This is a genomic window from Aurantimonas sp. DM33-3 (assembly GCF_014334315.1).
Classification (GTDB): Bacteria; Pseudomonadota; Alphaproteobacteria; order Rhizobiales; family Rhizobiaceae; genus Aurantimonas; species Aurantimonas coralicida.
Genome location: NZ_JACSGS010000003.1, coordinates 339480 through 421663, shown reverse-complemented (window position 1 = coordinate 421663; position 82184 = coordinate 339480). Strand labels below are relative to the sequence as shown.

At 67.8% G+C, this 82184-nt stretch carries 72 protein-coding genes and 1 tRNA gene; 28 read left to right on the top strand and 45 right to left on the bottom strand.

Annotated features, from left to right (window positions below):
- Nucleotides 1-100: 100 nt before the first annotated feature.
- Both H9Q09_RS06930 and H9Q09_RS06925 read right to left on the bottom strand, forming a co-directional pair.
- Complete coding sequence (locus tag H9Q09_RS06930) at nucleotides 101-853, bottom strand: galactosyltransferase-related protein (protein WP_348646281.1); 753 nt, start codon at nucleotides 851-853, stop codon at nucleotides 101-103.
- Nucleotides 850-2931 carry an HAD-IIB family hydrolase gene (locus H9Q09_RS06925; protein ID WP_187390453.1) on the bottom strand — a complete coding sequence of 694 codons (2082 nt, stop codon included), beginning with the start codon at nucleotides 2929-2931 and terminating at the stop codon, nucleotides 850-852. The genes H9Q09_RS06930 and H9Q09_RS06925 overlap by 4 nt, the downstream gene beginning before the upstream one ends.
- Nucleotides 2932-2991: 60 nt before the next feature.
- Here H9Q09_RS06925 and H9Q09_RS06920 point away from each other — a divergent pair, with 60 nt between their 5' ends.
- Both H9Q09_RS06920 and H9Q09_RS06915 read left to right on the top strand, forming a co-directional pair.
- Complete coding sequence (locus tag H9Q09_RS06920) at nucleotides 2992-4038, top strand: glycosyltransferase family 4 protein (RefSeq protein WP_187390452.1); 1047 nt, start codon at nucleotides 2992-2994, stop codon at nucleotides 4036-4038.
- The gene (locus H9Q09_RS06915; protein ID WP_187390451.1) at nucleotides 4035-5228 is read left to right on the top strand and encodes a glycosyltransferase family 4 protein; all 1194 of its coding nucleotides are present in this window, start codon (nucleotides 4035-4037) and stop codon (nucleotides 5226-5228) included. The genes H9Q09_RS06920 and H9Q09_RS06915 overlap by 4 nt, the downstream gene beginning before the upstream one ends.
- On the opposite strand, the gene H9Q09_RS06910 is transcribed toward H9Q09_RS06915, so the two are convergent.
- Together H9Q09_RS06910 and H9Q09_RS06905 are read right to left on the bottom strand one after the other, a co-directional pair.
- Nucleotides 5216-6181 carry a glycosyltransferase gene (locus H9Q09_RS06910; protein ID WP_246716035.1) on the bottom strand — a complete coding sequence of 322 codons (966 nt, stop codon included), beginning with the start codon at nucleotides 6179-6181 and terminating at the stop codon, nucleotides 5216-5218. The genes H9Q09_RS06915 and H9Q09_RS06910 overlap by 13 nt on opposite strands.
- Nucleotides 6182-6248: 67 nt before the next feature.
- Complete coding sequence (locus tag H9Q09_RS06905; RefSeq protein ID WP_187390449.1) at nucleotides 6249-7097, bottom strand: SDR family oxidoreductase; 849 nt, start codon at nucleotides 7095-7097, stop codon at nucleotides 6249-6251.
- A gap of 237 nt (nucleotides 7098-7334) precedes the next feature.
- Here H9Q09_RS06905 and H9Q09_RS06900 point away from each other — a divergent pair, with 237 nt between their 5' ends.
- Nucleotides 7335-8462: a siderophore-interacting protein gene (locus H9Q09_RS06900; protein WP_187390448.1), complete on the top strand. Its 1128-nt coding sequence runs from the start codon at nucleotides 7335-7337 to the stop codon at nucleotides 8460-8462.
- 59 nt (nucleotides 8463-8521) lie between these two features.
- Here H9Q09_RS06900 and H9Q09_RS06895 read toward each other — a convergent pair whose 3' ends face one another.
- The 7 genes from H9Q09_RS06895 to H9Q09_RS06865 form a co-directional block, all read right to left on the bottom strand.
- Nucleotides 8522-10267: an ABC transporter ATP-binding protein gene (locus H9Q09_RS06895; protein WP_187390447.1), complete on the bottom strand. Its 1746-nt coding sequence runs from the start codon at nucleotides 10265-10267 to the stop codon at nucleotides 8522-8524.
- A gap of 121 nt (nucleotides 10268-10388) precedes the next feature.
- Nucleotides 10389-11336 (bottom strand): energy transducer TonB, encoded by a 948-nt coding sequence (locus H9Q09_RS06890; RefSeq protein WP_187390446.1) that lies wholly within the window; start codon nucleotides 11334-11336, stop codon nucleotides 10389-10391.
- 4 nt (nucleotides 11337-11340) lie between these two features.
- Entirely contained in the window at nucleotides 11341-11808 is a 468-nt protein-coding gene (gene exbD, locus H9Q09_RS06885) for a TonB system transport protein ExbD (RefSeq protein WP_187390445.1), read from the bottom strand.
- Nucleotides 11809-11812: 4 nt separating this feature from the next.
- The gene (gene exbB / locus H9Q09_RS06880) at nucleotides 11813-13021 is read right to left on the bottom strand and encodes a tonB-system energizer ExbB (RefSeq protein ID WP_210315243.1); all 1209 of its coding nucleotides are present in this window, start codon (nucleotides 13019-13021) and stop codon (nucleotides 11813-11815) included.
- A 163-nt stretch (nucleotides 13022-13184) separates the two neighbouring features.
- Nucleotides 13185-13961, bottom strand: a complete 777-nt coding sequence (locus H9Q09_RS06875) for an ATP-binding cassette domain-containing protein (protein WP_187390444.1) — start codon at nucleotides 13959-13961, stop codon at nucleotides 13185-13187.
- Nucleotides 13958-15943: a Fe(3+)-hydroxamate ABC transporter permease FhuB gene (gene fhuB, locus H9Q09_RS06870; RefSeq protein ID WP_187390443.1), complete on the bottom strand. Its 1986-nt coding sequence runs from the start codon at nucleotides 15941-15943 to the stop codon at nucleotides 13958-13960. The genes H9Q09_RS06875 and fhuB overlap by 4 nt, the downstream gene beginning before the upstream one ends.
- A complete protein-coding gene (locus H9Q09_RS06865) occupies nucleotides 15940-16848 on the bottom strand; it encodes an ABC transporter substrate-binding protein (RefSeq protein ID WP_187390442.1) in 909 nt (302 codons plus the stop codon). Before H9Q09_RS06865 ends, fhuB begins: the two co-directional genes overlap by 4 nt.
- Before the next feature lie 319 nt (nucleotides 16849-17167).
- Between H9Q09_RS06865 and H9Q09_RS06860 the strand changes: the two genes are divergently transcribed.
- Nucleotides 17168-19327 carry a TonB-dependent siderophore receptor gene (locus tag H9Q09_RS06860; RefSeq protein ID WP_246716034.1) on the top strand — a complete coding sequence of 720 codons (2160 nt, stop codon included), beginning with the start codon at nucleotides 17168-17170 and terminating at the stop codon, nucleotides 19325-19327.
- Between the two features lie 100 nt (nucleotides 19328-19427).
- Here H9Q09_RS06860 and H9Q09_RS06855 read toward each other — a convergent pair whose 3' ends face one another.
- The 3 genes from H9Q09_RS06855 to H9Q09_RS06845 all read right to left on the bottom strand — a co-directional run bounded on the left by H9Q09_RS06855 (nucleotide 19428) and on the right by H9Q09_RS06845 (nucleotide 22271).
- Nucleotides 19428-20321 (bottom strand): NAD(P)-dependent oxidoreductase, encoded by an 894-nt coding sequence (locus H9Q09_RS06855; protein ID WP_187390440.1) that lies wholly within the window; start codon nucleotides 20319-20321, stop codon nucleotides 19428-19430.
- A 143-nt stretch (nucleotides 20322-20464) separates the two neighbouring features.
- Nucleotides 20465-21463, bottom strand: a complete 999-nt coding sequence (locus H9Q09_RS06850) for an ABC transporter permease (RefSeq protein ID WP_187390439.1) — start codon at nucleotides 21461-21463, stop codon at nucleotides 20465-20467.
- A gap of 67 nt (nucleotides 21464-21530) precedes the next feature.
- Nucleotides 21531-22271 (bottom strand): ATP-binding cassette domain-containing protein, encoded by a 741-nt coding sequence (locus H9Q09_RS06845; RefSeq protein ID WP_024349147.1) that lies wholly within the window; start codon nucleotides 22269-22271, stop codon nucleotides 21531-21533.
- A 689-nt stretch (nucleotides 22272-22960) separates the two neighbouring features.
- On the opposite strand from H9Q09_RS06845, the gene H9Q09_RS06840 reads away from it, so the two are divergent.
- Nucleotides 22961-23956 carry a substrate-binding domain-containing protein gene (locus H9Q09_RS06840; protein WP_024349146.1) on the top strand — a complete coding sequence of 332 codons (996 nt, stop codon included), beginning with the start codon at nucleotides 22961-22963 and terminating at the stop codon, nucleotides 23954-23956.
- Nucleotides 23957-24096: 140 nt separating this feature from the next.
- Here the strand turns inward: H9Q09_RS06840 and H9Q09_RS06835 are convergent, their stop codons facing one another.
- The 8 genes from H9Q09_RS06835 to H9Q09_RS06800 all read right to left on the bottom strand — a co-directional run bounded on the left by H9Q09_RS06835 (nucleotide 24097) and on the right by H9Q09_RS06800 (nucleotide 33254).
- Complete coding sequence (locus tag H9Q09_RS06835; protein ID WP_187390438.1) at nucleotides 24097-25731, bottom strand: class I adenylate-forming enzyme family protein; 1635 nt, start codon at nucleotides 25729-25731, stop codon at nucleotides 24097-24099.
- Entirely contained in the window at nucleotides 25728-26381 is a 654-nt protein-coding gene (locus H9Q09_RS06830; protein ID WP_187390437.1) for an ATP-binding cassette domain-containing protein, read from the bottom strand. Before H9Q09_RS06830 ends, H9Q09_RS06835 begins: the two co-directional genes overlap by 4 nt.
- A 3-nt stretch (nucleotides 26382-26384) precedes the next feature.
- Entirely contained in the window at nucleotides 26385-27140 is a 756-nt protein-coding gene (locus H9Q09_RS06825) for an ABC transporter ATP-binding protein (protein WP_024349143.1), read from the bottom strand.
- Nucleotides 27137-28138, bottom strand: a complete 1002-nt coding sequence (locus tag H9Q09_RS06820) for a branched-chain amino acid ABC transporter permease (RefSeq protein WP_187390436.1) — start codon at nucleotides 28136-28138, stop codon at nucleotides 27137-27139. The genes H9Q09_RS06825 and H9Q09_RS06820 overlap by 4 nt, the downstream gene beginning before the upstream one ends.
- Nucleotides 28135-29031 carry a branched-chain amino acid ABC transporter permease gene (locus H9Q09_RS06815; protein ID WP_009208447.1) on the bottom strand — a complete coding sequence of 299 codons (897 nt, stop codon included), beginning with the start codon at nucleotides 29029-29031 and terminating at the stop codon, nucleotides 28135-28137. The genes H9Q09_RS06820 and H9Q09_RS06815 overlap by 4 nt, the downstream gene beginning before the upstream one ends.
- Nucleotides 29032-29111: 80 nt before the next feature.
- Nucleotides 29112-30425: an ABC transporter substrate-binding protein gene (locus H9Q09_RS06810; RefSeq protein ID WP_187390435.1), complete on the bottom strand. Its 1314-nt coding sequence runs from the start codon at nucleotides 30423-30425 to the stop codon at nucleotides 29112-29114.
- A 59-nt stretch (nucleotides 30426-30484) separates the two neighbouring features.
- Entirely contained in the window at nucleotides 30485-31318 is an 834-nt protein-coding gene (locus H9Q09_RS06805) for an FCD domain-containing protein (RefSeq protein WP_210315242.1), read from the bottom strand.
- A 307-nt stretch (nucleotides 31319-31625) separates the two neighbouring features.
- Nucleotides 31626-33254, bottom strand: a complete 1629-nt coding sequence (locus H9Q09_RS06800) for a CHASE domain-containing protein (protein ID WP_187390433.1) — start codon at nucleotides 33252-33254, stop codon at nucleotides 31626-31628.
- Between the two features lie 298 nt (nucleotides 33255-33552).
- On the opposite strand from H9Q09_RS06800, the gene H9Q09_RS06795 reads away from it, so the two are divergent.
- On the top strand, nucleotides 33553-33876 hold the full coding sequence (locus tag H9Q09_RS06795; RefSeq protein ID WP_187390432.1) for an NIPSNAP family protein: 324 nt from the start codon (nucleotides 33553-33555) through the stop codon (nucleotides 33874-33876).
- A 20-nt stretch (nucleotides 33877-33896) separates the two neighbouring features.
- Here the strand turns inward: H9Q09_RS06795 and H9Q09_RS06790 are convergent, their stop codons facing one another.
- The 5 genes from H9Q09_RS06790 to H9Q09_RS06770 all read right to left on the bottom strand — a co-directional run bounded on the left by H9Q09_RS06790 (nucleotide 33897) and on the right by H9Q09_RS06770 (nucleotide 39003).
- Nucleotides 33897-34829, bottom strand: a complete 933-nt coding sequence (locus H9Q09_RS06790; RefSeq protein WP_187390431.1) for an AEC family transporter — start codon at nucleotides 34827-34829, stop codon at nucleotides 33897-33899.
- Nucleotides 34830-34937: 108 nt separating this feature from the next.
- Nucleotides 34938-36458 carry a tripartite tricarboxylate transporter permease gene (locus H9Q09_RS06785; protein WP_187390430.1) on the bottom strand — a complete coding sequence of 507 codons (1521 nt, stop codon included), beginning with the start codon at nucleotides 36456-36458 and terminating at the stop codon, nucleotides 34938-34940.
- Nucleotides 36458-36931: a tripartite tricarboxylate transporter TctB family protein gene (locus H9Q09_RS06780; RefSeq protein ID WP_187390429.1), complete on the bottom strand. Its 474-nt coding sequence runs from the start codon at nucleotides 36929-36931 to the stop codon at nucleotides 36458-36460. Before H9Q09_RS06780 ends, H9Q09_RS06785 begins: the two co-directional genes overlap by 1 nt.
- A gap of 61 nt (nucleotides 36932-36992) precedes the next feature.
- Nucleotides 36993-37976, bottom strand: a complete 984-nt coding sequence (locus H9Q09_RS06775; RefSeq protein WP_187390428.1) for a tripartite tricarboxylate transporter substrate binding protein — start codon at nucleotides 37974-37976, stop codon at nucleotides 36993-36995.
- 121 nt (nucleotides 37977-38097) lie between these two features.
- Nucleotides 38098-39003, bottom strand: a complete 906-nt coding sequence (locus tag H9Q09_RS06770) for a dihydrodipicolinate synthase family protein (protein WP_246716033.1) — start codon at nucleotides 39001-39003, stop codon at nucleotides 38098-38100.
- Between the two features lie 193 nt (nucleotides 39004-39196).
- On the opposite strand from H9Q09_RS06770, the gene H9Q09_RS06765 reads away from it, so the two are divergent.
- The 3 genes from H9Q09_RS06765 (at nucleotide 39197) to kdgD (ending at nucleotide 42047) form a co-directional block, all read left to right on the top strand.
- On the top strand, nucleotides 39197-40186 hold the full coding sequence (locus H9Q09_RS06765) for a 2-hydroxyacid dehydrogenase (RefSeq protein WP_187390426.1): 990 nt from the start codon (nucleotides 39197-39199) through the stop codon (nucleotides 40184-40186).
- A gap of 169 nt (nucleotides 40187-40355) precedes the next feature.
- The gene (locus H9Q09_RS06760; RefSeq protein WP_051141490.1) at nucleotides 40356-41099 is read left to right on the top strand and encodes a FadR/GntR family transcriptional regulator; all 744 of its coding nucleotides are present in this window, start codon (nucleotides 40356-40358) and stop codon (nucleotides 41097-41099) included.
- Between the two features lie 57 nt (nucleotides 41100-41156).
- Nucleotides 41157-42047 (top strand): 5-dehydro-4-deoxyglucarate dehydratase, encoded by an 891-nt coding sequence (gene kdgD / locus H9Q09_RS06755; protein ID WP_187390425.1) that lies wholly within the window; start codon nucleotides 41157-41159, stop codon nucleotides 42045-42047.
- Between the two features lie 75 nt (nucleotides 42048-42122).
- Here the strand turns inward: kdgD and H9Q09_RS06750 are convergent, their stop codons facing one another.
- Genes H9Q09_RS06750 through nthA form a run of 3 tightly spaced genes read right to left on the bottom strand, consistent with a single transcriptional unit; the run spans nucleotide 42123 to nucleotide 43832 of the window.
- Complete coding sequence (locus tag H9Q09_RS06750; RefSeq protein WP_246716032.1) at nucleotides 42123-42515, bottom strand: nitrile hydratase accessory protein; 393 nt, start codon at nucleotides 42513-42515, stop codon at nucleotides 42123-42125.
- Complete coding sequence (gene nthB, locus H9Q09_RS06745; RefSeq protein ID WP_187390423.1) at nucleotides 42502-43164, bottom strand: nitrile hydratase subunit beta; 663 nt, start codon at nucleotides 43162-43164, stop codon at nucleotides 42502-42504. The genes H9Q09_RS06750 and nthB overlap by 14 nt, the downstream gene beginning before the upstream one ends.
- Complete coding sequence (gene nthA, locus H9Q09_RS06740; protein ID WP_187390422.1) at nucleotides 43161-43832, bottom strand: nitrile hydratase subunit alpha; 672 nt, start codon at nucleotides 43830-43832, stop codon at nucleotides 43161-43163. Before nthA ends, nthB begins: the two co-directional genes overlap by 4 nt.
- Before the next feature lie 277 nt (nucleotides 43833-44109).
- Between nthA and H9Q09_RS06735 the strand changes: the two genes are divergently transcribed.
- Complete coding sequence (locus H9Q09_RS06735; protein ID WP_187390421.1) at nucleotides 44110-45474, top strand: aspartate aminotransferase family protein; 1365 nt, start codon at nucleotides 44110-44112, stop codon at nucleotides 45472-45474.
- 74 nt (nucleotides 45475-45548) lie between these two features.
- On the opposite strand, the gene H9Q09_RS06730 is transcribed toward H9Q09_RS06735, so the two are convergent.
- Nucleotides 45549-46451 (bottom strand): hydrogen peroxide-inducible genes activator, encoded by a 903-nt coding sequence (locus tag H9Q09_RS06730; protein ID WP_024349127.1) that lies wholly within the window; start codon nucleotides 46449-46451, stop codon nucleotides 45549-45551.
- Nucleotides 46452-46562: 111 nt separating this feature from the next.
- Between H9Q09_RS06730 and H9Q09_RS06725 the strand changes: the two genes are divergently transcribed.
- The 4 genes from H9Q09_RS06725 (at nucleotide 46563) to H9Q09_RS06710 (ending at nucleotide 50776) form a co-directional block, all read left to right on the top strand.
- A complete protein-coding gene (locus H9Q09_RS06725) occupies nucleotides 46563-48065 on the top strand; it encodes a catalase (RefSeq protein WP_187390420.1) in 1503 nt (500 codons plus the stop codon).
- A 239-nt stretch (nucleotides 48066-48304) separates the two neighbouring features.
- Nucleotides 48305-49606: an RsmB/NOP family class I SAM-dependent RNA methyltransferase gene (locus H9Q09_RS06720; protein ID WP_187390419.1), complete on the top strand. Its 1302-nt coding sequence runs from the start codon at nucleotides 48305-48307 to the stop codon at nucleotides 49604-49606.
- Nucleotides 49606-50055, top strand: a complete 450-nt coding sequence (locus tag H9Q09_RS06715) for a TspO/MBR family protein (protein ID WP_024349124.1) — start codon at nucleotides 49606-49608, stop codon at nucleotides 50053-50055. Before H9Q09_RS06720 ends, H9Q09_RS06715 begins: the two co-directional genes overlap by 1 nt.
- A gap of 49 nt (nucleotides 50056-50104) precedes the next feature.
- Nucleotides 50105-50776 carry a 5'-methylthioadenosine/S-adenosylhomocysteine nucleosidase gene (locus H9Q09_RS06710; protein ID WP_187390418.1) on the top strand — a complete coding sequence of 224 codons (672 nt, stop codon included), beginning with the start codon at nucleotides 50105-50107 and terminating at the stop codon, nucleotides 50774-50776.
- Between the two features lie 54 nt (nucleotides 50777-50830).
- Here the strand turns inward: H9Q09_RS06710 and H9Q09_RS06705 are convergent, their stop codons facing one another.
- Nucleotides 50831-51319 (bottom strand): ferritin-like domain-containing protein, encoded by a 489-nt coding sequence (locus H9Q09_RS06705; RefSeq protein ID WP_246716031.1) that lies wholly within the window; start codon nucleotides 51317-51319, stop codon nucleotides 50831-50833.
- 174 nt (nucleotides 51320-51493) lie between these two features.
- Here H9Q09_RS06705 and guaA point away from each other — a divergent pair, with 174 nt between their 5' ends.
- Nucleotides 51494-53050: a glutamine-hydrolyzing GMP synthase gene (gene guaA / locus H9Q09_RS06700; protein ID WP_187390416.1), complete on the top strand. Its 1557-nt coding sequence runs from the start codon at nucleotides 51494-51496 to the stop codon at nucleotides 53048-53050.
- 66 nt (nucleotides 53051-53116) lie between these two features.
- Nucleotides 53117-54037 carry a DMT family transporter gene (locus H9Q09_RS06695; RefSeq protein WP_187390415.1) on the top strand — a complete coding sequence of 307 codons (921 nt, stop codon included), beginning with the start codon at nucleotides 53117-53119 and terminating at the stop codon, nucleotides 54035-54037.
- A gap of 50 nt (nucleotides 54038-54087) precedes the next feature.
- On the opposite strand, the gene H9Q09_RS06690 is transcribed toward H9Q09_RS06695, so the two are convergent.
- Nucleotides 54088-54489 (bottom strand): I78 family peptidase inhibitor, encoded by a 402-nt coding sequence (locus H9Q09_RS06690; RefSeq protein ID WP_187390414.1) that lies wholly within the window; start codon nucleotides 54487-54489, stop codon nucleotides 54088-54090.
- 220 nt (nucleotides 54490-54709) lie between these two features.
- On the opposite strand from H9Q09_RS06690, the gene H9Q09_RS06685 reads away from it, so the two are divergent.
- From H9Q09_RS06685 to H9Q09_RS06660, 6 genes are all read left to right on the top strand, one after another.
- The gene (locus tag H9Q09_RS06685) at nucleotides 54710-55285 is read left to right on the top strand and encodes an NnrU family protein (RefSeq protein WP_187390413.1); all 576 of its coding nucleotides are present in this window, start codon (nucleotides 54710-54712) and stop codon (nucleotides 55283-55285) included.
- Nucleotides 55286-55403: 118 nt separating this feature from the next.
- A complete protein-coding gene (locus tag H9Q09_RS22770) occupies nucleotides 55404-56504 on the top strand; it encodes a tetratricopeptide repeat protein (protein ID WP_187390412.1) in 1101 nt (366 codons plus the stop codon).
- Between the two features lie 170 nt (nucleotides 56505-56674).
- Nucleotides 56675-58084, top strand: coding sequence for a ribosome biogenesis GTPase Der (gene der, locus H9Q09_RS06675; protein ID WP_187390411.1), 1410 nt, complete (start codon nucleotides 56675-56677; stop codon nucleotides 58082-58084).
- A gap of 85 nt (nucleotides 58085-58169) precedes the next feature.
- Entirely contained in the window at nucleotides 58170-59378 is a 1209-nt protein-coding gene (locus H9Q09_RS06670; protein ID WP_187390410.1) for a cell wall hydrolase, read from the top strand.
- 163 nt (nucleotides 59379-59541) lie between these two features.
- Nucleotides 59542-60180: a 2-dehydro-3-deoxy-phosphogluconate aldolase gene (locus H9Q09_RS06665; protein ID WP_009208474.1), complete on the top strand. Its 639-nt coding sequence runs from the start codon at nucleotides 59542-59544 to the stop codon at nucleotides 60178-60180.
- Nucleotides 60181-60327: 147 nt separating this feature from the next.
- A tRNA-Gly gene (locus tag H9Q09_RS06660) sits at nucleotides 60328-60402 on the top strand.
- A 151-nt stretch (nucleotides 60403-60553) separates the two neighbouring features.
- On the opposite strand, the gene H9Q09_RS06655 is transcribed toward H9Q09_RS06660, so the two are convergent.
- Both H9Q09_RS06655 and H9Q09_RS06650 read right to left on the bottom strand, forming a co-directional pair.
- On the bottom strand, nucleotides 60554-62299 hold the full coding sequence (locus H9Q09_RS06655) for a flagellin (RefSeq protein ID WP_187390409.1): 1746 nt from the start codon (nucleotides 62297-62299) through the stop codon (nucleotides 60554-60556).
- Nucleotides 62300-62831: 532 nt separating this feature from the next.
- On the bottom strand, nucleotides 62832-63068 hold the full coding sequence (locus H9Q09_RS06650) for a hypothetical protein (protein ID WP_187390408.1): 237 nt from the start codon (nucleotides 63066-63068) through the stop codon (nucleotides 62832-62834).
- 236 nt (nucleotides 63069-63304) lie between these two features.
- Between H9Q09_RS06650 and H9Q09_RS06645 the strand changes: the two genes are divergently transcribed.
- A complete protein-coding gene (locus H9Q09_RS06645) occupies nucleotides 63305-63865 on the top strand; it encodes a hypothetical protein (protein ID WP_228238186.1) in 561 nt (186 codons plus the stop codon).
- Between the two features lie 129 nt (nucleotides 63866-63994).
- On the opposite strand, the gene H9Q09_RS06640 is transcribed toward H9Q09_RS06645, so the two are convergent.
- Both H9Q09_RS06640 and H9Q09_RS22765 read right to left on the bottom strand, forming a co-directional pair.
- On the bottom strand, nucleotides 63995-64447 hold the full coding sequence (locus H9Q09_RS06640; RefSeq protein WP_187390406.1) for a hypothetical protein: 453 nt from the start codon (nucleotides 64445-64447) through the stop codon (nucleotides 63995-63997).
- Nucleotides 64448-64510: 63 nt separating this feature from the next.
- A complete protein-coding gene (locus tag H9Q09_RS22765) occupies nucleotides 64511-65833 on the bottom strand; it encodes a glycosyltransferase (RefSeq protein ID WP_187390405.1) in 1323 nt (440 codons plus the stop codon).
- Nucleotides 65834-66160: 327 nt separating this feature from the next.
- Here H9Q09_RS22765 and H9Q09_RS06630 point away from each other — a divergent pair, with 327 nt between their 5' ends.
- The gene (locus H9Q09_RS06630; protein ID WP_348646280.1) at nucleotides 66161-66958 is read left to right on the top strand and encodes a transporter substrate-binding domain-containing protein; all 798 of its coding nucleotides are present in this window, start codon (nucleotides 66161-66163) and stop codon (nucleotides 66956-66958) included.
- A gap of 10 nt (nucleotides 66959-66968) precedes the next feature.
- Here H9Q09_RS06630 and H9Q09_RS06625 read toward each other — a convergent pair whose 3' ends face one another.
- On the bottom strand, nucleotides 66969-67379 hold the full coding sequence (locus tag H9Q09_RS06625; protein WP_024349109.1) for a tellurite resistance TerB family protein: 411 nt from the start codon (nucleotides 67377-67379) through the stop codon (nucleotides 66969-66971).
- 209 nt (nucleotides 67380-67588) lie between these two features.
- Here H9Q09_RS06625 and H9Q09_RS06620 point away from each other — a divergent pair, with 209 nt between their 5' ends.
- A complete protein-coding gene (locus H9Q09_RS06620; RefSeq protein ID WP_187390403.1) occupies nucleotides 67589-69253 on the top strand; it encodes a lysine--tRNA ligase in 1665 nt (554 codons plus the stop codon).
- 52 nt (nucleotides 69254-69305) lie between these two features.
- Here the strand turns inward: H9Q09_RS06620 and H9Q09_RS06615 are convergent, their stop codons facing one another.
- Both H9Q09_RS06615 and H9Q09_RS06610 read right to left on the bottom strand, forming a co-directional pair.
- Nucleotides 69306-70010: a thermonuclease family protein gene (locus tag H9Q09_RS06615; protein WP_187390402.1), complete on the bottom strand. Its 705-nt coding sequence runs from the start codon at nucleotides 70008-70010 to the stop codon at nucleotides 69306-69308.
- Nucleotides 70011-70074: 64 nt separating this feature from the next.
- The gene (locus tag H9Q09_RS06610; RefSeq protein ID WP_187390401.1) at nucleotides 70075-70722 is read right to left on the bottom strand and encodes a helix-turn-helix transcriptional regulator; all 648 of its coding nucleotides are present in this window, start codon (nucleotides 70720-70722) and stop codon (nucleotides 70075-70077) included.
- A 245-nt stretch (nucleotides 70723-70967) separates the two neighbouring features.
- On the opposite strand from H9Q09_RS06610, the gene H9Q09_RS06605 reads away from it, so the two are divergent.
- Together H9Q09_RS06605 and H9Q09_RS06600 are read left to right on the top strand one after the other, a co-directional pair.
- Nucleotides 70968-72032, top strand: a complete 1065-nt coding sequence (locus H9Q09_RS06605; RefSeq protein WP_187390400.1) for a YihY/virulence factor BrkB family protein — start codon at nucleotides 70968-70970, stop codon at nucleotides 72030-72032.
- 56 nt (nucleotides 72033-72088) lie between these two features.
- Complete coding sequence (locus H9Q09_RS06600; protein ID WP_187390399.1) at nucleotides 72089-73468, top strand: L-serine ammonia-lyase; 1380 nt, start codon at nucleotides 72089-72091, stop codon at nucleotides 73466-73468.
- 57 nt (nucleotides 73469-73525) lie between these two features.
- Here the strand turns inward: H9Q09_RS06600 and H9Q09_RS06595 are convergent, their stop codons facing one another.
- Entirely contained in the window at nucleotides 73526-74521 is a 996-nt protein-coding gene (locus H9Q09_RS06595) for an SH3 domain-containing protein (protein ID WP_187390398.1), read from the bottom strand.
- A 262-nt stretch (nucleotides 74522-74783) separates the two neighbouring features.
- Nucleotides 74784-76991 carry an FAD-dependent oxidoreductase gene (locus tag H9Q09_RS06590; RefSeq protein ID WP_187390397.1) on the bottom strand — a complete coding sequence of 736 codons (2208 nt, stop codon included), beginning with the start codon at nucleotides 76989-76991 and terminating at the stop codon, nucleotides 74784-74786.
- 150 nt (nucleotides 76992-77141) lie between these two features.
- Between H9Q09_RS06590 and H9Q09_RS06585 the strand changes: the two genes are divergently transcribed.
- Nucleotides 77142-77921 (top strand): EAL domain-containing protein, encoded by a 780-nt coding sequence (locus tag H9Q09_RS06585; RefSeq protein WP_187390396.1) that lies wholly within the window; start codon nucleotides 77142-77144, stop codon nucleotides 77919-77921.
- 24 nt (nucleotides 77922-77945) lie between these two features.
- Here the strand turns inward: H9Q09_RS06585 and H9Q09_RS06580 are convergent, their stop codons facing one another.
- The 3 genes from H9Q09_RS06580 to H9Q09_RS06570 form a co-directional block, all read right to left on the bottom strand.
- Complete coding sequence (locus H9Q09_RS06580) at nucleotides 77946-79154, bottom strand: acetyl-CoA C-acetyltransferase (protein WP_187390395.1); 1209 nt, start codon at nucleotides 79152-79154, stop codon at nucleotides 77946-77948.
- A gap of 210 nt (nucleotides 79155-79364) precedes the next feature.
- Complete coding sequence (locus H9Q09_RS06575; protein WP_187390394.1) at nucleotides 79365-81161, bottom strand: acyl-CoA dehydrogenase C-terminal domain-containing protein; 1797 nt, start codon at nucleotides 81159-81161, stop codon at nucleotides 79365-79367.
- Nucleotides 81162-81424: 263 nt separating this feature from the next.
- Nucleotides 81425-81895, bottom strand: coding sequence for a MerR family DNA-binding transcriptional regulator (locus H9Q09_RS06570; protein WP_246716030.1), 471 nt, complete (start codon nucleotides 81893-81895; stop codon nucleotides 81425-81427).
- Nucleotides 81896-82184 lie beyond the last annotated feature (289 nt).

Below are 82184 nucleotides of genomic sequence, written 5' to 3'. Positions count from 1 at the left end.
AGGCAAGCCATCATCGACGCTTGCTGCGATGCCTGGAACCGCGCCACCAGAGATCCAAGCCGCATCCGGTCCCTTTGCAACTACCCGTACATTAAAGCGGTCAGTTCATGAGCGGGCCGGTATAATCCATGCACCAGCGCCGATGCTTGGCGTGGAAGCGGCGGGCATTGGCCAGAATGGCGTCAAAATGCGGCAGCGGCGGCACGTGGACGGTGTGGTGCTGATGATAGGCGCGGGCCCCGGCTGTCCAGTAGAGCGGCACGCCGGCGGGATCGAGACGGGCGGCAAGATCGGTCTCCTCGCCGCCATAGCCGACGAAGCGTTCGTCCATGCCGCCGAGCCGCTCCCAGGTGGCCTTGCGCACCGCAAAGGACAGGCCCCAGAACTCGCCCGTATTCGCCTCGCGCCGCAGGCCGGTGCGAGGCATGTGGGGCTTGGACGGGTGTACGATGCCGACGGCGTCGAGCGCGTCGAAATCCAGCGCGCCGTCGATGGCGCCGCCCGGCAGATACAGGACCTCGCCGAGGAAGAAGCCGTCGGTCTCTGCACAGGCCTCGGTGAAGCGTGCGACGAGGTCGGGTGCGGCGACGCAGTCCACATCGAGAAAGATCAGCGTCTCGCCCGTCGCCGCCTCGGCGGCGCGATTGCGCGCGGCGGCCAAAGGCAGGTCGTCGCCCGGCACCGTGAACTGGCGCACCGGGATGCCGATCTCCGGCAGGTCCGGCTCGATCGCCGGTTGCATGCAGGCGATGACGAGTTCATCCGGCTTGCGGCTCTGCCGGCGCAGGCTCTCCATCAGGTTCAGAAGATGCGGCCGCCGGTTGCGCGTCAGGGTGAGAAGGCTGACCGTCACTGGATCGGCGCCCGTCCGGCGCGGGTCCGGAAATGGGTCACGCCCTCGATGATGCCGCGGGCGTGACTCTGCCGCGCGACATAGGAATGGGAGAGGTCGGATCGGCTGGCGAGACTGTCGGAATAGTTCGCCACGATGATCGACTGCGGCACCGAGCGCAGCATCTCGATATCGTTGCCGCTGTCGCCGGCCGCAAACACCGCCTCGTCGGGCAGGGACAGGCGTTGGCGCAGATAGGTGATCGCGGCGCCCTTCGACGCGGTGACCGGCAGGATGTCGAGATAGCGGCCGTGACTGTGGATGACGGCGGCGGCCAGTCCGCGGCGCTGGAGATGCGCGCGGATGCTGGCGACGATGCTGCGGTCGCCCTCGGCCAGATAGCTCAGCTTGAAGGCGCGCTGTTCCAGCGGCGCCTGCGGGGCGATGCCCGGATAGTCCGCCAGAGCGGCAGCGATCCGCCGGCGCTGCCAGCCGGTGGCGATGCGCCGGCTCCAGTCGCGGTCGCGGCGGTAGGTGACGCCGTTCGGCTCGAGGAAATAGATCTCGGTGCCGACCGAGGAGATGATGATCTTGGGGTTCGGCGCGGCCTGCTGTTCGAGGATCGAGAGCGCGCTGTGCAGCGAGCGGCCGGTCGCGACCGCGAAGTCGAGCGCGGTCTCGCGGGCATGCCAGCGGGTGAAGGCCTGGATGCAGGCGTCCGAGCCGGTCAGCGTGTTGTCGATGTCGCAGACGAGCAGCTGCGGCTGGTGGATGATCTGCGCCGGCTTCGCACCGGCGACCAGCCGTTCGACCAGTTGCCGGCAGCGCTCGGCATGCCGCGTCCAGTCATAGGCGTCCACGGCTTTGGCGCCATTGGCGGCGTAGGTCGCGTGAAGCGCCGGATCCTCGAGAATGGCGCGGCAGGCGCCGGCGATGGCGTCGGGCTCGTGCGGGTTGACGAGGCGGCCGTTGTTGCAACGCTCGATGATGTCGTTCGGACCGCCGCTGTCGGTCGCCACGAGCGGCAGCCCGCTCGCCGCCGCTTCCAGCAGCGTCAGGCCGAAGGGCTCGTTCAGCGCCGGATTGACGAAGATGCCGCCGCGGGCGCGGGCATGGGCGTAGAGGGCCGGGATGTCCGCCGGCCGATGGGTCTTGGGCACCGCGACGCGGCCATAGAGGTCGTGGCGATCGATGGCCTCCAGGATCGCCCGCATCTGGCCGGCGGCTTCCTCGCCAAGCTCGCAGAGATCGCCGCGGGTGCCGGCGACGATCACCAGATTGGCGTTCTCGCGCAGCCAGGAATCGCGGCCGAAGGCTTCGACGAGCATCGGCAGGTTCTTCTTGGCGACCGGGCGGGCGATCGCCAGGACGACCGGCTTGTCCGGTTCGCGCAGGAAGGGCGCGATCATCGCATCGACCGCATCGGTGGTGGTCGCGCTGCGATAGGCGTCGAGATCGCTGCCGGGCTCGATGATCCGGATCTTGCCCGGCTCGTAGCTGTCATAGGCGGCGTACTGGACCTCGGCCTCGTCCCGCGACGAGGCGATGACGAGGTCGGCGGCCGCGAAGGTCCGTTCCTCGATGGCAATGCGCCGGTCGAGGACGGCGGCGGTCTCCGCCGGGATCTCGCCGGTGCTCATGGCCGCGCGCTTGACGCGGCCGAGCGAATGGCCGGTGAACAGGAACGGAATGCCGGTCTTCGCGCGCACCAGTTCGGCGACGGTCCCGGCATCGGCGTAATGGGCGTGCAGGCAGGTTGGCGCCTCGGGCTGATCGCCGAGCCATTCCAGCAAATGCCCGGCGAAGCTGGCGGTCTCGGTGAAGAGTTCCTCCTTCGCCAGATATTCGGGACGGTCGGTCGGCAGCCGGAGGATCTCGACCTTGTCGTCGATCCGCTCCCAGCCCGGCCGGTACTCGTCGCCATACTCGCTGTCGAAGCCGCGCGTGGCGATGACGATACGGTCGATGCCGGGCGTCCTGGCCTGGGCCGCCACCAGCTCGAGCAGATATTTGATGTGGCCGCCCGTGTCCGGGGTCAGGCCATAGCTGACATCGGTTGCCCGGAGGCAGCCCTGAAGAGCGACGTGTACGACGAACAAGGCGCCTACCTCTTCCGTTTGGATACTGACGAATTGGTCTGACCGCCCATATGGCCGGCGATGAAACCGCTTCGAGTCGCTCAGGTCGCCCCTAACATTTTTCCGACGCCCCCGGATCTGTCCGGCGGGACGGAACGGATCGTTCACGATCTGTCCAAGGCGTTGGATTCACTGGGGGTCTCCGTCACCCTCTTCGCCCCCTCCGACAGCAGGTGCGACATTCCGCGCATCGGCACGTTGCCGAGCCTGAAAGGGCTGGAAGAGCGTCATGGGGCGGTGCCGCCCTCGATCCCGCAGGTTCTGGAGGCGGTCCAGATGGAGGAATTGCGCAGACGGCTAAGCGATTTCGACATCGTCCACTGCCATGGCGAGTTCTTCCATGCGGCGCTGCTGGGCGAGCGGCGGCGGCATTCGCTGACCACCATCCACTGGCGCGTCGACGAACTCGACCGGGAGTTGTTCTTCGCGGCCTTCCCCGACCTGCCTGTGGCGGGCATCTCGCAGAGCCAGCTCGACCGGATTCCGGCCGCCAACCGCGCCGGCGTGGTGCATCACGGGCTGGACGAAAGCCGCTACCGCGCAGGGCCGGGCGACGGGGGCTATGCCGCCTTCGTCGGCCGAATGACCGACCAGAAGCAGCCGGATGCCGCCATCCGCATCGCAAAGGCTGCGGGCATGCCGATCCGGCTGGCCGGGGCCGTCGATGTCGGCAATCCCACCTATTTCGACGAGAGGGTCGCGCCGCTGCTCGGCGGGGACGCCCGGTTCGTCGGTCCGGTGGACGATGCGGGCAAGCAGGCATTGCTCGGCGCGGCGACGGCGCTGCTGTTTCCCATCGACTGGCCCGAACCCTTCGGCCTCGTGATGATCGAGGCAATGGCCTGCGGCACGCCGGTGATCGCTTTCGACCGGGGCTCGGTGCCCGAGATCGTCGAGGACGGCGTCACCGGTTTCGTGGTGCGCGACGAGGCCGAGGCGGCGGCGGCGCTGCGGAAAATCGGCACTCTCGACCGCGATGCGATCCGCGCGCGTTTCGAGGCGCGGTTCACCGCCAGGCGGATGGCCGAGGATTACCTGCGGCTCTATCGCGAGCTTCTGGCCCGATGAGCCGGCTTCGCACCGCGCTGATCGCCTGGGACTATCCGCCGAGCGCCAGCGGCCTTGCCGTCGCGGCCCGCGAGATCGCCGAAAGCCTCGCGGCGGCCGGCGCCGAGGCCCATGTCTACACGCTGGACCGGCAGGGGAGCGAAGTGATCGGGGGCGTGCGGGTGATCGGTTGCCAGCCGCCCGAAGGCGGGGCCGGCCCCTGGTTGCGGCGACGGGCAGCGATCGGCCATCTGGTCGCGCCGCGCTGGTTTTCGGCGCGCATCGCGGCGGATCATCGGCAGAGGGCCTTCGACTGCCTGGAGGCGACGAACTGGTACGCGCCGGGGGCGTTTGCCAGCCGGATCCCAGACCTGCCCTTCGTCACCCGCCATTCCACCCCGGCGATCTCGACCGGGGCCATCTCCGGCGGCCTGCGCGACCGCTTGGATGGACGCTATGCCTGCCGGCTGGAGGCGAGGACCGCCCGGCGCTCGGACGGCCATATCTTCAACACGCAGAGCCATGGCGAGAAGGTGCGGGCCCTCTACGGGCTCGACGAGGCGGCTCCGCAGGCGGTCATCGGCCTGTCGCTGCCGCCGGAGCGTCTGGCGCGCGCGGCCGGTGCGTCCTATCCGCCGGCGGGAGGGGAGCTGCGCCTGCTCTTTGTCGGCCGCGCCGAGGCGCGCAAGGGCTTCGACTGCCTGATGGGGGCGCTGTCGATCCTTGCCGACGAGATGGCCAGGGGAGCGTTGCCGCGCTTCCGGCTCGATCTCGTCGGGATCGGTGCGGAAGACCTGCCGCCGCTCGACGATCGTGCCCGGTCCTGCCTCATGCTGCACGGCCGGCTCGACGACGCGGCGCTCGATGCCGCCTATCGGGAGGCCGATCTGGTCGTCGCACCATCGCGCTACGAATCCTTCGGCCTCGTCTACCAGGAGGCGCTGGCCTTCGGGCGACCGGTGATCGGGCTGTCCGTGGACCCGTCCGCCCGCCAAGTCGTCGGCGACAGCGGGGCCGGTCTCCTGGCCGCCGACGCCTCCGGCGCGGCCCTTGCCGACGTCTTGCGCCCGGCCCTGGGCGACGCCGATCTGCGCCTGCAACTCCATCGCCGGGCGGTGGCGGCAGCGGGGCGCTTTACCCGCCAGACGCTCGGCAGCGAAACGCTGGCGCTCTACGAAGCGGCTAGGGCGTTCCGGCGTCAGTCGGCATAGGGCGTCAGCAGCGCGTCGCGCTCGAACAGGCGGCCCTTGCCGGGCTGCAACGCCTCGTAGCGCTCGGAGCGTCGTTCGACATGGGCCCGGGACAGATGGTGCTCGATGACGAGGTTCGGGGCGATGAAGCTGTCGCGCCAGCCGCGGGCGAGGGCCGGCCGTTCATGCACTTGGCCCGCATAGCGTACGGAGCGACGGTTCAGGCGGTACTGGATGTCGGGGAAGAGGTCGGAGAGGACCCCGTCAACGCGGTTGCGGCGCGCCAGCCCGACGGAGAGGCAGCCGCCCGCGTCTGCAAGGGTTGCGACATGGCCGAGGGCCGCGAGCGTGTCCCCATCGACGGTTTCATCGGCGTCGAGCTGCAGCACCCAGTCGTGCCGGGCCATCTCCTGTCCGGCATTGCGCTGGGCAGCGAAATCGCCGGCGAGCGGCCGTTGCAGGATGCGGACCGTGTCGGGCCAGTCGGTCGGCGGCATGAGGTCGGCCGTGTGCGGTTCGTCGACGACGAGGCAGAGATCGTCAAGGATGCTGGCGACCGGGCCGAGCTGATCGCGAAGATTGCTCAGGTCGCCGGGGCGGCAGATGACCACGAGCGACACCGGGACCGCGGGAGAGGCGGCGAGCGGACGGAGGTCGGCGACGGCAGGGCAGTCCGTATAGGGATTGCGCAGGCCCGCCCGCTGTTCGTCGCCCACCGGGCTGGCGACGAGCCCGCGTGACAGCGCCAGGGTCCGCAGGCTGTAGCTTTCGACGAAGAACGGATCGTCCGGCGCCAGAACGAAGCGCTCCCCCGCCAGGCGGGCATCGATCAGGGTCGGCAGCCGACCCGATGCCAGGGCAGCTGCGTCTGCGAGAAGACCGCAATGGCCGCATTCGCGCCAGGCCGCCTGGTGGCGGGCGGCGCGCTCGGTCACCCGCATGTTGCGGGCGTGGCAGACGGGGCAACGCGGCAACCGGGTTTCCGGCGCAGCGGCGGGCAAAGCCGCGCCGCGTTCCCTCCCGTCTGGGAGCGTCACGCCGTCAGGCCCCGACGATGTAGCCGCCATTCGGATGGAGGACCTGGCCGGTCATGTAGGAGGAGTCCTGGCAGGCGAGGAACAGCACCGACGGGGCGATCTCGTTGGGCTGTCCGGCCCGCTTCATCGGGGCCTGCTCGCCGAACCCCTCGACCTTCTCGGCCGGCATCGACATGGGAATGAACGGCGTCCAGACCGGCCCCGGCGCGACACCGTTCACGCGGATCTTGCGGTCGAGAAGGTTGCTGGCCATCGAACGGGTGAGGGCGGTGATCGCACCCTTGGTGGAGGAATAGGCGATCAGGGAATCGTTGCCCTTGTAGCTGTTCACCGAGGTCACGTTCACGATGGCCGCGCCGTCCGGCAGGTGATCCAGCGCCGCCTGCATCATGTAGACATAGCCGTAGACATTGGTCTCGAAATGCTTGGCGAGTTCGGCCTGCGAGAGGTTTTGCAGGTCGTTCTCCTCCATCTGGTGGGCGGCGTTGTTGACCAGCACGTCCAGCCCGCCGAAGGCCTCGACCGTCCGCTTCACGGCGTCGGTGCAGAACGCCTTGTCACGCACGTCGCCGCGGATCAGCAGGCACTCGGCGCCCTCCGCCTCGATGGCGGTCTTCGTCTCCTCGGCGTCCTTGTCCTCCTCGAGATAGAGGATCGCGACCTTGGCCTTCTCGCGGGCGAACAGCACCGCGGAGGCGCGCCCGATGCCGCTGTCGCCGCCGGTGATCAGGGCCACCTTGCCGTCGAGCCGCCCGGAGCTCGGGTAGCGGGGCATGTAGTCCGGCGCCGGCGTCATCTCGCTCTCGCGGCCCGGCGTCGCGTCCTGGTGCTGGGCGGGAATGGAACTCGTCATCTGGCTATCCTTCTGTTCGACGTCCGCTTTTGGGGAAAGACGCAGAAGGCCGGCGGTCCGTTCCCTCCTCGGCCGCTCGAACTTGACTATGAAAGTCATGTTATTATACCCGCCCTGACGGGGGCAAACACGGGGAACGGACATGACCGACATTCATCGGAGCGGCATCGGCTGGCCGAAACGGCCTTGCAGCATCCGCGTCCGGTCCTGTGCGGCGGTCCGGTCTCGAGGCCTCCCATGGTGACGTCCTGCGCGCCCGACGGTGACGACGACCCCGCACGCGACGCGGAAACGAAGTTCTGCGCCGCGGTGGAGATCGCCACCCAGACTCCCGCCGGCTTCCTCGATCATCTCGCCGGCATCCTCGCCGATCACATGCCGCCGTCCCGCAAGCCCGGCGACGGTCTGGCGCTCGACCTCTATGGCGCGCGGGCGCGGATCGAGGGCCGGGGCGAGGCGCTGGCCGCCTGCGCCGATGCGAGCGACCGCGGCGCGCTCGCCAACATGAAATATCTCATCGCCTGGAACATGCGGGAATTCTTCGGCCCCGATGTCGAGATCGCTTGGTCGGGCGACGGCGAGGGCACGTCCGAGCTGCCGCAGTTCCGCGAAATGCGGGTCGTCGATGCGTGGCAGGTGACGCCGAAGCTGCGCCGGGTGCGCCTGACCGGCCATGATCTGGCGCGGTTCCAAAGCGGCGGGCTGCACATCCAGATCCTGATCCCGCCGAAGGGGCGCAAGCCGGTGTGGCCGAGTGCCGTGCCGTCGGGCATTCCGGCCTGGCCGGAAGGCGAAGACAAGCTGGTGCTGCGGACCTACACGATCCGTCACATCGACCCCGGTGCCGGCTTCGTCGACATCGATATCGTGCTGCATGACGGCGAAAGCCCCGGCTCGGATTGGGCCCGCACGGTCCGGCCGGGCGATCCGGTGGGAATGATCGGTCCGGGCGGCGGCGGCGCGGTCCCGGCCGGGCGCATGCTGCTCGCCGGCGACGAGACCGCCCTGCCGGCGATCGCCCGGATGCTGGAAGAAATGCCGGCCGATGCCGTCGGCACAGCGATCATCGAGGTCGAGGATGCCGGCGAGATCCAGTCGCTTGCCCATCCGGCGGGCTTCGAACTGGTCTGGCTGAACCGCGAAGGCCGGGCTGCCGGGACGACGACGCTCCTGGAAGAGGCCGTCGTAGCGCTCGACTGGCCGTCGGAGGCCGGCACGTCGGTGTGGATCGGCTGCGAGTTCAAGGCGTTCAAGCGGCTGCGCCACCATTGCCGCCGCCATTGGGGCCTGAAGGCGCGCGACCATCTGGTCGTCGCCTACTGGCGCGGCGAGGCCGAACCGGCGACCGGCGGCGTGCATCGCTAGCCGCAAAGGCATCTTCCGAACGGCCTGAGAGGGGCGGGCCGCAGCCCGCCCGGACCCGGTCATTCCGCCGCGAGGATAGCCGGACGCAGGACGTCCTGCTCCTGCGCCAGCACCAGCCGGCGATAGGCCCCGTCCTGCTGCAGCAAGGCGTCATGCGCCCCCTCCTCGACGATCCGGCCGGCCTCGACGACGACGATGCGGTCGGCGTGGCGGATGGTCGACAGGCGGTGGGCGACGACCAGCGTGGTGCGGCCCCTGGCGAGCTCGGCGAGCGCGGTCTGGATGGCGCGCTCGGTCGCGGTGTCGAGCGCCGAGGTCGCCTCGTCGAGGATCAGGATCGCCGGATCCTTGAGGAACATGCGGGCGATCGACAGCCGCTGCTTCTGGCCACCCGACAGCTTCAGGCCGCGCTCGCCGACGATGGTGTCGAGGCCGTCCGGCAGGCGCTTCACGGTCTCGGCGAGATGGGCGCGTTCCAGCGCTTCCCAGATCTGGGCGTCGCCGGCATCGAGCCGCCCATAGGCGACGTTGTCGCGGATGGTGCCGCCGAACAGGAAGACGTCCTGCTGCACGACGCCGATATGGCTGCGCAGCGCCGCAAGCCGCATGTCCCGGATGTCGATGCCGTCGATGGTGATGGCGCCCTCGACCAGATCGTAGAAGCGCGGCACCAGCGCGCAGATCGTCGTCTTGCCGGCGCCGGAGGGGCCGACGAAGGCGATCGTCTCGCCGGCCTTCACCGACAGGTCGATGCCGTCCAGCACCGGGTGGCCGGTCGAATAGGTGAAGTGGACGTTCGAGAAACGGATGTCGCCGGCGAGCTTGTCGACAGCGCGGGCGCCGGGCCGGTCGACGATGTCGGGCTCGGTGTCGAGAAAGTCGCAATAGCGGCGGAATCCGGCGATGCCCTTCGGATAGCTCTCCAGCACGGCGGCGATCTTCTCGACCGGGCGGAAGAACACGCCGACCAGGAGGAGGAAGCCGACGAAGCCGCCATTCGTCAGGTCGCCCTCGATGACGTAATAGGTGCCGGCGACCATGACGATCACCTGGGTCAGCCGCATCGACAGATAGTTCAGCGACTGGCTGACCGACATGATGCGATAGGCGTCGAGCTTGCGGCCGCGATATTGCGCGTTGTCGCGGGCAAAGAGCGCGCGCTCGTGATCCTCGTTGGCGAAGGCCTGCACGACGCGGATGCCGCCGACATTCTCCTCGATGCGGGCGTTGAAGGCGCCGACGCTGCTGTAGATCGCGCGCCAGGTGTCGGTCATGCGGGCACCGTAGCGCACGGTCAGGATCGTGCCGACCGGCACGACGATGGCGGTGATCAGCGCCAGCTCGACATGGACGAACAGCATCAGGACGAAGGCGCCCAGGAAGGTCATCACCGCGATGAACAGGTCCTCGGGCCCGTGATGGGCGATCTCGCCGATCTCCTCCAGATCCTTGGTCAGGCGGCCGACGAGATGTCCGGTCTTCTGGTTGTCGAAATAGCCGAAGGAGAGCTTCTGGAGATGGTCGAAGGCGCGGCGGCGCATCTCCGTCTCGATATTGATGCCGAGCATGTGGCCCCAATAGGTGACGACGGCCATCAGGCCCGTATTGAGCAGGTAGATCGCCAGGAGCCCGACCGCCGCGGCGATGATCAGGTTCCATTCGCCGCTCGGCAGCAGCGTGTCGATGAAGACCTTCACCGCGATGGGGAAGGCGAGTTCCAGGAGGCCGGCCAGCACCGCGCAGCCGAAATCGAGAACGAACAGGCCGCGCCACGGGGCATAATAGGAAAAGAACCGCGCAAGCATCGGGGCCTCGTCTTCATCTCTGGAGCGCCGTGACGGACGACACGGCTTATGCCGCGGCGCCCGTCCGGTCGCGCGTTTCTTCGATTGGGGCGGGCACGCCGGTCCGCGTGGCCAAGCGAGCTTACCGGAAGCGGATCGGCACCGTCAGCGAAACCCCCTTGCCGCCGGGCGGCGCGGGGAACGGGCTGGCCCGTCGCAGCAGCGAGACCGCCGCATCGTCGAGGATACGGCCCGCCGAACGGGCGACCCGCACCGAGGTGACGCGACCATTGCCATCCATGCGGAAGGAAACCGTCACGGTACCGGACCCGCCGCCGCGCGGGCTGCGCTTGTAGCGGTTGAGCCGCGCCTGCACGGCGTTGCGCCAGCTTGTCAGCGCCGAGCGCGAGACCGTCGCCCCTTGCGAGACCTGCCGCTGCTTGCGCCCCTTGGTGGCGGTCGAGGGCGGCGGCGCGGCCTTCTTCACCTGCCGGCGCTGCTTCTTGCGCTCGACCTTCTGGCGTGGCTTGCGCGGCTTGATCTCCTGCTTCTTCTCGCGCACGGCCTGCCGGACCTTCGGCGGTGGGGTCGGGCGGAAGGTGGGCACCGGCACGACATCGGGCGCCGCCTCGACGACGGGCTCCGGTTCGGGCGCGGGCTCAGGCGTCGGCTCAGGCTCGGGCTCCGGTTCCACGACTTCGGGAGGAACCGGGTCAGGGGTCGGCTCGGGCTCGACCTGCTCTTCCGGCTCCGGTTCGGGGACCGGTTCCGGCTCAGGCTCAGGCTCAATTTCGGGCTCTGGCTCCGGCTCGGGCGTCTCGATCTCGGGCGGCGGCTCGGTGGCTTCCGGCTCGGCGATTGCTTCGGTGGAGGCGATGTCGGGCGTTGCCGCGGGCGCGGCGAGTTCGATCAGGATCGGCGCCTGCTCGTTGCCGGCCGGCGGCTCGTCGGGAACCCGTGCAAGCACCGCATAGGCGACGGCGCCATGGGCCGCGACCACGAGCAGCGCCGCCAGCGGCCAGCGCACGAGGCCGGCGCGCAGTGGCCGGGTGCCGTCGCCGAAGGGGATGCGATCGCCGTGGCGGGCCATGGGCTCAGGTCCGTCCCGCGGCTGCCGCCCCGGCGGCGCCGGCGCCTGCATCTTCGAGGCCGACGAGACCGATCTTCAGATAGCCGGCGGTCCGCAGCTGGTTCATCACCTCCATCAGGTCGCCATAGGCAATGGCGCCGTCGGCGCGCAGGAGAATGCGCTCGTCGCGATTGCCGCCCGTGGCGGCATCCAGCCCTTCGGCCAGCGCTGCGGGATCGACCTCGTCGTCGCCGATCAGCAGCGTGTTGTCGGCCTGGACCGTCAGATAGATCGGCTCGTCCGGCCGATCCTGCGGCTCGGCGTTGGACAGCGGCAGGTCGACGGGCGCATCGACCGTGGAGAGCGGCGCGGCGACCATGAAGATGATCAGCAGCACCAGCACCACGTCGATGAAGGGCGTGACGTTGATCTCGGAGACTTCGCCGGCGCCGCCCAGATCGTCGCCGCCACCCTGGTTGAGGTTGATCCCCATCGGCCTACTCCGCGGCGGCCATCAACGGCGCCGCCTCCCGGGTCGTGTGGCGACGGTCGAGGTCGCGCGACAGGTGCTGCAGGACCAGCGCCGAGCCGTCGGACAGGACGGCGCGATAGCCGGCGATGGAGCGGGCGAAGACATTGTAGACGATGACCGCCGGGATCGCGGCGACGAGGCCGATGGCGGTGGCCAGGAGGGCCTCGGCGATGCCCGGCGCGACGACGGCGAGATTGGTGGTGTTGGCCTGACTGATGCCGATGAAGGAGTTCATGATGCCCCAGACGGTCCCGAACAGGCCGACGAAGGGGGCGGTCGAGCCGATGGTGGCGAGAATGCCGGTGCCACGGGAGATCGAGCGGCCGGCACCGGCCTCGATGCGCGACAGCGCGACCGAGACGCGCTCCTTGATGCCCTCGTCGGAGAGGTCGGCGGACCGCGCCCGCTCGGCCTCCGCACTCTGGGCAAGGGCTGCCACCGGGCCGCGCCAGCGGCGGCGGTTCGCGGTCAGGGCCTCCGTCAGCGTCTCGGCGCGGGCGAGACGGCGCACGCCGACCCGTGCGCGGCGCTTGGCCAGCGCCAGTTCCATCGCCTTGGACAGGCCGATGGTCCAGGTGACCAGCGAGGCGAAGGCGAGGCCGATCATCACCGCCTTCACCACCCAGTCGGCGGCCATGAACATGCCCATGGGCGACAGATCGTGGGGCAGCGCCGCGTTGCGTTCGTCGGGAGCGACCGGCGAAGCGGGGGCAAGGGCCGGCTCCGCCGCCGTGGCGTCTGCGGCCGGTTCTGTCGGCTCGACCGGCGCCGTGTCGGCGGCCGGAACTGACGGCGTGGCGGCGGTGGACGGGGCAGGCGTCGTGGCCTCGTCGGTCACCGCGGTGTCCGGTTCGGCAGCGGCGGGGGCGGCCGGCTGCGCTCCGGCAGGTTCTGCCGGCGTTTCCGGTGCCGCGGGGGCTGCCGGTGCGGTTTGGGTGGCCTCTGTCTCCGCCGCCGGGACGCCGGTCGGGGCTTCGGACGCGGCCCCGGGTGCCGCTTCAGGCGTTGCGGTCGGCGCCGGCTGTGTCGGCTCGGCCGCCGCGGGCGACTTGTCGAGGGCGTCCTGCGCCATGGCCCGATCCGCCACTTGCGGCGTCGCCACGACGGCGAGGGCCAGAGCGATTGCGATTGAAAGCCGGGGCAGGGCAGACCTGCGGGCAGAAAGATGGGTCATGATCGGCCGTTCGTCTTTCGGGCATTGCCCGGTCACTGTCCCGCCAGGACCGGCCGGACGCGGTCGGCTGCCGGGCACGGAAATGGGCGCGTTGCGCAGCGCTTAATATAATCTGATAGTAATAGTCAACTTTGCGCCCGGTGGTTGTCCACGGGTCTCCCACTCACCGTGCGAAGGCCAGTTTGCGCGTGCCCGAAGGCTCCGGCAGGACGTCCATCGGGATGCCGTAGATCGCCTCGAGGCAGGCCGGCGTCATGATCTGGGCAGGGTCGCCGCGGGCGACGAGATGCCCCTGTTTCAGCGCGATGATCTCGTCGCAGAAGCGCGCCGCCATGTTGATCTCGTGCAGGACGACGATGACGCCGACGCCACGGCGATCGCAGAGGTCGCGCACCAGCGACAGGACCTCGATCTGGTGGGCGACGTCGAGGGCCGAGATGGGCTCGTCGAGCAGCAGATAGCCGGCATCCTGGGCGACCAGCATGGCCAGCCAGACGCGCTGGCGTTCGCCGCCGGACAGGCTTTCCACGAAACGATCGGCGAAGGCCGTGGTGTCGGTCAGCGCCATCGCCTCTTCGACCTTGTCCCGGTCGGCGGGGCCGAATCGGCCGAGGGCGCCGTGCCAGGGGTAACGGCCGAGCGCGACGAGTTCGCGCGCCAGCATGCCCGGCGCGAGCGGCGTGTGCTGCGGCAGATAGGCGATCCGGCGGGCAAGTTCGCGGTCACCCCATGCATCGAGCGGGCGACCGTCGAAGCCGATGCCGCCGGTGGTGGGCCGAAGCTGGCGGGCGAGAAGTTTCAGGAGCGTCGACTTACCCGAGCCGTTGTGACCGACGAGCCCCGTCACGGTGCCCTGGCCGAGTTCGAGCGACAGTGGCGCCAGCAGCGTGCGTGCCGGCACGCTGAGGCTGGCAGCGTCCAGGGTGAAGGCGGCAGTCATGATGTCGAACCTTTTCGGCCGAGAAGGATCAGCAGGACGGGCGCGCCGACGAGGGCGGCGACCAGCCCGGTCGGCAATTGGTAGGGAAAGGCGATGGTGCGGGCGAGGAAATCGGCGACCGCCATGATCGCGGCGCCGGCCAGCGCCGCGACGAGCAGCGTCGGCAGCGGGCGGCGAATCCCCAGCATGCGGACGACATGCGGGGCCATCAGGCCGACGAATGTCAGCGGTCCGATGATCGGCGTGGCAGCGGCGGTCAGCAGTGCGGCCAGCACCAGAAGGCAGGGCCTGGCATAGGCCAGCGGCACGCCGAGCGCGGCCGCCTGCCGGTCGCCGAGCGGCAGGATCGCCAGCCAGCGCAGCACCGGCAGGCCTGCTGCGACGAGAACGAGCGCAGCAATGGCGACGGGAATCGCGTCGGCCATGGTGAGGCCCTGCGTCGAGCCGCCCATCCAGTCCACGAGGATGAAGGCGCGCGGGTCGCCGCCCGCCGCTAGCACCCCGACAAAGGCGTCGAGAAGGGCATTGAGCGCGATGCCGGCGAGAAGGATCGTCTCCGGCGAAAAACCGGTGCGCCGGGCATAGAATATGATCGCGACAAGGACGGCGAGGCCGCCGAGGCTGGTCACCAGGCTTTCGCCGAGAAGGCCGAGATCATCGAAGACGAACAGCGACAGCGCGAAGGCGAAGGCGGCGCCGGCGCTGACGCCCAGAACCTCGGGGCTCGCCATCTCGTTGCCGGTCAGCCGCTGCAGGATGAAGCCCGCGACCGCGACCATGGCACCGGCGGCGGCGGCGGCGATGAGGCGCGGCGCGCGCCAGGGCAGGATCTCCGCCCAGGCGTCCGCGGGCAGGATCTGCCAGGCACCGGTCGCATCGCGTCCGAGAAAGAGGACTGCGACGAGAGAAAGGGCGAGGGTCACGCAGAGGGCGAGCCTGAGGGCCGGGGAGAAGCGGGCGGTCGCCTGCGGGACGGAGGCTTCGAAGGGCGGGCGGACGCTGGCGCGCAGGCGCGGCAGGAGGAAGAGCAGCAGCGGCGAGCCGAAGATCGCGGTCACCGCGCCGGTCGGCAGGAATTCCGCCGAGACGCCCGACAGCAGCGTGACCGCGCAGTCGGTCGCCAGCAGAAGCAGTGCGCCGATGATGCTCGACCAGACGAGTCGCTCGCCGAACTGCCGGGCGCCGGCCAGCCGCGCCAGGATCGGCGCGACGAGGCCGATGAAGCCGATGACGCCGACGGCGCTGGTCACGAAGCCGGCGAGGAGTACGGCGAGGCCGATCGCGCCGATCCTGATCCGGGTGACGTTCAGGCCGAGCGAGGCGACGCTGGCATCACCGAGTTCCAGAAGCGACAGCGGCCGCACCAGCAGCCACACCGGGACGACGAGAACGGCGAGCCGCATCGCCAGGTCGATGGTCGGCTGCCAGCTCTGCTGCGCCAGCGAGCCGGCGCCCCAGATGAACAGGCTGACCAGATAGCGGTCCTTGATCATGATCAGGATCGCCGACAGCGCGCCGCAATACAGGCTGACGACCAGGCCGGCGAGAATCAGCGAGACCGCCGAGAAATTGCGCCGCACCAACATGAAGACGATCAGCGTCGAGGCGGCACTCCCGGTGATCGCCACGAGGTCGCGTCCAAAGCCGAAGAGGGCCGGCGCGAACAGTGTCGCGAGGGCCAGCGCCAGCCGGGCACCGGCATCGATGCCGAGCGTCGTCGGGGCGGCGAGGGGATTGCGCAGCACCTGCTGCAGGATCGCGCCGGATGCCGACAGGGCGCCGCCGCACAGCACCGCCATCGCAAGCCGCGGCAATTCGGCATGAAGGAACAGGATGCGGGCGGGGTCGTAGCCGCCGGTCGGTGCGCCCGCCCACAAATCCGCGATCGGGGCGGCGACGACGGCGACCGTCAGCACGGCGGCAACGAGGGCCAGCGCTGCGCCGAAGCGGGCCGGGCCGGTCAGGCTCTGCGACAGGATCATGCGGGGGCGCCATCCCCGGCCTGGCCCGCCGGACCGGCGAGCGCCTCGGTAAGAAGTTCGGCGAAGCGCAGCGCCGAGGGCAGTGCGCCGAACATCAGCGTGGGCGGCAGCACGGTGACCTGTCCGGCCTTCACGAAAGGAAGCTGCCGCCAGAGCGGGCTGGCGCCGAGCGTCTGCATCAAGGTCGGCGGCAGCGGCTCGAAGGCGAAGAGCCGCACGTCGCGGGCGGTGGCCAGTGTCTCGACACCGACTGTTGCAAATCCCCAGTAATTGGTCTCGCCTTCATAGGCGTTGGTCACGCCCAGGCGGTCGAGGACGGACTGGTAGAGGCCATGCCGGCCGAAGATCCGCGCGTGACGCGTGTCCATGAAGGCGACGAGATAGACCGGCGGCAGGGACAGCCCGGCCAGGCGGCGCGCGCAGGTCGCAAACGTCGCGTCGATCTCTTCCAGGAACGCGTCGGCCGCGTCCTGGCGGCCGGTGCGATCGGCGAGGGTGCGGGTCACGTCGCGGGCGCGCTGCAGGGGATCGGTGCCCTCCTGATAGATGGTCAGGCGCTCGACCGGCGCGATGCGGGAAAGCGCCGTCTCCTGGCGCGCGACATAGTCGGTGGTGAGGATCAGGTCCGGCTCGAGCAGCGCAAGGCGCTCGAAATTCACCTGCAGGCTGGAGCCGAGATCGGCGACCCCCGCCGGCAGCGCCGGTTCGACGACCCACTCGTCCCAGTCGCTTGCGGCGGTCTGGGCGATCGGCGGGTGGCCGAGCGCCAGCAGGGTCTCCGTCAGCGCGTAATCGAGGGAGGCGATGCGGGGACCGGCAGCCGGCAGCATCGTCGCCCGGGCGGTGCGAATGGTGGCGGCCGTTGCGGCGATTCCACCCAGAAGCGCACGTCTGTCGATCACCATCGCGCCGCAGCCTTCGGTGTATCGTATTGATTGGCCTCAGAGATTTTAATCATTCCAAATTCAGTGTCTTTTTCGCCACAGCCGCGACACAGTTCGCCGACCCGGCCCTTCGGCATGTCTGTTTCCGGCTTCGTCCAACCGCCTGATGCGCAGTCCATTCGTGCCTGCGACGGCGGTTTCGGCCCGTTCGAGCCTGCATTCGCTAATGTTGACTCTTCAATTCATGTTTATCTATCGCTCGGTCCGTTCCGAGGGCAAGGGGTCCTCGACAGAATGGATGTGCGACATGCGTAACTCACCGGCCGACCGAGGCTTTTCATTGAACGCAACCCGCCGGCTGGCGCGGTTCCTGTCCCTGTCGGCGGCCGGTCTCGCCCTCGTCCCGGGGCTGGCGCAGGCGCAAGACGCGCCGGTGGTGCTGGACACGGTGACGATCGAGGCGGCCGGCGGTGAGGCGGACGGCATGTTGGGCGGCGCCGTTGCCGGGGCGGCAGGCGCCGACTACGCCGTGGACGGCTACGTCGCCGGCACCACCGCATCGGCCACCAAGACCGACCTGCCGATCGTCAGGGTGCCGCAGATGGTCGCGGTGATCACCGAAGAGCAGCTCGACGATCGCAACGTCCAGTCGCTGACCGAGGCGCTGACCTATTCGGCGTCGGCGCGGGCGGGCGCCTTCGGCCTCGATCCCCGCTTCGATTCCTTCTACATTCGCGGCTTCGACGCGACCTATACGGGCGTCTTCCGCGACGGGCTGCGGGACTTCTCCAACAGCTTCCTCCTGAGCCAGGTCGAGCCTTACGGCCTGCAGTCGCTGTCGGTTCTCAAGGGTCCCTCATCGGGCCTCTACGGCTCGGCCAATGCCGGCGGCATCATCGACTTGACGTCGAAGCGGCCGACCACGGAGAGCTTCCGCGAGATCGGCGCCGAATACGGCACCAACAACCGCTACCAGGCGACCTTCGACGCCTCGGGGCCGCTCGGCGGGTCCGGCTCGACCTTCTACCGGATGACCGGTGTCGCCCGCGATTCGGATACCGACAACCCGTTCGTGTCGGACGACGAGCTGCTGATCGCACCGGCGATCACCTACGCGCCGGATGCCGACACCAGCTTCACGGTTCTCAGCGAGTTGCAGCGGGTCCACACCGGCGGCACCGCCGCCTATGTCCAGGGCAACCGGGACGTGACCGACGTGCCCTATGCCGATCCGAACTTCAACGATCTCGACCAGACCCAGGGCCGCATCGGCTATGAGTTCGAGCAGCGCCTGTCCGACATCTTCACCTTCCGCCAGAAGGCCCGCTACCAGGGCATGGATATCTACGGCGAGTATCTCTACCCGCATGGGGCGGCGGTGAACGGGGTGCTTGCCCGCGGCTCGGGCGTCGTGGCGCAGACGCTGCATGGCGGCGTCGCCGACACCCAGCTCGAGGCCAAGTTCGATACCGGCATCCTGCGGCACATCATGACCGGCGGTATCGACGGCTACTACACCGAGTTCACCAACAAGGAAGGCTACGGCACCGCGCCGTCCCTGAATCTTGCCAGCCTCGACTACAGCCGCGGCATCGACCGCCCGGACTACACGGTTGCCGAGGAGCAGACCCAGCGCCAGCTCGGCCTGTATCTGCAGGACATCATCGAGATCGACCGCCTGACCGTCGCGCTCGGCGCTCGCCACGACTGGGTGAAGACCGAGACGGCGACCGGCGCCCCCGGCAATCTCGGCGATGCGGAGGACCAGAGCGACGATGCCTTCACCGGCCGCGTCGGCGTCAGCTACCTCTTCGACAACGGCATTGCGCCCTATGCCAGCTACTCGACGTCCTTCTCGCCCAATATCGGCCTGAACCCGGACGGCTCTGCCTTCGTGCCGACGACCGCCGAGCAGTACGAGCTGGGCGTCAAGTATCAGGTGCCGGACGTCAATCTGCTGGTGTCGGCCGCGATCTACCAGATCGAGCAGGAGAAGGGCGTCTTCCTGCAGCCGAGCGCCGATTTCTCGACCAGCGTGCAGGTGCAGCTCGACAAGCTGCGCAGCCGCGGCTTCGAAATCGAAGCGGCGGCGGGCCTCGCCGACGGGCTGAACCTGACCCTGTCCTATGCCTATCTCGACATGGAGATCATCGAGGGCGTGCCCGGCACCGAGGGCAACACGCTGTCCTCGCGCCCGCAGCACACCGCCGCGGCCTGGCTCGACTACACGGTGCAGAACGGCTTCGCGAAAGGCTTCGGCATCGGCGGCGGCGTGCGCTTCGTAGGCGAGAGCTTCGGCAACGACCGCAACAGCTTCAAGAACGATGCCCGGGCCTATGTCGACGCGGCGCTGCACTACGACGTGCAGGCGGTCGAGGGGCTGCGCGTGCAGGTCAATGCCACCAACATCTTCGACGAGGATGCGGCGCTCTGCACCGAAGGCTTCTGCTATGCCGAGCAGGAGCGCCAGGTCATCGGCAGCGTGCGCTACCGGTTCTGAGAACTCCGGCAAACGCAGCACGATATGGAAAAGGGGCGGCCCGGCGGGCCGCCCCTTTTCGTTGCAGGATGGGGGCGAGGGGTCCCGTCGCGTCCGGCGATCAGACCGAGACGTATTTGCGCCAGTCGTGCTCCTCCCTGAAGCCGAGGACCTCGCGGATCTTGCGGTTGGACAACGGCGCCTCGTATTCGCCGAGCTCCCGGGTGATCGGGATCTGCGGGCAATAGGTCTTCAGGAATTCGGCCGTCGGCATGGTGGCGGTGATGGTGTCGTTGGTGGCGTTGAACGCCTGGAAACCCAGCCCGTCCTTGGCGATCGCCAGATCCACCATCTGGCCGAGATCGCGGGCGTCGATATAGCTCCAGGCATTGCGCTTGCGCGACATCGGGTCGGCGAGGAAGCCGGGGAACATGTCGTATTCGTGCGGCTCGATGACGTTGCCGATGCGCAGGGCATAGATGTCGGCGCCCGAGCGCATGGCGAAGGCGCGGGCGGTCTTCTCGTTCAGCACCTTGGACAGGCCATAGCTGTCCATCGGGTCGATGTCGTAATCCTCTTCCAGCGGGAAGTGGTGGAAATCCTTGTCGCCCTCGGCGAAGCACACGCCGTAGGTCGTCTCGCTGGAAGCGATGACGATCTTGCGGATGCCGAGCTTCACCGCCGCCTCGATGACGTTGTAGGTGCCCATCGTGTTGACGCGGAAGGTCTCGTTGTCCGGCCGGATCAGCACGCGCGGGATCGCCGCGAAATGCACCACGGCGTCGATGGGCGCGGGCCCGGTGCCGGTGGCGAACTCGTCGAGCCCGAAATGGCTGGAAAGGGCGTTGTACATCTGCCCGCTGTCGGTGATGTCGGCATTCAGATTCTCGACGCCCTCGTGCTCGAAGGGCACGAGATCGACATTCAGCACCTTGTGACCCTTGTCGACGAGATAGGGGACGACGTGGCTGCCGGCCTTACCGGTGCCGCCGGTGAAGACGATGCGCTTGCTCATTTCTGGAACTCCCTGTCGAAATCTCTTGGCGCCGGACGAACGGCCGTCTCTGCGGCCATGGCATCCGCAAGGCCGCCGGCGCGCCTTCCGCCGAGTTGGGGCGGACCGGCTCCGCGGCCAGTGCGCGGTCCCGTTCCGGCCGGCTATTCCCGCAGTCTGAGATTGCGGATGCGGTCGAAGAGGACCGCCAGGATGATCGCCCCGCCGATGAAGGCGCCCTGCCAGAAGGCGTTGATGCCGAGAAGGCCGAGGCTGTTGCGGATCACCTCGATCAGCGCCGCGCCGACCAGGGCGCCGAAGGCGGTGCCGACGCCGCCGGCAAGGTTGGCGCCGCCGATCACCGCCGCGGCGATGACCTGCAGTTCCATGCCGGCGCCGATATTGGTCGTCACCGCGCCCAGCCAGCCGGTCTGGATGATGCCGGCAATGCCCGCGGTCAGCGCCGAGATCATGTAGACCGCGACCTTGATGGGGCGCACCGGGACGCCGGTGAGCGTGGCGGCATGCTCGTTGCCGCCGATCGCGAAGACATGCCGGCCGAACCGCGTCCAGCGCAGGATGAAGCCGGTGATCAGCGCCAGGACGACCATGTAGATGACCGGATTGGCGATGCCGAAGAAGAAGGCCCCGCCGCCCAGCGCCAGAAGCTGGTCGTGGTCGGGGCCGAACTCGAAGACCACCGTGTTGTTCGACACGACCATGGCGAGGCTGCGGGCCAGCGACAGCATGCCGAGCGTGACCACGAAGGGCGGAAAATCGAGATAGGCGATCAGGACGCCGTTGAAGGCGCCGACGAGCAGCGCCGTGCCGATGGCCGCGGCGATGCCGATCTCGATGGAGTAGCCCGCATGCATGACCACGGCGAGCACCATGGAGCACAGGCACAGGACCGAACCCACCGACAGGTCGATGCCGCCGCTGATGATGACCAGCGTCATGCCCAGCGCGATGATGGCGGTGAAGGTGACGTTCCGGCTGATATTGTAGAGGTTCCTGCTGGTGGCGAAGGAATCCGTCGCAAGGGACAGATAGAGACAGGCGGCCAGGAGCGCGACGACGACCCAGAAGGTCTGGCTCGCAACCATCGAACTCAGCCAGCTCGGCTGCTTGTGTTCGACGGGCTGTTCCAGCGTGAAAGCCATGGGGCGGTGTCCTGCAGGTCGGCGTTGGGTGGGGCGAGCGGCGGTCGGTGGGGCGTGTCAGCCCGCCTCAGGCATGTTCGATGGCGCCGGTGATGAGCCCGGTCACTTCCTCCGGGGAACTGTCGGCGACAGGCTTGTCGGCGACCTTGCGGCCGCGGCGCATGACGATGACCCGGTCGGCCACGGTGAAGACGTCCGGCATGCGGTGGCTGATCAGGACGACGGTAATGCCCTGGTCGCGCAGCCGGCGGATGAGGCTGAGAACCTCGGCGACCTGGCGCACGGAGATCGCGGCGGTGGGTTCGTCCATCAGGACGATCTTGGCATCCGACAGTCGCGTGCGGGCGATGGCGACGGCCTGGCGCTGGCCGCCGGACATCTTCCGCACCAGGTCGCGCGGCCGGGTTTCCGATTTCAGCTCGGCGAAGATCTCGGCGGCGCGCCGGTACATGCCGGCATAGTCGAGAATGGTGAACGGCCAGACGCCGCGCCGCAATTCCCGGCCGAGATAGACATTGGCGGCGGCGGTGAGATTGTCGCAGAGGGCGAGATCCTGGTGGACGATCTCGATGCCGTGTTCGCGGGCCTCGACCGGCCGGTGCATGACCAGCGGCTTGTCGTTCATGCGCAGGGTGCCGTGGGTGGGGCGGAAATTGCCGGCGATCATCTTGACCAGCGTCGACTTGCCGGCGCCGTTGTCGCCCATCAGCCCGACGACCTCGCCCGGCATCAGGGAAAAGGACACGTCGTTGACGGCGTGGATGGCGCCGAAATGCTTCGATATGTTGCTGAGTTCGAGAACCGACACGTCAGACCATTCCCCCCGTTCCCGGCCGCCGTGTCCGCCCGGTCGCCGCGCGACGGCACGGCGATGCACCTGTTTGCGATAGCCCTATTCCGCTAGGGAATATGAGCGCATACGGCGCATCTGTGCCGCGTTTCGAGGGCGATAAGGCACGCTCGGGGCCCCTCCGTCAACGACGGGCAGTAGCAATTTTGGGCGGAATCCCAGTTTTTACTTCGTCAGGAAAAATGCGGTTGACCGGTTTTGCGCCGCGCGCTTAGATGACGCTCATCCGCTGCCAGCAAGTGCGGCGCAATAACTTTCATGGTGCGGTGCAGTTGCTTGTTCTGCTGCCGCCCGGCGGTCGTCGTCGGGTCGACGCGACGCGATCTGCCATGGTCCGTGTGTCAGGATGGGAGCCTGGCCTCGTGGACAGGCAGGCTTGCTTCGAGGCGGTGCAGGCCGTGGCGAATTCGTTTGCGACGTGACCTTCGCTGTCCGGACGGGCGGCGCGGACATCTTCAAGGGCGCACGCGGGAGGCGCGCGCCGGATCGGCGGCCAGGGGCCGACTGCAGGGGCCGTCCGTTCGGTCCGCCTTCGTCCCGGGGCTTTCATCACGCAGCAGGAACCGGATTGCGGACGCAGCGCCGCAGCCGAAAGGGAGCCGTCGTCCTTCTTGCGAAAGGCGCGGTCCATCACTGGGGAGGACGACATGAGGAAACTGACGTTACTGGCCGCGGCAGCGGTGACGGCGCTGGCTGTCGGCGCGGCACCGGCACTGGCCAAGAAGCAGCTGGTCATCGTGGTGAAGGGCCTCGACAACCCGTTCTTCGAGGCGATCAACCAGGGCTGCCAGAAGTGGAACGGCGAGAACCCCGATTCCGAATATGAGTGCTTCTACACCGGTCCCGCCTCGACGTCCGACGAGGCCGGCGAGGCGCAGATCGTGCAGGACATGCTCGGCAAGGCCGACACGGCCGCCATGGCGATCTCGCCGTCCAACGCCAAGCTGATTGCCCAGACCATCAAGATCTCCAACCCGACCGTGCCGATCATGACCATCGACGCGGATCTGGCCGAGGAGGATGCCGGCCTGCGCATGACCTATCTGGGCACCGACAATTACCTGATGGGCAAGCGGATCGGCGAATACATCGCCGAGGCCAAGCCGGATGGCGGCACGATCTGCTCCATCCAGGGCAATCCGGGGGCCGACAACATCCTGCGCCGCGCACAGGGCATGCGCGACGCGCTGTCGGGCGAGGAAGGCCTGCCGGCGCTGGCCGGCGAAGGCGGCTGGACCGAGGTGGCGGGTTGCCCGGTCTTCACCAATGACGACGGTGCCAAGGGCGTTCAGGCGATGACCGACATTCTCGCCGCCAATCCCGATCTCGACGCCTTCGGCATCATGGGCGGCTGGCCGCTCTTCGGGGCGCCGCAGCCCTATCGCGATCTCATCGGCCCCTATGCCGAGCGGATTGCCAGCAACGACTTCGTCGTCGGCGCCGCCGACACGATCGGCGAAGAGGTGGCGATCGCCGGCGAAGGGCTCGTGACCGCGCTCGTCGGCCAGCGGCCCTTCGAGATGGGCTATCTGGCGCCCTCGGTGATGATCGACCTGATCGAGGGCAAGGATGTCGACGACCCGGTCTTCACCGGCCTCGACGAGTGCACCAAGGACACCGTCGACACCTGCATCCAGAAATAACGCCGCACGGGAGGGCCGCTCGGGCCCTCCTTGTCGGCCCACTGACCGGAGAATCCGAACGGGCGCCTGCGATTCATCGCGGGTGCCCCGTTGCCTGTTGGGGCGAGCTTTTGCACCACGTGGAAAGCCTCGAACTCGCCTCAGATGTCCCGGCCGGCGTCGGTTCTGGCCTGTTCGCGCAAGGGGGCCTTCATCAGCTTGCCATTGGCGTTGCGGGGGAGGGGATCGGCGGTGAAGACGAAGCGGTCGGGGACCTTGTAGTCGGCGAGGCGCTCGCGGCAGAAGGCCGCGAGAACGGTCTCGTCGATGTCGGCGTCGCGGCGGTGGACGAAGGCCTGAACCTTCTCGCCGAGGACGGGATCGGGGTAGGGCACGACGGCGACTTCGGCGACGCCCGGATGGAAGGCGAGGACGTTCTCGACCTCGGCGCTGAACACCTTGTAGCCGCCGCGGTTGATCATGTCCTTCAGGCGGTCGTGGATGAACAGATAGCCGGCCTCGTCGAGCCGGCCGACATCGCCGGAGCGCCAGGCGCCGTCGACGAAGGATTCGGCTGTCTTCTCCGGCAGGTTCCAGTAGCCCGGCACGACCATCGGCCCGCCGATCCAGACCTCGCCGGATTGCCCGCGCGGGACCTCGTGTCCCTCGCTGTCCATGATGCGGATGTCGGCGCCGGGCACAGGTGCGCCGACGCTGGCCGGGCGGGCGATCTGGCGGCCGGCCGGCATGATCGTCGCCGGCGAAGTGGTCTCGGTGGCGCCATAGGCCTGGACGAGATCGAGATTGGGTAGAAGCTGCGCGACCCGCTCGATGGTCGCGACCGGCATGGGCGCGCCGCCGAAGGAGCCGACCCGCCAGTGGCTCAGGTCGTGGCGGGTGAAATCGGCGCGCAGCAGGCATAGATTATACATGGCCGGCACCATCATGGTGAAGGTCATGCGCTCGGCGGTCGCCAAAGCCAGAAAGGCATCGGCCTCGAACCGGTGCATCATGACCACGGCCCCGCCGACGCCGAGCAGGGCGAAGACATTGGCGATCAGCCCGGTGACGTGGCTGGCCGGCACGGCGACGATGGTGCGGTCGGTCGCGCTCAGTCGCATGCAGTGGCGATAGACCAGGCAGGAATGGACGATATTCAGGTGCGTGAGCATCGCCCCCTTGGGGTTTCCGGTGGTGCCCGAGGTGTAGAGGATGACGGCGAGATCCTCCTCGGCGAGGGGCACCGACGGCGCGTCGGCCGCGGGCAGCTGCGGGTCCGCGGCGAGGATCTCGGCGAAGGGGTCGCGGGCGTCGGCGGTGGCATTCGGTCCGGCGCCCATGGCCAGACGGCGCGCGCCCTCCGGCAGGCGGTCGGCGAGTTCGGCCTCGCAGATGGTCAGCGCGGCGCCGCAATCGTCAAGAATATAAGCGAGTTCCGGCGGGCTCGCCCTTGTGCTGAGAGGCACGACGACGATCCCGGCCCGCACCGCGCCGACGAGCGCGGCGACGAACTCCCAACGATTGCCGACGAGGAGGCCGACGCGATCACCGCGCGACATGCCCTCGGCCGCCAGGAGCGCCGCGACCTGATCCGCGATGACGCGCAGGTGCGCATGGGAGATGCGGACGCTGCCGCAGATGACGGCGTCGCCGTGCGGATTGGCGGCGGCGGCCGCTGCCAGCATGGCATCGAGGTCGCCGGGACGGTCGGCGAAGGCACTCAGGGTGCGGTCGCCGAAATGCAGCTCCTGCCGCAGGGCCGGGGCTTCGGGCCAGAAGAAATCATCCTGGCTCACGCAGCCACGTCCATGGCGTTGGCACCCCGCTCGATCCCGAAGACATGGTCGAGCACGGTGTGCGAATGGGTCATTTCCGACATGCTCATGACGATGGAGAGCTTCTCGCTCTTCAGCGCCGAGATGACGTCGGACAGGCGCTGGGCCAATGCCGGCGCGACACCCTCGAAGGGCTCGTCGAGCAGCAGCAGCCGGTGTCCGGCGGTCAGCGCCCGGCCAAGCGCCACCATCTTCTGCTGGCCGCCGGAGAGCTGCAGCGCCTTGCGTTTGGCCATGCCCTTCAGTTCGGGCATCACCTCATAGACGAAGTCGAGCCGCGCCTTGCCGTCGAGGCCGGAAATGACCCAGCTCGGCAACAGCATGTTCTCTTCCACCGACAGTTCGGGGATCAGGCCGCGGGTCTCCGGCATGTAGCCGATGCCCTCGGCGGCGCGGGCGTGGACCGGCTGCTTGGCCATGTCCTGCCCGTCGAAGCGGATGCGGCCCCTGGAAACGGCGGCGATGCCCATGATGGCGCGCATGACGGTGGTCTTGCCGGCGCCGTTGCGGCCGGCCAGCCCGACCATGGCGCCGGGCTCGACACTCATCGAAAAGCCGCGCACGGCCTCGACCGGGCCGATCTTCACCTGGATGTTCTCTAAGGTCAGCATGGTCTACCTCGCCGTTCCGGTGACGAATTCCTGGACCTTCGGGTCGGCAAGAACGCGTTCGGGCGTGTCGTCGGCGATGATGTCGCCGGAATAGAAGGCGAGCACCCGGTCGGCGTAGCGGGTGACCACCTCCATGTCGTGCTCGACGAAGATCACCGCCGCCTTCTCGCCGGCCAGCGCCGCCATCACCCGGTCCATCAGCGGGAACTTCTCCTCCGAGGAGACGCCGGAGGTCGGCTCGTCGAGAAGCAGCACCCGCGGCTGGCTGACCAGCGCCATGGCGATGTCGATCAGCTTGCGCACGCCGCCCGGCAGTTGCTCGACTGGCTGGTCGGCATAGTCGGTGAGGCCGAAGCGGGCGAGCATCTCCAGCGCGCGATCGACGTTCTGCCGGTCATGGACCGGGCGGAAGAAGGACGCCTTCTGTTTGGACGCGATGGTGCCGGCGACGATCAGATTGTCGACCGCGGTCATGGATTCGCACAATTGCGGGATCTGGAAGGAGCGGCAGACGCCCATCCGGCTGATGCGCCGCGGCGAGAAGCCGACGACATTGTCGCCGTAGAGCAGGATCTCGCCGGAATCCGGCTTCATGTAGCCGGTGACCATGTTGACGAAGGTGGTCTTGCCGGCGCCGTTCGAGCCGATCAGCGACAGGCGGGCGGCGGCAGGAACCTGCACATCGAGGTCGTCGGCGGCGATGACGGCGCCGAAGGCCTTTTTCAGCCCCTTCACGTGGAGGACGATCTCTTCGCTCATCGGGCGGCCTCGCCTTCGAGGGACGATACGGGCTTTGCGTTGCCGGGGGTCTGCGTCTCGGCGCGCTTGACCGGGCGGGCCCAGAGCGAGCCGAACCCCTTCGGCAGGAACAGGATCACCAGCAGCAGGAAGATGCCCAGCGCCATCTGCCAGCTGTCGGGGAAATACTGGTTGGCGAAGGAGCGCACGAGTTCGGTCAGGAGCGCTGCGCCGAAGACGGCGATGACGCTCATATAGCCGCCGAGGATGGCGATGAAGACGACTTCGCCGGAGGTGGTCCAGTAGCTGAAGAACGGGTCGATATGGCCGAGCGCCAGGCCGTTCAGCGTGCCACCGAGGCCGGCCAGCGTGCCGGCGATGATGAAGTTGCGCTGGGTGACGGAAAACACCGAGGCGCCGAGATATTCGACCCGCAATTCGTTCTCGCGGGCGGCCAGCGCGACGAGGCCGGGCCCGCTGTCGAAATACATCCGGCAGAGCGCGGCGGCCAGCGCCGCCACGCCGACGGCCACGCCGTAGAGGGCGAAGTCGGACGCCGCCTGCGCCGGGGCAAAGCCGAGAAAGGTCGGCTCGGGCACGTTAAAGCCGTCAGACCCGCCGATGGCGGTGGACTTGGCGAGGACACCGTAGAGCACCATCGACAGGGCCATGGTCAGCATGGCGAAGAAGATGCCGCGATAGCGCGCCACGAGCGGCGAGATGATCGCCGCGACGAGGCCACCCGCCAGCCCGCCGACGGCGAGAAGCACGAAGACGTCCTCGATCCCGACATGCAGGGCGACGAGACCGGCGACATAGGCGCCGACGCAGTAGAACATGCCCTGGCCGAAGGAGACGAGCCCGCCGCGCATGAGCGTGACGATGCCCAGCGCCACCAGCCCGAAGGCGGCGACCTTGGTGAGAGTGAAGAGGAGCCAGAGCGGCAGGACGGCGCCCAGTGCGATGAGGGCGATTGCGGCGACGAACGCGACGGCCAGGATACGGGTCGTGGTGGTCATATCTTGCGTGCCTGAACCGGAGTGAAGAGGCCTTCGGGCCGGAAGATCAGGACGATGACCATCACCAGGTAGATGATGAAGATCTCCGCTTCCGGCGCCTCGTAGACGGCGAAGGATCGGGCCAGCCCGACGATCAGGGCGCCGATCGCCGCGCCGGGAATGGAGCCGAGACCGCCGATGATGACGACGGCGAAGCTGACGACGATGACGCTGACGCTGATGCCCGGCTGAACCGAGATGAGCGGGCTGGTGAAGGCGCCGCCGAGGGCCGCCAGGAACACGCCGAGGCCGAAGGCCAGAAGGTAGATGCGGGCGATGTTCACGCCCATCGCGGCGCTGACCTCGGGCTCGTTGATCACCGCGACGGTGACCTTGCCGATGCGGGTGCGGTGCAGGCCGAGCCAGACGCCGAGGCCGCAGACAATGGCCAGGCCAATCAGGGCGAGGTCGTAGCCGACATAGAAGAGGCTGCCGACCTCGACATTGCCGAGGAGGTTGCGCGGCTCGAAGACGTAATAGGGGTCGACGCCGAAGACCATCTTGGTGGCGTCCTCGAGGATGAGGAAGACGGCGTAGGTGACGAGGAGGATCAGGACTTCGTCGCGTCCGTAGAACAGTCGCAGCAGGCCGCGCTCGATCAGCGGCGCGATGACGATGGCGACCGCCAGGGCGGCGATGAACATGGCGATCAGGCTGAAGGCGGGCGGCAGGCCCCAGCTGGCGAAGAAGGGCACCGCGACGGCGGCACTGTAGGCGCCGAGCGCGTAGAGCCCGCCATGGGCGAAGTTCAGGATGCGCAGGACGCCGAAGACCAAAGTCAGGCCGAGCGCGACGATGAACAGCCACGAGGCGTAGATCAGGCCGTCGAGAATGATGGTGAGGACTATGTCCATCCGGATGTACCCGCTGCTTTACGACGCTGGTATGCGGACCGGGGCGCGTGGCCCCGGTCCGGCGATGATGGGCGCGAGGATCAGTCGCACTGGGCTCCCTCGAAGCCGCCATTGATCCAGTCGAGACCCTTGACGTCCTCCGGGGCGTTCACGCAGCGGGCGGGAAAGCGGATGACGTCGCCGAGGATGATGTCACCCTCGTCGTTCTTGACGGTGCGGCCGAAGCCGATCTGCTGGATCGCCTGATGGCCGTTGCCGTTAGTCATCTCGATCAGGCCGCCGGGGCTCTCCCAGCTCAGGCCCTTCATGGCGGCGGCCAGCTCGTCGCTGTTCGGCTTCTTGCCGCCATTCTCGGCCATCGCCTTTTCGACGGCGGCCTTCAGGCCGAGGATCGCCTGCGCCATGCGGTAGGGCGCCTGGACCGGGAAGACATCGTATTTGGTCTCGTAGATGTCCTTCCACCACGTATCGAGCTCGCTCTCGGGGGCCATGTAGCCATAGGCGCCGCGGGCGCCGATGATCACGCCCTCGGGCATGGTGTTGCCGAGCGGCGGCAGCACGTGGTCTGAGGCCGACAGAACGGCCTGGCTGCGCTGGAACAGGCCGCGCGGCAGCGCCTGCAGGATCAGCGCCTGGAGGTCGCCGCCCCACAGCGAGGAGTGCACCACGTCGGCGCGCTTCTGCATCAGGGCCGAGATCTCGGTGCCGTACTGGCCGGCGCCGAAGGCCGGGAACAGCTCGGCGGTGACGGTCGCGTCCGGATAGACCTGGCTCATCGCCGCCTTGAAGTCGGCCCAGCTGTCCTGTCCGAAGGCATAGTCCTGGTTGATGCCGGAATAGGTCGAGACCTCTTCGCCGAGCGCCTTCAGGTAGAGGGCGAGGCCGACATTATCCATCGTCGCGTTGGCGGCGGTGCGGAAGACGTATTCGTAGTCGTTCTCCTCGAAGATGCGGGGCGTGCCGCAATCGTAGAGGATGGTGAACTGCTTGAGCTCGTCGGCGACCGGCGCGACGGCGAGACAGTCGCCCGAACCGACATAGCCGACCACGGCGTCGACCTTCTCGCGCTGGACGAGATTGCGGTACTCCTGGACCTGGGTGGTGGCGCCGCCGGCCTCGTCGAGCACCACGGCCTCGATGGTCATGCCGCCGAAGCCCTTGGTTGCGTATGGCGCCGGGGCCTCGCCGGCATTCAGCTTCTCGATCAGCACCTGGCCGCCGTTCCAGGCGGGCACGCCGAAGCTCTGCGCGGCCTGGCCGGACAGGAAGGTCACGACGCCGATCTTGAACGTCTCCTCCTGCGCCGTGGACGGTGCCGCCCATCCGACGACGATGGCGGCGGACATGACGCCGGCGAGAAGCCGGGCCGTCCTGGATTTCGGGGTCTTCGACATGAACACTTTCCTCCCTTTGCTGCTTGTTTGCGCTCAAGGCCGGGCCGCAACGGTCCGGCCTATCGTCCCTGTGTGCCGTCCGCCGCGCTCTCCTCACCGACCGTTGCGCCGGGATCGAGCCCGGCCACCAGCCATCCGCGCCGGAAGTCCTCGATATGCCGGCGCATCCACAGGACGGCGTCGGCCACGCTGCCGGCCTTCAGGGCGTCGAGGATCGCCGCATGGGCAGTCACCAGTCGGTGACCGGCACCCGGCAGCTTCGGCAGCATTCGCTCATTGGCGGGGAACAGCAGCATCGCCGCCGGCTCGCGGGCGAGCTGCCAGGCGATGTTGCCGGTCGCCTCGGTAACGAGGGCATGGAACTCAATGTCCCAGGCGGTAAGGATCTCGCCCGCCTCGACCGCCGCGCGGGTCGCCTGCACATTGGCTTCCAGCGCGGCGATCTGATCGGGGCCGATCGCCCGGGCCGCTTCCCCCGCGGCGGCCGGCTCGATGGCGTGCAGCAGCGCCCACAATTCGTCGAATGTGACCCGCTGCAGAAGAAGCGCGCGGCTGGCGCGGGTGCTGAGGTCGCCGGCCCGTGGCGCGGCGGCATAGAGTCGGCGCCCGTCACCGCGCTCGGCCAGGCCGCTCTGCTCCAGAAGCCGCAGGCCTTCCCGCGTTGTCGAGCGATGCACGCCGAACTGGGCGGACAATTCGCTTTCGGTCGGCAGGCGGTCGCCAAGACGCAGACGGCCTTCCAGAATGGCCCGCTCGATGCTCTCGAAGACCAGCCGATAGGTCGGCGTGCTCTCGACGGCCGAGAACCGGGTGTCCGTCTGCTGCGATCCGTCCGGCTCTCCCAGGCTGGACGGTCCGGCTGCAACGGATCGATGCGACGCGGGCGTCGTCAATCCAGTCTTCCTCCCTGTGGGCCTTTGGCCCGGCGACGGTTTCCTCATCCGTCTTGTTTGTCGGACAATCCGTCTTTGCCACAGGTCGGTCAAGTAACCGTCAGGCATAAATCCGCATTGCACCGCACTTGCTGCATTGCGAATTTGCGTTCGCAAGGAGTGGTATTCTCCTGACCGAGGAGGAGGTGCAGTTTCTGCTGCGACGCACTTGCGGCAGTGCACGCATGGCGTGATTTATGTTGTGGCGGACGGGGGCCGGCGCGGCGGCAGGAGCGGACGAGGGGACAGACAGGCCCGGCGGCCCGTGTCAGCCGTGGATCCGCATCGCCGGAAAGCGCAGCCGGACGGTGAGGCCGCGCGCGCCGAACTCGCGACCGATCCGGCCGCCGAGCTCGCGCTCGATATTCATGTTGATCAGGCGGGTGCCGAAGCCCTTGCGGGCCGGTTCGAAGGCGGTGAAATCCTTCGTGCCCTGCTCGATCCAGTCGAGCGCGACCTCGTCGCCCTCGCGCCACCATTCGACCCGCAGCGCGCCGTCGCCATCGGCGACCGAGCCGTATTTGAGGGCGTTGGTCGCCAGTTCGTGGAAGGTCAGGCCCAGCGACTGGGCCGCCGTCGCATCGACCTCGATGGTCGGGCCGGCAAGGGTGCAGTTGCGCATGTCCTCGCCGAAGACCTGGCCGAGTTCGGCGGCCAGAAGATCGCCGATCCGGGCGAGCTTCCGGTCGGATTCGGTGAGGAGCTCCTGCGAGGTCGTCATCGCCGCGAGCCGGGCGCTGAACGAGGCCATGAAGGCGTCGAGATCGGCCGAGTAGCGCGCGGTCTGGCGGGCGATGGCCAGGATTCGCGTGATCGAGTTCTTGATGCGATGGTTCATCTCGCGCAGCAGCAGATCCTTCTGATCGAGGCTGCGGGCGTTGGAATCCGCCAGCGCGGCGACGGCTTCGGCGCGCCGCGTCTGCGACAAGACGAGCAGTGCCATCAGCACCGACAGCGCCACACCGACAAGCGCCAGCAGCAGGGCCGGCAGGTCCGAGGCGGTGCGGGGAAACGCCGTGCCGGGGGCAAGGTCGATGACCCAGCGGCGGCCGGCGAAATCGACCTCGCGGACCGTGGCGAAATCGGTCGCGAGGGTCGAGCTGCGCGCCTGGCCATAGGCGACGAGCAGGCGATCCGGCGCGATCTCGGTGTCGTAGACCTTGGCATGGACCGGCAGGTCGCGGCCGGCGGCAAGTGCAGCCGAGACCAGATCGCCCGCCCGGAACGGCACATAGACGAAGCCGCCGGTGCGGCGAATGGCGCCGCCCTCGTCGGTGCCGTCCTCAGCCTCGCGCAGCGGCAGGTAGACGAGGAAGCCCGTCTGCCGGTTCTCGTCGATTTCCTGGACCAGCTGCACCGGCGCGGTGGCGGACGGCCGGGAGGTGCGGGCGGCGCGGCGCATCGCGTCCCGGCGCGTTGCGTCAGAGAACATGTCGAAGCCGATCGCCGCGAAGTTGCGGCGGTCCTGCGGCTCCAGCAGCAGGATCGGGGTGCGGACCGCCTGGTCGGTCTCCACCGGCCAGACACCGCGGTCGAGGCCATAGGTCGCCGCGATGGTGCTGGCGGTCTCGCCGGTCTGGGCGACCGCAATGGCGTCGGCAAAGCCGATGCCCTGGATGCCGTCGTAGCGGCCGTCGAGATCGAGCTCACCGACGAAGGCGGCGAAGCTGTCGCGGTCCCGCCCGGCATTGGCGACGCCCATATAGGCGCGGGTGGATTCCAGCAGCGAGACATGCAGGTCGAGGCGGCTCTCGATGCGGCCGACCGCATCGTCGGCGAAGCTCTCGAAGCGCAGCCGATCGCTCTCCGTGCTCGACCGCCAGACGAGGGCCGCAAGCGCGAGCGCGAAAGCGCAGGAGACGACCAGAATGGCCGCCGGAACGAGATGCTTGCGCAAGAGGCGAGACCCGGATCGGAGCAGATCGGCTTCCCTATAGTGCAGCTCTCGCGGCGGGAAGTGTGATCCGGCCCCTTTTCGGCCAAAAAACGTCCTTCGTAAGGCTGAAAGCGGCGGTTGCCGGTCCGGCGCGGCTTTTCCCATGCTGGCGGGGCACACGGGGCGGCAATGTCGCTGGTTGCGGAGGCGCGACCGACGCCTTGGCATGGGGCTGCCAACCGGTCAGAAGGAAGCCGGGCGGGGGACGGGAACCGAACGGATCCCGCGTCCGGATCTATCGCAAGAGGGAGGAGCCGCAATGCTCTACGACGTTCGCACCTACAGCTGCCGGCCGGGCACCATCAAGAAGCATCTGGCGCTCTACGAGGCGCATGGCTACGGGCCGCAGAGCCGGCATCTGGGCGAGCCGCTGGCCTACATGGTCACCGAGACAGGCCCGGTGAATTCCTACACCCATATCTGGTGCTACGACGACGCGGCCGACCGCGAGGCCCGGCGCGCGGCCCTGCAGGCCGATCCGGACTGGCAGGCCTATCTCGGCAAGAGCGCCGATGCCGGCTATCTGGTGAGCCAGGAGAACAAGTTGATGACGCCGGTGGCCTTCGCGCCCGCCAAGCGCTGAACCTGTCCCGTTGCTGGCCCTCACGCCGTGAGGAAGAGGGCCAGCAGCGGGATCGTCACCAGCGAGAGGATGGTCGAGGCCAGCATCATGGTCGAGGTCCGGTCGATCGCCGTCCGGTAGGCGGCTGCCATCATCACGGCGTTGATGCCCGGCGGCAGGCCGGCGGCGACGACCAGCGGCGCCAGCACCTCCCGCGTCATGCCGACGGCCGAGCCGACGCCGAAGACGACCAGCGGCAGGAGAACCATCTTGCCCGCCACTCCGACGGCGCTCGTTGCGACATTGCCGCGGATCTCCTGGCCGTGAAGACCGGCACCGATGATGATCAGCGCGATGGCCGGCATCGCCGCCTTGAGCATTCCGGTGAAGGCCTGCAGCCAGCCGGGAACCGGCAGGCCGGTGCCGCTGACCACGAGCCCGACGACGATCGACAGGAGGATCGGATTGGCGAGCTGGTTGCCGAGGGCGCCGAGAAGCGAGCGCCGCGGCCCGTCGGCGCGTCTTGTACCCTCCATCAGCATCACCGTCGGGGTGATCAGGGCGGCCGCATGGATGGTGATCAGCGCGGTCAGGACGACCAGCCCGCGGTCGCCGAACAGGATGCCGATCACCGGAATGCCGACGATCGCCAGGTTCGAATAGACCGCGCCGAAGGCCAGAACGATGCGTTCCGCACGCCCGGTTTCGGGCCGCAGCATCAGCGCCGCGTAGATGACCAGGGCGGTGACGGCGATGCTGCCGAAATAGACGCCCCAGACTTGCAGGTTCAGCACCTCGCCGACATGGATGGAGGACACCGTCAGGAACATCGTCCCCGGGATCAGCACCCAGAAGGCAAGCTTGGTCAGCCCGTCGAGGCCGCCCGGCGTCAGGATGCCCCGGCGCACCAGCAGGTAGCCGACGGCGATCAGAAGGAAAATCGGGGCGAGCCGGTCGACGAGCGACAGGAGCATCGGGTCACCGTGTCTGGCCGGGTATCCGGACCGCGGGGCGAACGACCGACGCCGCAGACCCGTGGTCCGCGGCGTTGGTGGTTGCGATGATCGAAATGGCGAGGTGGGTCAGGAGGCCGTTGCCGGCGTTCGGGGGGGCTTGATCACCATGAAATAGAAGAACAGCGCCGTCAGCACCAGAAAGAACAGGCTGTCCGGACTGGTGAGGAAGGTCGTCGGATCGCCCTTGGCCAGTTGCAGCGAGCGCCGCAGATATTGCTCGAGATCCGGTCCCAGGATGAAGCCGAGCAGCAGGGTGACGGTCGGATAGCCTGCCGTGCGCAGGAAGAAGGCGATGATGCCGAAGACCAGCGCCAGCAGCATCTGGAAGCTGGAGAAGGTGGCGACATAGCTGCCGACCAGCGCGACGACGGCGATCGAGGAATAGAGCAGGGCTTTGCGGATCGAGACGATGCGGACGAAATACGGCCCGAGCAGGTAGAGCGTGACCGGGATCAGGATCAGCGCGCTGACCAGGAGGGAGGCGAACATCGGCGCGATCATGTCGATCTGGTTCTCGAGCAGGCGGGGCCCAGGCTGCAGCCCGTTGATGATCAGGACGCCGAGCACGATGGCAGTGGTCGGGTCGCCGGGAATACCGAACATCAGCATCGGCACGAAGGCGCCGCCGCACATGGAATTGTTGGCGGTCTCGGCCGCGGCGATGCCCTCGCGGCTGCCCTTGCCGTAGAGCTCGGGCCGCTTCGACCGGCGCATGGCGTCGGCATAGGAGACGAAGGACGCCATCGAGCCGCCGGCGCCGGGCAGGACACCGATGAAGAAGCCGATGATGGCGCTCTTCAGATAGGTCCAGACGCCGATCTCGCGGATCTCGGCGAGGAAAGGCACGAAGTCGCGGCGCTTGATGGCGAGCCTGGCGACATGGTCCTTGTCCACGGTGCGGGCATGCATGACGTCGCGCGCCTGGATCAGCAGCTCGCTGATGGCGAAGGTGCCGATGACGACGGACATCAGTCCGATGCCCTCGACCAGCGTCGAGGTGCCGAAGGTGAAGCGTGCCACCGGCTGCATGACGTCGATGCCGATGGTGGCGATCATTACGCCGAGGGCGGTGGTGACGACGCTCTTGGCGATGGCGCCGCGCTGGGAGATGCCGATGACGACCAGCGCGAAGAGAATCAGCGAGAACTTGCCGGGCGTCTGAATGAGGAGGGCGAGGCTTGCGGCGACCGGCGTGAACAGGATCAGGAAGATCGCGCCGATGGTGCCGCCGATCATCGAGCCGAGGGCGGCGTGGCCGAGCGCATTGGCGCCGTGCCCCTGCTGCATCAGCGGATAGCCCTCGACGCCGGTCATCATCGAGGAGGGCGCGCCGGGGATGTTGATGGTCGTGGCGGTGATGCTGCCGGCATACATGCCAGACATGAAGATGCTGGCGCACATGACCAGCGCCGCGGTCACGTCGAGGCTGTAGGTGATCGGCAGGAGGAGGGCGATCGCCAGGACGGCGGTGAGCCCGGGAACGGCGCCGAAGAAGGTGCCGATCAGGAAGCCGACGATCATGTAGAACAGGACGGTCGGGTCGGTCAGCGCGGCGAAGCCGCCGAGAATGTGGAGCGCGAATTCCATTACAGCCACTCCGTCAGGGTCGGCAGCCGGACGTGGAAGAAGACCTGGAACAGCAGGTAGAAGACGGCGGTGATGACGACCGCGTAGACCAGCCGCCAGAGGAGATTGGCGTCCATGCGGAAGACGTGCAGCAGCGCGAAGACGTAGAGCAGCGTCGAGAGCGCGTAGCCGAGCGGCTCGAAGACCGCGATGTAGATCGCCGTCGCCGCGACCACCAGAATGGCCGGCCGCAGGTTCAGCGGCTCGCGCGGCGCCTCCTCGACGGCGGGCGCGGCACGAACGATGTTCAGCGCGACGGCGGCGAGGCCGAGATACATCACGACGTTGATGACGATCGGCAGGAAGGAGGGGCCGACCAGGCCCTCGTCATATTGCGGCCGGATGCCCAGCGCCGCGACGAGATAGATCGTCGTGACGACGAAGAGCACGGCCGGCAGGATCAGCTGGCGGATGACGGTGGGCTTTTGCAGCATCGGATGTCCATGCGACAGGGTAGTGCGGCGGCGAGGCCGAGGCTTCGCCGCCGCACGGGGATTACTGGGCGATGACGCCGTCAGCCTTCAGCTTGTCGAACTGGGCGAAGACGGCTTCCTGCTGCTCTGCGACCCAGTCGGTGACCTCCTGGGGGCCGAGCCAGCCGGGCGTCACGCCGACCTTGGAGACCCATTCCTGGAACTCCTCGCCTTCCAGCGCCTGCTGGTAGGCTTCGGCCAGCCGGGCGACGACGTCATCCGGGGTCTTGGCCGGTGCGGCGACGATGATGAAGCTGCCGGACCGCAGGTCGAGACCGGCGGACCTGGCATCGGGCACGTCGCTGTAGGTCGGGTTCGGCGCGTCGGAGAACTCGACCAGCCCGCGTGCGTCGCCCTCGTCGAGGAGGTTGGCGAAATCGCCGAGGCTGGTGACGGCGATCACGACCTCGCCCGACAGCATGGCCTCCTTCTGGGGACCGGCGCCGCCCGGATAGGGGATGAGGTCGAGATCGATGCCTGCGAGCTTCTCCAGTTCGAGCATCGCCAGATGGGTGCGCGAGCCGGTGTTCTGGATCGCCACCTTGACGTCGCCCGGCGCGTCCTTGGCGGCGGCGATCAGGTCGTCGATGGTCTGGTAGGGCGCGTCGTCGGCGACGATGATCGCGTCCGACTCGTTGGTCAGGCGGCCGATCATCTGCAGCTTGTCGAGCTCGTAGCCCGGCAGCAGCTGCTGGTAGGGCACGGTGATGACGCTGTCATAGGTCAGGACGCCGATCGTGTAGCCGTCCGGGCGTGCCGACATGACGTTCATGATGCCGTTGGCGCTCATGCCGCCTTCGACATTCTCCACATAGATGGTCTGGCCAAGCTCCTTCTCGGCGATCGCGCTGACCTTGCGCGAGATGCCGTCGGTCCCGCCGCCAGCGCCCCAGGGCACGACGAGGCGGATGTCCTTGGTGGGGTAGTCCTGCGCGGCGGCCGGCGCGGCGATGGCCACGATGGCTGCGGTCGCCGCAGTGGCGGCAAGGGTCCTGAGATGATGCATGCGTCTGTCCTCCCATGTTGAAACTGAAGGGGTTGCCCCCGCTTCGCCGATCCGGCGCCGCGTGCCGCCGGACCGTCTTCCCCGATTCCTGCGACCGTCCCCGCGGGGTGGCGCCCGGCCGTCAGGCGGCCTCGGCCAGCCTTGCCTCGACCCGTGCCACCAGCGCGTCGATCTCGCGATGGTCCTCGGCGGTCAGAGCGGGTCCGGGCTGGCGCATCGTCGCGTGACGGATGGCGCCGCGTCGCCGCATGACCTCCTTGCGGGCCGCCACGCCCCAGAAGCCCATCGCCTCGTAGCGCAGCAGCGGCAGGTAGCGTTCGAAGAGATCGTTCGCCGCGTCTGTGTCGCCCTGCGTGTGCAGGCGGTACACGCCCGACAGCATCTCCGGATAGGAAAAGCCGGCCATCGGCCCGTCGACGCCGCGCGCCAGTTCCAGCGGCAGATACATGGCGTTGTTGCCGGTCAGGATGGCGACGCGGCGTCCGCCGCCTTGGCGCAGGCGCGTGATCTTGTTGAGGCTCGGCAGGTCTTCCTGCTTGATCGCCTGGATCTGCGGATGACGCTCGACCAGCGACAGGATCGCCGGCACCGACATGCCGACATTGGTCGCGCCGGGGAAATCCTGCAGCACCACCGGCACGTCGCCGATGGCGGTGAAGACGTGATCGAAATAGCGGGCAAGCTCGTCATCGGTGCGGATGCCGCTGGCCGGCGCGATCATCACGCCAGCGGCGCCCGCGTCCATGACCTTCGCGGTGAGCTGGGAAAGCTGGGCAAGGTTGGGGCTGCTGACCCCGACGATGACCGGCCGGCCGCCGGCGCGAGCAATGTAGCGCTTGGCGACGGCCAGCGATTCCGCTTCCGTCAGCTTGCCGGCCTCGCCGCTGACGCCCAGTACGGTGAAGCCGTCCGCGCCATGGCGGCAGTAGAAGTCGACCAGCGTGTCGACGCTCGCAAGGTCGATCCCGGCATCCGCGTCGAACGGCGTCTGGGCGACGATGTAGACGCCCTTCATGGCTGCGAGCATTGTGCCTCCCGGCGTGCCTTGGATTCGCATGACAGATGCGGCGGCCCGTCCCCTGCCGCTCATCATATGATCTCTTGCCGATGCCATATGATCACTGCATAAAGACACTGATGGTTCGGCCTGTCAATCGGCCGGGAGGGTCACCGGTGAGCGGGTCTCTGGCGCTGCCGCCGGTGCAGCACAGCGGGGACGCATGGCCGACGCGATCGAAATCGTCTTTCACGGGCGCAACGCCGCCTCCTTCGTCGAAGGCTTCGACGCCCTGCTCGAGGTCGAGGCGACGATCCGGCGCGTGCCGGACGAGCCGGCGACCGAGGCCGATGCGGAGGCGCTGCGACAGGCCGACGTGATCATCGGCAATCGCTTCCAGGCTTCGCAGCCGCGGCCGGAACGGCTGCGGCTCTATCATGTCTCGGCCACGGGAACCGACGGCATTGCCCTCGACGCGCTGCCGCCCGGCGCGACCGTCTGCAATTGCTACGGCCACGAGCCCGCCATGGCCGAATATGTCATGGCGGCGCTCCTGTCCCATCAGGTGAAGCTGTTCGATGCGGACCGGCGCCTGCGCAAGGGCGAATGGCCGTACCGCGCTGGCGCGGCTGCCAACATTCACGGCGAGATCGGCGGCAAGACGCTCGGGCTGCTCGGCTTCGGCCATATCGGTCAGGCGGTGGCGGCAAGGGCCAAGGCTTTCGGCATGGCCGTCCACGTCGCCAATCGCAGCCCGGTGCCGGTGGCCGGCGACGTCGATGCCAGCCATGGCCTTGACGATCTGTCGGCGTTCTACGCTGCGGCGGACTTCGTCGTCGTGTCGCTGCCGCTGCTGGTTGAGACGCGCGGGCTCGTCGATGCAGCCGCCTTTGACCAGATGCGGCCGGATGCGGTGCTGGTGAATGTCGGCCGCGGCCCGGTGGTGGACGAGGCGGCGTTGTACGAGGCCCTGTCCCATCGCCGCATCAGCGGAGCCATCATCGACACCTGGTACCGTTATCCGGAGGCCGAAGGCGATGTGACGGCGCCGTCCCGCTTCGATTTCGCGGCGCTCGAGAATGTGGTGATGACCCCGCACATGTCGGCCTGGACGGACGGCACCATAAGACGGCGCCAGGCGACCATGGCGGACAACATCAATCGCCATTTCACCGGCCGGGCGTGCAGCAACGTTGTGCGTCCCGCCGGCTGAGCTCTCGCACAATTCACCGGAACGGCGGGCGTGCGACGAAAGCCGTGATCGTGGTCATCGACGCGGTATGTCATCATATGTTGAGGTGGCGACGCGCGCGAACTGCATGGCACGATGCAGAGCCGCAGATGGCGACCCCAAGGCGGATCGCAGGGAGGAAGCAGGCAGGGTGGTGACAGGACAAGCCAAGGACAGCCGGCCGCTGACGGTGCGCGTCACGGAGGAATTGCGCGAGCGGATCGAAGCCGGCGACTACGCCCCGGGCGACAAGCTGCCGACCGAGCCGGTGCTGGTCGAGCGTTTCGGCTACAGCCGGACGGTGATCCGCGAGGCGATCGCGGCGCTGCGCGCCGACGGCCTGGTGGAATCGCGGCAGGGCGTCGGTGTCTTCGTGCTGGGTCCGCGCCAGCGCGAGCAGTTGCCGACGCTGTTTGCCGATGCGACCGACAAGATTTCCGACATCATCGAGGAGCTGGAGCTGCGGCTGGGCATCGAGGTCGAGGCCGCAGGGCTTGCGGCGCTGCGCAGTTCGCCGGCCCAGGAGGCGGAGATCCAGGCACAGCTCGAGAGCTTCGAGCGGCTGGTGGCCGAGGGGCGCCCCACCGACAATGCCGATTTCGCCTTCCACATGACCATCGCCACGGCGACCAACAACCAGCGTTTCAAGGCGTTTCTGGAGCATGTCGGCCGGCGGATCATCCCGCGAGTCAAGTTTCGCAAGGCGATGGGCGGCATCGATCCGCTGCCGAACCGGGACGAACAGCTCCTGGCCGAGCACACGCAGGTGGCCGAGGCGATCTGGGCGCGCGATCCCGAGGCCGCCCGCGACGCCATGCGGCGCCATCTGCAGGGCGGCATCAAGCGCTACCGCGCCATCACCCGCGCGACCCGGCCGACGCCCGCCAGCGATTGACAGCAGGGCTCAAGTCATCATACGTCATCTGCGAGACATCGTATGATTGGAGAGCCCATGTCGCCCAGTGAACTCAAGCGCCGGCTGGCTTCCGGCCTGCTGTCCTTCCCGGTCACGCATTTCCACGAGGACCTGTCGCTCGATCTGGACAGCTACCGCAGCCATGTCGAATGGCTGGCCGGCTTCGATGCCGCGGCGCTGTTCGCGGCCGGCGGTACCGGCGAGTTCTTCTCCCTGTCGCCGGAAGAGGTCGGCACGGTAACGGCGGCAGCCAAGGACGTCGCCGGCGACGTGCCGATCATCGCCGGCTGCGGCTATGGCGGCGAACTGGCCCGCGACATCGCCCGGCGCGCCGAAGCCGCCGGGGCCGACGGCCTGCTGCTGCTGCCGCATTATCTGATCGGTGCGCCCCAGGAGGGCCTCTACCGGCACATCAAGTCGGTCTGCGACGCGACCGGGCTCGGCGTCATCGTCTACAACCGCGCCAATTCCGTCGTCACCGCCGACACGCTGGCGCGGCTGGCCGATGCCTGCCCGAACCTCGTCGGCTTCAAGGACGGTACCGGCCAGATCGGTGTCGTGCGCCAGATCACCGCCAAGCTCGGCGATCGCTTCTGCTATATTGGCGGCATGCCGACCCACGAATTGTTCGCCGAGGCCTACAACGCCATCGGCGTGACCACCTATTCCTCGGCGGTGTTCAACTTCGTGCCGGAGCTGGCGCAGCGCTTCTACCGGGCGATGCGGGCCGACGACACGGCGACCATGGCAACGATCCTCGACGAATTCTTCTTCCCCTTCGCCAAGATCCGCGACCGCGAGGTTGGCTATCCGGTGTCGATCATCAAGGCGGGTGTCGATCTGATCGGCCGTGGTTCCGGCCCGGTCCGGCCGCCGCTCACCGATCTGACGGCCGAGGAGAAGACGATGCTGAAGGCGCTGATCTAGCGCGTCTTCAGGGTGCGACCTGTCCAGACCTGCCGGACGGCTCCGCGATCGCGGGGCCGTTTTGCGTCTGGGCGGTCAGTCGCGTGCGGGCGGCAGGCCGGCCTCGTAGCGGATCGGCGTGCCGTGGGGTGTGGCCTCGGCGGCGCGGTGCCAGACGGCCTGCGCGGCATCGACGGCATCGGCGCTCACCAGCGCCCGCGCCGCGAGGATCTCTTCGAGCGCCGCGAGCCAGGCGGTGAAATAGGCGTCGGCGGCGGCTTCGGGCGAGGGGCCTGCGGCGGGCAGCTCGGCGCAGGCCCGGCCGAGCGCGGCGGCCCAGTCGGCCCAGGCGAGGATGCCGCGCTCGTTCAGCGCGACGGTCATGGCGAAGGCCTTGGCCTGCCAGGGCGCGAAGAAGACGGGCTCGCCCGCCGCGTCGCGCGGCAGTCCCGGCGAGGCCGCGGCGATGCCGGTCTCAGGCGTGCTCAAGATAGGGCTCCCAGGCATCGATGGAGACGGTGTCGCTCCGCGAGGCGCCGCCGCCCCACAGCGTGAATGCGTCGAAGACCACGGTGTAGAGCCAGTGCGCGACATGGTCGTCGCCCTTGGCACTGGCGTCGGCGAAGACATGGAAGCCCTGTACCCGCTCGATGGTGCCGGTCTTTTCGCGGGCATAGGCGGGCAGGCGGATGTGGTGGCGCGGCTGCAGGTTCAGCGTGCGGATCCTGTCGCCCGGCGCGAAGGCCGGCGTGCTGCCCTCAGGATCGCGGTTGGCCGGACTGCCCTTGGCAAGGGCCGGCGCGACGGCGTCGGCCTTCAGGACGCGGTTCGGCGGCACGGTCAGGTCGAGGGGCCGCCCGGCGCGCAATTCGCGATAGCTGATGAGACCGTGGCGCAGGAGCAGCGTCTCGAGGCCCTTGGTCCAGATCTCGTAATAGGACGAGCCGTAATAGTCGGCGGGGTCGCGATCCTCACGGGCGGCGCGGCTTTCGTCGATCGACCAATGGCCCATCGCGCCGGCGGCGAGGGTCAGGGCGAGGGCGCGGCGTTCCCAGGGCGCATGGAACAGCGGCTCGTCCGCCTCCGGCGCGATGGGCCCGAAGCCGTGCCGGCCGCCGAGATCGTGCGGGCCGTTCATGCCGGCGTCTCCGGCGCGGCATGCGGGCCGAGGTCACGCTCGGTGCCGATCATGGAATTGCGGGTGACGAGGGCGGCGAGCGCCGCCTCCGACAGGCCGTCGGTACCCGCCGGGCGCTCGGGCACGACGAGGTAGCGCAACTCGGCGGTGGAGTCCCAGACCCGCACCGAGACGCCGTCCGGCAGCGCGACGCCGAATTCGCGCAGGACGCCGCGCGGATCGGAGACGGCGCGCGAGCGATAGGGCGGCGACTTGTACCAGACCGGCGGCAGGCCGAGCACGGACCACGGGTAGCAGGAGCACAGGGTGCAGACGACGAGGTTGTGGCGCTCCGGCGTGTTGAACACCGCCTGCATGTGCTCGCCCTGGCGGCCGGTGAAGCCGAGCGAGGCGATGGCGGCGGTGGCGTCGCGCGCCAGCCAGTCGGCGTAGGCCGGGTCGCTCCAGGCCTTGGCGACGACGCTGGCGCCGTTGCGCGGCCCGACCTTGGTCTCGTAGGTGTCGATGATGGCGTCGAGGGCGTCCGGCTCGACCATGCCCTTCTCTGTGAGGATCGTCTCCAGCGCCATGACCCGGGCGGTCATCGGGTCGAGATGATTGTCGTGATCATGGTCGTGGTGATGGCCGCGGGCGTGATGATCACCGTCCCTGCCGTGCGATCCCGTCATGGTTCCTCCCGGATCTGTCTTCGCGGGCCTTGCCGCGCACCGACCGGTGTCGCGGCCTTGCGCGGGCGTCCGCGCGCTCTGCTGCGATGATAGGCCCGGCAGGGGGAATTACCAGCCGTTCCAGGACTCGTGCGGGAGCGTGCAGCGCATAGCGGAGGGCGGCTCGCATTCCCCCGTTGACCCGGACGGGTATTGAGGCGCACCACAGGCCAATGGAGCGACGTGGCGGCGCAGGCACGGCCCGCCGCTCAAGCCCGATACCCGGAGTTCTGCACCCATGACCGTCCAGCCGAATTCGATCGAGGGACGCGATATCGCGTTCCATCTCCACAGCTACACCAATGCCCGCAAGCACGAGGCCAACGGGGCGATCGTCATGGAATCGGGCGAGGGGGTGCATGTCACCGACACCGACGGCAATCGCTATATCGAGGCGATGTCGGGGCTCTGGTCGGTGGCCGTCGGCTTCGGTGAACAGCGCCTGGTGGATGCCGCCGCGCGGCAGATGCAGAAGCTGAACTACTACCACACCTTCACCCACAAATCGCACGGCCCGGCCATCGAGCTGGCCGAGAAGCTGGTGGGCATGGCGCCCGTGCCGATGTCGAAGGCGTATTTCACCAATTCCGGCTCCGAAGCCAACGACACGATGATGAAGCTGGTGCGCTACCGCTCCAACGCGCTCGGCCAGCCGCAGAAGAAGAAGATCATCAGCCGGACCCGTGGGTATCACGGCGTGACGCTGGCCTCGGCGAGCCTGACCGGCCTGCCGAACAATCATCGCGCCTTCGACCTGCCGATGCCGGGCGTCCTGCACACGACCTGCCCGCATTACTGGCGCGAAGGCCGCGACGGCGAGAGCGAGGAGGCTTTCGCGACGCGTTGCGCCGAGGATCTGGACGCGATGATCCAGGCCGAGGGGCCGGACACGGTCGCCGCCTTCATCGCCGAGCCGGTGATGGGCGCGGGCGGCGTCGTGGTGCCGCCGGCGACCTACTGGGAAAAGATCCAGGCGGTGCTGAAGCGCTACGACATCCTGCTCGTCGCCGACGAGGTGATCTGCGGCTTCGGGCGCACCGGCCAGATGTTCGGCAGCCAGACCTATGGCATCGAGCCCGACATCATGACGCTCTCCAAGGCGCTATCGTCGTCCTATCTGCCGATCTCGGCACTGCTGATCAACGAGCGGGTCTATGCGCCGGTGGCGGACCAGTCGTCCGAGATCGGCACCTTCGGCCACGGCTATACGGCGTCCGGGCATCCGGTGGCCGCGGCCGTCGCGCTGGAAAACCTGAAGATCATCGAGGAGCGCGATCTCGTCGCCAATGCGCGCGAGATGGGCGAGCTCATGCAGGCCGGTTTGCGCACGCTCGCCGATCATCCGCTGGTCGGCGAAGTGCGCGGCGTCGGGCTGATCGCCGCGATCGAACTCGTCACCGACAAGGCCGCCAAGCTCTCCGCCCAGCCGCCGGGAGACCTTGCCGCGCGCGGCTTCGCCATCATGCAGAAGAACGGCGTCATTTCCCGCGCCATGGGCGACGCGCTGGCCTTCTGCCCGCCGTTGATCGTCGAGAAGCAGCATATCGACACCATCGTCGAGACCACCGCGCGCAGCCTCGACGAACTGCAGGCGAGCCTCTGAAGGCAGGGCCTCGCACGTCACGACGGTCAACCCCGCATCCGATCGGTGCGGGGCCGCCTGCGTCTGCGCTTGTGTCAGGCGGCGCCGGCCGGGGGCTGCGAACGGCGCAACAGGTCGGCCAGCGCCTCGAAGTCGCGGCGGCGGGCGGTCGATGGGCGGAAGGCAAGGGCGATGGTGCGGTAGGGCGTCGGCGCCTCGAAGGGCAGGATGGCGATGCCGCCGCTGCGGGTCTCGTCGGGAATCGCCATCTCGGGAATCAGCGTCGCTCCCAGGCCGCCCGACACCATGCGCAGGATCGTCGTCAGGCTGGTGGCGCCGAGGCCGGCCATCTCACCGGCATCGGCGATGCGGCAGATGTCCAGCGCCTGGGCGCGCAGACAATGGCCTTCCTCGAGGAGAATCAGTCGCTCGTTGCGCAGCGCCGACAGGGGCACGGGCTGCGGCAGGCGCGAAGCCTCGGCGGCCGGCAGGGCCAGGTAGAAGCGATCCTCGAACAGCGCGATCGATTCGAGCAGCGGGTCGTCCAGCGGCAGCGCGACGACGGCGCAGTCGATCTCGCCGACCGCCAGATCCGCGACCAGCCGGTCGGTGACGCTCTCGCGAATCTCGCATACGAGGCTCGGATATTCGCTCGCCAGCGCCTGCAGGAAGGTCGGCAGCACGTAAGGGGCGACCGAGGCGATCATGCCGAGGCGCAGTCGGCGCGACAGCAGCGTCTCGCCGCTGGTCGCAAGGCTTTCCAGCTCCTGCATCTCGGCGAGGATGCGCCGTACCCGGGCGCCGATGAGCGCGCCGTCGCTGGTCAGGGTGACGCCGGAGGATGCGCGCTGGAACAGCGGTCCGCCGAAGAACTCCTCCATCTGGGCGATCTGCGCCGAGAGGGCGGGCTGGCTGATATTGAGGCGCTTGGCGGCCTGCCCGAAATGCAAGGTTTCGCTGAGCGTACTGAAATAGCGGAGCTGTCGGATGGTGAGCATGCGCGATAGGATAAACTGATTGGCGTCGCATGGAAATACGATTGGAGATTATGGGGCGCATCCCTATTATCGGTCTGGAAGAATTCCAAACACGGCGAAGGGAGGCCACACATGGCTGATCGCGAGAGACTGACGACAACGGCTGGCGCGCCGGTGTCCAGCAACCAGAACTCCAAGACGGTCGGACCGCGCGGTCCGGTGCTGCTCGAGGACTTCCAGCTGATCGAGAAGCTGGCGCATCAGAACCGCGAGCGCGTTCCCGAGCGCGTGGTCCACGCCAAGGGCTGGGGCGCCTTCGGTTCGCTGACGGTGACTGAGGACATCACCAAATACAGCCGCGCCAAGGTGTTCCGTCCGGGCTCCAAGACCGACATGCTGGCCCGCTTCTCGACCGTTGCCGGCGAGCAGGGCGCGGCCGATGCCGAGCGCGACGTGCGCGGCTTCGCGCTGAAGTTCTACACCGAGGAAGGCAACTGGGACCTCGTCGGCAACAACACCCCGGTGTTCTTCGTCGCCGACCCGTACAAGTTCCCGGACTTCATCCATACGCAGAAGCGCCATCCGCGCACCAATCTGCGTTCGGCGACCGCCATGTGGGACTTCTGGTCGCTCTGCCCGGAATCGCTGCACCAGGTGACGATCCTGATGTCCGACCGCGGCATCCCGACCGACCCGAGCCGCATGAACGGCTACGGCAGCCACACCTTCTCGCTGTGGAACGACCAGGGCGAGCGCTTCTGGGTGAAGTTCCACTTCAAGACCCAGCAGGGCCATGAGCACTTCGTCAATGAAGAGGCCGAGAAGGTCATCGCCAAGTCGCGCGAGAGCTACCAGGAAGCCCTCTACGGCATGATCGAGGACGGCCGCTTCCCGAAGTGGACCATGTACATCCAGGTCATGCCCGAGGGTGAAGAGGTCCAGTTCGAGGAGAAGACCGGCTGGAGCGCCTTCGACCTGACCAAGGTCTGGCCGCATGGCATGTACCCGCTGATCAAGGTCGGCGAGATGGAGCTGAACCGCAATCCGGAGAACTATTTCTCCGATATCGAGCAGTCGGCCTTCAACCCATCCAACGTCGTCCCGGGCATCGGCTTCTCGCCGGACAAGATGCTGCAGGGTCGCCTGTTCTCCTATCCGGACGCGCATCGCTACCGGATCGGCACGCATTACGATGCGCTGCCGGTGAACAAGCCGAAGAGCCCGGTGCATCACTATCACCGCGACGGCGAGATGCCGTTCGGCATGCGCACCAACCCGGACGCCTATTACGAGCCGAACAGCTTCGGCGGTCCGGTCGAGGATCCGAGCGTCGAGGAGCCGCCGCATCGCTACAGCGGTCAGGTGGGTCGCTACGACTTCCGTGGCGAGGCCGACCATTACAGCCAGCCGCGGGCGCTGTTCGAGATGTTCGACGCCGGTCAGCGTGAGCGTCTGTGCGCCAACATCGCCGGTGCGATGCAGGGCGTGCCGCAGTTCATCGTTGATCGCCAGCTGGCGCATTTCGACAAGGTGCATGCCGAGTACGGCGCAGGCGTCCGCAAGGCACTCGAAGCGCAGACGCGCGACGACGCCGAGGCGAGCCTCAGCACCAGCCACAGCGCCGCTGCGGAGTAACCGGACGCCATTGTCCGCGACATGAAACGTCGGCGCTACGTGCGCCGGACGGAGAGGGCCGGGAGCGATCCCGGCCCTTTTTGCTTGCGGGGGTGCCGTCGCGTGGTGCAGGACTGCGCTCAATCCGCGAGGCACTGCGACCGAAGACGACCTGTCGACCCGACGGGTCACCGGTCGGCTATTCGGCCTGCGCACGGAACGCCCGGCATCGTCCGGCAAGACACAGCAAGGATACGATCATGCGCCTGGGCGGCAGGATGGCAGCGGCCATCGAGATTCTGGCCGATATCGAGGCACGGCGCCGGCCGGTGGCCGATGCCCTGAAGGACTGGGGGCTATCCCATCGCTTCGCGGGGTCGGGCGACCGGGCGGCCATCGGCAACATCGTCTATGACGTGCTCCGGCGCCGGCGCTCGCTGGCCTGGCGCATGGAAGACGAGACGCCGACGGCCATGGTGTTCGCCGCGATCCTCGACAGCAAGGGCATGGGCGTCAAGGATCTGGCCATCGCCCTGGATGGCGACCGTTTTGCGCCCCAGATGCCGTCGACCGACGATTTCGCCGCCTTCCGCACCCGCGAGCTGAGCGCGGCGCCCGGCGCCGTGCAGGCCGATGTGCCGGACTGGCTGGCCACCCGGCTGGAAGCCGCCTTCGGCGAGGATTGGATCGCGGAGGCCGCGGCCCTGTCCGACCGCCCGCCGCTGGACATGCGCGTCAACACGCTGCGCGCCGATCGCGACAAGGTCGCCAAGGCGCTGACGCCGTTTGCGGCGACCGCCACGGCGCTGGCGCCGCAGGGGCTGCGCGTCCCGCCGATCGCCGGCGACGGACGCCATCCCAATGTGCAGGTGGAAGCCGGTTTCCAGAAGGGCTGGTTCGAGATCCAGGACGAGGGCTCGCAGATCGTCGCGCTTCTGGCGGGGGCAGCCCCCGGCATGCAGGTGCTGGATTTCTGCGCCGGGGCCGGCGGCAAGACGCTGGCACTGGCCGCGTCCATGGAGAATACCGGCCAGATCCACGCCTATGACAGCGATCGCCAGCGGCTGGCGCCGATCCACGACCGGCTGAAGCGGGCCGAGGTCCGCAACGTCCAGGTCCACGCGCCGCGCGACGATATCGGCGAACTGGAGGGCCGCATGGATCTGGTGCTGGTCGATGCGCCCTGCACCGGCACCGGCACATGGCGTCGGCGCCCGGACGCCAAGTGGCGGCTGGCCGAGCGCCAGCTCGACAAGCGGCTGGAAGAGCAGGACGCCGTGCTCGACGCGGCTGCGCGCTTCGTCAAGCCCGGCGGCCGGCTGGTCTACATCACCTGTTCGCTGCTGCCCGAGGAGAACGGGGCCCGCGTCGCCGCCTTCCTGGAACGTGACGCGGGTGCTCAGTTCAAGGTCGCTGATGCCGCGGGACGCTGGGCCGAGGCCCTGCCGGAGGCGCCGAAGGCCTACCATGCCAGCGCGCTCGGCGACGGCACGACGCTGACGCTGACGCCGCGCACCACCGGCACCGACGGCTTCTTCTTCGCGGTCCTGGAGCGTCGCTGATGCGGGGCTATGTGGCTCTGCCGCTGTTCCTCGCTTTGACCGTGGGCGGCGGCGCGCTGGTAGGTGCGGCGACGGCGCCCGGCGAATGGTATCAGGCATTGCAGAAGCCCTGGTTCAATCCGCCGGGCTGGGTCTTCGGACCGGCCTGGGGGATGCTCTACGTCCTGATCGGCATCGCCGGCTGGCGCGTCTGGCACCGGGGTGAGCTGCAGGCCGCGCGGATCTGGTGGGTGCAGCTCGGCCTCAACTTCGTCTGGCCATTCCTGTTCTTCGCCGCGCAGATGCCGGGCCTTGCGCTGGTCGAGATCGTCGCGCTGTTCGCAGCGATCTGCGGCTTCGTCGCCTATACCTGGCGCGAGGATCGCGTCTCGGCCCTTTTGTTCCTGCCCTATGGCGCCTGGGTCGCCTATGCGACGCTTCTCAACGCCGCCATCTGGTGGTTGAACTGAGAAGACCATCGCCGGGCGCCCACGCTCGGAGCACCGGACGGACGGCAGCATGAGCGACTACGACCCGACGAAGATCGACGCCGCGACGGAAGAGCTGGGCGGCGCCCGGGTGCTGTTCGTCATGGCGGCCCCGGCCGAATACGGCCCGGCGCTGCGCCGCCGCATCGCGCCCCTGATGACCGGGGTCGGGCCGATCGAGGCGGCGCTCGGCACCGGCATCGCCCTGCATGCGCTGACACTGGCGGGCCATCGCCCGGACCTCGTGGTCTCGCTCGGCTCGGCCGGCTCGCGCACGCTCGAACAGGGCGAGATCTATCAGGTCTCGTCGGTCGCCTGGCGCGACATCGACGCGTCGCCGCTGGGATTCGCCAGGGGCGTCACGCCGTTTCTGGATCATCCCGTCCATACCGCCTTGCCGACGCCGGTGCCGAGCCTGCCGACGGCGCGGCTGTCGACGGGGTCCGACATCGTCTCGGGTGCGCGCTACGACGCGATCGACGCCGACATGGTGGACATGGAGACCTTTGCGGTGCTGCGCGCCTGCCAGCGCTTCGACGTGAAGCTGGTCGGCCTGCGCGGCATCTCCGACGGGGCGGGGGACCTGCATCACTACGACGACTGGACGACGCTGCTGCATGTCATCGACGAGAAGCTCGCCGATGCCGTCGACCGGCTGGAGATCGCGCTCGACTCGGGACTGCTGGACATCGGTTCGTCGTGACCGCCGCCCGGTCCGGGGATCGGCTTCCCCGAAGCCGGGCGACGATCGACGGGATCAGGCGGCTTTCTTGTTGACCTTGACCTCGGCGAGCTTCGACAGCTTCTCGTCGGTCGCCTTTTCCTGTTTCAGGGTTTCCTGCAGCTTTGCGACGGCTTCCTTGTGGCCGAGGATCCCGGCCCATGTGATCAGCGTGCCGTAGCGGGCGATCTCGTAATGCTCGACGGCCTGGGCGGCGGCGACCATCGCGGCGTCGAGGGTTTCGGGATCCTCGACCTCGTCCATCAGCTCGGTCGCCTCGTCGATGATGCCGATGATCGCGTCGCACTTCACGGCGCGCGGCTTCTTGCCGAGGCTCTCGAACACCTCCTCGAGCCGCGTCACCTGCTCCTTGGTCTCTTCCAGATGGGTCTCGAACGCGGCCTTCAGATCCTCGCTCGCCGCCTTCTTCGCCATCTTGGGGAGAACCTTGGCGATCTGTTTCTCGGCATAGTAGATGTCCTGCAGCGTGTGCAGGAAGAGGTCGTCCAGCGATTTGACGCTCATGTCAGTTGCTCCGGATCGCGGCATCAGTACCGCGGCGCCAGAACGGCCCTGCAGGACCGGCGTTCCGCCTGCCGGCGGCGGTAATGCACAGGTGGCTACCGATGCGTCAGCCGCATACGGGCAATGCCGCGCGAGGTGCTGGACATTGCGCCCGTGCTTTTCTAAAGCCTCGCCATGACAGCGCACCCCGACACCGTCCTCATCGTCGACTTCGGCTCCCAGGTCACCCAGCTGATCGCGCGGCGCATCCGCGAAGCCGGCGTCTATTCCGAAATCGTGCCGTTCCAGTCGGCTGCCGAAGGCTTTCGCCGCCTTGCGCCGAAGGCCGTGATCCTGTCGGGATCGCCGGCTTCGGTGACGGACGTCGATGCCCCGACGGCGCCGACGGAAATCCTCGAGGCGGGCGTGCCGGTGCTCGGCATCTGCTACGGCCAGCAGACCATGTGCGCCCAGCTCGGCGGCAATATCGAAGGCGGTCTGCACCGCGAATTCGGCCGCTCCTTCATGGAGGTCAAGAAGGCCTCGCCGCTGTTCGAGGGCATCTGGGCCGAAGGCACCCGCCACCAGGTGTGGATGAGCCACGGCGACCGCGTCACGGCGCTGCCCGAGGGCTTCGAGATCATCGGCCAGTCATCCGGCGCCCCCTTCGCGGCGATCGCCGACGAGGCGCGCCGCTTCTACGGCGTGCAGTTCCACCCCGAAGTGGTTCATACTCCCGACGGCGCCCGGCTTCTGTCGAACTTCGTCCACCGCATCGCCGGACTGTCCGGCGACTGGACCATGGCGGCGTTCCGCGAGCAGGCGGTCGAGGAGATCCGCGCCAAGGTCGGCGACGGCAAGGTCATCTGCGGCCTGTCCGGCGGCGTCGATTCTTCCGTTGCGGCGGTGCTGATCCACGAGGCGATCGGCGACCAGCTGACCTGCATCTTCGTCGATCACGGCCTGTTGCGGATGAACGAGGCGGACGAGGTCGTCGCGATGTTCCGCGACCACTACAACATCCCGCTCGTCCACGTTCAGGCGCAGGACATGTTCATCGACGCGCTGGAAGGCGAGATGGACCCGGAGGTCAAGCGCAAGACCATCGGCCGGCTGTTCATCGAGACCTTCGAGGCGGAGGCCAAGAAGATCGGCGGCGCCGACTTCCTGGCGCAGGGGACCCTCTACCCCGACGTGATCGAGAGCGTCTCCTTCACCGGCGGCCCGTCGGTGACGATCAAGTCGCACCACAATGTCGGCGGCCTGCCGGAGCGCATGAACATGCAGCTCGTCGAGCCGCTGCGCGAATTGTTCAAGGACGAGGTGCGCCTGCTCGGTCAGGAACTCGGCCTGCCGGCGCATTTCGTGGGCCGCCAGCCCTTTCCGGGACCGGGCCTCGCCATTCGCTGCCCGGGCGGCGTGACCCGCGAGAAGCTCGACATCCTGCGCCAGGCCGACGCGATCTATCTCGACGAGATCCGCAAGGCCGGTCTCTACGACGCCATCTGGCAGGCCTTCGCCGTGCTCCTGCCGGTGCAGACCGTCGGCGTGATGGGCGACGGGCGGACCTACGAATTCGTCTGCGCGCTGCGGGCCGTCACTTCGGTCGACGGCATGACGGCAGATTTCTACCATTACGACATGGACTTCCTCGGCAACACCGCGACCCGCATCATCAACGAGGTGCGCGGCATCAACCGGGTGGTCTACGACGTGACCTCGAAGCCGCCGGGCACGATCGAATGGGAATGATGCCGCGCGCCTGACCGGGCCGCGATCGCCCGGGCCGGGCGGAGACCAGCCACAAATGGACGAGAGATGACCGAAGCCAGCGCCGCCGCGACAGGCCGGCCGAGCACCAACACGCTCGGCATGGGCATCATGCTGTTCGGCATCTTCCTGTTCATGGTCAACGACACGCTCGGCAAATGGCTGGTCTCGACCTATTCGGTCGGCCAGGTGCTGCTGATCCGCTCGGTGGCGGCGCTGGTCATCCTGGCTCCGTTCCTCGCGCGCACGGGACTGAAACCCCTCGTGAGCTTGGAGCGTCCCGGCATGCAGGTGCTTCGGGTGGTCTTCGCCACCGTCGAGGTGCTCGCCTTCTACGGCGCCGTCGCCTATCTGCCGCTCGCCGACACCATGGCCTACTGGCTGGCCGCGCCGATCTATGTGGCGGCGCTCTCGCCGATCTTCCTGAAGGAGCGCGTCGGCATAAGGCGGTGGACGGCGATCGTCATCGGCTTCATCGGCGTGCTGGTGGTGCTGCAGCCGTCGCAGGCGAGCCTGACCGCGCCGGCCTTCATCGCCATCGGCGGCAGCCTGACCTTCGCGCTGATGATGATCACCGCACGCAGCCTGCGCGGCACGTCCGACAAGGCGCTGGTCTTCTGGCAGACGGTGGGGGCGCTCGTCGGCGGGGCGATCCTGGCGCCGTTCGGCTGGGTGACGCCGGACCCGGTGGATCTGGGGCTGCTGGCGATCCTCGGCGTCGTGGCGATGGCGGCGCATATGTGCGTGACGCGGGCGTTCAAGCTCGGCGACGCCGCCGACATCGCGCCGCTGCAATACACCATGCTCGTCTGGGCGATCCTGTTCGGCTATCTGGTGTTCGGCGACGTGCCGCGCCTGACCATGCTGTTCGGCGCAGCGATCATCATGGGGGCGGGGCTGTTCATCTTCTTCCGCGAACGCCAGCTCGCTCGAAGGGTAAGCTCGGCCCAGCCGGTGACGCCGGGCTGATCGCCCGGCGGTTCGACGAGACGAGCGGGCCGGTCAGGCCCGCAGGCCGATCAGCCGCAGCGGACCTGCGTGACGCGGTTGGCGTTGTCGGTTTCCATGTTCAGGCGGCCGGAGACGAACTCCTGGGTGACCGGCTGGTTCGGATACAGAACCCGCACGGTCTCGGCACCGGTGGCCGCCTTTGCCGCTTCCACCGTCTCGACATTGGCGATCTCGCCGATGAGATACCGGGCCGCTTCCGGATTACAGCTGCCGATGGCCGGGCCGCCCGGCGCCAGCCGGCCGTTGGTGCCGGCGGTGCCGCCGCCCGGCATCGGCGGCAATGCAGTCCCGCCGCCCATGCGGCCATCCGACTGCGCCCTCAGGCCCGCCGGATCGGGGCGCTCGGTGGTGCAGCCGGCCACCAGTAGCGCGGCGCTCGTCAAAAGGGCGAGGGACATGGGGCGCATCATCGAAAGATCCTTCATCATGGTCTTGCTCGGGCGGCGTGAAGACCGGCCCGATTCTGGTCGATTCGCCGCAACCCTAGGGCAGGCACCGGCAGGGAAGGAAGCGGCAAGGCGGCGAAAACCGCGAAGTCGTCGCCAGGATCGCGTCAGATCGGGACATTTCTGCTAGTCTTCGACCGGCGCGCACGCCGTGCCCGCCGGTCCGTCAGAGGGGAAATTCCACATGGCCATTCTCATCCTCGGCCTGGTCATCTTCCTCGGCGTGCATTCCCTGCGGATCATTGCGGAGCCGACGCGCGACCGGTTGCTGGCGCGGTTTGGCGAGAACCGGTTCAAGGGCATCTACTCGGTGCTGTCGCTCGTCGGGCTGATGCTGATCATCTACGGCTATGGCGCCGCGCGCATGACGACGGTGCCGCTCTACACGCCGCCACCGGGCCTCGGCCATCTCGCGCTGCTCCTGGTGCCGGTGGCCTTCGTCCTCGTCGCCAGCGCCTATCTGCCGACCGGACGGATCAAGACGGCGGTCCGGCACCCGATGGTGCTGGGCGTCGGCCTGTGGGCGCTGGGGCATCTTCTGGCCAATGGCACGGTTGCCGACGTGGTGCTCTTCGGCAGTTTCCTGGTCTGGGCGGTCCTCGACTATGCCAGCGCAATCCGCCGCCCGGTCCCGGCATCGGCGGGGCGAGCGCCCGGCCTGCGCGGCGATCTCCTGGCGGTCGTCGTCGGTCTCGGCCTCGCGGCGGCGTTCATCCTGTGGCTGCATCGCTGGTTCTTCGGCGTCGCGCCGATCGCTTAGCGGTTCATCAAGGCGCGCACGCCCTTTCACCTGCGGCAAAAATCGTTAGAAGACCCCAAGTGTTCTTGCGTGCCGGGCCGATGGTCCCGGCCACGGCCGGTTTTCGAAGAGTGGATGGATGAGCGACGACAGTTTCTTTCGCGAAGTCAGCGAAGAGCTTCGCCAGGACAGGGTGAAAGCCATCTGGACGCGGTTCGGGACCTATATCCTGGCCGCGGTCATTCTGGTGGTCGTCATCACCGCGGCCGTCGTCGGCTGGGACCGGTACCAGACCGCCCAGGCCAACGCCTCGGGCGATGCCTATCTGGCCGCGCTGCAGCTGGCGCGTGACGGCAAGCCCGACGAGGCCATCACCGCGCTCGAAGCCCTGGCGGCCGACAGCTACGGCGCCTATCCGGACCTTGCCCGCATGAGCATCGGCGGCGTCTATCAGGCGCAGGGCAAGTTCGACGAGGCGGTCGCCGCCTTCGACAAGGTGGCGGCGGATGCCGGCGCGCCCGATGCGCTGCGCGACATGGCCGCCGTGCGCGCCGCCTATGTGCTGGTCGACCACGGTGCGCTCAGCGATGTGCGCAGCCGTGTCGAGCGGCTGACCGGCGACAGCGAGGCCTTGCGCTTTCCGGCCCGCGAAGCCGTGGCGCTGGCCGCCTGGAAGGCCGAGGACACGGAAACCGCGACGACGCTGTTCCAGCAGCTGGTCGACGATCCCGGCGCGCCGAACGGCATCATCAGCCGGGCCCGGCTGATGCTCGACCTGATCGCCGCCGGCAAGCCGATGCCCGAGGGCACCGTGATGCCGGAGGAGATCGGTACTGCGACCGGGCCGGCAACGGACGCCGCTCCGGCGGACGCGGCCGCGCCCGTCGCGGGCGGTGAAACGACCGCCCGGGAGGCCACGCCTGCGGCGCCGGCGACCGAGGCACCGGCCGCTGCCAGCGACGGAGCAGATCTCGATGGCGCAGCCACCGAGGGTGCAGCGACCGAGGCTCCGGCGAGCCCGAATGCGGCCACCGGCGAAGCGCCGGCTGCGCCTGCCGCCGATGCGGCGCTGCCCGAGGGGGCTGCCGCGCCGAGCGTCGCCGTTCCGACGACCGGGCTCGGCATCGCCGATCCCGCGGCCGCCCCCGAGGCTGCCGCCCCGGAGCAGGCCGAGCCGACCACGACCGACGCGCCTGATGAAGGCACGCCGGCCGCTCCGGCGCCTGCCGGCGCCGACTGAACCGCTGCGGCGTCGTCGCCTGCGGCCGGGTTCACCCGGTCCGGACGTCGCCGCAAACCGATCGGATCGGGGCAGAGCTCGCACGTGACACACGGCCGGCGCCCCGATCGCAACCGGCCCCGGCTTCGTACCGGTGTGCCCCATCGCTCCGGAGGAGCGCGGAGACCGTCATGGTCACCATCGCCATTATCGGCCGACCCAATGTCGGCAAGTCCACCCTGTTCAACCGCCTCGTCGGCAAGCGTCTGGCGCTGGTCGACGACCGGCCGGGCGTGACCCGCGACCGCCGCACCGGCGACGCGACGCTGCTCGACCTCGACTTCGAGGTGGTCGATACGGCCGGCCTGGAAGAAGCCGGCGCCGACACGCTGGAAGGCCGGATGCGCACCCAGACCGAGACGGCAATCGCCTCGGCCGACCTGTGCCTGTTCATGATCGACGTGAAGGCCGGCGTGATGCCGCAGGACAGGGCCTTCGTCGAGATCATGCGCCGCACCGCCGGCAAGGTGATCCTCGTCGCCAACAAGTCGGAAGCCCGCGGGGCGGAAGCCGGCATGCTCGACGCCTTCGAGCTGGGTCTGGGTGAGCCGATCGGCATCTCCGCCGAGCATGGCGTCGGCATGGGCGAATTGCGCGATGCCATCCTCGAGGCGCTGGGCGAAGAGACCTTCGCCGACGACACGCCGGAGCCCGAGGAAGCGCTGGTGGACGTGCCGGTGGAGGACGACGAGGTCGAGCCCGTCTACGACGCCACCAAGCCGCTACGGATCGCCATCGTCGGCCGCCCGAATGCCGGCAAGTCGACGCTGATCAACCGGTTCCTCGGCGAGGACCGGATGTTGACCGGCCCGGAGGCCGGCATCACCCGCGACTCCATCGCCAGCGAATGGGAATGGCGCGGCCGCACGATCAAGGTCTTCGACACGGCCGGCATGCGCCGCAAGGCGAAGGTCCAGGAAAAGCTGGAGAAGCTGTCGGTGGCCGACGGCCTGCGCGCGATCAAGTTCGCCGAGGTGGTGGTGGTCGTCTTCGACGCGACGATCCCCTTCGAGCGTCAGGACATGTCGATCGTCGACCTGGTCATGCGCGAAGGCCGGGCGCCGGTCATCGCTTTCAACAAATGGGATATGATCGAGGACCGACAGGAGGTGCTGGCCGATCTGCGCGAGAAGACCGACCGGCTGCTGCCGCAGGCGCGGGGCATCCGTGCCATCACGGTGTCGGGTGAAACCGGCGAGGGCGTCGAGCGGCTGATGAAGGCCATCGTCGATACCCACGAGGTCTGGAACAAGCGGATCTCGACGGCCAAGCTGAATCAGTGGCTCGACCGTATGGTTACCAGACATTCTCCGCCGGCCGTCGCGGGACGCCGGATCAACATAAAATACATGACCCAGGTCAAATCGCGTCCGCCGACGTTCATGATCTCCACGAGCCGCCCGGATGCGCTGAACGCGTCGTATACGCGCTATCTTATCAATGGGTTACGCGAAAGCTTCGGGCTTTTCGCCGTGCCGATCCGCCTCGGTCTGCGCAAGCCGGACAATCCCTACGCCGGAAAACGCAAGCGTCCGTCTTGAAATCGCCATCGTCTGTTAACCAAGAAACAAGGTTAATGGGGGACGTTGGGTGACGCCCGTTATATGACGCAGGCTTGATGGGGGAATGATGACGGCTGTTGAACAGCACGCGGGGACACGCCTGCAGAAACTGTCGAAGGCTCGGGCGGCCAAGGCCGTGGTTCTGGCCACTGGCTGTTTCGCTTCCCTCGCGATGGTGACCAGCCCGGTCGCCCGTCAGGACATGACCAGCCTTCTCGGCGGTTCCGGTCATGCAAACCAGTGGAGGGCCTATTTCGTTCCATCGAAAATCGGCACCACGGAAACGGCGGCCATCGCGTTCGCCGGATCCGATCTGCGCGAGCCGATCCCGGCCGGGCTGAAGCTGCCCGAGGGCCTGGAAGCCGTCGCCGCGCCGCGGATCGAGGCGGCGATCGTCAAGCCCGAGGAAACCCGGATCATGCGCGAGGACAAGGGCGCCCGCGTCCTGTCGCTCGTTCCGGCCAGCAACCTGCCGCCGCGCGGCTTCTCCGCCGGTTCGATCCTCGAGCGCCAGTCGCTGCTCGGATCGCGCGTCGTCGGTGGCCAGGAGCGCATCCGCACCGCCTTCTCCAAGGTCACCCAGACGACCAAGGAGGCGATCACCGTCGCCATGAACTTCCAGCTTCAGGGCCCGCCGAAGATTCCGGGCGCCAAGACCCTGACGCCGAACGACAAGATCATGCTGGCCTCGCTGAAGCCCTCGGCCGGCGACACCAATGCCCTCGGCTACGCACCGTCGACGGGCAGCGCTCGGACTTCCTCGCTGTTCGAGACGATCCTCAAGGATACGCCGGAAGCCTTCATTCCGCCGATCGGCGACAAGGACCATGCCTGGGCGGCGACGCCGCTGCCGGCGGAGACCATGTCGAAGAAGGAGCAGAGCTGCCTGGCCAATGGCCTCTATTTCGAGGCGCGCGGCGAGAGCACCATGGGGCAGGCCGCCGTGGCGCAGGTCATCCTCAACCGCGTCCGCAACCCGGCCTTCCCGAACACGATCTGCGGCGTCGTCTACCAGAACAAGAACTGGCGCAATCGCTGCCAGTTCTCCTTTGCCTGCGACGGCGCGCGCGACCGCGTGTCCGACAGCGGCTCCTGGGCCAAGGCCAAGCGCATCGCCGAACAGGTGACCCGCGGCGAGATCTGGATCAACGAGGTCGGCTCCGCGACCCATTACCACGCCAATTACGTCCGCCCGCGCTGGGCCGGCGCGATGGAGCGGGTCGACAAGATCGGCAAGCACATCTTCTACCGCACCTTCAACGGCGGCTGGTAAGCGACAGGGCCTTCGCAAAGGCCTGTTTGCCGCGCCGTCCATGACCGCGGTCCTGCGCCGGCGGATCGTCTCCGCGGCGAGGTTTTCGACCCGAACCATTCCCCTTGGCGAAGCGATGCTGTAGAGCGCCGTTAAGACAGCGGTACGGTTCGGGGAAGACATCATGGCTCAGAACAGCAAGCGACTTCTGGAAATGCTGAGCGCGCAGCCGGTGGTTCCGGTGGTCGCCGTGGAATCCGCCGCCGAGGGCGTCGCGCTGGCCCGTGCGCTGGCCGCCGGCGGCCTGAAGGCGATCGAGGTGACCCTGCGCACCCCGGCCGCGCTGGAAGCGATCATGGCGATCGCCAGCGAGGTCCCGGAGACGCTGTGCGGCGCCGGCACCGTTCTCACCCCCCGCCAGTTCGACCGCGCCACCAAGGCCGGCGCGCAGTTCATCGTGTCGCCGGGGGCGACGATGGAACTGCTCGACGCTGCGCGCTCGTCCGAAGCGCCGATGCTGCCGGGATCGGCGACGCCGAGCGAGCTGATGGCGATGCTGGAGGAGGGCTACGAGGTGCTGAAGTTCTTCCCGGCCGAACAGATCGGCGGGGCGGCGTTCCTCAAGTCGATTTCGCCGGTGTTTCCGAGCTTGCGCTTCTGCCCGACCGGCGGCATCTCGATGAAGAATGTCCGCGACTATCTGGCCCTGCCGAACGTCATCTGTGTCGGCGGTTCCTGGGTCGCGCCGAAGGCTGCGGTCGAGGCCGGCGACTGGGACGCGATCACCGCACTCGCCCGCGAGGCCGTCGCCCTGCGCAGCTAGCGCTTGCGCCGTTGCCGCGTCAGGCAGCCTCTGCAAGGCGGGGCACGGCCCCGGCCCATCGAGCCGCAGGCTTCGCGTCGATGATCGCACGGGACCGCGGCAAACCATCTTGACGCGGCTGCGTCCGGCGAGCATTGTCCCGCCTGCGCGGGCGTAGTTCAGTGGTAGAACGCAAGCTTCCCAAGCTTGATGTCGTGGGTTCGACCCCCATCGCCCGCTCCAGCCCCATCAGCGCCTGTCCCGATATCGTTGCTGCCTTGCCGGCTGCTTTTCCGTAGTCGTTTCGGCCGTCGAGCGCATGAAGCGGGTCGCGCGACGCAAGACGCCAGCCGCGAGGGCTGGCGTTTCTGATGTCGGGTGCCTGTCTTGTCGGTTATCTGAACAGGCTGAGGGCGATGTCCGGGGTCGAATTGGCCAGCGACAGGCTCTGCACGGCAAGCTGGCGCTGGGCCTCGAGCGCGCGGTAGCGGGTCGAGGTCTCTTCCATGTCCGCGTCGACCAGCCGCGAGATGCCCTGTTCCAGCGTCTGGGTGACGGTCCGGGTGAATTCCGTCTGCATCTCCAGCCGCTTGCTGATGGCGCCGAGGACGGCAGCCCCGGACACGACGCGCTGCTGCATGGTGTCGACCTGCTGCAGATAGTCCTTGATCGCGTTCGGATTGGCGGCCACGTCCACGTCGAGAATGCCGATCGCGGTGAGGGGCTCGATGTTCACCTGCAGCCCACTGACAACCATGCGTGACTTGGTGCCCGCCTCACGATTGGCTGCGGGATCGAGGCGCAGGACGATATCGCCGGCCGTCTCCTCGATCAGCAGGTCCGGAATGTCGTTCAGATCCGTCAGGATGGCGTGCATGTCCGCGGCCGTGTTCACCCAGCCGTCGTCGGTGCCCAGCACCCGGTCCACGAGATCGCGGTCGATCCGATAAGACCGCGAAACGCTGTTGGCGGTCAGCGAGTACGAGACCTCGACGTCCCGGTAGATGCGGAAGGGCTGGAAATCCATCGTGACAGTCGAGGCGCGTTCGCCATAGATCGTCGCGACGTTTCCAAGGCCGCCCGTGCCGGAGGCGGTGGTGGCGAAATCCTTGATGGCGAAGGAAGAGCCCGGCATGCCGGTATTCTCTTGGTTGGTGAATTTTATTTCGTCCTCGACCACTTCGACTCTGTAGGGGTTGTAGAGCCGTTGATAGACGTAACTGACAGAGACCTCGTTTCCTGTAATCGCCGCGTCGAGGACACGGATCATCTCGTGGTAGTCGGCAATCACCCCATCGCCGCGGCCGAGGGTCGCATCCACGAGGGCCCGGTCGATGGAAACCGGAATGTCCAAGCCATCATCGTAGGTACCCGGCAGGCCTGCAGTGGAGTCATCCTCGGCGTCGACCGTCATGGTGAACGTCATTGTGTCGGTCATTCCGAAGGTGATCGACGCAGGAAAAGTAAACTGATGGCTGACCAATCCCGTAGTGTTGGATGGGGAATAGGACGGCGGATAGACGGCGGCGATCGAACGCAAGCCACCAATATTCCTGGGGCTGCGGGGATCGGGCTGCAGCATGCCGCCGCCATCGACGTTGAACAGGGACGTCTTCTGCAGATCGACGCCGATCGTGCCGACCGACAGTCCCGACGTGCTGGATCGCGACAGCGAGGCGACCAGCATGGTCGAGCGGCGGTCCACGGGCGTCTCGTAGATGTCGGGCACGTTGGTCTGGAGCCAGTTCTGGCCCGAGAAGCTGGCGGCCTGGGAGGTGGCGACGATCGCGGCCTGAAGCTGGCTGATCTCGGCCTGCACCTTCTGGCGGTCGACGCCGGGCTCCATGGCGACCACCAGCCGCTCCTTGATGTCGGCCAGCATGTCGCCGGCCTGCACCATTGACGTGTAGGCGACGTCGGTCGTGGCCGAGCCGAGGCCCAGCGCGTCGGCGACCGCACCGAGCGCCTTGACGTCGGAGCGCATGCCGGTCGCGATCGACCAGTAGGACGCGTTGTCGGCGGCCGAGCCGACCCGGTAGCCCGTGGCCATCGCGGTCTGATTTGCGTCCGATGCAGATTGCAGCGAACGCACGTTGGCAAGCGCCGTCATCGCGGTGCCGTTGGTCCGTATACTGATCATGTGGAGGGCCTCGTAAGGCGGGCTTAGTTATGTTTAACGATATAGGTTCCGGTTGCTTAACAGAGCCTTATCGCCATCAGGAGTGGTGTTCGCGGAATGCATGGCCGGCTATCGCTCGACGCGAGAGCGCGTCACGCCGGGGGGTCGGGCCGGGGCCGCAGGGCGTCTCGGCGGCAGTGCGCAGCGGGAGATGCGGAGGGGGCTGATCAGGGCGCGCGACACTGTGCGTCTGACCGGGATCGTGCTCCGGCTTTGGCCCGCCAGCGTGATTCAGACGGGCCGACCACGCCGGGTCGTTAGCGCGCCTGGATGGGGGCACGGGACGGCGCTGGGGAGCAACGTGGGGTAGAGCAGGCGTCTATAAGCCGCGGAGCCGCGCGGCCTCAGGACGATACCGATCGCGGGCGCCGGTGACACAGCCGCGACGCGCCTGTGCCTCTCGTCCCGCGGCGCATTGCGCGGCGAAAACCGGACGATCTGGATTCGTCGTAAACGGTCTCAGGCGAGACGATCGCGGCCTCGGAAAACCGAGTCAGGACGCCTGCAGATGATCCGTCGCTGCGGCCGTGGCGCGGGCGATGATTGCCTCGACGCGGCAGGCGATCGCCTGGCTGCGGGTCGCCTCGGCGTCGAGCGCCAGACCCCAGCGGTCGAAATCCCGCGCATGCTCCCAAAGCCCGCTGGCGCAGGCTTCGAGGTGGTCGATCGTCGCTGCTGTCAGCGGCGCTGCCGTGACCGGCACGGAACGGGAATCGCGTCTGTCCTTCATGGCGCGAGCCTAGCATGGGGGATCGCCGGATGACTGCGGGGCGGCCTGCAGTTTCCGGTGGACAAGTGGGGATAACGGGGAATGTCGCAGGGCGTCCCCGAGAGGTCGTTGCGTCATCTTCGAGGGCTAAGCGCCTGCAAGTCTTAACCATCCGTTAACAAAACGGTGGCCGGCCACTCGCAGCCGTGCATATTTAATCATCAACAAGCAATCCAGCGGCATTGCGGGAGAATAGCATGTCCACGATGACGGCAGCCAAGGATACCACCCCAGATATGAGCGACTTTCTCACCGAGGAACTATCGAGAGACTTTGCCGATCGCAGCGACAAGCCGAGTGCGGCGTCGAATGTGCTGTCGGGACCGCCGCTGATCATGGACGAACCGGTGCCGCGGTTGCCGCGCCGCATCGAGGGTGGTTTCACCGGGCTCGGCCATGATCTCGATCGCCACGGCCGCGAATGCCGCAACGCAGCGCGGCTGATGGAGCAGCTACGTCCCCAGCTCGAGACGGCGGAAGCCGAACGGCTCCGCCTGAACCAGGCGCTGACGCGGATCCTGCCGGAGATCGAGGAACACGGCCGCAGTCTCGCCGGGATGATCGAAAGCGCGCGCAAGGGCGACGTGAGCGGCGATCTGGCCGGAAAGTTCACCAAGAGCGCGGCCAAGCTCGATGAGCTCGAGAGCCTTGCCGAGGCGATGAACGTCAACCTCATGGCCGTTCGCTCCGCCTGGGAGCAGTATGCCCGCGCGGCCATCCAGGCCCAGCGCCTGCGGGATGGCCTCAAGGGGCACTGACGGCATCAGGCGGCGCGAGCGCCGCGTCGGCGCAGGCGACTTTCAAATGACGGGCGGTCGGCATGGCCGCCCGTCTTGCGTTAGGAGCGGCTCGCCCACCGAGTCTTTCACACTCCGGGAAAGACATGCCTAGCTGGCGCTGAAATGCGGTTCGGTGCGGTAGCGTTGGTCGTACAGGTCCGCCCGGGCGCGGATATCGTGGTGGGTCTTCTCCCAGCGGTGGGGATCGCGCGCGAGCTGGATCACCGCGCGCAGCGACGCGAGCGCGATCAGCAGCCAGTAGAGATGAACGAGGGCGTAATATTTCGGCAGGGTAGCGCGCTCCTCCGGCTGCAGCGCCGGGAGTGACAGCGCGACGAAGGCGATGAAGCCGCCGGTCGCGTTGAACAGGTCGAGCGCGAAGATCAGGCCCGCGAGGCCGCCGGGCAGGCCGTGATTCAGCGCCGACACCAGTGTCGACAGCACCAGAACGAGAAACACCGGCTGGATCAGCGCCGAGGCCAGCATGCCGACGAACAGCATCTGGAACACCGCGAAGCTGACCGGGCCGAGTTCGCGCCACAGCCTGAGCGGCTGACGCATGTGGACCAACCAGGTCTGCAGCCAGCCCTTCGTCCAGCGCGTGCGCTGGCGATACCAGACCGGTCAGCGCTCGGGGGCGTCTTCCAGCGTCGGCCGTGTCAGCGTGCCGATCGCCCAGCCTTCGCGATACAGCCGCATGCCGAGATCGGCGTCCTCGGTGACATTGTGGGAATCCCACCCGCCCACCGCCGTCAGGCTGTGGCGGCGGAAATGGTTCGAGGTGCCGCCCAGCGGCATCGGCAGGCGATGGCGCGCAAGCCACGGCAGCAGCCGCCGGAACAGCGCCGCATATTCCAGCGCGAAGAGGCCGGCCAGCCAGTTCTGCTGGCCGTTGCGCACGACGAGCGGCGCCTGCAGGCAGGCAAGGTCACCGGGGCCGCTGCGGAAGCGCTGGAAAGCTTCGCGCAACTGGCCGGGGTCCGGCTCGTCCTCGGCGTCATAGAGCGCGACGAACTCGCCGCGGCAGAGCGGAAGGACGAAGTTCAGCGCCTTCGGCTTGGTGCGCGGCTCGCCGGGCGGCACGGCGACGATCTCGAACTGCGGCAGTCCGGCCGTGGCGCGGCGCGCCTCGGCGATGGTCGCCGGATCGTCGGCCTCGCAGACCAGCTTGATCTCGATGCGGCTGGTCGGCCAGTCGAGGCGCGACAGGGACGCGACGAGGCGCTCGATCACCCCCGTCTCCTGATAGAGCGCGACGAGGACCGAATAGACGGGGAGGGGTCCCGTCTCCACATCTGCGGCCGTGTTCTGCTCGGGCTTGGGAGGGGCCGGCAGCGCCGCGACGATGCGGATGGCGAGACAGGCGGCAAAGGCGATGCCGAACAACGGATGCAGGACCGCGGCCGTTGCGGACGGGGCCATGGCGAAGGCGGCGAGAACGGCGCAGGCGGCGAAGGCCAGCAACGCCGCCTGGCCGGCCTCGACGACGGTCCGGGCCGAATGGCGCGGCGCGCTCCGGGCAAGGCTGAGCGTGGCATCCTCGATGCGCCGCGCGGCGCTGCGGGATGCCAGGGCCGCGGCGATGTCGGCCTCGGTGGCTAACCGTGCCTTGCGCCGGACATCCGGCTGCAGGGCGAGCAGTGCGGCGACCCGGTCGAGATCTTCAAGGCGCGGGCGCAGGAACAGCTTGGTTTCCAGATCCGCGCCGCAAGTCTTCAGAAGGCGCGGAGACCCGGCAGGCTGTAGATCGCGAAGGCCGATGATCCGTTCGTCCGGGCCGATGGGCTCGTGGGGCAGATCCAGCGCCTCCGCCATCAGGCGGGTCAGGCGATCGGCGGTCACGTGCCGGCCGGCAATCAGTTCGGCGGCGAGGTCGGTCCGGTTGTCGGCTGCCGCGCGGCGGGCGCGTCCGAGGGCTTCCGCCGTCAGGCCCAGCCGGGCGATCACGCGGTCGGTGACGCCTCCGGCGAAGCGGGATCCGCCCGGCGGTTGCGACGGAGCATCGTGCGGTTTCGGATGCGTGAAGCGGGCATTCTTGCGTATGGCCGGTTGCGGGCCATAAGGTCCCGCCGCATAAGCCGTTCGAGGATCGGTCTGATCGTCACGCACGCAAACGACCCGCTCCAGGATGAAGTGTCGGGGCGCCGGCCGGCACCCGGTTGCATCGTGCGCGAGTGATGACGCAAGGGAAAGAAATCTATGCGGGTATGTTTCGCGTCAGGGTTGTTTCTGGTTGGAATGCTCGTGTCCGCCGCTGGATTCCTCGGGGATGCAGTGACCGGTGCTGCAACCGTGAAGGCCCAGGTGGCGACGCCGAATTTCTTCGATCAGCGCCAGCGCATGACCAAGCCGGATCTCGGCGCGCGCACGCGCATCCGCTTCCTGACCACGACCAACTACCCGCCGTTCAACTTCCTCGACCGGCGTGGCCGGCTGGCGGGGTTCAATGTCGATCTCGTCCGGGCGATCTGCGAGGAGCTGGATATCCTGCCGCGCTGCCAGATCGAGGCGATGGCGTTTCGCGACCTGGTGCCGGCACTGCAGCGCGGTGACGGGGAGGCGATCGTCGCCGGCCTGTCGATGACGCCCGACACCCGGCGCGAGCTCGCCTTCACCGAACCCTATTTCCGGTATCCGGCACGCTTCGTGACCACCAAGGAGGCGCCGGTGAAGGAGCCGGTCGCCGACACGCTGGCCGGCAAGCCGGTGGGCGTTGCCGAGGGCAGTGCCCATGCGGCCATGCTGCGCAGCTTCTTTCCGCAGATCGACCGGCGGCTGTATCCCACCCGCGACGACGGACTGGCCGCTTTGCGCAAGGGCGAGATCGCCGCCTATTTCGGCGACGGGGTCGGCCTGTCCTTCTGGCTGGAGAGCAACGCCGCCGAGGATTGCTGCGGGTTCTCCGGCGGGCCGTTCCTGTCGGACCGCTTTCTGGGCGAAGGATTGTCGATCGCCGTGGCGCCGAAGGACGAGGAACTCGCCCGGGCCTTCGACTACGCGATCGGCCAGCTCGTCGAGAGCAAGCGGTTTTCCGAATTGCTGCTGCGCTACTTCCCGGTCAGCGCCTTCTGACGGCGCGGCGCTAGAGGCGCCGGTAGCGCACCCGGGCGGAATGCTCGATCGCGCCCGCGGTCAGCCGGTCGAGCTCGAAGGCGTCGCGCAGCATTTCCAGGAAGCGCAGTTCCGGCTGGCTGGCGTGGACGTCGGAGGCGGCAACCTCGATGGCCAGCGCATAGGCCGTTTCGTACAGCTTTTGCGGCAGCGCCGACATCAGGTTGTCGATGATCGTCTGCAGCCCGTCTTCCTGTTCGAGAATATGGCTGCAGCGCTCGGAAATACCGTTCAACCGGCCCCGATCGAAACCTTCGAAGACCGGCAGCGTGTCGAGGATGGCCTGCAGTTCCCGCAGCTCGTGGTCGCTGATCGCGCCATCGGCCGCGGCCATCGACACCATGAGATGAACCAGGGCTTCGCGCGGTCCGAGATCCGACATTGTCTGCCTTCCTTGCTTCAGGGCTACCCTCGGCAAGCTATGCACCCGGGGCGGTCGCAACAAGCCGTCATTCGGCACGGGCGGCTTTTGTTGACGCGCCGCTGGCTTCTTTCTAGACCGGGCGGCACCTGACGGTCCCCCGGCAATCTGCGCGTCCCCTTCGCAGTGCGCGCGGACGCCCGGGACCCGGATTTTCGAGGAATGCCTTCATGCCGAGCCCGCAGCCGGACACCGTCGACGTCGATCTCTTGCGGACCGAAGCCATGGCGTCGAATGCCTGGCCCTTCGAGGAAGCGCGCAAGCTCCTGAAGCGCTTCGAAAAGGGCGGCATGCCGGCGGAAGTCCTGTTCCAGACCGGCTATGGCCCGTCGGGCCTGCCGCATATCGGCACCTTCGGCGAGGTCGCGCGGACCTCGATGGTCCGCCATGCCTTCACGGTTCTGACCGACGGCGCTGTGCCGACGCGGCTTCTATGCTTTTCCGACGACATGGACGGCCTGCGCAAGGTGCCGGACAACGTGCCGAACCGCGAGATGCTGGCGACCCATATCGGCAAGCCGCTGTCGCGGGTGCCCGACCCGTTCTCCGACGATTATCCGAGCTTTGCCGCCCACAACAATGCGCGGCTGCGCGCCTTCCTCGACCGGTTCGGCTTCGACTACGAATTCGCCTCGGCCACCGAGTACTATGCCTCCGGCCGCTTCGACGCGACGCTTCTGAAGATGCTCGCCGCCTATGACGAGGTGCGGGCGATCATCCTGCCGACGCTCGGCGCCGAGCGGCAGGCGACCTATTCGCCCTTCCTGCCGATCCATCCGCGCACCGGCATCGTCCTGCAGGTGCCGACCGTCGAACGCGACGTCGAGCGGGGCATGATCGCCTATCTCGATCCGGAGACCGGCGAGCGGATCGAGACCACGGTGACCGGCGGCGCGGTGAAGTGCCAGTGGAAGGCCGACTGGGCCATGCGCTGGGCGGCGTTGGGCGTCGACTACGAGATGGCCGGCAAGGACCTGATCGATTCCGTCACCCTGTCGTCGAAGATCTGCCGGGCGCTGGGCTCGGCGCCGCCGGAGGGGTTCAATTACGAACTCTTCCTCGACCAGAGCGGGCAGAAGATCTCCAAGTCGAAGGGCAACGGCCTGACCATCGACGAATGGCTGTCCTATGCCTCGCCGCAGAGCCTGGCCTTCTACATGTTCGGCAAGCCGCGCGCCGCCAAGCGGCTGTTCTTCGACGTGATCCCGAAGGCCGTGGACGACTACTACCAGTTCGTCTCCGCCTATCAGCGCCAGGAACTGCGCCAGCAGTTGCAGAATCCGGTCTGGCACATTCATAACGGGACGCCGCCGGCCAAGGGCGTGCCGGTGCCCTTCGCCATGCTGATCAACCTCGTCTCGGCCTCCAACGCGTCGAATGCGTCGACCCTGTGGGGCTTCATCACCCGCTACGCGCCGGGGGTGACCGCCGAGACCGATCCCGAACTCGATCAGCTCGTCGGGTATGCGCTGCGCTATTACGAGGATTTCGTCCGGCCGGCGAAGACGTTCCGGGCCCCGGACGCGGTCGAGCGCGAGGCGCTGGAGTCGCTCGATGCCGCCTTTGCGGCGCTGCCGGCCGATGCCGATGGCGAGGCGATCCAGAACGCGCTTCTGGACGTCGCCCGGCCGATCGAACGCTACCAGGATCACAAGAAGTCGGGGCCGCAGGGCGGACCCGGCGTCTCCGGAGAGTGGTTCCAGGCGCTCTACCAGATCCTCATCGGACAGGAAAAAGGTCCGCGTTTCGGCTCCTTCGCGGCGCTTTACGGCCTAGCTGAAACCCGCGCCCTGATCCGAGACGCACTGGAAGGCCGGCTGGCTTCGGGCGCCTGACGCCCGGGGCTGTTCCCGCGCGAACAGACCGGTGGCGGGTGTTCGCCGCCGTCTATCGCCAGATGCCGCGCTTCTCGCGCCGGGCTTCGGCCTCGGCGTCCTGATAGGGACCGCCGGGTGCCGCCTCGGCCCAGCCATTGCGCACGATCCATGCCCCGACATCGTCGCCGCGCAGCGTGCAGGCGCTGGTGATTGTCTCGTCGCGGTCGCCGAAATCCTCCGGGACCTCGCAGCGGATCGAGCGCGAGCGCAGGTAATTGCGCAACTCGGTGCGCGCCCGCATGCCGCAGGGCCAGGCGTTCGCGCCCTCGCCGCAGCTGCGCTCCAGGGGGAGCGCGGCGATGCCGGGCAGGGCGATCGTGCCGCGGCCGATTGTCAGATGCGCGGTGTCGCGCGCGATCGGGCGGGGCAACAGGATCTGCCGGGTTTCGATGTTTTCGGGCTCGGCGGCTTGCTCCGGCGACGGGTCGGGCGCGCGCGGCGGCAAGCGGCGGAGCGGGCCGTCCGTCGCCGGTCCGCTGGTGATGCCGTCGGGCGTAACGTTCCGGCCAAGGCGTGGCGCGAGGCCGTCGCCGTTCGGGGCGCCCGCCGGCTCGGGCGCTTCGGGGGCGGGGGGCGCTGCCGGTTCTGCCGATTGCTCCGCCGCCGGCGGGACAATGCGGGCCGGCTCCTGCAGTTCGTCGGGGGACGGCAACAGCCAAAAGAGGAGAGCGGCCAGCGCCGCAAGGCCGAGGGCTGCGAGCAGTGTGCGGATCACGCGCCGACGGCGGCCGATCCCGCGCAGGGCCGGCTCGTCCCGCCGCCGGGACGCGGCTGCAGGATCACTGGCTGGCCCACAGGATGCGCGCCATCCATTCCACCTCGTCCATCTGGAACTGGCGGTCGGGGAAATCCGGATTGGTGGAAGCCAGCTCGATGGTGCGGCTGGTCTGGCGCTGCAGGATCTTGGCCATCACCTCGCCCTCGCGGGTGCGCACCACCACCCGGTCGCCGCGCCGGACGGCGGCGGCCGGCGAGACGATGAGAATGTCGCCGTCGCGGTAGAGCGGCATCATCGACTGGCCCGACACCTCGAGCGCATAGACGGTTTCGTCGCCGGTCGAGGGCAGGGCGATCTCGTCCCAGCCCTGGCCAGCCGGAAATCCGGAATCGTCGAAGAAGCCGCCACCGCCGGCCTCGGCAAAGCCGAGCAACGGCACGCTCATGGCGGGGCTGGGCGAGCGGGGACCGCCCGGCGTTTCGCCGCGCATCAGCGCAGCGAACTCCTCGATGCTGGCGTCGGTCGCGGCGATGACCTTGGCGATGGATTCGGTCGAGGGCCAGCGCGGGCGCCCGTCGCTGGCATTGCGCTTGGACTTGTTGAAGGTCGTTGGATCGAGGCCGGCGCGCCGGGCGAGGCCGGAGGGCGACATCCGGTGGCGGGTCGCCAGGGCGTCGATCGCCAGCCATATCCGGTCATGGGAAAACATCGTGTGCGAAGCCCGGTCTGCGTCAGAGGAATAAATACCTCTGACCGGTCTTAAAGCGCCATGGTGCCGCTGTCCATATCGTAGCGTCAAATTCTTCGGAAGCGGCACGGCCCTGCCGTTGCGCAGTAGTGCGCCGCTGGGCAGAGGCCATGGTTGGTGCCATATGCTCTTCCAGCCTTATGGACGGGGCTGCCGACGCGCGGCGTATCGGCGGCGGCATGCGATGGCAGGAACGGAATGACGGCATGGATCTGAAGTTCGCGGCGCATACCAGCGAGGAAACCCGCCGCCGGGCTAGCGAGCCGGGGCGCGGCCGCAGCGCCGGCGGGCCGATGTCGATCCCCTGGAAGGGCTGGAAGGACATCAGCCTGCGCATCTACGCCTCGTTCTTCGATGACCGGGTGATGCTGATCGCCGCTGGCGCGACCTTCTACCTGCTGCTGGCGCTGTTTCCGGCCTTCGCCGTCTTCGTCTCGCTTTATGGCTTCGTCGCCGACCCGGTCTCGATCGGCGAGCATATCGCCTTCATCGGCCAGTTCCTGCCGACGGCCGGCACCGAGCTCCTGGAATCGCAGCTGGCGCGGCTGGTGAGCCAGGATTCCTCGTCGCTGTCGCTGGGCTTCGTCAGCGGCCTGCTGTTTGCGCTGTGGAGCGCCAATAACGGCATCAAGACCCTGTTCGAGGCGATGAACGTCGCCTATGGCGAGCGCGAGCAGCGCAGCTTCTTCAAGCTGAACCTCGTCGCCTTCTGCTTCACCCTCGGCGCCATCTTCATCGGCATCGTGCTGATCGTCACCGTCGGCGTCGTTCCGGTGGTCATGGCTGTCTTCGGCCTGCAGAGTTTTTCGGAGATCATGATCGCGGCGATGCGCTGGCCGGTGGTCTTCGGGCTGATCGTCGTCGCCATCGCGATGATCTATCGGTATGGGCCGAGCCGCCGGCGCGCCCGCTGGAAATGGGTGGTCTCGGGCGCGCTCCTGGCCGCCGTGGTCTGGCTGCTCGCCTCGCTCGGCTTCTCCTGGTACCTGCAGAACTTCGCCAATTACAACGCCATGTACGGCTCGCTCGGCGCCGTCATCGGCTTCATGATGTGGGTGTGGATTTCCTCGCTGATCTTCATCATCGGCGCCGAGATCAATGCCGAGATGGAGCACCAGACGGCGCACGACACGGTGAACGACCCGCCCAGGCCGATCGGCGAACGCGGCGCCCGGGTCGCCGACACGCTGGGCAAGAGCTCGCGGCGCGACCCCGCCCCCACGGCGGAGAAGCGCGGCCTGTTCCGGCGCAAGCACAAGCATCCCGCCTGACGGCTTGCATGGCCGGCCAAAGCAGTCTCTTTTTGCGAGGTCGAGGGGGAGGCCGGATGTCCATCAGCCTGTTCGAGCTGTTCAAGATCGGGATCGGGCCGTCGTCGTCCCACACGGTGGGGCCGATGTTGGCGGCGCGCCGCTTTCTCGACCGGCTCGACGATCGCGGGCTGAAGGGAGAGGCGGCGCGGGTCGTCGTGCATCTCTACGGTTCGCTGGCGCTCACCGGCACCGGCCACGGCACCGACAAGGCGGTGATGCTCGGCCTGGCCGGCCTGCAGCCCGACACGCTCGACCCTGACGATGCCGAGGACCTGTTCGCCTATATCCGCGACAAGGGCGAGCTGCAGCTCGACCGCGGCCAGCGCGTGCCGTTTCGCGACGGCGAGGAATTGATCTTCCTGAAACGCGAGCGGCTGCCGCACCATTCCAATGGCATGCGCTTCACCGCCTTCGACGCGGCGGACCGGGAGATCGACCGGGCGGACTATTACTCCGTCGGCGGCGGTTTCGTGATGTCGGCGGAAGACGCTGCCGGAGAGACGCCGGTGCTGGCCAATGCCCGCGCGCCCTACGAATTTCGCTCCGGCGACGAGCTTCTGGCGCTGTGCGAGGCGCATGGCCTGTCGATCGGCGAAGCGGTGCTCGCCAACGAGGAGACCTGGCGCTCGCGGGCCGAGATCCGCGACGGCATTCTGGGCATTCGCGATGCCATGCTCGATTCCATCGAGCGTGGCTGCCGGATGGACGGCATCCTGCCGGGCGGCCTGAAGGTCCGGCGGCGGGCCAAGCAGCTCCACAACGAGCTTCTGCGAAAGCCGGAAAAGGCGCTGCGCGATCCGCTGACGACGCTCGACTGGGTCAATCTCTACGCGCTGGCCGTGAACGAGGAGAACGCCGCCGGCGGCCGGGTCGTCACCGCGCCGACCAACGGGGCGGCCGGCGTCATCCCGGCGGTGCTGGCCTATTACGAGCGCTTCGTGCACGGCGCGACGGACGACGGCGTCGTCACCTTCATGGCGACCTCGGCGGCGATCGGCGCGCTCTACAAGCAGAACGCCTCGATCTCGGCGGCCGAGATGGGCTGCCAGGGCGAGGTGGGCGTCGCCTGCTCGATGGCGGCGGCCGGCCTTTGCGCCGTTCTGGGCGGGACGCCGCGGCAGGTGGAGAACGCCGCCGAGATCGCCATGGAGCACAATCTCGGCCTGACCTGCGACCCGATCGGCGGGCTCGTGCAGATCCCCTGCATCGAGCGCAACACGATGGGGGCGGTGAAGGCGATCAACGCCGCGCGCCTGGCCCTGAAGGGCGACGGCACGCATTTCGTCTCGCTGGACAATGTCATCGAGACGATGCGCCAGACCGGCAACGACATGAGCGAGAAATACAAGGAAACCGCAATGGGCGGGCTCGCCGTCAACGTCACCATCTGCTGAGGCAGTGGCCGCATCGCGAATGGTCGCCATGCCCGTGACCGGGCATGGGTTGGTGTATCAGCCGCGCTGGTCGACGAAATCGCGGAAGACGAAGCCGCGCTGGCCATTCGCCGAGACCTCGCACCAGGAGGTGCAGGCGATGACGGTGACTGCCATGCCCTTTTCCAGGACGGCGACGATGGTCGCGTTGTTCTCCGGCTTGGCCCGCATGTTGACGCTGGCCGTGACGATGCCGCCCGGGCTGTCCTCAGGCTGTGCGGCCGCGAGCTCTTCCTGCGCGGGGGCGCTGTCGACAGGGACGGCAGGGGCGGTGCCGCGCAGGGCTTCCTCGACGGTGAGGGGGGCGGAATCGGTCGACGGCGGCGTCTTGGCGGTCGGGACCTGCGGGACGATCGGCCCGAGCGGCGCGACGGTGTTCAGATCGATCGCGCCGGGGCGTGGCGGTTCGATGCTGTCGGCGTCGGCGATGATCGGGCCGACGCTGCCGGTCGTGCTCAGATAATCGGGATTCTCGACGGCTGCGATAAGTTGGGCCGCATCCGGCGGCAGGCGCAGATTAAGTGCGGCGGCCACGGCAGCCTCGCTCATGGCGGGGGGGCGGGCGACGGTTTCGGGCATGGCGGCGATGGCCGGGCGCAGGCGACCGCCGGTCTGGGCCGAGGCGACCCGTTCGGCCACCGGCGCCATGGCATCGGCCATGCGCCGGGCGATGGCCGCGTCGTCGGATGTCGCGGGCGTCGATTGCGCGACCTGCGGGGCGTTGCCGGCCGAAGTGCTCGTGCGCAGGAGCGTCGGCGTCAGCGCGGCAACGATGGCCACCGAGGCGATCGTCGCCAGGATATAGGCGGTGATGGGCCGCCGCCGCAGGCGGGTGAAGAAACCGGGCGGGCGGCCGCGGTTCGGCAGCCGTCCGCTCGGCTGCCGGCCCTGGACCAGACGGTCGACCCAGCCGGTGTCGGCCTGCCGGCGATCGTAATCTGAACGACGCTCGACGAGGCGTCTGCGGATTGCCTCCTCGCTCGGCCGATGTCGATTGCGCGGCCCCCTCGTCATCCTGCTTCTCCTCGTCGGCCGCGTGCCGCGCCGGGCGCCGATGGCAGCTCCGGGGCGCGCCTGCCGCAAATTTCCGCGCGCCATGGCTGGCGCGTCGGTGCGAACGTCCCTCGTCTTGTCTTAAAACTTTAAATTATGGCCGTTCGGCGTTGCAAACCGTTTCGTCACTGAATGAAAAGCATTCGCCGCTTGCGCGCAAGAAAAAGGGGGAGAACCGGTTCCGGTTCTCCCCCATGTCTGGCTGGCCTCGCAGGAAAGCGGATCAGGCGGCTTCGGCCTTCGAGCCTTCCGGCGGGAAGCGCCCGTAGAAGGTTTCGCCGGTCTTCGCCATCTCGCGCAGCAGCGGCGTCGGCTCGAAGCGCTCGCCATGCTTGGCGGCCAGTTTCTCGCAGAGCGCGACGAAGGCCCTGGTGCCCATGCCGTCGATGTAGCTGATCGTGCCGCCGGTATAGGGCGCGTAGCCGAAGCCGAGGATCGAGCCGACATCGGCCTCGCGCGGGTCGACGACGACGCCTTCCTCCATGGTGCGCGCCGCTTCCAGCGCCATGGTGGCGAGGAAGCGCTGCTTGAGCTCCTCGAAGTCGATCTGGTCGGCGGGCTGCTGCTCGAACATGTCCTTCAGGCCGGGCCACAGCGACTTCTTGGCGGGCTTGGCCGGATAGTCGTAGAAGCCCTTGCCCGCCTTGCGGCCGAGCCGGCCGTCGCCGTTCATCTGCTCGACCAGCTTGAAGTGGCGCGGATCGACCGAATCCTCGCCCATGTCGCGCATGGTCGCCTTCATGATCTTCAGCGACAGATCGACCGCGGTCTCGTCATTGAGCGCGAGCGGTCCGACCGGCATGCCGGCGAACTTGGCGGCATTCTCGATCATCGCCGGCGGCACGCCCTCGACCAGCATGTCGTAGGCTTCCGACATGTAGCGGAGCACGCAGCGATTGGCGAAGAAGCCGCGGGTGTCGTTGACGACGATCGGCGTCTTCTTGATGGCTCGCACGAAGTCCAGCGCGACGGCCAGGGCCTTGTCGCCGGTCTTCTCGCCGAGGATCACCTCGGTCAGCATCATCCGGTCGACCGGCGAGAAGAAATGGATGCCGATGAAGCGCTCCTGGTCCTCGAAGGCCTCGGCCAGGCTGGTGATCGGGATGGTGGAGGTGTTGGAGGCGTAGATCGCGTCCTTGCGCAGCACGGCGGCGACCTTCTTCGTCACCTCGGCCTTCACGTCGCGGTCCTCGAACACCGCCTCGACGACGAGATCGGCATTCTTCAGGGCGTCGTAGTCCGGCGTGGCGGTGATCTTCGCCAGCACGGCCTCGGCCTGTTCCTTGGTGGCGCGGCCCTTGGAGACGAGGCCTTCCATCAGCTTGCGCGAATGCGCCTTGCCCTTGTCGGCGGCCTCCTGGTCGCGGTCGATGAGGACGACGTCGAGGCCGCCCTGGGCCGCGACATAGGCGATGCCGGCACCCATGAAGCCGGCGCCGACGATGCCGACCGTCTTCAGATCGCTGGCCGGGACGTTCTTCGGCCGGCGGGCGCCCTTGTTCAGCTCCTGCATGGAGACAAAGAGCGAGCGGATCATCATCGCCGCCTCGGTCGTCTGCAGGACCTCGGTGAAGTAGCGCTGCTCGATGGTCAGCGCGGTGTCCATGGGGACGAGAAGGCCCTCATAGACGCATTTCACGATGGCGCGGGCACCGGGATAATTGTCGTTGGTCTCCTTGCGGTAGAGCGAGGCGACCGCCGGCCAGACCTGCGCACCCTGCGGCGAGTAGACCGGGCCCGAGGGCAGCTTGAAGCCCTTCTGGTCCCACGGCTTCACTGCCGAGAGACCCGACTTCAGCATCTCCTTGGCCGTGGCGACGAGCTCGTCCTGCGACACGACCGCGTCGATCAGCTTCATGCCCTTGGCCTTGTCGGCGGTCAGGGTGGAGCCCTTGAGCAGCATCTGCAGGGCGCTCTGGGTGTCGGTCAGGCGCGGTACGCGCTGGGTGCCGCCGGCACCGGGGAAGATGCCGACCTTGACCTCGGGCAGGCCCATCTTGGCGCTGGTGGCGGCGACACGGCCGTGGCAGGCCAGCGCCAGCTCGAAGCCGCCGCCCATGCAGGTGCCGTTGATCGCCGCGACGAAGGGCTTGCCGCAGGTCTCCAGCTTGCGCCAGATCCAGGACATGCGGCCGGCGCCGTCGAAGAGTTCGCGGATCGCCTCGTCGGGGTTCTCGCGCTTCTTCGCCTCGAAGCTCTCGAACATGCCGGAGAGCATCTTCAGGTCGGCACCGCCGGTGAAGGAGCCCGTCTTGCCGGAGGTGATGACGACGCCCTTGACCGCCGCGTCGTCGACCATCTCGTCGACCATGGCGTCGAACTCACCCATGACCTCCTGGGTGAAGACGTTCATCGAGCGACCGGGCATGTCCCAGGTGACGAGGGCCAGGCCGTCGCCGTCGATCTCGATGGTGAAGTTCTCGCTGTTCATCAATTCGCTCCCAGATCGGACGCTTGCCGTCTATCATTTTCCATGTCCCGCCAAGGCGTTGCCACCGGCAGGGGTGTGAAACTTTCAGGGTTGTTAAACCACTCGACCCTTACAATACGGGCCTTCATACGCACCGACGAGTTGCTGCCCATGTCCGAAACCGCCTGCCCCGGCTGCCAGACTTCCCGCCCGCTGGACTTCCAGTTCTCCATGGCCTTCCAGCCCATCCTCGACATCGCGTCGGAGCGGGTCTGGGGCTATGAGGCCCTGGTGCGGGGCCTTAACGGGGAGAGCGCCTACAGCATCCTGTCGCAGGTCTCGGCCGATCAGAAATACCGCTTCGACCAGGCCTGCCGGGTGAAGGCCATCTCGCTGGCGTCGCGGCTGTTCCCCTCCGGGGAGCTGCCGCATCTGTCGATCAACTTCCTGCCCAACGCCGTCTACGAGCCGTCCGCCTGCCTTCGCGCGACCCTTGCGGCCGCCCGCAAGAGCAGCTTCCCGCTGACCTCGATCATGTTCGAGTTCACCGAGAGCGAGCAGATGACCGATGTCGCGCATCTGCAGAACATCATTGCCGAGTACCGCAAGATGGGCTTCATCACGGCCCTCGACGATTTCGGCGCCGGCTATGCCGGGCTGGGCCTGCTCGCAGACTTCCAGCCCGACCTGATCAAGATCGACATGCACCTCGTGCGCGGCATCGACACCAGCCGGGCCCGCCAGGCGATCCTCGCGGCGACCCTGTTCGTCGCCCGCGAGCTCGACACCACGGTGCTGGCCGAGGGCGTCGAGACGGCGGCCGAGTTCGCGGCGCTGAAGGCGGCTGGCGTCACCCTGTTCCAGGGCTACTACTTCGCCAAGCCGGCCTTCGAGACGCTGCCGGCGCTCGCGGTGCAACCGCATGAGATCGGTGTCCAGCACGTCGCCTGATCCCAGCCCCGGCAGCATGTCGCCTCAGACCCGCTCGATGATCGTGGCGGTGCCCATGCCGGCACCAATGCACAGGGTGACCAGCGCGGTCTGCTTGCCCTGACGCTCGAGCTCGTCGAGCACCGTTCCGAAGATCATCGCGCCGGTGGCGCCGAGCGGATGGCCCATGGCGATGGCGCCGCCATTCACGTTGATCTTGTCGTGGTCGATGTCGAAGGCCTGCATGTAGCGCAGGACGACGGCCGCGAAGGCCTCGTTCAGCTCGAACAGGTCGATGTCGCCGATGGTCATGCCGGCGCGCTTCAGGAGCTTTTCCGTCACGTCGACCGGGCCGGTCAGCATCAGCGCCGGATCGGAACCGATATTGGCGAAGGCCTTGATGCGGGCGCGCGGCTTGACGCCGAGGGCCTCGCCGCCGGCCTTGGAGCCGAGCAGGACGGCGCCGGCACCATCGACGATGCCGGAGGAATTGCCGGCGTGATGGACGTGGTTGACCGCCTCGATCTCGGGATGGGCCTGGATGCCGACGGCGTCGTAGCCGCCCATCTCGCCATGCATGGCGAAGGAAGCGTTGAGGCTGCCGAGCGACTGCATGTCGGTGGACGGGCGCATGTGCTCGTCACGGTCGAGGATGGTCAGGCCGTTCTGGTCCTTGACCGGGACGACGGACCTGGCGAAGCGGCCGTCCTCCCACGCCTTGCCGGCGCGCTTCTGGCTCTCGACGGCATAGGCGTCGACGTCGTCGCGCGAGAAGCCGTATTTGGTGGCGATCAGGTCGGCCGAGACGCCCTGCGGCATGAAATAGGACGGGATGCCCACGGACGGATCCATGATCCAGGCGCCGCCGGACATGCCCATGCCGACCCGCGACATGGATTCCACGCCGCCCGCGATGACGATGTCCTCGGCGCCCTGGGCGATCTTGGCGGCGCCGAGATTCACCGCGTCGAGACCGGAGGCGCAGAAGCGCGAGATCTGCATGCCCGGGGCAGCAAAGTCGTAGCCGGCCTCGAAGGCGCTGGCGCGCGGGATCACCGAGCCGGCCTCGCCGACCGGATCGACGCAGCCGAAGATGATGTCGTCGACGGTGCGGGTGTCGATGCCGTTGCGGTCGCGCAGGGCTTCCAGAACCTTGGCGCCGAGGCGTACGGCGGGCACCTCATGCAGCGCGCCGTCCTTCTTGCCGCGGCCGCGGGGCGTGCGGACGTGATCGTAGATATAGGCTTCGGTCATTGATGTTCCTCCGTGTTCCGCGCGCCCAGGCCGCCTGCGGGCGGCGCGCCGTATGCCGCGATGAAATCCTCATGGACCCGGCCGCTTGTGGCCGGGTCGGCCCGTCGCGAAGGCGCGACGGGTGCAGTGTCCGGTCGCCTCCGACATGGCCACCCGGGAGCGCCAAGGCAATGGCCGCCGCTGCCGGACGCCCTCCCGGGCGGTCGCCGCCTAGAAGGCGTCGGCGTCCATCGCCATCATGGAATCGGCGCCGGTGGAGATGCGCGCCAGATGGGCGGCGCTCTCCGGCATCACCCGCTCCATGTAGAAGCGCGCGGTCAGGAGCTTCTTCTCCATGAACTCCGAGCGGCCATTGGCGCCGGCGGCGATCTTCTCCTGGGCGACCTTGGCCATGCGGCCCCACATGTAACCCATGGCGACGAGGCCGAAGAGGTGCATGTAGTCGGTCGAGGCGGCGCCGGCATTGTCCGGCTTGGCCATGGCGTTCTGCATCAGCCACATGGTGGCCTGCTGCAGGTCGTTCAGGCCCTTCTTCAGCGCCTTGGTGAAGGGGGCCATCGCCTCGTTGGCGCGGTTCTCCTCGCAGAACTGGCCGACCTCGGCAAAGAAGGACTGCACCGCGCGGCCGCCGTTGAGGCCGAGCTTGCGGCCGACGAGGTCGAGCGCCTGGATGCCGTTGGCGCCCTCGTAGATCTGGGCGATGCGGGCGTCGCGGACGAACTGCTCCATGCCCCATTCGCCGATATAGCCGTGGCCGCCATAGACCTGCTGAGCCATCACAGCATTGTCGAAGCCCTTGTCGGTGAGGACACCCTTGATGACCGGGGTCATCAGGCCCATCCAGTCGTCGGCGGCCTGGCGCTCCTTCTCTTCCTCGGCGCGATGCGACAGGTCGCCCTTCAGCGCGGTCCACAGGACCAGCGCCCGGCCGGCCTCGTTGATCGACCGGATGGTCATCAGGATGCGGCGGATGTCCGGATGGACGATGATCGGGTCGGCCTTCTTCTCCGGTGCCTTGGCGCCGGCGAGCGAGCGGCCCTGGATGCGTTCGCGGGCGTAGGTCACGGCGTTCTGGTAGGCGACTTCCGAGATCGCCAGACCCTGGACGCCGACGCCGAGCCGCGCCTCGTTCATCATCGTGAACATGGCGCGCAGGCCCTTGTCAGCCTCGCCGATGAGATAGCCGGTCGCGTCGTCGTAGTTCATGACGCAGGTGGCGTTGCCGTGGATGCCCATCTTCTCTTCGAGCGAACCGCAGACGACGCCGTTGCGCTCGCCCGGATTGCCGTCGGCGTCGAGGACGAATTTCGGCACGATGAAGAGCGAGATGCCCTTCACGCCCTCCGGCGCGCCCTCGATGCGGGCGAGGACCAGATGGACGATGTTGTCGGCCATATCGTGTTCGCCGGCGGAGATGAAGATCTTCTGGCCGGAGATGCGGTAGCTGCCGTCATCCTGCGGCACCGCCTTGGTGCGCAAGAGGCCGAGATCGGTGCCGCAATGCGGCTCCGTCAGGTTCATGGTGCCGGTCCATGAGCCCTCGATCATCTTCGGCAGGTAGGTCTGCTTCTGCTCGTCCGAGCCATGAACCGAGATCGCGGCGATCGCGCCGGCGGTCAGGCCCGGATACATGGCGAAGGCCATGTTGGCCGAGGACATGTATTCCGACACGGCGGTGGCGAGCGTGTGCGGCAGGCCCTGGCCGCCATATTCGGGGTCGAAGGGCAGGCTGCCCCAGCCGCCTTCGCGGAAGGTGTCGTAGGCGGCCTTGAAGCCCTTGGGTGTCGTCACCGAACCGTCGGCGGCGCGGGTGCAACCCTCGAGGTCGCCGACCCGGTTCAGCGGCTGCAGCACTTCGCTGGCGACGCGGCCGGCCTCGCCGAGGATCGCTTCGACGACGTCGGGTGACGCGTCCGCAAAACCGGGAAGATTGTTGTAGCGGTCGAAGCCGAGCAGGTCGTTCAGGACGAACAGCGTGTCTTCGGTGGGGGCCTGGTAGGTCGGCATGCGATTCCTCCGTCTCGAGCGTCGGCGGCTTATCGCTAACTTTGACGTAAACGTCAACGGCTGATCGCCGGCGATGGACCCCCATGATGTCGCATGGGTGGCTGACACGTCGATGTCGCGGAAGGGGATATGGAGAGCGGGGAGGGGATGCGCAGCGTGCGCGGAAGCGGGGGGGCAGGGCAGATGCGGCGGCGCGAAGCGCGGCGGCGGCCTGACCGGGCAGGGAAGCGGCGGGCGCATCGTCAGACGCGCCCGCCGGACAATCAGTCGGTGACTTCGTTCAGCCGGGCGCGGACGTAGTTGATCGAGACGTCCATCGCGTGGATCGAATCCTCGATCTCGCGCTTCTGGTCCTGCAGGATCTCCTGCTGCTCCTCGAAGCGCTCCAGCACGACCTCGAGCTGTTTCCGCTTGCCGTTGGGCTGATGATAGATATCGATCATCTGCTTGGCTTCGGTCAGCGAGAAGCCCAGCGTCTTGGCCAGGAGGATCAGCCGCAGCCGGGTCCGGTCGTGACGGCTGTAGAGGCGCGTGGTGCCGCGGCGCTCGGGCGCCAGAAGACCGCGATCCTCGTAGAAGCGGAGGGTGCGCAGGGTGACGCCGAATTCCTTCGACAGGTCGCCGATCTTGAACAGCTCCTTATCGGTCGCCGCCTGATCGTCGAGGTTGAGCAGAAAGCCGATGTCGATCGACGTCGTGTCGTCTTCGCGTTCGGCGAGCTTCAGATTGGTCATGTCTTGAATTCCGTAACTGCGCATTCGTTTGAACGGCTCGTACCCGAGGGCCGGCGACTCATCCTGTTTCGGCTACATAGGCCATTGTGCGGCGAATAACGCGTGAATTGAGGCTGTTACAAGACGTAGCGTCAATTGACGGTCCAGCCTCGGGTCGGCTTCCGGTGTTATTCACTAACAAAGCGGTAATGGGGTTAACCCGCAATTAACCCTGTTGGACGAATTTGCTCCAGACACCAGCAGGCACCGGAGCCGGCCCAGCGAGGCTCAAGCCGATCGGGAATATGAT

Bases quoted from the DNA above. Each gene is read 5' to 3' on its own strand.
- H9Q09_RS06920 (WP_187390452.1), top strand. From the start codon at position 2,992: ATGAAACCGCTTCGAGTCGCTCAGGTCGCCCCTAACATTTTTCCGACG.
- H9Q09_RS06915 (WP_187390451.1), top strand. From the start codon at position 4,035: ATGAGCCGGCTTCGCACCGCGCTGATCGCCTGGGACTATCCGCCGAGC.
- H9Q09_RS06905 (WP_187390449.1), bottom strand. From the start codon at position 7,097: ATGACGAGTTCCATTCCCGCCCAGCACCAGGACGCGACGCCGGGCCGC.
- H9Q09_RS06900 (WP_187390448.1), top strand. From the start codon at position 7,335: ATGGTGACGTCCTGCGCGCCCGACGGTGACGACGACCCCGCACGCGAC.
- H9Q09_RS06895 (WP_187390447.1), bottom strand. From the start codon at position 10,267: ATGCTTGCGCGGTTCTTTTCCTATTATGCCCCGTGGCGCGGCCTGTTC.
- H9Q09_RS06890 (WP_187390446.1), bottom strand. From the start codon at position 11,336: ATGGCCCGCCACGGCGATCGCATCCCCTTCGGCGACGGCACCCGGCCA.
- exbD (WP_187390445.1), bottom strand. From the start codon at position 11,808: ATGGGGATCAACCTCAACCAGGGTGGCGGCGACGATCTGGGCGGCGCC.
- exbB (WP_210315243.1), bottom strand. From the start codon at position 13,021: ATGACCCATCTTTCTGCCCGCAGGTCTGCCCTGCCCCGGCTTTCAATC.
- H9Q09_RS06875 (WP_187390444.1), bottom strand. From the start codon at position 13,961: ATGACTGCCGCCTTCACCCTGGACGCTGCCAGCCTCAGCGTGCCGGCA.
- fhuB (WP_187390443.1), bottom strand. From the start codon at position 15,943: ATGATCCTGTCGCAGAGCCTGACCGGCCCGGCCCGCTTCGGCGCAGCG.
- H9Q09_RS06865 (WP_187390442.1), bottom strand. From the start codon at position 16,848: ATGGTGATCGACAGACGTGCGCTTCTGGGTGGAATCGCCGCAACGGCC.
- H9Q09_RS06855 (WP_187390440.1), bottom strand. From the start codon at position 20,321: ATGAGCAAGCGCATCGTCTTCACCGGCGGCACCGGTAAGGCCGGCAGC.
- H9Q09_RS06850 (WP_187390439.1), bottom strand. From the start codon at position 21,463: ATGGCTTTCACGCTGGAACAGCCCGTCGAACACAAGCAGCCGAGCTGG.
- H9Q09_RS06840 (WP_024349146.1), top strand. From the start codon at position 22,961: ATGAGGAAACTGACGTTACTGGCCGCGGCAGCGGTGACGGCGCTGGCT.
- H9Q09_RS06830 (WP_187390437.1), bottom strand. From the start codon at position 26,381: ATGCTGACCTTAGAGAACATCCAGGTGAAGATCGGCCCGGTCGAGGCC.
- H9Q09_RS06825 (WP_024349143.1), bottom strand. From the start codon at position 27,140: ATGAGCGAAGAGATCGTCCTCCACGTGAAGGGGCTGAAAAAGGCCTTC.
- H9Q09_RS06820 (WP_187390436.1), bottom strand. From the start codon at position 28,138: ATGACCACCACGACCCGTATCCTGGCCGTCGCGTTCGTCGCCGCAATC.
- H9Q09_RS06815 (WP_009208447.1), bottom strand. From the start codon at position 29,031: ATGGACATAGTCCTCACCATCATTCTCGACGGCCTGATCTACGCCTCG.
- H9Q09_RS06810 (WP_187390435.1), bottom strand. From the start codon at position 30,425: ATGTCGAAGACCCCGAAATCCAGGACGGCCCGGCTTCTCGCCGGCGTC.
- H9Q09_RS06795 (WP_187390432.1), top strand. From the start codon at position 33,553: ATGCTCTACGACGTTCGCACCTACAGCTGCCGGCCGGGCACCATCAAG.
- H9Q09_RS06790 (WP_187390431.1), bottom strand. From the start codon at position 34,829: ATGCTCCTGTCGCTCGTCGACCGGCTCGCCCCGATTTTCCTTCTGATC.
- H9Q09_RS06785 (WP_187390430.1), bottom strand. From the start codon at position 36,458: ATGGAATTCGCGCTCCACATTCTCGGCGGCTTCGCCGCGCTGACCGAC.
- H9Q09_RS06780 (WP_187390429.1), bottom strand. From the start codon at position 36,931: ATGCTGCAAAAGCCCACCGTCATCCGCCAGCTGATCCTGCCGGCCGTG.
- H9Q09_RS06775 (WP_187390428.1), bottom strand. From the start codon at position 37,976: ATGCATCATCTCAGGACCCTTGCCGCCACTGCGGCGACCGCAGCCATC.
- H9Q09_RS06770 (WP_246716033.1), bottom strand. From the start codon at position 39,003: ATGCTCGCAGCCATGAAGGGCGTCTACATCGTCGCCCAGACGCCGTTC.
- H9Q09_RS06765 (WP_187390426.1), top strand. From the start codon at position 39,197: ATGGCCGACGCGATCGAAATCGTCTTTCACGGGCGCAACGCCGCCTCC.
- kdgD (WP_187390425.1), top strand. From the start codon at position 41,157: ATGTCGCCCAGTGAACTCAAGCGCCGGCTGGCTTCCGGCCTGCTGTCC.
- nthB (WP_187390423.1), bottom strand. From the start codon at position 43,164: ATGAACGGCCCGCACGATCTCGGCGGCCGGCACGGCTTCGGGCCCATC.
- nthA (WP_187390422.1), bottom strand. From the start codon at position 43,832: ATGACGGGATCGCACGGCAGGGACGGTGATCATCACGCCCGCGGCCAT.
- H9Q09_RS06735 (WP_187390421.1), top strand. From the start codon at position 44,110: ATGACCGTCCAGCCGAATTCGATCGAGGGACGCGATATCGCGTTCCAT.
- H9Q09_RS06730 (WP_024349127.1), bottom strand. From the start codon at position 46,451: ATGCTCACCATCCGACAGCTCCGCTATTTCAGTACGCTCAGCGAAACC.
- H9Q09_RS06725 (WP_187390420.1), top strand. From the start codon at position 46,563: ATGGCTGATCGCGAGAGACTGACGACAACGGCTGGCGCGCCGGTGTCC.
- H9Q09_RS06720 (WP_187390419.1), top strand. From the start codon at position 48,305: ATGCGCCTGGGCGGCAGGATGGCAGCGGCCATCGAGATTCTGGCCGAT.
- H9Q09_RS06715 (WP_024349124.1), top strand. From the start codon at position 49,606: ATGCGGGGCTATGTGGCTCTGCCGCTGTTCCTCGCTTTGACCGTGGGC.
- H9Q09_RS06710 (WP_187390418.1), top strand. From the start codon at position 50,105: ATGAGCGACTACGACCCGACGAAGATCGACGCCGCGACGGAAGAGCTG.
- H9Q09_RS06705 (WP_246716031.1), bottom strand. From the start codon at position 51,319: ATGAGCGTCAAATCGCTGGACGACCTCTTCCTGCACACGCTGCAGGAC.
- guaA (WP_187390416.1), top strand. From the start codon at position 51,494: ATGACAGCGCACCCCGACACCGTCCTCATCGTCGACTTCGGCTCCCAG.
- H9Q09_RS06695 (WP_187390415.1), top strand. From the start codon at position 53,117: ATGACCGAAGCCAGCGCCGCCGCGACAGGCCGGCCGAGCACCAACACG.
- H9Q09_RS06690 (WP_187390414.1), bottom strand. From the start codon at position 54,489: ATGATGCGCCCCATGTCCCTCGCCCTTTTGACGAGCGCCGCGCTACTG.
- H9Q09_RS06685 (WP_187390413.1), top strand. From the start codon at position 54,710: ATGGCCATTCTCATCCTCGGCCTGGTCATCTTCCTCGGCGTGCATTCC.
- H9Q09_RS22770 (WP_187390412.1), top strand. From the start codon at position 55,404: ATGAGCGACGACAGTTTCTTTCGCGAAGTCAGCGAAGAGCTTCGCCAG.
- der (WP_187390411.1), top strand. From the start codon at position 56,675: ATGGTCACCATCGCCATTATCGGCCGACCCAATGTCGGCAAGTCCACC.
- H9Q09_RS06670 (WP_187390410.1), top strand. From the start codon at position 58,170: ATGATGACGGCTGTTGAACAGCACGCGGGGACACGCCTGCAGAAACTG.
- H9Q09_RS06665 (WP_009208474.1), top strand. From the start codon at position 59,542: ATGGCTCAGAACAGCAAGCGACTTCTGGAAATGCTGAGCGCGCAGCCG.
- H9Q09_RS06655 (WP_187390409.1), bottom strand. From the start codon at position 62,299: ATGATCAGTATACGGACCAACGGCACCGCGATGACGGCGCTTGCCAAC.
- H9Q09_RS06650 (WP_187390408.1), bottom strand. From the start codon at position 63,068: ATGAAGGACAGACGCGATTCCCGTTCCGTGCCGGTCACGGCAGCGCCG.
- H9Q09_RS06645 (WP_228238186.1), top strand. From the start codon at position 63,305: ATGTCCACGATGACGGCAGCCAAGGATACCACCCCAGATATGAGCGAC.
- H9Q09_RS06640 (WP_187390406.1), bottom strand. From the start codon at position 64,447: ATGCGTCAGCCGCTCAGGCTGTGGCGCGAACTCGGCCCGGTCAGCTTC.
- H9Q09_RS06625 (WP_024349109.1), bottom strand. From the start codon at position 67,379: ATGTCGGATCTCGGACCGCGCGAAGCCCTGGTTCATCTCATGGTGTCG.
- H9Q09_RS06620 (WP_187390403.1), top strand. From the start codon at position 67,589: ATGCCGAGCCCGCAGCCGGACACCGTCGACGTCGATCTCTTGCGGACC.
- H9Q09_RS06610 (WP_187390401.1), bottom strand. From the start codon at position 70,722: ATGTTTTCCCATGACCGGATATGGCTGGCGATCGACGCCCTGGCGACC.
- H9Q09_RS06605 (WP_187390400.1), top strand. From the start codon at position 70,968: ATGGATCTGAAGTTCGCGGCGCATACCAGCGAGGAAACCCGCCGCCGG.
- H9Q09_RS06600 (WP_187390399.1), top strand. From the start codon at position 72,089: ATGTCCATCAGCCTGTTCGAGCTGTTCAAGATCGGGATCGGGCCGTCG.
- H9Q09_RS06595 (WP_187390398.1), bottom strand. From the start codon at position 74,521: ATGACGAGGGGGCCGCGCAATCGACATCGGCCGAGCGAGGAGGCAATC.
- H9Q09_RS06590 (WP_187390397.1), bottom strand. From the start codon at position 76,991: ATGAACAGCGAGAACTTCACCATCGAGATCGACGGCGACGGCCTGGCC.
- H9Q09_RS06585 (WP_187390396.1), top strand. From the start codon at position 77,142: ATGTCCGAAACCGCCTGCCCCGGCTGCCAGACTTCCCGCCCGCTGGAC.
- H9Q09_RS06580 (WP_187390395.1), bottom strand. From the start codon at position 79,154: ATGACCGAAGCCTATATCTACGATCACGTCCGCACGCCCCGCGGCCGC.
- H9Q09_RS06575 (WP_187390394.1), bottom strand. From the start codon at position 81,161: ATGCCGACCTACCAGGCCCCCACCGAAGACACGCTGTTCGTCCTGAAC.
- H9Q09_RS06570 (WP_246716030.1), bottom strand. From the start codon at position 81,895: ATGACCAATCTGAAGCTCGCCGAACGCGAAGACGACACGACGTCGATC.